The 115,343-nt window shown below is 34.6% G+C and carries 85 protein-coding genes and 3 tRNA genes (2 of these 88 running past the window's edge); 48 read left to right on the top strand and 40 right to left on the bottom strand.

The annotated features are described in order from the left end of the window. The 10 genes from IRZ99_RS05640 to IRZ99_RS05595 all read left to right on the top strand — a co-directional run. A protein-coding gene (locus tag IRZ99_RS05640; protein ID WP_194656329.1) for an arabinan endo-1,5-alpha-L-arabinosidase crosses the window boundary here: on the top strand, nt 1-1,219 show its 3' portion. It extends 395 nt beyond the left edge of the window; the window shows 1,219 of its 1,614 coding nt (coding positions 396-1,614); the start codon falls outside the window, past its left edge; its stop codon occupies nt 1,217-1,219. 134 nt (nt 1,220-1,353) lie between these two features. Beyond that, complete coding sequence (locus IRZ99_RS05635) at nt 1,354-2,313, top strand: glycoside hydrolase family 43 protein (protein WP_194656328.1); 960 nt, start codon at nt 1,354-1,356, stop codon at nt 2,311-2,313. 96 nt (nt 2,314-2,409) lie between these two features. Next, entirely contained in the window at nt 2,410-3,390 is a 981-nt protein-coding gene (locus IRZ99_RS05630; RefSeq protein WP_194656327.1) for an arabinan endo-1,5-alpha-L-arabinosidase, read from the top strand. 12 nt (nt 3,391-3,402) lie between these two features. After that, on the top strand, nt 3,403-5,385 hold the full coding sequence (locus IRZ99_RS05625; protein WP_194656326.1) for a glycoside hydrolase family 127 protein: 1,983 nt from the start codon (nt 3,403-3,405) through the stop codon (nt 5,383-5,385). Between the two features lie 399 nt (nt 5,386-5,784). Next, nucleotides 5,785-7,770, top strand: a complete 1,986-nt coding sequence (locus tag IRZ99_RS05620) for an alpha-L-arabinofuranosidase C-terminal domain-containing protein (RefSeq protein WP_194656325.1) — start codon at nt 5,785-5,787, stop codon at nt 7,768-7,770. 167 nt (nt 7,771-7,937) lie between these two features. Next, entirely contained in the window at nt 7,938-9,629 is a 1,692-nt protein-coding gene (locus IRZ99_RS05615) for a ribulokinase (protein WP_194656324.1), read from the top strand. Continuing rightward, entirely contained in the window at nt 9,613-10,314 is a 702-nt protein-coding gene (locus tag IRZ99_RS05610) for an L-ribulose-5-phosphate 4-epimerase (protein ID WP_026982501.1), read from the top strand. The genes IRZ99_RS05615 and IRZ99_RS05610 overlap by 17 nt, the downstream gene beginning before the upstream one ends. A 156-nt stretch (nt 10,315-10,470) precedes the next feature. Continuing rightward, nucleotides 10,471-11,979 carry an L-arabinose isomerase gene (araA, locus tag IRZ99_RS05605; RefSeq protein WP_194656323.1) on the top strand — a complete coding sequence of 503 codons (1,509 nt, stop codon included), beginning with the start codon at nt 10,471-10,473 and terminating at the stop codon, nt 11,977-11,979. A gap of 89 nt (nt 11,980-12,068) precedes the next feature. Continuing rightward, nucleotides 12,069-13,253, top strand: a complete 1,185-nt coding sequence (locus IRZ99_RS05600) for an aldose epimerase family protein (protein WP_194656322.1) — start codon at nt 12,069-12,071, stop codon at nt 13,251-13,253. Between the two features lie 368 nt (nt 13,254-13,621). After that, nucleotides 13,622-14,092, top strand: coding sequence for an OsmC family protein (locus IRZ99_RS05595; RefSeq protein WP_194656321.1), 471 nt, complete (start codon nt 13,622-13,624; stop codon nt 14,090-14,092). Nucleotides 14,093-14,201: 109 nt separating this feature from the next. On the opposite strand, the gene IRZ99_RS05590 is transcribed toward IRZ99_RS05595, so the two are convergent. The 3 genes from IRZ99_RS05590 to IRZ99_RS05580 all read right to left on the bottom strand — a co-directional run bounded on the left by IRZ99_RS05590 (nt 14,202) and on the right by IRZ99_RS05580 (nt 17,616). Further along, a complete protein-coding gene (locus IRZ99_RS05590) occupies nt 14,202-16,121 on the bottom strand; it encodes a glycoside hydrolase family 97 protein (protein ID WP_194656320.1) in 1,920 nt (639 codons plus the stop codon). A gap of 133 nt (nt 16,122-16,254) precedes the next feature. Next, nucleotides 16,255-17,379, bottom strand: coding sequence for an acyltransferase (locus IRZ99_RS05585; protein WP_194656319.1), 1,125 nt, complete (start codon nt 17,377-17,379; stop codon nt 16,255-16,257). 157 nt (nt 17,380-17,536) lie between these two features. Next, nucleotides 17,537-17,616: transfer RNA gene (locus tag IRZ99_RS05580), tRNA-Leu, on the bottom strand. Between the two features lie 301 nt (nt 17,617-17,917). Here IRZ99_RS05580 and IRZ99_RS05575 point away from each other — a divergent pair. The 4 genes from IRZ99_RS05575 (at nt 17,918) to IRZ99_RS05560 (ending at nt 21,690) form a co-directional block, all read left to right on the top strand. Next, complete coding sequence (locus IRZ99_RS05575) at nt 17,918-18,859, top strand: ribose-phosphate pyrophosphokinase (protein ID WP_026982505.1); 942 nt, start codon at nt 17,918-17,920, stop codon at nt 18,857-18,859. A 127-nt stretch (nt 18,860-18,986) separates the two neighbouring features. Next, on the top strand, nt 18,987-19,598 hold the full coding sequence (locus IRZ99_RS05570; protein ID WP_194656318.1) for a 50S ribosomal protein L25/general stress protein Ctc: 612 nt from the start codon (nt 18,987-18,989) through the stop codon (nt 19,596-19,598). 667 nt (nt 19,599-20,265) lie between these two features. Continuing rightward, on the top strand, nt 20,266-20,940 hold the full coding sequence (gene pth, locus IRZ99_RS05565) for an aminoacyl-tRNA hydrolase (protein WP_194656317.1): 675 nt from the start codon (nt 20,266-20,268) through the stop codon (nt 20,938-20,940). Nucleotides 20,941-21,078: 138 nt separating this feature from the next. Further along, nucleotides 21,079-21,690: a superoxide dismutase gene (locus IRZ99_RS05560; protein ID WP_072970126.1), complete on the top strand. Its 612-nt coding sequence runs from the start codon at nt 21,079-21,081 to the stop codon at nt 21,688-21,690. A gap of 1,091 nt (nt 21,691-22,781) precedes the next feature. On the opposite strand, the gene IRZ99_RS05555 is transcribed toward IRZ99_RS05560, so the two are convergent. From IRZ99_RS05555 to IRZ99_RS05535, 5 genes are all read right to left on the bottom strand, one after another. Then, a complete protein-coding gene (locus tag IRZ99_RS05555; RefSeq protein ID WP_194656316.1) occupies nt 22,782-24,680 on the bottom strand; it encodes an amidophosphoribosyltransferase in 1,899 nt (632 codons plus the stop codon). Between the two features lie 81 nt (nt 24,681-24,761). Continuing rightward, nucleotides 24,762-25,685 carry a PfkB family carbohydrate kinase gene (locus IRZ99_RS05550; RefSeq protein ID WP_194656315.1) on the bottom strand — a complete coding sequence of 308 codons (924 nt, stop codon included), beginning with the start codon at nt 25,683-25,685 and terminating at the stop codon, nt 24,762-24,764. Nucleotides 25,686-25,973: 288 nt separating this feature from the next. Continuing rightward, nucleotides 25,974-26,876, bottom strand: a complete 903-nt coding sequence (locus tag IRZ99_RS05545; RefSeq protein WP_228519026.1) for a S9 family peptidase — start codon at nt 26,874-26,876, stop codon at nt 25,974-25,976. A gap of 9 nt (nt 26,877-26,885) precedes the next feature. Beyond that, nucleotides 26,886-27,281 carry a hypothetical protein gene (locus IRZ99_RS05540; RefSeq protein WP_194656314.1) on the bottom strand — a complete coding sequence of 132 codons (396 nt, stop codon included), beginning with the start codon at nt 27,279-27,281 and terminating at the stop codon, nt 26,886-26,888. A 33-nt stretch (nt 27,282-27,314) separates the two neighbouring features. Then, nucleotides 27,315-27,935: an RNA polymerase sigma factor gene (locus IRZ99_RS05535; protein WP_194656313.1), complete on the bottom strand. Its 621-nt coding sequence runs from the start codon at nt 27,933-27,935 to the stop codon at nt 27,315-27,317. A 414-nt stretch (nt 27,936-28,349) separates the two neighbouring features. On the opposite strand from IRZ99_RS05535, the gene IRZ99_RS05530 reads away from it, so the two are divergent. Next, the gene (locus IRZ99_RS05530; protein WP_194656312.1) at nt 28,350-28,697 is read left to right on the top strand and encodes a DUF6249 domain-containing protein; all 348 of its coding nucleotides are present in this window, start codon (nt 28,350-28,352) and stop codon (nt 28,695-28,697) included. Between the two features lie 67 nt (nt 28,698-28,764). Here the strand turns inward: IRZ99_RS05530 and rnhA are convergent, their stop codons facing one another. Together rnhA and purN are read right to left on the bottom strand one after the other, a co-directional pair. After that, nucleotides 28,765-29,244 carry a ribonuclease HI gene (rnhA, locus tag IRZ99_RS05525; protein WP_194656512.1) on the bottom strand — a complete coding sequence of 160 codons (480 nt, stop codon included), beginning with the start codon at nt 29,242-29,244 and terminating at the stop codon, nt 28,765-28,767. A 501-nt stretch (nt 29,245-29,745) separates the two neighbouring features. Continuing rightward, nucleotides 29,746-30,330: a phosphoribosylglycinamide formyltransferase gene (purN, locus tag IRZ99_RS05520; protein WP_194656311.1), complete on the bottom strand. Its 585-nt coding sequence runs from the start codon at nt 30,328-30,330 to the stop codon at nt 29,746-29,748. Between the two features lie 175 nt (nt 30,331-30,505). On the opposite strand from purN, the gene IRZ99_RS05515 reads away from it, so the two are divergent. The 19 genes from IRZ99_RS05515 to IRZ99_RS05425 all read left to right on the top strand — a co-directional run bounded on the left by IRZ99_RS05515 (nt 30,506) and on the right by IRZ99_RS05425 (nt 52,649). Then, nucleotides 30,506-30,742 carry an acyl carrier protein gene (locus tag IRZ99_RS05515; protein WP_007137004.1) on the top strand — a complete coding sequence of 79 codons (237 nt, stop codon included), beginning with the start codon at nt 30,506-30,508 and terminating at the stop codon, nt 30,740-30,742. 237 nt (nt 30,743-30,979) lie between these two features. Beyond that, a complete protein-coding gene (fabF, locus tag IRZ99_RS05510; protein ID WP_194656310.1) occupies nt 30,980-32,233 on the top strand; it encodes a beta-ketoacyl-ACP synthase II in 1,254 nt (417 codons plus the stop codon). 9 nt (nt 32,234-32,242) lie between these two features. Next, on the top strand, nt 32,243-32,983 hold the full coding sequence (rnc, locus tag IRZ99_RS05505; RefSeq protein WP_194656309.1) for a ribonuclease III: 741 nt from the start codon (nt 32,243-32,245) through the stop codon (nt 32,981-32,983). A gap of 125 nt (nt 32,984-33,108) precedes the next feature. Further along, entirely contained in the window at nt 33,109-33,597 is a 489-nt protein-coding gene (locus IRZ99_RS05500) for an IPExxxVDY family protein (RefSeq protein ID WP_072970137.1), read from the top strand. Nucleotides 33,598-33,602: 5 nt separating this feature from the next. Next, nucleotides 33,603-35,033: a pyruvate kinase gene (gene pyk / locus IRZ99_RS05495; RefSeq protein WP_194656308.1), complete on the top strand. Its 1,431-nt coding sequence runs from the start codon at nt 33,603-33,605 to the stop codon at nt 35,031-35,033. A gap of 627 nt (nt 35,034-35,660) precedes the next feature. Further along, nucleotides 35,661-37,346, top strand: a complete 1,686-nt coding sequence (locus tag IRZ99_RS05490; RefSeq protein ID WP_194656307.1) for an arylsulfatase — start codon at nt 35,661-35,663, stop codon at nt 37,344-37,346. A gap of 61 nt (nt 37,347-37,407) precedes the next feature. Then, nucleotides 37,408-38,424: an HAD family phosphatase gene (locus IRZ99_RS05485; protein ID WP_194656306.1), complete on the top strand. Its 1,017-nt coding sequence runs from the start codon at nt 37,408-37,410 to the stop codon at nt 38,422-38,424. Nucleotides 38,425-38,501: 77 nt separating this feature from the next. Beyond that, a complete protein-coding gene (locus tag IRZ99_RS05480; RefSeq protein ID WP_194656305.1) occupies nt 38,502-40,127 on the top strand; it encodes an arylsulfatase in 1,626 nt (541 codons plus the stop codon). A gap of 108 nt (nt 40,128-40,235) precedes the next feature. Then, entirely contained in the window at nt 40,236-41,060 is an 825-nt protein-coding gene (locus tag IRZ99_RS05475; protein WP_194656304.1) for a hypothetical protein, read from the top strand. 65 nt (nt 41,061-41,125) lie between these two features. Next, nucleotides 41,126-42,577 (top strand): DUF1254 domain-containing protein, encoded by a 1,452-nt coding sequence (locus tag IRZ99_RS05470; RefSeq protein ID WP_194656303.1) that lies wholly within the window; start codon nt 41,126-41,128, stop codon nt 42,575-42,577. A 9-nt stretch (nt 42,578-42,586) separates the two neighbouring features. Further along, nucleotides 42,587-43,987 carry a DUF2252 domain-containing protein gene (locus tag IRZ99_RS05465; protein ID WP_194656302.1) on the top strand — a complete coding sequence of 467 codons (1,401 nt, stop codon included), beginning with the start codon at nt 42,587-42,589 and terminating at the stop codon, nt 43,985-43,987. A 27-nt stretch (nt 43,988-44,014) separates the two neighbouring features. Beyond that, nucleotides 44,015-44,755 carry a DUF2092 domain-containing protein gene (locus IRZ99_RS05460; protein ID WP_194656301.1) on the top strand — a complete coding sequence of 247 codons (741 nt, stop codon included), beginning with the start codon at nt 44,015-44,017 and terminating at the stop codon, nt 44,753-44,755. 17 nt (nt 44,756-44,772) lie between these two features. Continuing rightward, nucleotides 44,773-45,522, top strand: a complete 750-nt coding sequence (locus tag IRZ99_RS05455; RefSeq protein ID WP_194656300.1) for a DUF6515 family protein — start codon at nt 44,773-44,775, stop codon at nt 45,520-45,522. Nucleotides 45,523-45,771: 249 nt separating this feature from the next. Further along, complete coding sequence (locus IRZ99_RS05450) at nt 45,772-46,353, top strand: DUF4136 domain-containing protein (protein ID WP_194656299.1); 582 nt, start codon at nt 45,772-45,774, stop codon at nt 46,351-46,353. Nucleotides 46,354-46,502: 149 nt separating this feature from the next. Next, a complete protein-coding gene (locus IRZ99_RS05445; protein ID WP_194656298.1) occupies nt 46,503-47,732 on the top strand; it encodes an AraC family transcriptional regulator in 1,230 nt (409 codons plus the stop codon). Nucleotides 47,733-47,790: 58 nt separating this feature from the next. After that, on the top strand, nt 47,791-48,759 hold the full coding sequence (locus IRZ99_RS05440; protein WP_194656297.1) for a transporter: 969 nt from the start codon (nt 47,791-47,793) through the stop codon (nt 48,757-48,759). A gap of 97 nt (nt 48,760-48,856) precedes the next feature. Further along, complete coding sequence (locus tag IRZ99_RS05435) at nt 48,857-50,017, top strand: BamA/TamA family outer membrane protein (protein ID WP_194656296.1); 1,161 nt, start codon at nt 48,857-48,859, stop codon at nt 50,015-50,017. A 488-nt stretch (nt 50,018-50,505) separates the two neighbouring features. Then, nucleotides 50,506-51,702, top strand: coding sequence for an aminopeptidase C (locus IRZ99_RS05430; protein WP_194656295.1), 1,197 nt, complete (start codon nt 50,506-50,508; stop codon nt 51,700-51,702). Between the two features lie 257 nt (nt 51,703-51,959). Then, nucleotides 51,960-52,649 (top strand): tol-pal system YbgF family protein, encoded by a 690-nt coding sequence (locus tag IRZ99_RS05425; protein ID WP_194656294.1) that lies wholly within the window; start codon nt 51,960-51,962, stop codon nt 52,647-52,649. A gap of 270 nt (nt 52,650-52,919) precedes the next feature. On the opposite strand, the gene IRZ99_RS05420 is transcribed toward IRZ99_RS05425, so the two are convergent. The 3 genes from IRZ99_RS05420 to rseP all read right to left on the bottom strand — a co-directional run bounded on the left by IRZ99_RS05420 (nt 52,920) and on the right by rseP (nt 54,537). After that, a tRNA-Asn gene (locus IRZ99_RS05420) sits at nt 52,920-52,993 on the bottom strand. A gap of 38 nt (nt 52,994-53,031) precedes the next feature. Further along, nucleotides 53,032-53,105, bottom strand: a tRNA-Asn gene (locus IRZ99_RS05415). An 85-nt stretch (nt 53,106-53,190) separates the two neighbouring features. After that, complete coding sequence (gene rseP / locus IRZ99_RS05410; protein WP_194656293.1) at nt 53,191-54,537, bottom strand: RIP metalloprotease RseP; 1,347 nt, start codon at nt 54,535-54,537, stop codon at nt 53,191-53,193. 201 nt (nt 54,538-54,738) lie between these two features. On the opposite strand from rseP, the gene IRZ99_RS05405 reads away from it, so the two are divergent. From IRZ99_RS05405 to hflX, 7 genes are all read left to right on the top strand, one after another. Continuing rightward, nucleotides 54,739-55,812, top strand: a complete 1,074-nt coding sequence (locus IRZ99_RS05405; RefSeq protein WP_194656292.1) for an NADH:flavin oxidoreductase/NADH oxidase — start codon at nt 54,739-54,741, stop codon at nt 55,810-55,812. 136 nt (nt 55,813-55,948) lie between these two features. Next, the gene (locus IRZ99_RS05400; protein WP_194656291.1) at nt 55,949-56,989 is read left to right on the top strand and encodes a Gfo/Idh/MocA family oxidoreductase; all 1,041 of its coding nucleotides are present in this window, start codon (nt 55,949-55,951) and stop codon (nt 56,987-56,989) included. A 271-nt stretch (nt 56,990-57,260) separates the two neighbouring features. Further along, a complete protein-coding gene (locus IRZ99_RS05395) occupies nt 57,261-58,481 on the top strand; it encodes an MFS transporter (protein WP_194656290.1) in 1,221 nt (406 codons plus the stop codon). A gap of 202 nt (nt 58,482-58,683) precedes the next feature. Then, nucleotides 58,684-61,521, top strand: a complete 2,838-nt coding sequence (locus tag IRZ99_RS05390) for a carboxypeptidase-like regulatory domain-containing protein (protein WP_194656289.1) — start codon at nt 58,684-58,686, stop codon at nt 61,519-61,521. Nucleotides 61,522-61,541: 20 nt separating this feature from the next. Then, the gene (locus IRZ99_RS05385; RefSeq protein ID WP_194656288.1) at nt 61,542-62,891 is read left to right on the top strand and encodes a DUF5689 domain-containing protein; all 1,350 of its coding nucleotides are present in this window, start codon (nt 61,542-61,544) and stop codon (nt 62,889-62,891) included. Nucleotides 62,892-63,028: 137 nt separating this feature from the next. Continuing rightward, nucleotides 63,029-63,895, top strand: a complete 867-nt coding sequence (locus IRZ99_RS05380; RefSeq protein WP_194656287.1) for a hypothetical protein — start codon at nt 63,029-63,031, stop codon at nt 63,893-63,895. Nucleotides 63,896-64,051: 156 nt separating this feature from the next. Further along, entirely contained in the window at nt 64,052-65,293 is a 1,242-nt protein-coding gene (gene hflX, locus IRZ99_RS05375) for a GTPase HflX (RefSeq protein WP_194656286.1), read from the top strand. A 154-nt stretch (nt 65,294-65,447) separates the two neighbouring features. Here the strand turns inward: hflX and IRZ99_RS05370 are convergent, their stop codons facing one another. From IRZ99_RS05370 to IRZ99_RS05340, 7 genes are all read right to left on the bottom strand, one after another. After that, complete coding sequence (locus IRZ99_RS05370; protein ID WP_194656285.1) at nt 65,448-66,398, bottom strand: DUF3078 domain-containing protein; 951 nt, start codon at nt 66,396-66,398, stop codon at nt 65,448-65,450. Nucleotides 66,399-66,477: 79 nt separating this feature from the next. Beyond that, on the bottom strand, nt 66,478-66,987 hold the full coding sequence (locus tag IRZ99_RS05365; RefSeq protein WP_194656284.1) for a DUF2480 family protein: 510 nt from the start codon (nt 66,985-66,987) through the stop codon (nt 66,478-66,480). Between the two features lie 83 nt (nt 66,988-67,070). Continuing rightward, on the bottom strand, nt 67,071-67,394 hold the full coding sequence (locus tag IRZ99_RS05360) for an SUF system Fe-S cluster assembly protein (RefSeq protein ID WP_017494560.1): 324 nt from the start codon (nt 67,392-67,394) through the stop codon (nt 67,071-67,073). A 144-nt stretch (nt 67,395-67,538) separates the two neighbouring features. Then, nucleotides 67,539-67,838 carry a GxxExxY protein gene (locus IRZ99_RS05355; protein WP_228519025.1) on the bottom strand — a complete coding sequence of 100 codons (300 nt, stop codon included), beginning with the start codon at nt 67,836-67,838 and terminating at the stop codon, nt 67,539-67,541. Nucleotides 67,839-68,140: 302 nt separating this feature from the next. Then, nucleotides 68,141-68,563: a SufE family protein gene (locus IRZ99_RS05350; protein ID WP_192186392.1), complete on the bottom strand. Its 423-nt coding sequence runs from the start codon at nt 68,561-68,563 to the stop codon at nt 68,141-68,143. A 2-nt stretch (nt 68,564-68,565) separates the two neighbouring features. Next, nucleotides 68,566-68,991 carry a hypothetical protein gene (locus IRZ99_RS05345; RefSeq protein ID WP_194656283.1) on the bottom strand — a complete coding sequence of 142 codons (426 nt, stop codon included), beginning with the start codon at nt 68,989-68,991 and terminating at the stop codon, nt 68,566-68,568. Between the two features lie 12 nt (nt 68,992-69,003). Continuing rightward, the gene (locus IRZ99_RS05340; RefSeq protein ID WP_194656282.1) at nt 69,004-70,218 is read right to left on the bottom strand and encodes an aminotransferase class V-fold PLP-dependent enzyme; all 1,215 of its coding nucleotides are present in this window, start codon (nt 70,216-70,218) and stop codon (nt 69,004-69,006) included. 221 nt (nt 70,219-70,439) lie between these two features. On the opposite strand from IRZ99_RS05340, the gene IRZ99_RS05335 reads away from it, so the two are divergent. Next, nucleotides 70,440-71,789 (top strand): serine hydrolase, encoded by a 1,350-nt coding sequence (locus IRZ99_RS05335; RefSeq protein ID WP_194656281.1) that lies wholly within the window; start codon nt 70,440-70,442, stop codon nt 71,787-71,789. Between the two features lie 153 nt (nt 71,790-71,942). Here the strand turns inward: IRZ99_RS05335 and sufD are convergent, their stop codons facing one another. The 8 genes from sufD to IRZ99_RS05295 form a co-directional block, all read right to left on the bottom strand. Then, nucleotides 71,943-73,259 (bottom strand): Fe-S cluster assembly protein SufD, encoded by a 1,317-nt coding sequence (sufD, locus tag IRZ99_RS05330; RefSeq protein ID WP_194656280.1) that lies wholly within the window; start codon nt 73,257-73,259, stop codon nt 71,943-71,945. A 105-nt stretch (nt 73,260-73,364) separates the two neighbouring features. Beyond that, nucleotides 73,365-73,754, bottom strand: coding sequence for a four helix bundle protein (locus IRZ99_RS05325; protein WP_194656279.1), 390 nt, complete (start codon nt 73,752-73,754; stop codon nt 73,365-73,367). Nucleotides 73,755-73,841: 87 nt separating this feature from the next. After that, complete coding sequence (sufC, locus tag IRZ99_RS05320; protein WP_056206919.1) at nt 73,842-74,588, bottom strand: Fe-S cluster assembly ATPase SufC; 747 nt, start codon at nt 74,586-74,588, stop codon at nt 73,842-73,844. Between the two features lie 13 nt (nt 74,589-74,601). After that, entirely contained in the window at nt 74,602-75,090 is a 489-nt protein-coding gene (locus tag IRZ99_RS05315; RefSeq protein ID WP_194656278.1) for a flavodoxin family protein, read from the bottom strand. A 6-nt stretch (nt 75,091-75,096) separates the two neighbouring features. After that, complete coding sequence (locus IRZ99_RS05310) at nt 75,097-75,369, bottom strand: Txe/YoeB family addiction module toxin (protein WP_194656277.1); 273 nt, start codon at nt 75,367-75,369, stop codon at nt 75,097-75,099. Beyond that, nucleotides 75,360-75,557 (bottom strand): DUF2683 family protein, encoded by a 198-nt coding sequence (locus IRZ99_RS05305; protein WP_194656276.1) that lies wholly within the window; start codon nt 75,555-75,557, stop codon nt 75,360-75,362. The genes IRZ99_RS05310 and IRZ99_RS05305 overlap by 10 nt, the downstream gene beginning before the upstream one ends. Nucleotides 75,558-75,572: 15 nt before the next feature. After that, nucleotides 75,573-77,021 carry a Fe-S cluster assembly protein SufB gene (gene sufB, locus IRZ99_RS05300; protein WP_194656275.1) on the bottom strand — a complete coding sequence of 483 codons (1,449 nt, stop codon included), beginning with the start codon at nt 77,019-77,021 and terminating at the stop codon, nt 75,573-75,575. Nucleotides 77,022-77,101: 80 nt separating this feature from the next. After that, nucleotides 77,102-77,431 (bottom strand): iron-sulfur cluster assembly accessory protein, encoded by a 330-nt coding sequence (locus tag IRZ99_RS05295; RefSeq protein ID WP_026982558.1) that lies wholly within the window; start codon nt 77,429-77,431, stop codon nt 77,102-77,104. A 352-nt stretch (nt 77,432-77,783) separates the two neighbouring features. Here IRZ99_RS05295 and IRZ99_RS05290 point away from each other — a divergent pair, with 352 nt between their 5' ends. Next, the gene (locus IRZ99_RS05290) at nt 77,784-78,707 is read left to right on the top strand and encodes a hypothetical protein (RefSeq protein WP_194656274.1); all 924 of its coding nucleotides are present in this window, start codon (nt 77,784-77,786) and stop codon (nt 78,705-78,707) included. Nucleotides 78,708-78,797: 90 nt separating this feature from the next. Further along, complete coding sequence (locus tag IRZ99_RS05285; protein ID WP_194656273.1) at nt 78,798-79,655, top strand: MBL fold metallo-hydrolase; 858 nt, start codon at nt 78,798-78,800, stop codon at nt 79,653-79,655. An 82-nt stretch (nt 79,656-79,737) separates the two neighbouring features. Here the strand turns inward: IRZ99_RS05285 and IRZ99_RS05280 are convergent, their stop codons facing one another. The 3 genes from IRZ99_RS05280 to IRZ99_RS05270 all read right to left on the bottom strand — a co-directional run bounded on the left by IRZ99_RS05280 (nt 79,738) and on the right by IRZ99_RS05270 (nt 90,160). Next, the gene (locus IRZ99_RS05280) at nt 79,738-80,430 is read right to left on the bottom strand and encodes a hypothetical protein (protein WP_194656272.1); all 693 of its coding nucleotides are present in this window, start codon (nt 80,428-80,430) and stop codon (nt 79,738-79,740) included. A gap of 2 nt (nt 80,431-80,432) precedes the next feature. After that, on the bottom strand, nt 80,433-84,959 hold the full coding sequence (locus tag IRZ99_RS05275) for a T9SS type A sorting domain-containing protein (protein ID WP_194656271.1): 4,527 nt from the start codon (nt 84,957-84,959) through the stop codon (nt 80,433-80,435). 155 nt (nt 84,960-85,114) lie between these two features. Then, complete coding sequence (locus IRZ99_RS05270) at nt 85,115-90,160, bottom strand: leucine-rich repeat domain-containing protein (RefSeq protein WP_194656270.1); 5,046 nt, start codon at nt 90,158-90,160, stop codon at nt 85,115-85,117. 347 nt (nt 90,161-90,507) lie between these two features. On the opposite strand from IRZ99_RS05270, the gene IRZ99_RS05265 reads away from it, so the two are divergent. Together IRZ99_RS05265 and IRZ99_RS05260 are read left to right on the top strand one after the other, a co-directional pair. Continuing rightward, complete coding sequence (locus IRZ99_RS05265) at nt 90,508-92,142, top strand: S8 family peptidase (RefSeq protein WP_194656269.1); 1,635 nt, start codon at nt 90,508-90,510, stop codon at nt 92,140-92,142. Nucleotides 92,143-92,203: 61 nt separating this feature from the next. After that, complete coding sequence (locus IRZ99_RS05260) at nt 92,204-94,081, top strand: M1 family metallopeptidase (RefSeq protein WP_194656511.1); 1,878 nt, start codon at nt 92,204-92,206, stop codon at nt 94,079-94,081. 70 nt (nt 94,082-94,151) lie between these two features. On the opposite strand, the gene IRZ99_RS05255 is transcribed toward IRZ99_RS05260, so the two are convergent. Continuing rightward, entirely contained in the window at nt 94,152-95,090 is a 939-nt protein-coding gene (locus tag IRZ99_RS05255) for an L-threonine 3-dehydrogenase (RefSeq protein ID WP_194656268.1), read from the bottom strand. Between the two features lie 346 nt (nt 95,091-95,436). Here IRZ99_RS05255 and IRZ99_RS05250 point away from each other — a divergent pair, with 346 nt between their 5' ends. Both IRZ99_RS05250 and mfd read left to right on the top strand, forming a co-directional pair. Next, a complete protein-coding gene (locus tag IRZ99_RS05250; RefSeq protein WP_194656267.1) occupies nt 95,437-96,048 on the top strand; it encodes a hypothetical protein in 612 nt (203 codons plus the stop codon). After that, complete coding sequence (mfd, locus tag IRZ99_RS05245; protein ID WP_194656266.1) at nt 96,041-99,406, top strand: transcription-repair coupling factor; 3,366 nt, start codon at nt 96,041-96,043, stop codon at nt 99,404-99,406. Before IRZ99_RS05250 ends, mfd begins: the two co-directional genes overlap by 8 nt. A gap of 266 nt (nt 99,407-99,672) precedes the next feature. Here mfd and IRZ99_RS05240 read toward each other — a convergent pair whose 3' ends face one another. The 8 genes from IRZ99_RS05240 to IRZ99_RS05205 form a co-directional block, all read right to left on the bottom strand. Next, complete coding sequence (locus IRZ99_RS05240; protein WP_194656265.1) at nt 99,673-103,041, bottom strand: Ig-like domain-containing protein; 3,369 nt, start codon at nt 103,039-103,041, stop codon at nt 99,673-99,675. A gap of 252 nt (nt 103,042-103,293) precedes the next feature. Next, nucleotides 103,294-105,474 (bottom strand): glycoside hydrolase family 97 protein, encoded by a 2,181-nt coding sequence (locus IRZ99_RS05235; RefSeq protein ID WP_194656264.1) that lies wholly within the window; start codon nt 105,472-105,474, stop codon nt 103,294-103,296. Nucleotides 105,475-105,519: 45 nt separating this feature from the next. Further along, nucleotides 105,520-106,905: an alpha-amylase family glycosyl hydrolase gene (locus IRZ99_RS05230; protein WP_194656263.1), complete on the bottom strand. Its 1,386-nt coding sequence runs from the start codon at nt 106,903-106,905 to the stop codon at nt 105,520-105,522. Between the two features lie 105 nt (nt 106,906-107,010). Beyond that, nucleotides 107,011-108,090, bottom strand: coding sequence for a SusE domain-containing protein (locus IRZ99_RS05225; protein ID WP_194656262.1), 1,080 nt, complete (start codon nt 108,088-108,090; stop codon nt 107,011-107,013). A gap of 15 nt (nt 108,091-108,105) precedes the next feature. Beyond that, nucleotides 108,106-109,614 (bottom strand): RagB/SusD family nutrient uptake outer membrane protein, encoded by a 1,509-nt coding sequence (locus tag IRZ99_RS05220; RefSeq protein ID WP_194656261.1) that lies wholly within the window; start codon nt 109,612-109,614, stop codon nt 108,106-108,108. Nucleotides 109,615-109,623: 9 nt separating this feature from the next. Next, nucleotides 109,624-112,836 carry a TonB-dependent receptor gene (locus tag IRZ99_RS05215; RefSeq protein ID WP_228519024.1) on the bottom strand — a complete coding sequence of 1,071 codons (3,213 nt, stop codon included), beginning with the start codon at nt 112,834-112,836 and terminating at the stop codon, nt 109,624-109,626. A gap of 188 nt (nt 112,837-113,024) precedes the next feature. Further along, nucleotides 113,025-114,203, bottom strand: a complete 1,179-nt coding sequence (locus tag IRZ99_RS05210) for a FecR family protein (RefSeq protein ID WP_194656259.1) — start codon at nt 114,201-114,203, stop codon at nt 113,025-113,027. Nucleotides 114,204-114,868: 665 nt separating this feature from the next. After that, nucleotides 114,869-115,343, bottom strand: the 3' portion of a protein-coding gene (locus IRZ99_RS05205) for an RNA polymerase sigma factor (RefSeq protein ID WP_194656258.1). The gene runs 89 nt beyond the window's last position; the window shows 475 of its 564 coding nt (coding positions 90-564); the start codon falls outside the window, past its right edge — the gene reads right to left on this strand; the stop codon is at nt 114,869-114,871.

Genomic DNA, 115,343 nt, shown 5'->3' with positions numbered 1-115,343 from the left:
TTCTTTGAACAATAAAAGAGCGAGAATGTCTCCGGCTTTGCCTCCAATCGAAAATCCAAATTATGGCTATTGGGCACCATGTGTTCGTAAAGTGGGGAACAAATTCAGAATGTATTACAGTATCGTCGTAACGAATCCAATTGTAGGAACAGACACGAATACTTCCTGGTCAGAACGTGCTTTTATTGGCTTAGCCGAAACAGATGATTTGGCTTCAAACAATTGGGTTGATAAAGGAATGGTGGTGTGTTCTGAACCTGACGGGGTAAAAAGCTATGTTAGAAACGGAGGAAATGATTGGGATGCTTATTTTAAATTCAACGCCATCGATCCAAGTTTTATTCAGACTCCCGAAGGCGATCAATATTTAATTTACGGTTCATGGCATTCCGGAATTGCAGCTTTAAAACTGAATCCGACAACCGGAAAACCTGATAAATTAAAAACAATTGAGGATTACGGAGTAAGAATTGCCGGCCGAGGAAATGTTAATACAAATCGTTGGCAGGCACTTGAAGGTCCGGAAATTATGTATAATCCGGAAACTCAGTATTACTATTTATTCCTGGCTTATGACGAATTATCAGTGGCGTATAATACACGTGTTGCACGTTCAAAAAACATTTTAGGACCCTATCTTACCAGTACAGGAATGAGTATTGGAAACGGAGCAGAATGTTTTCCAATGCTAACACATCCCTATCAATTTAAAAATCATACAGGCTGGGTTGGTTTTGCGCACTGTGCCGTTTTTCAAAATCCGGATACAAAAAAATGGTTTTATGCATCGCAAGCCCGTTTACCGGAAGGCGTTCTTGGAATTGCAGTTTCAAATGCGATAATGATGGGACATGTTCGCGGTATCGAATGGACAGAAGATGGCTGGCCAGTTGTAGAAGCAGAACGTTATGCCAGAGTTCCGACAACGACTATTTCTGACGCCAATTTCATAGGAACCTGGGAACAGATTACCATGAATTACCAGTACAAAACACTTCAAAAATCAGTGACATTAAATTTGACGGCCGATAAAAAAGTGAGTGGTGATGCAAACGGTACCTGGTCGTACGACAGTGCCAAAAAAATCTTAACCGTAAATGGTGTAAAATGTAACGTTACGGATGCGTGGGATTGGGAATCAGCAACTAGAAAAGTAACCTTGAGTTATTCTGGTTTGACTGCTGCCGGATTACCAGTTTGGGGTAAGAAAGTGAATTAAAATAGTAGCCACAGATTAAAGGATTAAAAAGATTAAAATTAAATCTGCAAAATCTGCGTGAAAAAATATTGCGACTAATAAAAGAATGTATTAAATAGATTTTTATTGCATTATATCGCCAAAATAAAACCATAATGAAAAACCTAATTACAAGCCTATCCCTAGTTTTGATTGCATCCGTTACAACAGCAGTTGCACAAGTAGATCCGGCAAAATTCAATAATCCAATTATAAAAGATCAATATACAGGAGATCCTGCGGCATTGGTTTACAAGGATAAAGTGTATTTATACGCCGGTCATGACGAAGCACCAAAAGATTTTCATTTTTATAAAATGAACGAATGGGTCGTTTACTCTTCGTCAGATATGAAAAAATGGGAATCACATCCGGTGCCATTAAAAGTTACTGATTTTGCTTGGGCAAAAGGTGATGCATGGGCTTCGCAAGTAATCGAAAAAAACGGAAAATTTTATTGGTATGTAACGGTTCATCACGGATCTATAGATGGAAAATCAATTGGAATTGCAGTTTCTGACAGCCCAACCGGACCATTTAAAGATGCTTTAGGAAAAGCCTTGATCACAAACGATATGACCAAATTCAGCGATATAAGCTGGGACGATATCGATCCGACAGTTTATATCGACACAGATGGACAAGCCTATTTGTTTTGGGGAAATACAGCCTGCCATTATGCTAAATTAAAAGACAATATGATCGAATTAGATGGACCGATTCATCATATAAAAGAATTGCCTCATTTTACAGAAGCACCCTGGATTCACAAACATAAAAACTGGTATTATTTATCCTATGCTTATGAATTTCCGGAGAAAATCGCTTATGCCATGAGTAAGTCAATTACGGGTCCATGGGAATTCAAAGGAATTTTGAATGAAATTGCCGGAAACAGTAACACGAATCATCAGTCAATAATTGATTTTAAAGGGCAATCGTATTTTATTTATCACAACGGTGCAACCCAACCAGACGGAGGAAGTTTCAGAAGATCAGTCTGTGTCGATAAATTATATTATAACAAAGACGGAACTATGAAACGAGTGGTTATGACTTCTGAAGGAATTCAATAAATAGTTAACATTCGCAGTCACAGTTTACAGGTTTGCTTATATGATCTAAAAAGTTTTCAGAGTAAAAGCCAAACTTAAATTTCTTATATCACTTATATGGTTTACAAAAACATAAAATATATACTTTCTGTTTTAATGATGCTTATAGCTTCAGTTTCGTTTGCGCAGGAAATTGTCGTGCACGATCCGGTTGTCATCAAACAAAAAGACACTTATTATCTGTATTGTACAGGTAACGGAATTAGTGTTTTTAGTTCCAAAGATTTAAAAAAATGGGATAAGCAGCCGCAGGTTTTTGCCGATAAGCCAGTTTGGGCAGATGGTGTTGCTGCCGATTTTAAGAATCATATCTGGGCACCAGATATTTCGTTTCATAACAATACCTACTATCTGTATTATTCCGTTTCGGCTTTCGCCAAAAATACATCGGCAATTGGTGTAGCGACCAATACAACATTAGATCCAAAAGATAAAAATTACAAATGGGTCGATCAGGGAATCGTTATTCAGTCACAACCCAACCGTGATATGTGGAATGCCATAGATCCAAATTTAATTTTTGACGAAAACAATACGCCATGGTTATCCTTTGGTTCTTTTTGGGAAGGATTAAAATTGGTAAAATTAAATCCGGATTTAAAATCGATTGCACAGCCTCAGGAATGGCATACGATTTCGAAACGCAAAAGAACTTTTGAATTAGCAGATTCTGATCCGGGAGATGGCGCATTGGAAGCTCCATTTATTTTCAAGAAAAACGGTTATTACTACCAATTTCTTTCTTGGGATTTATGCTGTCGCGGAGAAAAAAGCACTTATAAGGTTGTCGTTGGAAGATCAAAAAACGTAACCGGACCTTATGTCGATAAAGACGGAAAACCATTAAATGAAGGTGGTGGAAGTTTAGTCGTTCAGGGCGACGAGAATTACTTTGGCGTAGGCCACAACAGCGCTTACACGTTTGATGGCAAAGATTATATTTTTTACCATGCTTACGAAAAGAAAACCAACGGAACACCAAGATTAGTGGTTAAAGAAATGCAGTGGGACGCCAATTTATGGCCCGTTTTAAAATAGAATAGCAATACAATGAAAAAATATAATTTTCCGATACTAACGATTTTCATTTCACTTCTGATTTTGATTTCCTGTAAAGAAACCAAAAACGAGGTGGTGCAGCCTGGCGATAAAACTTCAGTTTTAAAAGCGGGTTATCAAATAGAACCGGTGAACATTCAAAATGTAAAATTATCCGATTCTTTTTGGCTGCCAATTATCAAAAGAGTACAGGAAATTACGATTGCTTATGCCATTCAAAAATGCAATGAAGAAGGCCGTTTTGAAAACTTTTTAATCGCAGGAAAACAAAAAACAGGAACAGTAAGAGGAGAAATGCCTTTTGATGATACAGATGTTTATAAAATTATTGAAGGCGCATCGAATACTTTAATCTCTGCACCAAATCCAAAATTAGAACGCGTTTTAGATTCGTTGATTGCCATTGTGAAAATTGGTCAGGAAAAAGACGGTTATCTAACAACATGGAGAACCATAAATCCGGCAAAACCGCCATGTACCTGGGTTCCCGTTATTGAAGGAAAACGTTGGGAATCGTTACAAATCAGTCACGAATGCTACAATTCCGGACATTTAATAGAAGCTGCTGTCGTACATTATGAAGCTACAGGAAAAAGAAATTTCCTTGACATCGCCATCAAAAATGCCGATTTATTAGTGAAAACTTTTGGAGATGGCCCTGGTCAGGTAAAAGGTGTTCCGGGACATCAGATAGTAGAAACGGGTTTGATCAAATTGTATCAAATTACTGGTAAAGAAGATTATTTAAAACTGGCGAAGTATTTTTTAGACAATCGCGGAAACCCGAACAATCATAAATTATATGGAGAATATGCACAAGATCATATTCCGGTTGTACAGCAAAATGAAGTGGTAGGCCATGCTGTAAGAGCTGTTTACATGTACGCTGGAATGACCGATGTTGCGGCGATGACCAAAGACAAAGGTTATACCGATGCCATAAATAATTTATGGAATAATATGGTCAACAAAAAAATGTACATCACGGGCGGTATCGGATCAAGACATGACGGAGAAGCTTTTGGAGCGAATTACGAATTGCCAAATCTGACGGCTTACAATGAAACTTGCGCCGCAATTGGCGATGTGTATTGGAATCACAGATTGCATAATTTATCTGGAAATTCGAAATATTTTGATGTAATCGAAAGAACGATGTACAATGGATTAATCTCCGGAATTTCATTAGACGGAAAACAATTTTTCTATCCAAATGCCTTAGAAGCTGATGGTGTTTTTAAATCAAACAGAGGATCTTGTACACGTCAGGCCTGGTTTGACTGTTCTTGCTGTCCAACGAATTTAATTCGTTTTATACCTTCTATTCCGGGATTGATTTACTCTAAATCAAATGATGTTTTGTATGTGAATTTGTATGCATCAAACAATGCTTCTTTCAAAGTTGGAAAAACAGATTTGCAGATTTCTCAGCAAACCGGATATCCCTGGAACGGAAAAGTAGCAATCTCGGTTAACCCGAAAAAAGAAAGCCAATTTACGATCAAACTTCGTGTTCCGGGTTGGGCAAGAAATGAAGTTTTGCCAGGCGATTTATATTCTTATAAAAAAGCTTCGACTCAAAAACCAACTATTAATGTAAACGGCGAAACATTGGCGATTGCACCACAAGAGGGTTATTTCGTCGTAACCAGAAATTGGAAAAAAGGAGATAAAATCAATCTTAATTTTCCAATGGAAGTTCAGGAAGTAGAAACCAATTCAAAAGTAGAAACGAACAAAAATAAATTTTCTTTAGAATATGGGCCAATTGTTTACGCAGTCGAAGAAATTGACAACAAAACCAATTTCGATAAAATAAACGTGAGTTCTTCAGATACTTTCCAAGTAAAAAAGGAAGCCAATTTGTTGCAACGAGTAAATGTTATTGAGAATTCAAAATTCAAAGCAATTCCATATTACAGCTGGTCAAACAGAGGTGTTGGGAAAATGAAAGTTTGGTTGGATTATAAGTAGAGAATAGAATATAGAGAATAGAACATAGAGAATAGAACATAGAGAATAGAACATAGAAAATAGAGGCAAGAAGAAAGAATCAAGATTTAGCTGCAGATTTTAAGATTAGAGAATTAAATCTGCTCAATCTGCGGAATCTGCGAGAAAAAAATTAAACACATAGAATCATAGAATTTAAAATGAATAAAAAGAGTTTTAAACAAATCTAGATTTGAACACATAGCTATGTGTCTTCAAGCAAATGAAATGCCTTTTCTTAAGCTATCAAATTCTATGTCTCTATGTGTTTAAAAAAATAAAGTTAAAGTTTATAAAAATAAAAATCCGTTTTTATCCGCGTTTTCACTTTAATGAATCAGTGTAATCCGCGTGCCATAAAACACATTTAAATATAAAAAAATGAAGTCCAATTTAATTACCAAAATTACCCTTTGCGGTTTATTGCTGAACGGCTTTTATGCATCGGCACAAAAAAATAATCTTCAGGTTGATGCTGCCAAAACAGTAACCAAAATTGAACCGACGATGTACGGAGTATTTTTTGAAGATATCAATTTTGCCGCTGATGGAGGTCTGTATGCCGAAATGATTAAAAACAGATCGTTTGAATTTGAAACGCCAATGATGGGTTGGAACGAACCAAACAGCGACCGACATAAATTAAACGAGCAATCCGGAATTGCCAAAATTGTTCAGTATTCCCAAAAAGGAACCAATCATAATTATTGTAGAGTTACCATCAACGACGCAAATGGTTATGAGTTAATCAATGACGGTTTCAGGGGAATGGGAATTAAAAAAGACCTGAAGTATAATTTGTCTCTAAGAGCTTCAAAAATATCGGGAGATATTACGAAGATTAAAATTCAGTTCATTGATAAAAATAAAAAGGTTTTAGGCGAAACTTCAATAGCGCCAACCTCTAAAGATTGGGCAAATTATACCACACAATTAACCGCAACTGCAACAGAAGCTAAAGGACAAATTAGAATCACTTTTGAAGGAAAAGGGGTAATCGATTTGGATGTGATTTCGCTGTTTCCGGAAGACACCTGGAAAGGGAGAAAAAATGGAATGCGTGCTGATTTAGTACAATTATTATACGATTTAAAACCAGGATTTTTACGTTTTCCAGGAGGCTGTATTGTGGAAGGAAAAACATTGGCATTACGTTACCAATGGAAAAAATCGATCGGAAATGTAGAAGACAGAGAAACAATGATCAACCGTTGGAATACGGAATTTGCACATAAACTGGCTCCCGATTATTTCCAGAGTTTTGGTTTAGGATTCTATGAGTATTTCCAACTTTCAGAAGATATTGGAGCTTCTCCATTGCCAATTTTAAGCTGTGGAATGGCGTGTCAATTCAACACAGGAGAATTGGTTCCGATGGATCAAATTGATCCTTATGTACAAGATGCTTTAGACTTAATTGAATTTGCAAACGGAGATTTAAATACCGCTTGGGGAAAAGTTAGAGCCGATATGGGCCATCCAAAACCATTTAATTTAAAATTCATTGGAGTTGGAAATGAGCAATGGGGACCAGATTATATCGAGCGTTTCAAAGTGTTTCAAAAAGCCATAAAAGCAAAATATCCAAACATTACAATTGTATCCGGAACAGGACCATTTCCTGACGGAGATTATTTTGATTACGGCATGAAAGAACTTAAAAAACTGAATGCAGAAATTGTTGACGAACATTATTATAAAGATCCGGCATGGTTCCGTAAAAACGTAACGCGTTACGATAATTACGACCGCAAAGGACCGAAAATTTTTGCCGGAGAATATGCAGCGCAAAGTGTGGCAATCGCAAGTCCGGATAATAAAAACAACTGGGAATGTGCTTTTTCTGAAGCAGCTTTCATGACCGGAATGGAGCGTAATGCTGAGGTTGTTCACCTGACTTCTTATGCCCCTTTATTGGCACACGTAGAAGGCTGGCAATGGACACCGGATATGATTTGGTTCAACAATTTACAATCTTACGGAACGCCAAATTATTATGTTCAGAAATTATTTTCTAACAATAAAGGAACCGATTTAATCAACATTACAAAAGACGGAAAAGCAGTTACAGGTCAAAACGATTTGTTTGCATCTGCAGTAAAAGATGTGAATTCGAAAGAAGTAATTCTGAAAATCGTGAACACTTCTGCAGCAGCTCAAAATGTTTCAATTGATGTAAAAGGAGCAAAATTAGATACAAAAGGAACGGCAATAACTTTAAAAGGAGATGGAATAAATGATGAGAATTCTTTTGATGCTCCGACTAAAATTAGCCCGAAAGAAAGCGAATTTAAAGTAAGCGGAAGCAAAGTTCAATATGATTTTCCAGCATACTCTGTTACTGTTTTGAAAATTAAGATGAAATAATCGCAACAGAATAAATGTAAATGCTACGTTTATTTTTTGTTTTGACCTTAAATCCTTGTTTTGATGCATTATTTGTAAAAATTCAAGTGCCTGTTTTTATTAAGTGTTTATTGTACACTTATAAATGAATTATAATTATATTTGTCATTATTAAAAATGAATTTCGAATGAAAAATTACGTTATAGGATTGGACTACGGAACAGATTCTGTTCGAGCGGTGCTAATAGATACTGAAAATGGGCAGGAATTGGCATCAAATGTTTCTCATTACAAAAGATGGAAAAACAAACAATATTGTGACGCGTCGATAAATCAATTTCGTCAGCATCCTTTAGATCATATAGAAGGTTTAGAAATTACGATTCAAACCGTTATAAAAGAAAGTAAAGTAGATCCTTCGTTAGTGCGTGGAATTTGTATTGATACTACAGGATCGTCTCCGGTGCCAGTTACGAAAGACGGAATTCCATTGGCTTTGACAAAAGGTTTTGAGGAAAATCCAAATGCGATGATGGTGTTATGGAAAGATCATACTTCAATCAACGAAGCAAACGAAATCAATGAACTGGCCGTAAGCTGGGGCGGAGAAAATGTAACAAAATATGTAGGCGGAATTTATTCATCAGAATGGTTTTGGGCAAAAATTTTACACATCGCCAGAGAAGATGAAGCAGTTCGAAATGCAGCACATACCTGGATGGAACATTGCGATTTAATGACGTATTTGTTAATTGATAATAAAGATTTAAAAACCTTTAAAAGAAGCCGTTGCGCAGCGGGTCACAAAGCGATGTGGCATGCAGACTGGAACGGACTTCCACCAGTTGAATTCTTAGATAAACTGCATCCGTATTTAGCACAGCTTCGTGGCAATTTATATGATGAAACCTATACATCTGATTTAGTTGCCGGAAATTTAAGCAAAGAATGGGCAGACCGTTTAGGACTTTCTACAGATACAGTAATTGCCGTTGGAACTTTCGATGCACATTCAGGAGCAGTTGGAGCTAAGATTGGTGAAAACACTTTAGTTCGCGTTATGGGAACTTCAACTTGTGATATTTTGGTGGGTTCTTATGATGAAGTGGGAACAAAAACCGTTCGTGGAATCTGCGGGCAAGTGGATGGATCTGTGATTCCGGGCTTTATTGGTTTAGAAGCTGGACAATCTGCTTTTGGAGATTTATTGGCCTGGTACAAAGAATTATTAATGTGGCCGACAGAGCATTTATTGACTTCTTCAACAGTTTTAAATGATGCTCAAAAAGAACAATTAAGAGAAGAATTCAGCGATAAATTAATAGTGGAATTGACAAAAGAAGCAGAGAAAATACCGGTTTCTGAAAGTCTTCCAATTGCTTTAGACTGGATCAACGGAAGAAGAACTCCGGATGCTAATCAGGAAGTAAAAAGCGCGATATCCAATTTATCTTTAGGAACAAAAGCACCACATATTTTCAAAGCTTTAGTAAATGCCATTTGTTTTGGAGCGAAGAAAATCGTAGATCGTTTTGAAGAAGAAGGAGTAAAAATTGACAGCGTTATCGGAATCGGTGGTGTTGCTCGTAAATCTCCTTTTATCATGCAGACTTTGGCGAATGTTTTAAACAAGCCAATTAAAATTGCAGCTTCAGATCAGACTCCTGCTTTAGGAGCAGCGATTTATGCAGCAGTTGCAGCCGGAATTTATCCAAACGTAATTGACGCAAGCCAAAAAATAGGAAGTGATTTTGACGGAGAATATTTCCCTCAATTAGACAAAGTAGCGGCGTATAACAAATTGTTAATCGCTTACGATCAATTAAGTGCTTTTGAAGATCCAACTATAAAAACATCGCAACATGAGTTCTCTTTATAAAGATTTAAAACAGGAATGCTACGAGGCCAATATGCAGTTAAATGCATTGAATTTGGTAGTATATACTTTTGGAAATGTTAGTGCGGTGGACAGAAAAAATGGTGTTTTTGCCATCAAACCAAGCGGCGTTCCGTATGAAGATTTAAAACCAGAAGATATTGTAATTGTCGATTTTGACAACAATGTAATTGAAGGAACAATGCGTCCGTCATCTGACACAAAAACACACGCTTATTTATATAAAAACTGGCCAAATATCGGTGGTGTGGCACATACACACGCGACTTATTCGGTTGCCTGGGCACAGTCGCAACAGGATATTCCAATTTTCGGAACAACACACGCAGACCATTTAACTGCTGATATTCCTTGCGCGCCTCCAATGGCAGATTCGCTAATCGAAGGTAACTACGAACACAATACAGGAATTCAGATTTTGGACTGCTTCAAAGAAAAAAATCTTTCTTACGAAGAAGTAGAAATGATTCTGATTGGAAATCATGGGCCATTCGCCTGGGGAAAAAATGCAGCAAAAGCAGTATACAACAGCAAGGTTTTAGAAGTCGTAGCCGAAATGGCGTATCTGACTTTACAAATAAACCCGAATGCACCAAGATTAAAAGATTCCCTAATAAAGAAACATTACAACCGCAAGCACGGAAAAGATTCGTATTACGGACAATAGAAAGTTTGTTTCAGGTTTCAGGTTTTTTTTGTTTCAAGTTGTTGGAACGTGAAACCTGAAACTTGAAATAAACAAAAACAAAACTAAAAAATAACCATTCAAGATTTTCAGATTCCAACAACCTGAAACCTGAAACTTGAAACAAAAAATAACAAAATGATTGACATCTCTCAGAAAGAAGTATGGTTTGTAGTAGGAAGCCAGGAATTATACGGTGAAGAAACTTTAAGAAAAGTAGCGGAACATTCTCAAATAATTGCAAAAGGATTAGATGCATCATCTAGTTTACCAGTAAAAGTGGTTTATAAAGATGTGGTAAAATCGCCTTCTCAAATTTTAGATGTTTGTTTGGCTGCAAATTCGGCTAAAAACTGTATCGGAATTATTGCCTGGATGCACACTTTTTCGCCAGCAAAAATGTGGATCGGAGGATTAAGTATTCTGAAAAAACCATTATGTCATTTACATACACAATACAACGCTGAAATTCCGTGGGGAACTATCGACATGGATTTCATGAACTTAAATCAATCTGCTCACGGAGATCGTGAATTTGGTTTTATCATGTCAAGAATGCGTAAAAAACGCAAAGTGGTTGTTGGACATTGGGAAGACAAAAGAGTTCAGAAAAAATTAGGTATCTGGACAAGAGTAGCTTTAGGATGGGATGAACTTCAAAACTTAAAAGTAGCTCGTATTGGAGACAATATGCGTGAAGTTGCCGTTACAGAAGGAGATAAAGTAGAAGCTCAAATTCGTTTCGGAATGTCAGTGAACGGATTCGATTCATCAGATGTTACGAAATATATTGAGAAAGTTACAGACAAAGAATTAAATGATTTGTTGGCTGTTTACGAGGCTTCTTATACTTTGACTGATGCTTTAAAAGAAGGCGGAGCGCAAAGAAGTTCATTAGCGGAAGCGGCAAAAATTGAATTAGGTTTGAGAGCTTTCCTTGAAGAAGGAGGTTTTGGAGCTTTTACAGATACGTTTGAAAATCTTGGTGTTTGGAAACAATTGCCAGGAATTGCAACACAAAGATTAATGGCTGATGGTTACGGTTTTGGTGGAGAAGGTGACTGGAAAACAGCTGCAATGGTTCGTGCATTAAAAGTAATGAACGTGGGTCTCGAAGGAGGAACTTCTTTCATGGAAGATTACACTTATCATTTCACACCTCAAAAATCATACGTTTTAGGATCACATATGTTGGAAATTTGTCCATCAATTGCAGATGCAAAACCTTCTTGTGAAGTACATCCGTTAGGAATTGGAGGAAAAGAAGATCCGGCTCGTTTGGTATTTAATTCACCTGCAGGAGATGCCATCAATGTTTCTTTGGTAGATATGGGAACTCGTTTCCGTTTAATTGTAAACGAAGTGGAAGCTATCAAACCAATGGCTGAATTACCAAAATTACCAGTTGCGAGAGTTTTATGGGATTGTAAACCAAACCTTGATATCGCAGCAACAGCATGGATTTTAGCTGGAGGTGCGCATCATACAGTTTACAGCCAGGCTATTACAACAGAATACATGGAAGATTTTGCTGATATCGCTGGAATTGAATTATTAGTAATTGATGAAAGAACTACCGTAAGAGACTTTAAAGATAAGATCAATGCAAATGAAGCTTATTATCATTTGTTTCAAAACGGCCTGTAGACTAAGGTACTGAGGTTCTAAGGTACTAAGATTCTAAGATTTTTTAGTACTTTTAACATCTAACATCTAACCAATTTAAAATATCAATTATGAATGTATTAAAACGTTGCGTTTTCGGGGTGGGCCTTCTAAGTTTGGCGGCAATTTCAGTTCAATGCAAAAGCGATAAAAAAATGGACGACACTACAGTTTCTTCCGATCAAAAAGCTACAGTTACAATCGAAAAATCTGCTTATGGAACAACTTCAAAAGGAGAAAAAGTAGACAGCTATAAGTTGAAAAACCAAAATGGGATGGAAGTTGATATCATCACTTTTGGTGGAAGAATTACAGATTTGAAAGTGCCAAATAAAGACGGAGTTTCTGAAAATGTAGTAATCGGATTTGATAATTTGGCACAATACGAAAAAGAAAATCCATTTTTTGGAGCTTTGATTGGAAGATATGGAAACCGAATTGCTAAAGGAAAATTCACGTTAGACGAAAAAGAATATCAATTGGCAATAAACAATGCGCCAAATGCTTTGCACGGTGGGCCACAAGGGTATTTTAATGTGGTTTGGAAAGCAGATGAAGCAAAATCAGGAGATTCGGCAATTTTGAAATTATCTTACTTAAGTAAAGATATGGAAGAGGGTTATCCTGGAAATTTGAAAGTTTTTGTGACTTATACATTGACTAATGATAATCAATTAGAAGTATTATATGAGGCTACTACAGATAAGAAAACAGTGGTGAATTTAACACAACATTCTTATTTCAATTTATCAGGAGATTTCACAAAAACAATCTTAGATCACGAATTGACGTTGAATGCAGATAAATTAGTTCCGGTTGATGCGACCTTAATTCCAACAGGAAAATTAGATGACGTTGCCAATACGCCTTTCGATTTCAGAACGCCAAAATTAATTGGAAAAGACATCGACGTTAAAAACGAACAATTAGAAAGAGGAAAAGGATACGATCACTGCTGGGTATTGAACAATCCTGAAAAAGGAAAAACAATTATCGCAAAAGTGTATCACGCAGCAAGCGGAAGAGTTATGGAAATGACTACAGATGAACCTGGAATTCAGTTTTACTCTGGAAATTTCCTTGACGGAACTTTACCAATGCCAAAAGGCGGAACATACGCGCACAGAACAGGACTATGTTTAGAAACAGAACATTATCCTGATTCTCCAAACCAGAAAAATTTCCCAACAACGGTTTTAAACCCGGGAGAAAATTATAAAACTAAAACTACTTTTAAATTCTCTGTAAAAAAATAGTTTTAGGATTTGTTTATTAGTTTAGTAATTCTCTAAAAAACCTCGAAAGTTATGCTTTCGAGGTTTTTTTATGGATTAAAAGTGGCCACGAACTTCACAAATTAACACAAACTAGATTTGTTTAAAAAATGAATTAAACGAATTTTTACTCATTTTTTGTCATTTCGACGAAGGAGAAATCCTCGTAAGTAACTCCGTTCCAATAAGCCAATCTTTGTCGAGCTTCTCGCGGGGATTTCTCCTTCCTCGAAATGACAAAATTCTGTCAAAAGCTTTGCGACTCTGTTCTCAATAGCTATCGGGATTGCGCGATTAATTCATTTCAACTCTGTAAAAAGCTTAATTTTGCAAGGTAAAACGAAAACAAAATGAAACATCTTTTTAAAGCAGAATTAAATTGGACTTCAAACCAAAATCAAGAAGATTCAACAAAGAGATTTTACAGTAAAAAACATCAAATAAAAATCGAAGGAAAACCTGTTTTAAATGTTTCAGCAGCAAAAGCTTTCAAGGGCGATCCGGAATTATACAATCCTGAAGATTTGTTGCTAAGCAGTTTGGTTTCCTGCCATATGATGTCCTATTTATATGTGTGCTCTCAAAACGACATTGAAGTTTTAGAATATTCTGATAATGCAGAAGCAACACTTGAAGTTGCTGCAGATGGAAGCGGGCGTTTTGTTGAGGTCGTTTTAAATCCAAAAGTAAAAATCTCAAATTCAGATAAAAAAGATTTGGCAATTGAACTGCATACAAAAGCCAATCAATTGTGTTTTATAGCCAACTCTTGCAATTTTCCAATTTTGCATAAGGCGAGTTGTGAAATTTTAACAGATTAAATTCCAAATAAAAAAATTCCAAATTCTAATACGACTTGTTGTCCATTAGAATTTGGAATTTAAAAATATTGGAATTTGGTCCCGATGCTTCAGGATTAAATATTGGAATTTAAATCTTAATCACAAAACCACCATTTGGTTTCATTTTTACAATAAGTTTTTGGCTTTTTGAAATCGATTCTTGTTTAAAGCCATTTTCATCTTCCAGAATAGTAAACCCTTTTTCATTCTTCACAAAAGACAAATCAAGTTCAATTTCTTTTGGCGTATTTTCTCCATTAATTCCAACAATGTGCCAGGTGTTACCACTTTTTCTGGCCATTACAATATATTTCCCAGGAAAACCGGAGATGAATTTTGAGTCGTCCCAATTCGTAGGAATATCTTTTAAATAATCCACAACATAAGCTGGCATTTTCGCCATTCCTTCTGGAATTTCGGCTAGATGCTGAATCCCTGACAAGAATAAAACAGGCAAAGCCAATTCAAAAGCCGGAGTTGTTTTTCGATTAATATTCGGAATCTTATCCAAAGCCATTGGAGTAAAATCCATTGGATCAAAAACGTTTCTGGCAAAAGGAAGCATTGCACAATGGCTCGGTTCTAAATCGGCAATTTCCTGAAAAAACGTAATGTATTCATATCCTTTTACCGCTTCAGTAGTCAATAAATTAGGATAGGTACGCTGCCATCCACGAGGTAAAGTCGCGCCATGAAGATTGATCATCAATTTGTAATCGGCAGCATCCTTTAGCATATCATGATAATAGGCAATCATTGACTGTCCGTCGCCTCCAAAAAAGTCAACTTTAATTCCTGCAATTCCAAGATCGTTTAATCTTTTAAATTCAAAAGCTCTGCTTTCAGATGTCAATAATTTATTCTTCGGATGATATTCAGTGCTGTTCCACGAACCAGAAGAATTGAACCAAACCAATAATTTTACATTTTTAGTTTTAGCGAAATCGACTAATTCTTTCATCTTTTCATAACCAATTCTGGTATCCCAATCAGCATCAATCAAACAATAAGGCCAATTCATTTTTGATGCATAGTCAATAAACTGATGTGTAGTTTCGTAGTTGACAGAATCATCTTTTAGCAAAACCCAGCTCCAGGAAGAAAGCCCGCTTTTAATAAAAGAAGTATCCATTTTTACGGCAGGATCAGCAAGATCAGTTCCTAAAGTACTTTCGGTAATCGTATTTAATGAGCCAATTGTAATAATGCGCCAAGGCGTAATCCAAGGCAATTCTGATTCGGGATTTAAAGCGCCGTTTGGGAAAATTTCTTCTTTTTGAGGAAAAGTCACCTGCAGGGCTTTTGCATTTTCATTGTAAACTAATCTTGTACCACAGTATTTGTTATGAAGACCCGTTTCTGAAATTAAAACCCAGTTGTTGTTAGTTTCAAAAAGTGCCGGATAAACCCAACCTTCGCCAATGACAGGTTTTGTATTAACAGGAACACCCATTGCATAATGTTCTTCGTAAGCAGGATTAGTTTCTTTCCAACCCGTTTTAGCTTTAGACATGGGTTGTAGCCAGGCTTTCGCCGAAGAATCAAGGTTATAAGTTGTTTTTTCTTCAACAATCTTTTTTAATTCTTTTGATGTTGAAGGAAAGTTATATCGAAGCGCAACGCCATCTTTTGAAAGTTGAAAAATTATTTCCATTATTTCACTTTTAGAATTCTGAAGACTTACTATATATTGATTGGCAGAGTATGAAATGTCTTTTCGTTTCCCTTGAAGCATCGAGTAGTGGTCAGTTACTTTTTTAGCTTGAGAAATTTTAGTGACTTTTAAATCGGAATAGAAATCGGCATCTTCACGAATAATCCCAAGTTCAGATGTGTTAAGAACAACCCTGTTATTATATAAGATAGAATAAGTTGGTGTGTTTTTTGAATTCATTTCGAAGCCAACTTTTATGGTCTTCTCAGAATTTGTGAAAAATGAATTTGGTTTTTTCTGGGCCGTCGCACTGACGAATATCCCAAAAATGGTTAGTAACAATAGGTTTTTCATAGTTAAGTGTTTTTTTTACACTTGTAAATGTAGTCAAATTGTTTTGATATAAATTCCTTGTTGCGAATTATTTTATGGATTGGAAAAAGGTTGAGATCTGTTTTTTTATAGACAAATCTATATATAGCAACGATTAATTTTTGATAAGTTTTTCTTTTAATTTTTGAATTTGAAAATCCCCAAAAGAAATTCCTTTTTTTTCGTATTGATATAATTTTGAACTAAAGAAATAAGTGAATGCGGTTATTAAAACATATGAGATTAAGAAAAACAAGTCGCTCTTTTTATTAAAACCTGTGAAACTAATTGCTATAGAATATACTCTAAGAATGAAAAAATGTAACAAATACATGCAGAAGGAATATTTACCAATCAATCGAAGAAAATTTCCGGTTCTATTTTTAAATTCTAAATCTTTGATTCCGATTATAAAAAGACAAAATATTGCGGAATAAATATATGGTTTTTGAAGAGTGTAGTAAAAATAGTAGCTTGTTAAGCTGGTTTGACTAAAAAAGATAAAAAGAAATAGAGATATAATTAAAAAGATCCTTTTGATTTTTATTGGAAAATGAACCGTTTTAAAAATATTAAAAAGTAAAATGCCGCTGCAAAATACTGGAAATTGATTTGGAAGCCAATGATAAAGATAATATCCTCGAAAATTATTATGATTTGTAATTTTTAACGAATCAATTATAATCTCACCTGTAAAATTAATAAAACTTGAAAACAGAATTGAAATTATTAAAAGAATAACAGAATCTTTTATGGATTTTATTTTGCTAAATAGGAAAGGAATCATGTAGTAAAAAAGTACTTCTGTTCCAATACTCCAACCACCAGGAGGAATATAATTAATAACGGGTACAATAACTCCATTTAAGAATAAAACAGAAATTAAAACTTTCCAGTATTCAACAGAATGAATTCCTTTCAATAATATTTCAATCAATGTATAAAACAGAGCAAAAAAATAATAGAGAGGGGCAATTCTGAAAAATCTTCTAATAAAAAAAAAAATGTTTCTTTCGTTTCCATCTTTTTCATACCTGTTGCCGTATGAATTAAATAAGGTTATTGAACTTAATATAAAGAACAATTGAACTCCCATAGAACCAACTTCTGTAAATTTTTTTAAAAATATTGAGTCAGAAAAATTTTGACCTACATGAACAATTATTACTAATAAAATAGCAATTCCTCTTCCAAAATCAATCCAATTGTATTTTTTAAAACTATCTGATTTTAAGTCCATATTTTTTTTTGAATTTATAATGTCGCTTTTTGCGCTTTGTGTCTTTTAGATGAAAATTTAAAAGATTTTTTCAGGCTATAAAAATAAAGAACTATTATTCATTGTGTAAAAGATATATTATACAACAAAAAAACCTCTTCGAAAGAAGAGGTTTTTGTACCCGGAGCCGGAGTCGAACCGGCACGGTTTCCCACAGGTGTTTGAGACCAGCGCGTCTACCAATTCCGCCATCCGGGCTTAGCAGACGAAAAAACAACTCATAAATCAGTTATTTTAACGCAATAGAATAAGTAATTATGATGTCATAACTGTGCTTATTCCTTTAACACGGTGCAAATGTAAAAAATAAAATTAAATGTTCTACTAAAAATACTTAAATTTTTCCTTTCAGTGTCCAATAAATTTTCTAAATTTGCACCTCGTTAAAACGACGCACACACAACTAACTACACCCGAGGCATTTATACACGTTTTGTTTTACCAAAAATGGTCAAGCCGAATTGTACAGAGCGCAGCGGCGTAAAAACAACAAATTATAATGTCGCACCTAGAACCAGAAGCTAAAATTTTTGCTTGTTCACAAAGTGTCTATCTTGCAGAAAAAATTGCCGAACAATACGGAATTCCGTTAGGCAAAGTAACGATGTCAACGTATAGTGATGGAGAATTTCAACCATCTTACGAAGAATCAATAAGAGGATTACGCGTTTTTATCGTGTGCTCAACTTTTCCATCTGCTGATAATTTGATGGAATTGTTACTAATGATCGATGCAGCCAAACGCGCATCAGCAAGACATATTACAGCTGTTATGCCATATTTTGGTTGGGCAAGACAGGATAGAAAAGACAAACCAAGAGTTCCGATTGGAGCAAAGTTAGTAGCCAATTTACTAACTGCTGCAGGAGCAACAAGAATCATGACAATGGATTTGCACGCAGATCAAATTCAGGGATTCTTTGAAAAACCAGTAGATCATTTATTTGCATCTACAATCTTTTTGCCATATGTGCAGAGTTTAAATTTAGAAAATTTAACCATTGCATCACCAGACATGGGAGGTTCAAAAAGAGCATATGCTTACTCTAAGTTTTTAGAATCAGATGTAGTAATCTGTTACAAACAAAGAAAAGCAGCCAACGTTATCGATACTATGGAGCTAATTGGTGAAGTAAAAGGTCGTAATGTAATATTAGTAGACGACATGATCGATACAGGTGGAACATTAGCGAAAGCGGCAGATTTAATGATCGAAAAAGGAGCATTAAGCGTTAGGGCAATTTGTACACATGCTATTTTATCAGGTGGCGCTTACGAAAAAATTGAAAATTCAAAATTAAGCGAATTAATAGTTACCGATTCAATCCCATTAAAGAAAGAATCAAACAAAATTAGAGTAGTGAGTTGTGCACCTCTTTTTGCTGAAGTTATGCACATGGTGCACCACAACAATTCCATTAGTGGAAAATTTATAATGTAATTTGGCAATAGGCTTTAGGCAGTAAGCTTTAAGCATTTCCTAAAATACATTAAACAAAAAGCCTAAAGCCTAGTGCTTAAAGCTTAAAGCAAATAGAATATTATTTAATAACTATATTTTTTTTACAATGAAATCGATTACAATTAAAGGATCAGAAAGAGAAAGCGTGGGCAAAGTGTCAACTAAAGCCTTACGTAATGCTGGAGCGGTTCCTTGCGTGTTATACGGAGGAAATCAGGCAGTACACTTCTCAGCAGACGCTGCAGCGTTCAAAAACTTGGTTTACACTCCAAACGCACACACAGTTGTGATTGAGCTTGGAAAAGGAAAATCATTCAATGCAATTTTACAAGATATTCAGGTTCACCCTGTATCTGACAAGATTTTACATATTGACTTCTTTCAATTATTTGATGACAAAGAAATCACTATGGAAGTTCCTGTAAAAATCGTTGGTACATCTAAAGGTGTTCTTGCAGGTGGTGTTTTACGTTTAAACACTCGTAAATTAAAAGTTAAAGCTTTACCTAAAAATCTTCCTGATTTTGTTGAAGCTGACATTACGCCACTTGAAATGGGTAACAAATTGTACGTTACTAAAGTTGGATCTCCTGACTATAAAGTAATGCACCCAGACAACACTGTTGTTGCTCAGGTAAGAATTTCTCGTGCTGCTATGAAAGCTGCTCAAGAAGCTGCAAAAGCTGCAAAAGCTCCTGCAAAAGGAAAGAAAAAATAATTTTTTTCAAATCTATACAAAAAGCATCAATCGAAAGATTGGTGCTTTTTTTTTGCTTTTAAAGGTTCTGAGAAAGGTGCAAAGGTTCAAAGTTGCAAAGGGACAAAGTGCTTTTGCTTTAACTCAAACCAAACGAACACAAAGCATAAATGAAATCCGTGTTAATTAATTTAAATCCGCGTCATCCGCGTGCCATTCTTAGCGCACCTTAGTGTACTTTTCGGTTAGGATCAAATTATCTAATTGCCGCATTTTCTAATTTTATAATTTTTTAGAAGCAGAAGTTTCAGGTTTTTAAAGACGTGACATTCCTGCCATCCACTTGTATCTTTTCCTTGCTAAAGGAGCAAGAAAAAGGATACCGCTGCTGTCAGGGCTAGCAAGAATGATTCATTTCTATAAGAAAGAGGTTCAAAGGTGCAAAGGTTCAAAGGGACAAAGTGCTCTTGTGTAAATGGGATAAAAGTGTAATAAAAAATCGGCATAAATCAGTTTAAATCCGCGTCATCCGCGTTCCATTCTTAGCGCCCTTTGCGTATCCCGGTAGCTATCGGGATTGCGTTCTTTGCGGTTAATGATAATACAAATCAAATTATCTAATTACCACATTTCCTAATTATCTAATTAACCAATTGCCACATTCCCTAATTAAGTCTATTTTTGCATCATGATAAAATGGATGACAAAACTGTTTTCATCAACACAAAAAGAAGAGAACATAGATAGTATGAAACCGGAGGTTCACGAACACCCAAAAAACAATATAAAAAGCGTGAGTAAAAAATATTTAATCGTAGGACTAGGTAATATTGGCGCCGAATACGTAAACACAAGACACAACATCGGATTTAAAGTCCTTGACTTTTTTGCCAAAAAAGAAAGTCTTTCATTCGAAACCGTAAAGTTGGGAGCGCTTGCCGAATATAAATTTAAAGGAAGAACCTTTTTTCTGCTTAAGCCAAATACCTACATGAATTTAAGCGGTAAAGCGGTAAAATACTGGATGGACAAAGAAAATATTCCGTTAGAAAACATTCTGGTTATTACAGATGATTTAAACCTGTCTTTCGGAACTATCAGAATAAAGCCAAAAGGAAGCGATGGAGGTCATAACGGATTAAAAAACATCAACCTTGTTTTAAATACCCAACAATATACCCGTTTCAGATTTGGTATTAGTGATCAGTTCAAAAAAGGGCAGCAAGTAGACTACGTTTTAGGCGATTGGGACGAAGAAGAAAAAGCAAAATTACCGGAACGTTTAGAAGTCTCTTCAGAAATTATTAAGACATTTGGAACTGCCGGATTAGAAAATACCATGACTACTTTTAACGGAAAATAAAGATTTACAAGTATTTAGGTCTTAAAAAATCAGATTATCAATTAATTAAATTGAATAATAACGAAATAGTATTTTCTATTCCAAAGTTAAATGTTTAAATTTGGAATAAATTATTATAAACCATAAAATCATAATATCATGGCTTTTGAACTACCACAATTACCTTATGCATATGACGCATTAGAACCACATATTGATGCACGCACAATGGAGATTCACCATACTAAGCATCATAATGCATATACTACAAATCTTAATGCAGCTATTGCAGGAACAGATTTGGAAGGAAAAACAATCGAAAACATCTTAATCAACTTAGATAAATCAAACGCTGCAGTTCGTAACAATGGTGGAGGTTTCTACAACCACAATTTATTCTGGACTGTAATGACTCCAAACGGTGGTGGATTACCAACAGGTGATTTATTAGCTGCAATTGAGTCTTCTTTTGGAACTTTTGAAGAGTTTAAAGCAAAATTTGCTAAAGCAGGAGCTACACAATTCGGTTCAGGATGGGCTTGGTTAACTGTGCAAAAAGGAGGTAAATTAGAAGTTGTAGGAACTCCAAATCAAGATAATCCATTAATGCCGGAAGTTGCTGGTAATGGTGGAACTCCAATCTTAGGAATGGACGTTTGGGAGCATGCTTACTACTTAAACTACCAAAACAGAAGACCAGATTATATCGAAGCTTTCTTCAGTGTAATCAACTGGACAGAAGTGGCAAGAAGATATGCTTTAGATAAATAGTCTTCTTAAGAAAATAGAATAAAGAATATAGAGAATAGACGGTTGACTTAAAGTTATTCGTCTATTTTTTTTGTCTATACTTTTAATCTTTATTCTATAAGAATGGAGTATAGAATAAAGAGTATAGAATAAAGAGTAAAGAAAAAAGACGGAAGGCTGAATAAGCTGTCCGTCTTTTTTTGTTTTTAGTTATATGGTTTGAACTATGCGCAACATCTATATTCTTTATTCTATACTCTTTTTTCTAGAATAAAATAAAAAAGGCGGAATCTCTTCCGCCTTTTTTGCCCCAAATCTACCATAAACTTAACCTACTAATGTTAATGGTTCTGTAAATGTATAGCAGTTGTATTTATATAGAAAATTTTTCAGACGAACGGCAAATATATCCGATTAAGTAAGAAGAGTAAAGAGGAAAGAGTAAAGAGTAAAGAGGAAAGAGTAAAGAGGATAGATTATAGAGGATAGATTATAGAGGATAGAAGATAGAGGATAGAGTATAGGGAAATAAAAAAGACGGATGGCTTGATAGGCTGTCCGTCTTTTGTTGTCGTCTATAAAAGTATGTTCAACAATCTATATTCTTTATTCTATTCTTTTTCTCTTTTGTTATAGTCTATAAAAGTATGTTCAACAATCTACATTCTTTTCTCTTTTGTTGTCGTCTAGTAAAACTATGTTCAACAATCTTTCTTCTTTGCTCTTTCTTCTTTCTTCTTTGCTTTTAATACAAAATAAAAAAGGTGGAATCTCTTCCACCTTTTTTGCCCCAAATCTACCATAAACTTAACCTACTAATGTTATGGTTTAGTAAATATATGGTAGTTGTATTTATTTAAAAAACTTTATAGACGAAAGGTAGATATATCCGATTAAGTGTGTTAAAATTGCTTTAAAGTGTTAGCTTTCACTTTATTCCAATAAAAAAGGTGGAATTGCTTCCACCCTTTTTGCCCCAAATCTACCATAAACTTAACCTACTAATGTTATGGTCTTCCAAAAGTAATTTAGCATTTCGGTTTTGCCAAACATATAGGATGAACGGCAAAAAAAACCGATGAAATGCACATTTTAACCTTTTGTTAATACTTTTAATACGCTCTTGCGTCTTTTCCTTCATAGAAATTCATAAATGCACGGTTCACTACACGATTTCCTCCAGGGGTTGGATAATCTCCTGTAAAGTACCAGTCTCCCAGGTTTTTAGGACACGCAATATGTAAATCTTCGACTTTTTGGAATATTATTTTTACTTCAGCGTTAATTTCAGGTGAACTTAACATCTCTGCAATTTTATCTGAGATTTCTTCCGGTGTAAATTGATCGTAAATTGCCGTTACATAATTTACAACATCTGTATCTAAATAGTTCTCCTGAGCTTTACATTTAGTATAAACATCGTCTACGATATGATATAGATTTCTTTCCTTTAATAAAGCCAAAGCTGCTCTAAAAGCAACAAGACCTTCCAGTTTTGCCATATCAATTCCGTAACAGTCAGGGTAACGAATTTGTGGTGCCGAAGAAACAATTACGATACGTTTTGGTTTCAAACGGTCCATCATCTTAATGATACTCATTTTAAGAGTTGTACCACGAACAATACTGTCATCGATTATGACCAAATTGTCAGTTGGTTTGATTACGCCGTAAGTAACATCATAAACGTGAGCAACTAAATCATCACGGCTACTGTCTTCTGTAATAAATGTTCTAAGTTTAGCATCTTTAATAGCAACTTTCTCCGTACGGATTTTTACCGCCAATAACTCCTGAAGTGTTTCGGCTGTAAGTGTATTTCTGTTTTCTAAGATATAATTGTTTTTTCTCTGATTTAAGAAATCCTGAGCGGCTTCAACTAAACCGTAAAAAGATGTTTCGGCTGTATTCGGGATATAAGAGAAAACTGTGTTATCTGTATCACTGTCAATTGATTTAAGAACAGCTGGTAAAATTAGTTTTCCTAAATCTTTACGTTCCTGATAAATTTCAGCGTCACTTCCTCTAGAGAAATAAATTCTTTCAAAAGAACATGCTTTCTTAACAGTTGGTTCTAAAATTTGCTGCATCGAAACTTTTCCGCTCTTTTTGATAATCAAAGCATTTCCCGGATCAATTTCCTGAACACTTTCAAAAGGTACATTAAATACAGTTTGAATAACGGGTCTTTCAGAAGCAACAACCACTACTTCGTCATCCTGATAGTAATAAGCTGGACGAATTCCTGCAGGATCTCTAAATACAAAAGCGTCACCATGACCTAATAAACCGGCCATTGCATAACCTCCGTCTAAATTTTTTGCTGAACGGGCTAATATTTTTGCAATATCCAAACGATCTGCGATTACAGGAGAAGCTTCTCTTTTAGAATAACCTTCAGCTTTGCAGTCTTGGTACAATTGCATTACTTCTTTGTCTAAGAAGTGACCAATTTTTTCCATTACCGTAACAGTGTCTGCCATTTCTTTTGGATGCTGTCCAAGTTCAACTAAATTTTCGAAAAGCTCTTTAACATTCGTCATGTTGAAGTTTCCTGCCAAAATCAAATTACGGTGCATCCAGTTACTTTGACGTAAAAATGGATGTACACTTTCAATGCTGTTTTTTCCGAAAGTTCCGTAACGTACGTGTCCTAAAAACAATTCTCCAATATATGGAATCTCTGATTTAAGTTTAGCTACATCGTCAGCAATCTCTGGACGAGCTGTCAATTCTTCATTGATACGATCGTTGATCTGTTTGAAAACATCCTGAATTGGTTGTGCATGATTTGAACGAACTCTGCTGATATAACGTTGTCCTGGCTCAACATCTAATTTGATGCTTGCAAATCCGGCACCATCCTGACCACGGTTGTGCTGCTTCTCCATCATTAGATACATTTTTTGTATCCCGTAAAAAGCAGTTCCGTATTTCTCTTTGTAATATTCAAGCGGTTTAAGAAGTCTAACTAAGGCTATACCACATTCGTGTTTTAAAGCGTCGCTCATTGTGTTTTGTATTTTGTGTTGTTGTAAGTTGTGTGTATTAACGTAATAAAAAAAGCCCCGTGTTATCGAGGCTTTCGGGCATTATATTTCTATGTCAAACTGAGTTAACGACTTAAATTGCTGTAATCGAATCGCTACTTCTGCTTTGCTTAATGTTTCCATCCTTTCAGTTCCAAATTTCTCCACACAAAATGAAGCTAAATTAGAACCGTAAATAATTGCATTTTTCATATTGTTAAACGAAATGTTTTCGCTTTGTGCAATGAATCCTGAGAATCCACCTGCGAAAGTGTCTCCGGCTCCTGTTGGATCAAAAACATCTTCTAGTGGCAATGCCGGTGCAAAGAATACTTCTCTGTTATGGAATAAAAGCGCTCCGTGTTCTCCTTTTTTGATCACCACATATTTTGGTCCCATGTCCTGGATTTTCGCTGCTGCTTTTACTAATGAATATTCTCCTGAAAGTTGTCTTGCTTCTTCGTCATTAATTGTAATAACGTCTACACGTTTAATTACGTCCAATAATTCAGGAAGAGCGCAATCCATCCAAAAGTTCATAGTGTCTAAAACTACTAATTTTGGTTTTTTCTCCATTTGATCTAAAACACTGCTTTGTACTAATGGATGTAAGTTTCCTAACATCACAACATCAGCGTCTTTATAGTTTTGAGGAACTTTTGGCTGAAAATCTGCCAAAACGTTTAATTCAGTTACAAGAGTGTCTCTAGAGTTTAAATCGTTGTGGTATAAACCGCTCCAGAAAAAAGTTTTACCGCCTTTTACAATTTCGATACCAGAGATATCAATATTTTTTGAAGTTAAAAGATCTAAATGTTCTTGAGGAAAATCGTCGCCAACTACAGAAACGATGGCCGATTGCAAGTTAAAAAAGGATGCTGATAAACCAATGTACGTTGCAGCACCACCTAATATTTTATCTGTTTTTCCGAAAGGAGTTTCAATCGCGTCGAAAGCAACCGTTCCAACAATCAATAATTTATTCATTTTATGAATTTCGAATTAGGGTGCAAAGATACTTCATAAGTTGCAATATTGCAACGGTTTAAGTTCTCAAAATTTTCTTAAAAAAACAATATCGATTTCGGGGGTAAAACTATTGTAAATGAGAGAATTATATTTGAATCTTTTGACGGATTAAAATATGTTTTTTGGTTTTAAATTGCAAGTTTTATTTTTGGAAAAATGTCTAAATTTTATCTGAGTTCTTTAAAAGAATAGGTTTTTCTTTTTCCGATTAAAACAGGAAGAAGCTTTTGGTGTATGATTCTTTATTTATTTTATGTTTTTAATCCAATTGATCGCATCTTTCATAGGCTCTTCAGAGTCTGAAAATGCTGTATTGTGGCCCAGCTTTGGAAACAATTTATATTCATAATTTTTCCCTTTAGATTTTAAGATATCAAGATATTCGATTGATAGCTTAACGGGAACCTGAATGTCTTTGCCTCCAAAAATCCAGATTCCCGGAATTGATAATTTAGAAAGAATATCATTGGGATTTGTATCAATAAACTCATATTTGTCTGGGTCATGGAAAACATGTTTTCTTGTATCTTCTTCTGAGTGCGTATCCCAAAAATTGATATCTCCATTTGTATAAAATTGGAATCTCAATTGTTCTTTAACTGTTATAAGAGCACCGCTAAATATGGTCATAAATTTGACTTTTTTATTTTTCTCTGCAGTTAATGGAATTATCCATCCAGCTTGACTACCTCCTATTAAACCTATGCGTATTTGATCATTTGATAAATATTTTGATAAAGTATTTACAGCAGCACTGGCATCCAAAGACAAAAGATTTAGATTGGAGAAATCAACATTGTTAGTCCCTACTTCAGGTCCTGCATATACACCGGCTGATTCTCCGACTCCACGTTTATCATAGGTTAGAACTGCAATTCCATTGTTGGCCAGGGTTGTAGCAAAATTTATCATTCTTTTTTCTTGTCCAGATCCATGAACAATTACAACGGCTGCCTGTACGTTGTTAGGTGTAAAAATAGTTCCGGCGATTGAAATTCCTTCACTAACAAATTTTATTTCCTTAGTAGTAAAGTTTGGCGGAATTGCTGATGCATAACTAGTGACAAAAATCAATAACATTAAGAGAGAATATGTGCCTATTTTTTTTGCTCTTAATATGGATTTAAAAATCACCATTTTATTTTTCATTTTTAAATTTTACAGTTGATACTTCTTATCAAAATAATTCTTCAAAACCCCAATCTGAATTAAAATCATAAAAGGAACTACTAATAAAGTATACAATAAAGTTTTTGAAATATGAATTCCAGAAACGATTGTCGAAATTTTATCAGTGTACGATTTTCCTATTTCTAAATTGTTCTGAGTTCCGGCAAAAAATACATTATAAGCAATTAAAAGAGCCAAAGCAATTCCGATAAAAATCCATGTTGAGTTGGAAATTAAAGGTTTGTAAGGTTTGATTTTTGCTTTTTCAGCCACTAAAACCTGCGCCATTATTTTTGAAGTAAAGTCAAAAGATGGCGTTTGCAAAGTATCTTCAGCCATCATTTTATCAATAAGATTTTCTATGTTTTTATCGCTCTCTTTCATACGTAGCTAATATTTGTTTTTTAATGGAATATGTTATCGGTAATCTTCATTTTGTTTTTGTTTTGGAATCTTACCGATTTCATAACACGCTACTATTTCTGGTTCTAATTGCTTTTTCAAGATGACTGCTAATTTCTGTCGGCTTCTAAATAATTTTACTTTGACATTGTTAGCATTGATATTCATAATCTTTCCTATTTCCTCTAAACTCTGATCTTCAAAATAAAATAAAGTCAGCAGGAAATTTTCATCGCTCGGCAACAAATTCAAACAATTCTGAATGGTCTGCTTCCGTTCTTTGTCTTCTAAAGCACTCAAAGCATTATCCATTGTTTTGATTAAATGTGCCGAAAATTCATCTATTGATATATTAAGGTCTTCTTTTTTGTTTTTCTTCAAACGATCTAAACAGGTATTATAAGCTATCTTATAAATCCATGTAGAAAATTTTGAATCACCTTTAAACTTGTTCAGCGAGCTATAAATTTTGATAAAAGTATCTTGTGCAACTTCCTCAGCTTCTTCCCTGTTTTTAACCATCTTTAGAGCCAAAGTAAAAATCATATCCTTATAACGATTCACCAGCACGGCAAAAGAATTAGTCTCGCCCTGCAGAATTTTATCGATATAATGTTGATCACTGATTGCACTCATATTATATAGGACGACGGTTTGTTTGTTTAGGTTACAAGAATTTGAAAATAAATTTCAATTTTTATAAAAATTCCAAATTCGAACCTTAAGATGAAATTCCAATAATAAATTCCAAATTCCAATTTTCAGATAAGGTAATTTCAGCTTTGACAAAGTTCAAAACTTTGTCAAAGCTTACCCACAATATTGTCTCCTCCGTCGAAATGAAAAAATGTGAAATAATAACTTTGTTGCTTTAAGCTTTGAGAAAGGATGTTGTTTTTTAAAATAAATTATAAATCAAAATTAACTGATAATCAGCAACATTTTGAATTTGGTGTTTAAAAATTGGAATTTATTTTCAAATTCTTGTAACCTCAATTAAAAAGGTGTCGTCCTATGGAGTATCAATCAATTAAATAAAACAAAATTATTATGGGACCAGAAATTTTAATACCAATTAGCATGTTTTTGATGATCTTCGGGATTATCTATCTTTTTTTCTCAACCAGAAACAGAGAACGTATGGCGCTTATTGAAAAAGGCGTTGATGCCAGTATCTTTTTTAAAGGAACAGGAAAAAGTTCTTCTTGGAAAGTTTTTGTTGTGAATTTGGCTTTCTTATTAATAGGAAGTGGGGTTGGAATTTTTATCGCTTTATTAATTACAACTTATACTTCTTTAAATGATGAGGCAGTTTTTCCTTCTATCATTTTCATTATGGCGGGAGTTGGCTTATTGGCAGGGTTTAGAACAGCTAAAGACTTAGATAAAGAAGAATAAGATTTTTAAGTTACTGCTTAAAAAAAAAACGCATCAAGGAATATTTTTCTGATGCGTTTTTTATTTTTTATTCCATTTTTGAACCGATGGTCTCGTAATATTCATCAACAGAAAGCTTTGGTTGCATGGATGCCATAACGGCCAATTGATCACAACGCTCGTTTTGTGGGTGATTGTTATGGCCTTTAATCCATTTAAAATTGACTTGGTGTTTCCGGTAAACAATTAAAAATCGTTTCCATAAATCGGCATTTTTTCTTCCAACAAATTTTTTTTTCTCCCAGCCTAAAACCCATTTTTTCTCAACAGAATCTACTACATATTTAGAATCTGAAATAACCAAAACTTTCATATTCGGGTTTTTTAGTTTCTCCAAGCCCACAATTACCGCCAAAAGTTCCATCCTATTATTAGTGGTCAAGCGAAAGCCTTCATAGAATTCTTTTTTATGAGGCGTTCCAACTAATTCCATTACCACACCATAACCGCCGTTTCCGGGATTTCCTTTTGCAGCGCCATCTGTATATATGTGTACTTCGTGAGTCATTGTTGTTTTTTTTTCACCATATAAGTGATATAAGTTCATTTTAAACTTTGTCTATACTTTGTTCGTTATATAAGTAATGTAAGATTGCGTAATGTTTCTTATATTTCTTTTAAGATAAAGTACGATTTACACCTGTTATTATATTTACTTATATGACTTATATGGTTTAATAATATAAGTGATATAAGTTCATTTTAAACTTTGTCTACATAACTTTGTTCATTACGTAATAATCTAGGATTGTGTAAGGTTTTTTATATTTCTTTTAAAATAAAGTAGGATTTACACCCTCTATTGTATTTACTTATATGACTTATATGGTTTAATAATTTTTTCACCATATAAGTTGTATAAGTTCATTTTAAACTTTGTCTATATAACTTTGTTCATTACGTAATAATCTAGGATTGTGTAAGGTTTCTTATATTTCTTTTAAAATAAAGTAAGATTTACACCCTCTATTATATTTACTTATATGACTTATATGGTTTGATAATTTTTTTAGTTGGAATTTTCTTTTGCTGAATCCTCTAGTACTGCCTGAATAATCTCCGGAAAATACTTTTGTTCAAGCTCGTGAATCTTTTCGGCTACGGTTTCTGGTGTATCATCTTCTGTCAGGGCCACATTTTTCTGGAAAATAATACCGCCTTCATCATAATTTTCATTTACATAATGAATTGAAATTCCGGTTTCTTTCTCCTTGTTATTGACTATAGCCCTGTGTATGTGCATTCCGTACATTCCTTTTCCTCCATAATTAGGTAAAAGTGCCGGATGAATGTTTATAATTTTATTAGGATATTTCTCGATTATATTTTCTGGAAATTTTAAAAGAAAACCAGCCAAAACTATTAGATCCGGGTCGATTTCCTGTATTTTTTGTAATACATTTCTCTCTAAAAGTTCGTTTTTTGAGAAGATTTCGACTGGAATTTGATGATTTTTTGCTCTTTCGATGACTTTTGCCGAAGCATTGTTGGTAAATACAGAAACCACATTTGCAATTTGAGTTTTTGCAAAATATTTTATAATGTTTTCTGCATTAGTTCCTGATCCTGAGGCAAAAACAATAATTTTTTTCATAATCGACTTTATTTTGAGAATGCAAAAAACGGAATAAAAATCGAAAATAAATAGTATTAAAAGGGCTTTCTTGAAATTAATTTTATAAATTAGTATCACATTTATAAACTAAATAGTTGTTTTAAAATAAAGTTTTTTATTTTTGCCAACAAATTAAATTCTAAAATTAAAGATTATGTCAGACATTGCATCAAGAGTAAAAGCGATTATCGTAGACAAATTAGGTGTTGACGAAAACGAAGTTGTAACAGAAGCAAGCTTCACTAATGATTTAGGAGCTGACTCATTAGACACTGTTGAGCTTATTATGGAATTCGAAAAAGAATTTGATATTCAAATTCCAGACGATCAAGCAGAAAACATTGCTACTGTTGGTCAAGCTATTTCTTATATCGAGGAAGCTAAAAAATAATAATACTGCACCCGGTTTCTAAAAATACCAATTTTTGAAATTCCAAATTCCAGTTGGAATTCGACTTTTAATTTTTGTAATTTCTAAGGATCGGGTGTTATTATTTTTTTTAAAATTTAAATTTCGATTGATTTTCAATCAATAAGATATATTTATATTGTAATGCCCATGGCTCTTAAGTAACATACTGTTAAGAAAGCGTGGGTTTTATTTGTTTAAAGTACAAAATACATATTTATGGCATTAAGGCGAGTTGTTGTAACAGGATTAGGTGCACTTACTCCTATCGGGAATAATATCCAGGATTATTGGAATGCACTTGTGAATGGGGTTAGCGGAGCCGCTCCTATCACATACTATGATACAGAGAAGCATAAAACGAAATTTGCCTGCGAAGTAAAAAACTTCAATATTGAAGACTACATGGATCGCAAGGAATCTCGTAGATTAGATAAATTTGCTCAATATGCTATTGCTGCCAGTGACGAAGCTATCAAAGATGCTGGACTTACAAATGATAATGTCGATAAAACAAGAGTTGGTGTTATCTGGGGAGCAGGAATTGGAGGTTTGGAAACTTTTCAGGAAGAAGTAATTTATTATGCTAAAGGTGACGGAACTCCAAAATTCAATCCGTTTTTTATACCTAAAATGATTGCCGATATCGCTCCTGCGCACATTTCAATGCGTAATGGCTATATGGGACCAAATTATACTACGGTTTCTGCATGTGCATCTTCTGCAAATGCATTAATTGATGCTTTCAACTACATTCGTTTAGGAATGTGTGATATTATTGTATCAGGTGGTTCAGAAGCTGCTATTACCATTGCTGGTATGGGAGGTTTTAACTCTATGCATGCTTTATCTACAAGAAATGAAAGTCCGGAAACGGCTTCAAGACCTTTTGATGCAACCAGAGATGGTTTTGTTTTAGGAGAAGGAGCAGGAGCTTTGGTTCTTGAAGATTACGAACATGCTAAAGCAAGAGGCGCAAAAATTTACTGTGAAATTGGTGGAGGCGGAATGTCATCTGATGCTTACCATTTAACTGCCCCACATCCGGAAGGAATTGGAGTTATTGCAGTAATGAAAAATACACTAAGAGATGCTGGAATGAATCCTGAAGATGTTGATCATATCAATACACACGGAACTTCTACTCCATTAGGAGATGTAGCTGAATTAAAAGCGATCAGTGCTGTTTTTGGTGATCATGCAAAAAACATCAATATCAATTCAACAAAATCAATGACAGGTCACTTACTTGGAGCTGCCGGAGCTATCGAAGCAATTGCTTCAATCCTGGCAATGCAACACAGTCTTGTACCTCCAACGATTAACCATACAGTTGTGGATGAAAAGATTGATCCTGCATTAAATCTTACATTAAACAAACCTCAAAAAAGAGAAGTAAATGTTGCTATGAGTAACACTTTTGGTTTTGGTGGTCACAATGCTTGTGTATTGTTTAAAAAATTAGTTGACTAATTTCTGTATATGAATATTATCAAAAAAATATTTTCTAAATCCCGTTCTCTAGAAGACGGGATTTTTTTTGACACTATTCAGAAAATACTTGGTTTTCCGCCGGCGAACATTGATTTTTATAAGAAAGCATTTACGCACCGGTCTTCAAACAAACTTGATGAATCTGGAAACCCAATTAATTACGAACGACTTGAATTTTTAGGAGATGCTATGTTAAGTGCTGTAATTGCAGCACACTTATTTAACAAAGCTCCTAATGGCGACGAAGGTTATTTGACAAAAATGCGTTCCAAAATTGTAAGTCGTGAGCATTTGAATGAATTAGGCAAAGACTTGAATTTAGTGCGTTTCGTAGAAAGTAAAGTGCCTATTCAGCACTTTGGTGAAAATATTCATGGTAATATTTTCGAATCGCTTATTGGAGCTATTTATCTGGATAAGGGATATGCCTTTTGCGAAAAATTTATACAAAAACGAGTAGTTACTCCTTATGTCGACATTGCACGATTGGAAGGAAAAGTAATTAGTTATAAAAGTTTGGTTATTGAATGGTGTCAGAAAGAGAAGAGGATCTTTCATTATGACATTTTTGAAGATAACGGTATTGACGGACAACGCCTGTTCGGTGTCAAATTAAGTATAGACGATAAAGTAATCGCAAGAGCGCGAGCAACTTCAAAAAAGAAAGCAGAAGAAAAAGCATCACAAAGAGCTTATTTTGCATTTCAGGAAAAAATAGATAAGAAATAACTACAAAAATACCGTTAGTTTCTTAAAGCTATAACGTTTTCGTTTATAAATTAACAAAAACAACCACATCTTAACTATTGATGCTCCGTTAGAAATAGTATATTTACACCTTGATTTTTCATGATATGGCTATTCATAGATTGGATTTAGACGAATTTGACGAGATTGATTATTATTTAATGGCAATTCATACTTCATTAGAAGATTATAGATTAGCCTATTTTATCAATAAAAACCTTCCGATCAACTTAAGTAAGAGCAAAAACGAGATCCATGCTCAGACTAAGGAAGGCGAGGCAAATTTTTCGAGATTTTACTACTATGATTCTGAAAAAGCCATTTCCTGGAATTTGATTCAGAATAAAAATGAAATCATTTCTGTGAGTACGAATGATTTCCAGAATTTGTTTTCCAGCGAAACAAGTGAGGTTTCGACAACAATTCATTTACTTCCTGAATTCAAAAAGGTAGATTTTTTCCTGAAAATAGACAATAGCGATGAGGCTGTCGATTTTTCAGAAATTCAGCAACAACTAAATTCAATAGAAAGTATTGCAGCAATATATGCTGTGGATACCAACAAAATAAAATCAAAAAACAATCTAATTTTTTAAAAAAAATGTTAACAAACAAGAAAACCAAAATTGTTGCTACGCTAGGGCCTGCATGTAGTACGAGAGAGATTATCAAGGATATGATCGAAGCAGGGGTTAATGTGTTTAGAATCAATTTTTCGCATGCTGATTACGAAGGAGTAAAAGATAAAATTAATATTATTAGAGGCCTTAACGAAGAGTTTGGTTATACAACTGCAATTCTTGGAGATTTGCAGGGACCAAAACTTAGAGTTGGTGTAATGGAAGAAGGGACGGTAGTAAATGATGGTGATCTAATAACTTTTACAACTGCAGAAGATATTATCGGAACAGCTCAAAAAGCATTCATGAAATATCAAAATTTTCCAAATGATGTAAATGTTGGAGAGCGTATTTTGCTTGATGACGGAAAACTTATTTTTGAAATTATTTCTACTGATAAAAAAACAGAAGTTGTTGCTAAGGTAGTTCAGGGTGGAGAATTAAAATCTAAAAAAGGAGTTAATCTTCCAAACACAAAAATTTCATTACCGGCTTTAACTGAAAAAGATATTGCAGATGCTATTTTTGCTATCGAACAAAAAGTAGACTGGATTGCACTTTCGTTTGTAAAAACACCTCGCGATTTACAAGACTTACAAGAATTGATCGCTAAGCATTCGGATGTTAAAATTCCAATCGTTGCTAAAATTGAAATGCCGGAAGCTCTTGAAAACATCGATAAAATTATTGCTTATTGTGATGGTCTTATGGTGGCTCGTGGAGATTTAGGAGTTGAACTTCCTGCACACGAAGTACCATTGGTACAAAAAGATTTGATCCGTAGAGCTAAAACGGCTAGAATTCCTGTTATCGTTGCTACACAAATGATGGAAACAATGATTACAAGTTTGACTCCAACAAGAGCTGAAGTAAATGACGTTGCAAACTCTGTAATGGATGGAGCTGATGCCGTAATGTTGTCTGGAGAAACAGCGACAGGAAATTACCCTGTACAAGTTATCCAAAAAATGACTCAAATTTGTGAGGCAGTTGAGGATTCTCCGCTTATTCAGGTTCCACAAAACACGCCACAAATTAAAACAAAACGTTTTGTTACTAAAACAGTTTGTCATCAGGCAGCTTTGTTGGCTAATGAAATCAAAGCAAAAGCAATTTGTACTTTAACAAATAGCGGTTATACAGCTTTCCAGATTTCGGCTTGGAGACCATCTTCTCATATTTTGGTGTTTACTTCAAACAAAAGAATCTTAACACAATTGAATTTATTGTGGGGAGTTAAATCATACTTCTACGATAAAGACGAAAGTACAGATGATACTGTAACTGATGTTAATGAAATCGCAAAACAAAAAGGTTATGTTGTAAAAGGAGATTATTTGATCAACCTTGCTGCAATGCCAATCAAAGATAAAGGAATGGTTAACACCATGAGAGTTTCTGAAATAGAATAGTTTAAACTTACCAATATTAAGAGCCGTCAAAATTATTTGACGGCTTTTTTTTGTCCTAAATTTCCCTTTTTATTAATATTTTTAGTAAAAATGAATCACTTTAACAAACTTATAAAGTGGGTTTTTTCTGTACAGTCGCATCAAATTGTTTAAGCGATTAACATAAAATAGTAAACAATTGCTATCGACGCGAAGAACTACACGCTAAATTCGCTGCATTTTTTGAATAATTCTGTAAAAATGCCTTCCCAAAAAAGAGTTTTATACTAAAAATATAAAGTAAAAATTTAAATCTAACTTCCTCGTTTTATGTTTTTTAGATGTTTCATTTTATAAAATGAAACACTGTGGAGCAAAATAAAACATTTTTAACGTTTCATTTTATAAAATGAAACAATGTCAGGCCTTATAATTACTATAGTTCGGTTTTTTATTAGTTAATTTTGAGAAACTTAAAAAAAAGTTAACAAGAAACTTGTTTCAAATTCGCCCCGGAATAAAGAAATTAAAATTTGAAACATGTACATAATTGGAGGGAATATTCTTATTGAAAAAATGAAATAATACGCATTTATATTTTATACGCATATCATTTATAACAAAGAACTATTAACAAATTTTATTACCATGAAACAAGTTAGACTAAAATGTGTTTTTAAAAATGCAACGATGCTCTTGGCATTTGCATGCTTCACAAGTATGCAAGTGAATGCTCAAAGTGCAAAAAAGCCCAATATCCTTATACTTTGGGGAGATGACATTGGAACCACTAATATAAGTGCTTACAGTGATGGAGTGATGGGATACACGACACCTAATATTGATCGATTGGCCAACGAAGGATTACGATTTTTACATTATTATGGAGAACAAAGTTGTACCGCTGGCCGTGCCGCTTTATTAACAGGACAGCATGGACTTAGAACAGGGCTTACAAAAGTTGGTTTCCCGGGGGCTCCGATGGGAATGAGTCAATTAGATCCTTCTCTTGGTGGTATAATGAAAAACTTAGGCTATGTTACAGGTCAGTTTGGTAAAAATCACGTTGGTGATCGTAACGAAAGTTTGCCGACAGTAAATGGTTTTGACGAATTCTTTGGAAATCTGTATCACTTAAATGCTGAAGAAGAACCAGAATTACCTGATTATCCTAAAGATCCTGAATATTTGAAAAGATTTGGCCCTAGAGGTGTATTAAAATGTACGGCAACCAATTCGGATGATGCAACTACAGATCCTCGATTTGGCAGAGTTGGAAAACAAAGAATAGAAGATACAGGTCCTCTTACTAAAAGAAGAATGGAAACTATAGATGATGAAACATCTGCAGCAGCTATTGATTTTATCAAAAGACAAACTTCTGCCGGAAAGCCATTTTTCTGTTGGTTTAATGCTACACGTATGCATCTTCGTACGCACGTTAGAGCAGAACATAGAGGAAGATATACTCATGGAGACAGTGAATATATCGATGGTATGATCGAACACGATTTAACAATTGGAGATATCTTAAAAGCGCTAGATGATTTAGGAATTGCAGATAATACTATTGTAGTTTATTCTACAGATAATGGTCCACATATGAATACATGGCCTGATGGTGCAATGACACCTTTCCGCTCAGAAAAAAATACGAACTGGGAAGGTGCGTTCCGCGTACCTTGTATAGTACGTTGGCCGGGAGTAATTAAACCAGGACAAGTTACTACTGAGTTAATGAGTCATAATGACTGGATGCCAACTTTAGCATCAATTGCAGGAGAACCTGATTTAACAAACAAACTGTTAAAAGGATATACTGCTAATGGAAAAAGTTACAAAGTACATTTAGATGGCTTTGATCAAAGTAATTTTTTACGTGGTAAAACACCAAAAAGTGCGAGAGACAAATTCTTTTATACAGATGATGATGGCTTATTAGTTGGTTTGAGAGAAGGTGACTATAAATATGTTTTTGCAGAACAACGTTTGGGCGGTACAATGGGAGTTTGGGCAGAACCATTTACGAAACTGCGTTTACAAAAAATATTCAATTTGTACCAAGATCCTTTTGAAAGAGCTGATATCACTTCGAATAGTTTTTGGGAGTGGCAGTTGAATCACGTTCAGTTAATGTATGGCGCCATACAAGATGTAGTTGTATTTGCAGAAACATTTAAAGAATATCCTCCAAGATCAATTCCGCCAAGCTTCTCAGCTTATACCATTATGGAAGAGGCAATGAAAGATATTAAAGCACAGAAATATATTGAAAAAAATGTTCTTCCTAAATTAAAAGAGGATGAAGCAGCAGATGCAAAAAAGAAAAAATAATTAACTCTAAAGAAACAGGATTTTAAATAGTCCTGTTTCTTTTCATTTAAATATTATAATTATGTATAAGAAAATATATGTATTGCCCCTGTTTTTATTATTATTGGTTTCTTGTAAAAAAACGGATACTGTAACAAGTACTAATTCTCAAGATAGTACGTCAACAGTGGCAACAAGTAGCGATCCACTACCTAGTTGGAACGACGGCACACTTAAAAGTGATATTATTGCATATGTAACTAAAGTAACAAAAGAAGGAAGTCCTGATTTTATTCCGATTGAAAGCAGAATTGCGACTTTTGATAATGATGGAACACTTTGGGCTGAAAAACCATATGTTCAGGAATTATTTGCTTTTTACAGAGTTAAAAAAATGGTTGAGGCAAATCCTGCTTTGGCTCAAAAACAACCTTTTAAAGCTGTTGTAGAAAAAGACAAAACCTTTTTTGAAAAAGGAGGTGATAAAGCACTAATCGAATTAGTCGCTGCAACACATACCGGCATGACCGAAGATGAATTTGAAGCTTCTACAAAAGAGTTTTTTGCTGGTGCCCAATATCCTGGTAAAAATGTTCCGATAAAACAAATCAGATACCAGCCTCAATTGGAGCTTTTGAATTATTTGCGTGCAAATGGTTTCAAAACTTTCATTGTAACGGGTGGAACGATCGAATTAGTGCGAGCAATATCAGCTGATTTCTACGGAATCCCAAAAGAACAAGTTGTTGGAACTTCTTTTAAATACTCCTTTGATGATGCGACCAATAGTATTAAAAGAGAGCCTGCATTAGATCTTTTTGATGACAAAGTAGGAAAGCCAGTTGGCATACAATTACACATTGGTCAAAGACCTGTTTTTGCCTGCGGAAATGAAGGTGGAGCTGGTGATCTTGCCATGCTAAGATATTCTTCAGGTAGCAAATATCCTTCTTTTCAAATGATTGTAAATCACAACGATTCTATAAGAGAATATAGCTATCAGGAAAAAGATAATTTGTCTTTAAATACTGCTGCCAAATACAAATATCATGTAATAAGCATGAAAGACGATTGGAAAAAAATATTCCCGGACAAATAATTGAATTTGGGATAAAGTAGATTTCTGTTATAAAATATTTAGAATGCAACTAATGTATAATTTATCCAGAATACCTTATGAAAACAAATTTTAGATCAATTAAACTGGCCAGTCTCGCGAAGACTTTTGGCTTGCTTTTTTGCCTCTTTATAGCCACAGTTGGTTATGCGCAAAAAAGCCCAAATATTATTATTTTATTATCAGATGATACCGGATGGGGAGATTTAGGTCCTTATGGTGGTGGTGAAGGTCGTGGAGCAGCGACTCCTAATATTGATAAAATGGCCAAAGAAGGAATGCAATTCTGGTCGTTTTACGGACAACCAAGCTGTACTCCTGGTAGAGCTGCTTTAATTACAGGAAGAATACCTAACCGAAGTGGTATGACCACTGTTGCCTTTCCTGGCGATGGAGGTGGTTTACCAAAAGCAGAGTGGACATTGGCATCTTTGCTAAAACGTAAAAACTACAACACCTTTTTTGCCGGAAAATGGCACCTTGGCGAAGAAGATTATTCGATGCCAATTGCACAAGGTTTTGATGTGATGAAAAATGTAACATTATACCACTTAAATGCTTACACATACACAGATCCTGAATGGAATGCCGATATGCCGGATGATATCAGAGCACAATGGGCAAAAGGAACTAAAGGAGCTTTAGAAGGTGAAGCTGGAAAACCATACAGAGAGGTTAGAAAAATTGATGGAAAAGTAATTCCGTTTCTGGATCAATATACAGAAGAGGAATCTATTAAATGGCTGAAAGAAAATGGCAAAAAAGGTGATAAACCCTTTTTTATGGAAATTTCTTTTGCAAAAAACCATCAACCAAACTTGCCTCATCCTGATTTTGCCGGCAAGTCTGCAGGGAAAAATAAATATGCCGATTGTATTGTAGAATTGGATACAAGAATTGGCCGTATTATGGATGAAGTTCGAAATCTTGGGATTGCCGAAAATACTTTAATTATTTACACTGTAGATAATGGTACTTGGCAAGACGTTTATCCGGATTGTGGATACACACCTTTTAGAGGAACAAAAGGAACAGACCGAGAAGGTGGAAGCCGTATTCCAACATTGGCATGGTGGCCTGGAAAGATTAAACCAGGAGTCCAAAATCATGATATTTTAGGAACACTTGATTTCATGGCAACATTTGCTGCTTTATCTGGACAAGAATTGCCAACGGTAGACAGAGACGGCAAGCCAACTATTTTTGATAGTTATGATATGTCGCCAGTTTTATTTGGAACTGGTAAATCAAAACGAACAATGTGGTTTTATTTTACAGAAGATGAATTATTACCGGGAGCAATAAGAATTGGAAAATTTAAAGCAGTGTTTAATTTACGTGGTGATAACGGACAAGCAACAGGAGGTTTGGCCGTAGATTCTAACTTAGGTTGGAAAGGGGGTTCGAGTTATGTAGCAACTGTACCACAAATATTTGACTTATGGGCAGATCCGCAAGAGCGCTACGATTTATTCATGAACAATTTTACAGAGAAAACATGGTTCTTGCCAACTGTTCAGAATATTATTGGAGAATTTGCTAAAACCTATGAAAAATATCCTCCTCATGTAGTGCAAAGTAACCTATATCCTGGCCCAATTACTATTGATAATTATTTGAAGCTTAGAGACGCACAAGAGAAATTAAAATCCATATCAACAGCTAAAAGAAGCGGTGGAGGGTGATAATTTAATTGGATAAAAATTAAGAAACAGAAACAACTTTTAAATTTACAAAAGTTGTTTCTGTTTGATTTTAAGAAGGAGTAAAAATCTTTTAAAAGAAAATAAATTATGAAACTTCCAAGGTATTCTATTTCAGTTCAATCTCTTTTTATTGCAGTTGTTTTTCTTTTAAATTTTAATGTTTTTGCACAAGAAGAACCAAAAGCGGGAGCAAGCGCACAGGAATTGGCAGATAAAATGGCAAATCCGGTAGCAAATTTAATTAGCGTTCCGTTGCAAAATAATCTTACTTACGGGATTGGTCCTTATAATGGAATAAAATATCAGATTAACATACAGCCTGTTATTCCTTTCAAATTAAGTGAAAATTTAAATTTAATTACCCGTTACATTCTTCCAGTAGTAGATCAACAAGATGTTATCGGCGAAAACACACATGAGTTTGGCTTAAGCGATGCTACGGTAACCGCTTTTTTTGCTCCTAAAACTAAAGGTCTCATTTTAGGAGTTGGTCCCGCTTTTTTGGTTCCAACTGCTACAGAAAAATTTTTAGGAACAGAAAAATTTGGTATAGGTCCAAGTGTCTTAGTCATGCATCAGGGAAAAGGACTATCAATTGGTTTTATAGCCAATCAAATTTGGTCTGTAGCTGGTAGTTCAGATCGGGCAGATTTCAACCAATTTTACACTCAAATATTTCTTTCACACAGTTATAAAAGCGGTGCAAGTTTAGGTTTTACTTCAGAAATTACACAAAACTGGCAAGGAAATACAACGCTTATTACGGTTAGTCCAAATGTTGGAGCCATTACAAAATTAGGAGGACAAACCATGCAATTTGCAGTTATGCCTTTAATACCAATTGTAGGACATTCAGCTATCAGACCAGATTGGGGATTAAGAGCGGTTGTGGCTTTTATATTTCCTCAGTAATACTTCATTTATCTGAAGTTTATAATTGTTGCTCATTTTCCATCTTAAGAAATAAACTAAAAGACATGAAATCAAAAATTTTAGCACTTGTAACAGTTTGCTTTTTAGTATCCTGTACAAAATCAACAAAAATAGATGAAACGACAGTAGTTGCTGATACCACGGGAACAGCGGTATTTAAACCTGCAGATTTTGAAGAACAAATAGTTTACAATCGTGCAATTGAAGCAGTTATTTGGGGAATGCCCGCAGTTAATTTTGAATTGCTTTACGAAAGTCTTTTAAAAGCAAAAGGAGAGTATAACCAAATTGTTTATTGGTCAAGATTAATTGATTCAAAGAATCAAACCCTAACTCCAAATCCGGATGTTATTTATATAAATCCATTGTATGATACCAGACAAGGACCGGTTGTTTTAGAAATTCCACCAGTAGAAGGGGTTTCCTCTTTAACAGGTAGTTTAGATGATGGCTGGCAGACTGCTATTGAAGATATTGGTCCAGCAGGAGTTGACAAAGGTAAAGGAGGGAAATACCTCATTTTGCCACCTAATTATAAAGATGCTGTGCCATTTGGCTATATTCCAATGCCTTCTTCAACTTATACGGGTTTTGCCATATTGCGTTCTAATCTTACAGATGGAAGTCCGGCTGACATTAAGAGAGCAACTGATTACGGAAAAAAAGTAAAAATATATCCGCTTTCAGAAGCTGATAATCCGCCTCCAACACAATTTGTAGATTTAATAGGTATTCCGTTTAGCAATACCATTCCATACAATATGCACTTTTTTGAAATATTAAATCAGTTTGTTCAGAGAGAACCTTGGTTGACTCGGGATATGGTAATGATTGACCAATTGAAATCTATTGGAATCGAGAAAGGAAAAACTTTTCAGGCAGATGCCAGAAGACAGGAAATTCTTAATGCTGCAATTAAAGTCGCACACAGTTGGATTGATAAAAAATATGAAGCCATTTTTACTCCTCCTTTTTATGATGGCACAAAATGGGCATTACCGGCATCTCAGGATGTAGTTAAAGCGATTATGGCAAATTATGAACTGCCAAATATATATCCGGTTGATGAAAGAGCAATAAGCTATTCTATGGCTTACTTCAGCGCGAAACATTTGGGTTCAGGACAATTTTATTTGATGAGTACAAAAGATAATAATGGCAAGTCTTTAGACGGATCAAAACTGTATAAACTTCATTTGCCGGCAAAAGTTCCTGTAAAATTATATTGGTCTATAACAGTTTATGATCGTGAGACTCATGCTTTAATAGTTGGTGAAAAATATTTCAGCCGTGCCTCTACAACACCGGGACTTCAAAAAAATGCTGATGGTTCTGTAGATCTTTATTTTGGTGCAAAAGCGCCAGCCGGAAAAGAATCGAATTGGGTACCAACCAATCCTAAAGGAAAATTTGAATTACTGGCTCGTTTTTATGGTCCAGAAAAAGGTTTTTTTGATAAAGCATGGAAAATGGGAGATGTTGAAGAGGTGAAATAAAATTATTTTATGGCTGAAAAATTCACAGATAACGACGACAATCAATTTAATCCGGCAGCATCAAAAGCAGCACGTTATGATAAAGGTGTTGCTATTCGAAAGTTGGTGCCCCGATCAAGTCATGCCGAATGGAATCCGTCTGAGAATCGTGAAGATCCGGTTGAAATTTTGATCAAAACCAGTATCGGGAGAATGGAAAATTTAGTGCCAATTCGATACAGTCGCATGATGGAAAGTCCGTTTTCATTTTTTAGAGGAGCTGCTGCAATCATGGCCGCTGATTTAGAAAATACGCTAAATACAGGAATTGATCTGCAGCTTTGTGGCGATTGTCATTTGATGAATTTCGGAGGATTTGCAACTCCTGAGCGAAAAATCGTTTTTGATATTAACGATTTTGATGAAACATTTCCGGGACCATGGGAATGGGATATCAAAAGATTAGCGACCAGTTTTGTAATTGCCGGAAGATGGAAGAAATTCTCTAATAAAATTTGTAAAGAATTTGCCTGGCATGTGGCTGATAGTTATAAAAGAAATATGTCGGATTATAGTCAATTGTCGGCACTTCAAATTTGGTATGCTGATATTGATCTTGCAGAACTGATTGAACGTGGGGACGACGAAGAACTCAAAGAATTTCAACAAAAAAGATTAAAAAAAGCTTCCGAATATACGGCGCACGAGAAAGAGTTTGCTAAAATGACTTATATGGAAGGTAACCGTGCCAGAATAAAAGATGAACCGCCTTTAATTTTTCATCCGATAGGAGAAGAATGGCAACGACTTGAAAGAGAAGCTACCACTATACATAAAAGGTATATGGAAACCTTATCTGACGAGAAAAAAGTGTTGCTAAGCCGGTATGCTTTGCATGATTTTGCCATCAAAGTAGTAGGAGTAGGAAGCGTAGGAACACTTTGCGGCATTAGTTTATTGATGTCCGCTACTGCCGAACCTATCTTCTTGCAGTTTAAAGAAGCCAGACAAAGTGTTTTAGAAGCTCATGTAAAGACAAAAGGCAAATACAGTCATCAGGGAGAGCGAATTGTCAGAGGACAAAAGTTGATGCAGTCCGCTTCGGATATGTTTTTAGGATGGACAAATGATAGTGAAGATAAGTTCTTTTACATCCGTCAGCTTCGTGATGCCAAAGTAAAACCTGTTCTTGAAATTATGAAGCCCAAAAATATGGCCTCATATGCAAAAGCCTGCGGTTGGGCGCTGGCGAGATCGCATGCACGTACCGGAGATCCTTCCATCTTATCAGGATATCTTGGCAAAGGAGATGAATTTGCCAATGCCATTGCAAAATTTTCGGTTTCGTATGCGAATCAAAATGAGGCAGATTACTATACAATGCTGGAAGCAATTAAAGAAGGAAGATTACCAATATCAGAAGATATATAACTTTCAATAATTATTAAAATTGAATTTATGAATAAGAAGTTTTTGTTTTTTATGGGCTTTGTGATATTGACAATCACAGCAAAAGGCCAGACACAGCGTATCGATTCAACGGCTGTTTTTCTCTTGCATCGAACTAGTGAAACGTTGCAGGATATAACATCCTGTAGTTTTACGACAGTAACTACGTACGATGTTTTTAATGAACATTTAGGATTGATAAAGCATGCACTAAATGAAAAAGTCACCATGAAGTTTCCAAATAAAATGAAAGTGATTTCTTCAGGCGACAAAGGAAATAAAGGGTTATGGTACAACGGAAAAACCCTGAATTATTATTCATTTGATAATAATACCTATGCAAGCACAACAGCTCCGGGTTCTATTATTGAAACCATTGATGAAATAAGCAAAAAATTCGGAATAGAATTTCCGGGTGCCGATTTTTTCTATCCTGATTTTTTGAAGGATTTATTCTCAGAGCAGGGCAATTTAGTTTTTTTAGGTAAAACAATAGTCGATGGACGTGAGTGTTTTCATATTGCAGGAAGCGATACAACAAAAAGTTTCCAGTTTTGGATTGCCAATGACGATTTGTTTTTACCTGTAAAACTAGTAATTATATATACCAACGATAAAGACAAGCCACAATACGAGGCTATTTATAAAGACTGGATTGTAAATACAGATTATCCAAATTCTATGTTTGAATTTATGACACCTCCAAAAGCAACCAAAGTAAAGCTTGCGCCTAGAGAAACTACTAAATAATGCAAAAATCAATTGTCATGAAAGTATACAAATCAAAAAATAAAATCTCGATCCTGGTTGCAGCATTGTTTGCAATATTGACTATGATACCAGAAGAAGCAGCTGCACAGCGTTTTGGTCATTTTGCACCGAGACCAATGCCACGACCAATGCCAATGCCGCGACCAATGCCAACGCCAAGACCAATTCCCCCGGGACCAGGACCGGTTAGACCTATTCCGCCGAGACCATTGCCGCCACCGCATCCTTATCCTCATCCCTATCCAAGACCGTTGCCACCGCCACCATTTCATCCTTATCCGGTGCCGTATCCTTATATCTACCATCCGTTTGTGCCTTATTATTGGGGGCCAACCTGGTATCCTATAGGTTTCTTCGCAGCAACCTTAACCACGGCAGCAATTGTTATTACGGTTGAAAACAATCAATACAATTATGATGACGGTGTTTATTATGTTAAAGATTCAGGTGGTTATAAAGTTGTTCCTGCTCCATTAGGTGCTACAATTTCAGAACTGCCAAAAGGATATGTAACCATTACGGTTTCGGGAACAGAGTATTATTATTACGGAGGAACTTATTATGCAAAGGCATCGAGTAAGTACAAAGTAGTAAATGCACCCGTAGGGGCAGTTGTAGCACATCTTCCTGAGGGAGCAGAAGAAAAAACCATTGATGGTCAAAAATACTTGATTTATAACAATGTTTATTACCAGCCAATCTCAAAAGAGGGTCAGGATAGTTATGTTGTTGTTCAGGGAAAATGATGATATAGGCTTTGAGGGTACTTAGAATGAATAAAAATAAAGTATCCTAAAATAAGTAAGAATTTTAACCACTCTGTTATGTTAATTAAACAAAATGATTTATCTTTGAGAGTATAGTAAGGAATTGTTATATAAGGAGTTGTGTTTTATTAACAACTGTTTAACATGATTTGCCTTTCGTACTAGATTTGATCATGATTTTATAATGTCACATTAAACGAATTTAATCATTAATCTAAATACCACAAAATGAATATTAAAAGAAAGAATCTTCGTATTATCCCATTTTTTGTGATGGGATTGCTTTTCAGTTGTTCTCCAACCGTAAAAGTAACTACTGATTATGACCATTCTGCCAACTTTGGCGAATACAGAACTTTCACTGTTTATGATTTGAGAGCTCAGGAAGGTCAGGTAAATCAACTTAATGTTGATCGTGTTGCAAAAGCCATTCGTGCCGAAATGACTGCAAAAGGCTTTACAGAATCCTCTTCAAATCCGGATCTAAAAGTAAATGCAGTATCCATCCTAAAAAATAAAACACAAGTTACAGCCGATACTAATTTCTATGGTTACGGTGGTATGTACCGTCCTTATGGATATTGGGGTGGTGGTGCTATGATGGGCGGCGGTTCAACAACATTTAATTCCTATGATTATGTTGATGGTTCATTGATTATTGATATTGTATCTACCAAAACCGGCAAACTGGTTTGGCAGGGAATTGGGAATGCACAAATTGATAGCAAGCCTGATAATCCGGAAGAATTTATCAATGGTGCAATTAAAAAAATATTAGAAGGTTTTCCTCCGGGATTAGCCAAAAAATAGTTGACCAATTTATAGCTATAAATTTAATGTATAAGGGCCTCTATACTTATTTGTTTCGGCAAATAAGTATAGCCTTTTAAATGACTCCCCAAGTCTGTTCTTTTAACCAACATTAAAAGAAATACCTTTTAAAATTTAAGCCGGAAATTATGCTCGATATAGTACTCTCTCTTTTCTTTTTTGTAGCCACAATAGTTGGTTTTGCAACATCATTTATGGTTCTTTTTTCAAAGAAAAACTATTCAAAAAGTTTCTTTTTAGGGCTATTTCTGTTCAGTCTTGCCGTTGTGAGTGTCTATAATTTTTACTTATCGGCCACTACTTTCAAGACCTTCCCTGATCTGTTTATGATCACAAAATCATTTATGTTTTTAGTAGCACCTTCTGCTTTCTTATATGTAAGAAGTGTTTTGTTTTCAGACAGGATATTTAGAAAGTATGATTGGATGCATTTTCTGCCTTTTATCTTCTATTTTAGTTTAACACTAATTGTATGGGTTGACAGCTATTTTGATCTTCCTATTATTAATAATTTGGCAGTTAGAATAGAAAGCCCTTTTTCGATGCTAAGTCTAACGATTTGGCTGATGTACGCTTTTTGCCAGACTATGATGATTTTGAATTATGATTTGAAAAAATTCAACGTAGATCAATTTAACAGAATAAAAGTTTTAAGCTGGATCCGACTTTATAATTTGATGATTTTGTTTTTGTTTTCGACGCTTTTTGTACATTATTTTTTAGTAAACCGTGTTGATAGTATCGACTTTTCATGTTATATCCTGATTTCTTCAGTGCTTGTTTTTACAGTGGGATGGCTTTATTTTAAGCCGCAAATTTTCTATGATGCAAATGAAATAGTAGAGGTAAATGATAGCAATGAAGTAAATGAGAATTTTGACTTTGATCAGCAAGAAAATCACCTGGTGATCATTAAAACAAATGAAACAAAAAATAGTCTGCCGGTAGTGAAAGAATTAACGACAGAAAAAAAGCAACAATATCTCGCTCAATTAGAAAACATCTTTGCTACAAAAGAGCTTTTCCTGAAGAAAGATTTAGTGATTCGTGATATTGCTGAAGAGACCGGAATATCGGTACATCATCTATCAAATTTAATTAATTCAGAATTCAATCTTCATTTCCAGGATTATGTAAACCTGAAAAGAATTGAATATTTCAAAGACAAAATAAACGATCCGGATTGGAAAGATTTGTCACTTGAAGGAATGGCATGGGGTTCCGGGTTTAAATCAAGAACGACCTGTTTCAGAGCTTTTATTAAGCATACCGGAAAATCGCCTTCAGAATATTTTAAAGTAATCAGAATCAATCCTGAAAAAGCAACTACTTATTATTTAAAACAATCTTCAAACTAAAAAGATATAGTTTGTAGAAAGGGTTTGTTAGGTTTTATTAATTTTTAAAGTAGAAATGATGAAAACGAAATTTAAACAGAAACAAACAATCAAATCATTATTTACACTACTACTTCTTTTTGTTTCCTTTATTGGACAGTCACAACTAAAAGGAGGTCATATTTTGGGAGCCATGGGATTGCAATCCGGAACTCAAACTCCTGCAAATACCTTAAGTGTTTATATTCCAGGATATTTTTATAGTGCATCATCTTTAAAAGATGCCAATGGAGATAAATCGGTTGCTAACCCAGATTTAACCATGACGATTACCGGAGCCGGAATTTCATGGGTAAGTGATTTTAAAATTTTAGGAGCTAATTATGGTGCAACTGCATTATTGGCTTTTGCAGCAAATACAATTCAGGGAAATAGTACAGATGTGAATAATTCCCTGGCATTGACAGACTCTTATATTCAACCCATTCAATTAGGATGGCATAATAAAAGAGCCGATTTTGTAGTGAGTTACCAAATGTATTTGCCAACCGGAAGATTTACAGCCGGAGCATCTGATAATAGTGGTTTAGGAATGTTCATGAACGAATTTTCAGCCGGAACAACTTTATATTTTAATGATAAAAAAACATTTCACTTTGCCACTTTAGCTTCTTATGAAATCAATGGAAAAAAGAAAGATACCGATATTAAAACCGGAGACATTTTAAGTATTGAAGGCGGATTGGGTAAAACATTCTATATGATGAATGCAGAGAAAACAGCGCCAACAGGAATATTGAACGCGGGTTTAATTTACTATTTACAATATAAAGTGACTAGTGATAAGATTCCTGTACCAATAATAGGAATTGTAGAAGGTGATAAGGATAGCGTTGGAGCAATAGGAGCCGAGATCAACTATTTTCATATTGGTTGTAAAACTTCTGCAGGATTTAGATGGCTGGCTGAGGTTGATGCTATTAACAGATTCCAGGGGAACACTTTTTTTCTGACACTGGCCCATGTGTTTAGTTTAAAGAAAGAATAGTTGAAATAACTTGAAGCTGTTTTTTATCTCATAGTGTTTTTTATCGAATGCAAATAAAATCTAAGGTTGGTTAATATAAAATATCGAGATTCTAAATATGAAAAACACAAAGCTCTTCCGAAAAATGGTTCTCGCAAATGTTTTTTTTCTTTTGTCATTCAATGTGATGATGGGACAAAAACAGCATATTAGTTTAAGAGATTCTTTAGATCATGCAGTCGATTTAAGCGACTATATTATTTATGCACATGGTTTTATTGTAGTTCCAACAATTATTACAGAACCTGCATTGGGAGGTATAGGAGGGGCACTTGTTCCTATTTTTTTAAAAAAACGTCCGCCAGTTATTGATGAAAATGGAAAAAAACGTTTTATAAATCCTGACATAACAGGAGGAATTGGAATGTATACCGGTAATAATAGCTGGATGGTAGGTGCTTTTCGTTCTGCTACTTTAGTAAAACCGAGAATATTATATCGTGTCATGGCAGGATATGGCGATATGAATTTGTCATTTTATGCAAACAATTTACCTGTTGGAGGTGACCAGGAATTTAAACTAAATTTTAAATCTACCATTTTCTATACGCAATGGTTAAAGCAATTTAGAAATGCGAAATGGAGTGCCGGACCACAATATCTTTTTTTAAATTCTAATATAGAGTTGCCGGATTTGAATCTTCCTCCTCCTTTTGTAAAACCTGGAGATATTAAAAGTACAGTCAGCCAATTAGGAGGTGCACTTCAATTTGACGGCCGCGATAACATATTTACACCAGATAAAGGAATAAGGATTCAATCCGACTTTTTTTGGTCAGATGATGCAATAGGAAGTGATTATGATGCATGGCGAGTCAATTTATCAGCAATAGGTTATTATCCAATTGCTAAAAAATTAATTGGGGGGTTAAGAATAGAAGGAGAACAGGCCTTTGGAAGTCCGCCTTTTTATCTTTTGCCGGGAATAAATTTAAGAGGAATACCCGCAGCACGATATCAAGGCAAAACAAGTATTGTTACAGAAGCCGAATTTAGATGGGATGTATACAGGCGATGGAGTTTAATGGGTTATGGCGGACTTGCAAGTGCCTTTAACGATTGGGACCAGGCGTTTGCAAAACCCGTGGTGTATAGCTATGGAACAGGTTTCAGATATTTATTAGCCCGTAAATTCAAATTACGAATGGGTGTCGATGTGGCAAAAGGACCAGAACAATGGGCATATTATGTTGTTTTTGGAAGTAATTGGATGCGATAGATGCTGGAAAGAAAATAGAATATAGAGAATAGAACATAGAAAAAAGAGACTAGAGGCAAGAGAAAGATTCTGATGGTGTTGATGTAGCCACAGGATAGGAACAATGGGCTTATTATATTGTTTTGGATGTAATTGGATGTGATAAATCTTTAGCATAAATCAAAAACAAAACCCCGATGATAATTATTTCATCGGGGTTTTATTTTTGAAGGTGATTTTCGGGTATAATTCTATTGTAGAAAAAAGAGGTAAAGAGATTTTAAGTTTAATCCGCAATCACAAAAATTATCTAATTATCTAATTGACACATTATCTCATTGATACATTATCTAATTAGTATTTGCATATTTTGTAAGGTTTTATAGATTAATAAAAATATTGTGTAAAAATTAACGGCAAAGCTGTAGTTTTATTAACTAATATTTAATTGTTTTGTAACAAATATAAATTTGAGGCTACTAATTAGTCAACTATTTAAATCATTGATTATGTATAAAATTACGATGAAATCAGTTTTTGTGGCATCAGCATTTTTGGTTGGTGTGAGCAGCTGTTTTGCACAAGACGTTTTAGTGAATTCACTAAAAATGAATGCGAGTGATAAAAGTAAAGAGAACTTTAAATTCACAGAGCAAATTAACCTGGGAACAACTTCGGTAAAAGCACAAGGTTCTTCAGGAACGTGCTGGAGTTATGCTACAAACTCATTTTTAGAATCAGAAATGATTCGTTTAGGAAAACAGCCTGTCGAATTGTCTCAGATTTATTCTGCAAGAAATGTATATGTAGAAAAAGGGATTAATTACGTGCGTATGCATGGTGCTGTAACTTTAGGTGATGGAGGTGCATTGCACGATGTAACGAACATGTATAAAAAATACGGAGCCGTTCCAAGAGAAGTGTACACAGGATTAAACTACGGAACGGATAAAAATAAATTTGGAGAAATGGCGGCGCTTATCGAAGGTGTTTTGGCTGCTGTAGTTAAAAATCCAAATGGAGAACTAACTCCAAACTGGCAAAAAGCATATGCTGCAGTAATCGATTCTTATTTAGGAAAAGTGCCGGAAAACTTTACATACAAAGGGAAAAATTATACACCACAATCTTTTGCTAAAGAAGTTGTTGGAATTAATCCTGATGAATATGTAGAAATGTCGTCTTTTACAACTGCTCCATATTATCAAAAAACAACCATGATGGTGCCGGACAACTGGTCATTTGATCAGGTTTACAACGTAAAAGTAAATGACATGACCGATGTTATTGACAATGCGTTGAAAAAAGGATACACTGTAGCCTGGGCAACTGACGTAAGTGAGAAAAGCTTTAGCTGGAAAAATGGTGTAGCTTATGTTCCAACAAAGAAATTTGATGAGATGACAGCTGAAGAAAAAGCAGACATGTTTAACGGGCCAAAACCAGAGCCGGAAATTACTCCGGAGATGCGTCAGGCTGCCTTTGATAATTACACTACAACAGACGACCACGGAATGCATATTATTGGTCTTGCAAAAGATCAAACCGGAAGAGAATATTATATCGTAAAAAATTCTTGGGGAGAAACAAACGACTACAAAGGTTTCTTGTTTGTAACCAAAAACTTTGTGAAGTATAAAACAACTGCCTTAATGGTAAACAAAGGCGGAATTCCAACTGATCTTGCTAAGAAATTAGGAGTATAAGTTTTAGACCGATTTTAAAAATATAGAAAAGCGCTGCAAGTAAAATTGTCAGCGCTTTTTTCAGTTATAATAGCCAAAAGTAGAAAAGATACTTTTCGTATTATTTTTAGTTTTGTGTCTGTTTGTTTTTGTTTTATTGTTGAAAAACAACACTTTAACGTTTTTTAAGGTTGTTTGTGGGTATAATATAATAAAAAAAGGAACTATAAGTACCTTTGCTATTATTTTAAGGTTCAGAATAAATTAATCTAATCATCATGAAAACTTATGCAGTTAAGATTACAACAATTGCATGTGTTTTTTCTTTGAGCTGTTTTGCACAGCGTGCTACTTCAAAGGCTCCTGTCATTGCACCAATAGCAAATGCACATTCACAAACTGACAACAAATCTGGTGATGATCTTGTATTGGATTACTATCATGTAGAAGAAACTATTAATATGTCTTTTGGAAGAAGAGTGACCAAGTACGATGTTTCAAAACTGGATATGGTAAATACCTATGATCTTGGGCCAAACAATACAAGAACCGTAACAGTAGTATATAGAAAAGCAAAAGTAAAACCAACGGAAATAGGAATGCTTTCCAAAAACATTAAGGACACCGTTATAACAATAAAACCAGTAAAAGTTGAGGTGATCCCACCAGCCCAAAAAGCAAAATACCTTACTGTAGACCTCACCAAAACGTATATGAAAGTGATAGACAAAGGTTATGCTTCAGCAGATATGCTCAAAAAGGTAGGAGATAAGCACTATTTTAATGGTGAAATGACGGAAGCTGCCAAGTTTTATGCGCAGTTATTGGAGATGGCTCCCAATTCAGAAGCGTCTTATTATTATAGATATGCACAGTCGTTGAAAGAGACCGGCCAAACCGAAAAAGCCAATGAGATGATGGTGCTGTTTGAAAGTAAAAACGCGAATAACAGAATTGCGAAAGAATAGTTCCACGTATTCTCAGAGCAAAAAAAATCCCGATCACAAAATGATCGGGATTTCTTTTTTATAGTCAGACACTAATTATCGATTGTTAGAAGATATAACATTGGAATAGCACAAAAAAAAGACTATCATGAAAATGATAGTCTTTTAATAAGCTCCCCCTCTTGGGCTCGAACCAACCCCGATAGCTATCGGGGCTCTGATTAACAAGATCATTTGGAGTAAATATCAAAAAAAAATACCACTTACGAAATGTAAGTGGTATTTAATAAGCTCCCCCTCTTGGGCTCGAACCAAGGACCCTCTGATTAACAGTCAGATGCTCTAACCAACTGAGCTAAGGAGGAATCACCTTAAAGGTAAATATGTTTGCTAAAAAAAGTTGCTCCCCCTCTTGGGCTCGAACCAAGGACCCTCTGATTAACAGTCAGATGCTCTAACCAACTGAGCTAAGGAGGAAGTTGTTGCTCTTTTTAGCGAGTGCAAATATAGTCGATTTTTTAATTTACCAAAAATATTTTAACTCTTTTTTTAATTATTTTTTTTACTTGACAATCGCTTTGTAAATATCGTTTCCGTTAGCAAATAAAAGCAGTGCTATAAGTAGAACGAAACCAACCATTTGGGCGTTTTCAAGGAATTTGTCACTTGGTTTTTTACCACTAATTATTTCGTACAATAAAAACATCACATGACCACCATCAAGGGCAGGAATTGGCAATAAATTCATAACACCAAGCATAATTGACAATAAAGCAGTGATTGACCAGAACGCTTCCCAACTCCAGGTATTTGGAAAAATGTTGAAAATTGCTGCAAATCCACCAACTTCTTTATAAGCTTCTGTTTTTGGATTAAAAATTGTTTTAAGCTGATTTCCGTACTCAACTAATCCGTTAGCACCAGTTTCAATCCCAATCGGAATTGACTCCGCAAAACTAAATTTTTGACGGTTGATCGTATAAAGATTTAATTTTTCCAGATTAGAATAGGGTAATCTTGAAGCATAAGCTACTCCCGATTTAGATTCTTTGTTGAATTTTAAAGCACTCTGAATAACCTGATCTCCTCTTTTTACCGTTACTGGAATCGTTTTTCCACTAAAATTTTTAAATCGAGCGGCTACTTCATCAGCATATTTAACCGGAACTCCATTAATATGAGTTAATATATCGCCTGGTTTTACTGCTTTGGTATTTGGTGAAGTTTCATCGAAGCCAGAAACCACAAAAGGAATTCTCATTTCTACTAAAGAACGCTTAACTCCAGAGTTGCTGATTTTATTAATAATGTTAATAGGAAACTTAATTGTTTTGATTTCGTTGTTTCTTTCAACAGTAACTTCGCTAGCCATGAACAGGTTTTTAGCGATATCGTCATAACGATCTATTTTTTTACCGTTAATAGCAATGATTTTATCACCTGTTTTAATCCCCGCATTTTCAATTGCAGGATTGGTTACCCAAACACCATCTTTTAAATCAGCATTGGCTACATAAGTATCACCATAAACAAACGCCATTCCTATATATATAATAAAAGCAAGAATAAAGTTTACTGTAACACCACCCAACATAATGATCAAACGTTGCCAGGCCGGTTTAGAACGGAATTCCCACGGTTGAGGTGGAAGCGCCATTTGTTCTTTGTCCATACTTTCGTCGATCATTCCTGAGATTTTTACATAACCTCCAAGCGGTAACCAACCAATTCCGTATTCTGTTTCGCCAATTTTCTTTTTTAGAAGCGAATATTTAACATCAAAAAACAAGTAAAATTTTTCGACTCTGGTTTTAAATAATTTAGCGGGAATAAAATGCCCTAATTCGTGAAGAATAATAAGTAAAGATAAACTCAATAGAAATTGAGAGAGTTTGATAACTATATCCATTTTGTATTTTTAGTTCGTAATTTAACGCACAAAAGTAACGTTTCTATTTTAATTTGATAGCGCAATATAAGACATAAGGTTTTAAATGTTTGTTAATTAATAAACATTTAGATTTCTCCTTTTATTAAGATGCTGTAACTTTACTTTTTTATACGCTATCATACCTAATTGGTAGCCTAAAACCATTAAAAGTTACATAATATGGCTTCATTATTATTTTCTCCACTTACTATAAAAAAAATCACTTTAAAAAACAGAATCGTTATTTCCCCAATGTGTCAATATTCAGCAGTTGACGGATTTGCAAACGATTGGCATTTGGTTCATTTAGGAAGTCGTGCCAGCGGAGGCGTGGGTCTGATCATTCAGGAAGCTACAGCCGTTTCTCCCGAAGCCAGAATTTCATCTGCCGATTTAGGAATCTGGAAAGACGAACACATTCAGAAATTAAAAACAATCAATCAGTTTATAGTTTCTCAAAATTCAATTCCCGGAATTCAGTTGGCACATGCCGGCCGAAAAGCAAGTGTTTCTGCTCCCTGGGAAGGCAATAAAAAGTTAGATTTCGCTCAAGGCGGATGGCAGACAGTTTCTTCAAGCGCGATTCCGTATCACGATGATGAACCGTTTCTTCCGGAAGCTTTGGATCAAAATGGAATACAAAAAGTGATTGCTGATTTTAAAGCCGCAACCAAAAGAGCAGTTGAAGCAGGTTATCAGGTTGTAGAAATTCATGGGGCACATGGTTATTTACTGCACCAGTTTCTTTCTCCTTTAACCAATAACAGAACAGATGCCTACGGAGGAAGTTTTGAAAATAGAATCCGATTTACCTTAGAAATTGTAGAAGCAGTTCAATCCGAGTGGCCGTCAGACTTACCGTTATTTGTTAGAATCTCAGCTACAGACTGGGCAGAAGGCGGATGGAGCCCTGAAGAATCAGTAAAACTTTCCGAAATTTTAAAAGAAAAAGGAGTAGATTTAATCGATGTTTCGTCTGGCGGATTGGTTTCGCATCAGCAAATTCCGTTACATCCAAACTATCAGGTTCCATTTGCTGAAAAAATAAAAAAAGAAGCAAATATTTTAACGGGAGCAGTTGGTTTAATAACGCACGCCATACAAGCCGAAGAAATTCTGAAAAACAATCAGGCCGATTTAGTTTTATTCGCCAGAGAATCTTTAAGAAACCCTAACTTACCATTAGATTTCGCCAAAGACTTGAACGAAGACATCCAATGGCCAAAACAATACGAACGCGCTAAAATTAAATAAACCATAAGGTTTTAATTTGAACCATTAAGATCCATTAAGCTTTGAACTTAATTTTTCTTTAAGCAGCAAAACTTAATTTTCTTAATATCTTAATGGTAAAAAAAACATTAAAATTTATTTTAATAAAAATCACAAAATGCAAAAAATAAGAACAGCACTACTATCATACGGAATGTCGGGGAAAGTTTTTCACGCTCCATTTTTAGACATTCATCCCGGATTTGAATTATTAGGTTCCTGGGAAAGAAGTAAAAACCTCATTCAGGAAGATTACCCGTATGTAAAAAGTTATCCTTCAATCGATGATTTATTAGCAGACAATGTCGATTTGGTAATCGTAAACACACCAGTTGGAACCCATTATGAATATGCTAAAAAAGTGCTTTTGGCCGGAAAACATGCCGTTGTCGAAAAAGCTTTTACAACAACAGTTGCCGAAGCCGAAGAATTAGCTTCAATTGCAAAAGAAAAAGGATTAAAATTAGCCGTTTTCCAAAACAGAAGATGGGATAGTGATTTTAAAACCATCCAGAAAATAATCAAAGATGGTGTCTTAGGAGATTTGGTCGAAGCTGAATTCCATTTTGACAGATACAATCCTTTATTAAGTATAAAAGCGCATAAAGAAACAGCCAATGACGGAGCCGGAATCCTGAAAGATTTAGGGCCACATTTAATCGATCAGGCAGTTTGTTTATTTGGATCTCCAAAGTCGGTTTTCGGAGACATTCGTTACACCAGAGAAAATTCTTTAGTCGATGACTGGATTGATTTGTTGTTGATTTATGACAATTTCAGAGTGAGGTTAAAAGCAGGTTTTTTTGTGAGAGAAGCCAATCCTGCTTATACTATTCACGGAAAAAAAGGTTCTTTCTTAAAACCGCGCGGTGATGTTCAGGAAGATGAATTAAAACTCGGCAAAAAGCCAAATTTAGAATCGTGGGGGACAGAATCTGAAGATTTGCAAGGACTTTTACATACTGAAATTAACGGAGAAGTGATCCGCGAAAAAATACCAACCCTTCAGGGAAATTATTTCTCCTTTTTTGATGGCGTTTATGATTCCATTGTAAACAATAAACCAGAACCCGTTACGGCACAGGATGGTGTAAAAGTAATGCAGATTATTGAAGCTGCTATTGCGAGTAATGCACAGCAGAGGGTAATTAATTTGTAAATAAATTGGTCCACGGATTTAGCGGATTAAAGCGGTTTTATTTAATCCTTTTAATCTTTTAAGCTGTGGCTAGAAAAAATATAGACGCACAGTTGTGCGTCTTTTTTTATGCAGTTAGATAAAAAACCTTTGTCCCTTTGTTCCTCAGAACCTTTGTTCCTTAAAGAATTTATAAACATATAACGTTATAAATTCAGGAACTGGCGGTCTTCGTTAGTGTGTAAAGTACATTTTTTGTATTTTTATACTAGCAATCCAAAAATCCATTATTTTGATCAACTTCAATCCATTATCACTATTCCAAACCAAAGGGAAAATCAAGAAAGTCTATAGAGAAGCAAAAGCTTCTTATTTAAACCGAATTCGTTTTGCCGTGGGAATGTTTTATTTCGGAATGGGGTTAAGTTTTGCAACATGGGCAAGCCGAATTCCGGATATCAAAACCGCCTTGCATTTAACCGAAGGCGATTTGGGTTCTATACTTTTTGCGCTCCCAATGGGGCAATTGGTCATCATGCCTTTTTCAGGAAAAATGGTTACAAAATTCGGTAGTCACAGGATTTTAGTTTTCTCCTTAATAATGTATGTTTTATGTCTGGCCAATTTAGGTTTAGCAACAACAGCCTTTCAATTATCAGTAGGTTTATTTTTGTTTGGATTGTTTGGAAATCTAGCTAATATCGCTGTAAATACACAAGGTGTTTATACCGAAGTACTTTTCAAAAAAACAATTATGTCCTCCTTTCACGGCATGTGGAGTTTCGCCGGATTCACAGGTGCATTGGTTGGCTTGGGAATGTTAACTTTAAATCTTTCTCCATTACATCATTTTATTATTGTTGGCATAATTGTAATAATAATGGTTGCTTTTAATTTTAAATTTTTGGTCAGAGCCAAAGAAAAAATCAAACATAAAACCTCCGAAGGTAAAAAGTTATTTGTCAAGCCAGACAGCACTTTAATCTGGCTTGGTGTAATTGGCTTTTGCAGTATGGCGAGCGAAGGCGTTATGTTTGACTGGAGCGGCGTTTACTTTAAAGATATCGTACAAGCACCAGGACCATTGGTAATTTTAGGATATACTTCTTTTATGATTATGATGGCGAGCGGACGTTTTCTAGGCGATGGTTTAATCAACAAATTTGGACGTGAACGCGTAATGCAAATTAGCGGAGTTATGATTTCTGCCGGGCTTTTCACTGCCGTTTTTCTTCCTTATATTATTCCGTGTACGATTGCTTTTATGGCTGTTTGTTTGGGTGTTGCCACTATTGTTCCGACAGTTTACAGTATGGCCGGGAAAAACCCAACCGTTCCACCGGGAGAAGCTTTAACGATAGTTTCGAGTGTCAGCTTTCTTGGATTCTTAATGGGACCTCCAGTAATTGGGCATATTGCTCAAAATTTTGGACTTCAATTTTCGTTTGCTTTTATCGGAATCTTTGGGGTTCTGATTGCTTTTATGGTTTCTAAAATTAGAGTTACCCAATAAAAATTCTATCAACACTTTTTAAAAATACATATTATTTATAAGAAATAACTTATAAATATAGTTTTTTGTTTATATTTGAATTTTAAAACTTTTGTCTCGCAGAATTTTAAAAAGACCAAAAAACCAATTTTATCCTTTGAATCAGAATTGAAATGATTAAGCATTTCAATTTAAAATCACTATTCAAAGTAAATTGTGTTTTATGAGAAAAAAGTACTTGGTCTTTTTTATTTTTCTGCCTTTTATTCAAATTTTTGCACAAGAAGAAACGACCTTTTTTGGATTTGTTATTGACACCAAAACACAAGATCCAATAGAGAATGTGGTGGTCTCTATTCAGAATTCTTCCTTAACACAACTTACATCAGCCAACGGAAGATTCGAACTTCATTCTCCAATAAAAGGAGAACAGCTGCTTTTGATTCACAGTCAGGGTTACAAAGATTTGCTTTTAAAACTGGAATCCAATTTTGGATTTAAAGTGAACCTCGGCATATTACTGCTCGAAGATAATTTTTCAGATGAAACGCCTGCTGCTTTAATCACTTTATTGGATAGTGATCTAACAGATGATAACAGTTCGTCTGAAATGACCTCTGGGCTTTTGCAATCTTCAAAAGATGCTTTTATGCAGGCTTCGGCTTTCAATTGGGGTCAGGCCCGATTTAGGGTTCGGGGTTTGGATAGCGAAAACGGAACCATGATGCTCAATGGTATGGTCATGAATAAACTGTATGATGGAAGGCCACAATGGAACAATTGGGGAGGTTTGAATAATGTACTCAGAAATCAGGAATTTTCTGTTGGCACTGCAGCTTCTACTTATACTTTTGGAGGTGTTTTAGGCACACAGCAAATTTTTACACGAGCCTCCATGTATAGAAAGGGAGGACAGTTAACGTTTTCTGGAAACAATACCTCCTACAACTGGCGCGCCATTGGAACATATACTTCCGGAATGAATGCTTCGGGTTGGGCATATGCGATTTCAGCAGGCAAACGCTGGTCGGATGAAGGTTTTTTTGAGGGAACAAACTTCAAGGCGGAGTCTCTATTTATAAGTGTTGAGAAAAAATTAAATGCAAAACAAGCTTTAAATTTTACAGGTTTTTATACACCAAATTCAAGAGGAAAAAATTCGGCAAACACAGCTGAAGTAACACAATTAACAAGCGAAAAATACAATTCGTATTGGGGTTTTCAGAACGGAGAAAAGCGAAATGCAAGAATTAAAAAAGTGGAAGAACCACTTTTAATGTTGAATCACTATTTTAAAATTGATGAAAAAACAAATCTCAATTCAGGTATAATGTACCAGTTTGGGAAAGTCGGAAACAGTAGCATTGATTATCAAAAAGCAGACAGTCCAGACCCAACTTACTACCGAAAATTGCCGAGTTATTTCAGTTCACTTTATGCAAAAGATCAAGGAGAGTTCTCAGGTGCTTTTACTCCTGATTATGAAAATGCAGAAAAAAATAAAATCTCCTTCTTAGAAAATTCTCAAATAGATTGGGATGTCCTGTATCGCGCCAATCAAAACCAAAGGACAAATTCAGATCCAGCTATTATAAATTATGAACCGGCACAAAGCCGCTATGTTTTATACGAAGATCGAACGGATGATAAAACTTTTGCAGTGAGTTCTAATTTGAATTCGCAGCTGACGCCCAATATTTTTCTTGATGGAGGACTTACTTTTAGAAACCTGAAATCACATAATTTTCAATATCTTTTAGATTTACTTGGCGGTGCATATTTCGAAGATATTGATCCTTTTTATAAAGGAAACCAGTCACAATCGGATTTGCAAAATCCAAATCGGAAAGTAAGAGTCGGGGATGCTTATGGTTATAATTATAATTTTCTGGCCAATACAATTGATGCTTTTACCCAGTTTCGACTTTCTTATAAAAAGACTGATTTTTATTTGGCACAATCGTATGCTGTATCCAATTATCAGCGGGAAGGTTTATATCAAAACGGAATTTACCCAACAACTTCCCTCGGCAAAAGCCAAAAAGTCAATTTTGAGAATTTTGGTTTCAAAGGCGGATTTACTTATAAAATTTCGGGCAGACAATCTTTGTTTTTTAATGGAGAACATTTGACACGAGCGCCTTCACTTCGAAATACTTTCTCCAATTCACGCCTAAATAATTCAATTGTCCACGGACTTGAAAGTGAAAATATTTCAAGTGCTGAAGCCAATTACGTTTATCATTCACCCAAGCTAAAGATGCGTTTAACCACTTATTATACTTTGATTAAAAACAGTACCAAAACTTCCTTTTTTTATGCCGAAGGTATCTTTGATAACGGTGCCGGTTACGATGCAACAGACGCTTTTGTAAGCCAGACGCTAACCCATTTAGACAAGAAAAATGTTGGAGCAGAGTTGAGTTTTGAATATCAAATTTCATCCACTTTAAAAGCAACTTTAGCTGTTGCTTACGGTAATTATATCTACAATAGTAATCCTGATGTTTTGATTACCAATGATGCAAATGCTGCAATAGCAGACAAACTAACCTCTTTTGATTTTGGGAAGGCTTACATTAAAAATTACAAACAGGCAGGGATGCCACAACAAGCTTATTCATTGGGATTAGAATATAGAGATCCCAAATTTTGGTGGATTGGTGCAAACATAAATTATCTCTCCGAAAGTTATATTGATATTTCTCCGATTGCCAGAACCGCTCAATTTTATATCAATCCGGCGAATGGTTTTCCTTTTCCGGAAGCAACAAAAGAGCGTGGAGATGCATTATTAAAACAAGAAAGATTTAACCCGATTACATTATTGAATTTTTCAGGAGGAAAATCCTGGCGCGTTCACGGAAAATACATCGGACTTTTTTCAAGTGTAAATAATGCCATGAACTCTATTTATAAAACCGGTGGTTTTGAACAGGCGCGAAACGCCAACTTTAGAGCTTTAAACCAGGATGTTTCGAGCGGAACACCATCCTTCGGGCCTAAATATTATTACGGATACGGTCGCACTTATTTTGTAAATCTTACGATCGGTTTATAAACCTGAAAAATAGAATTCTTATGAAAAAGATAGTTTTAAAGTTAATTTGTGCACTCTCATTTTTATTTGTTTGTGGATGTAATAATGATGTTGAAATGCCCAAATTAGAGTGTACCCAACCCGATTTGACAGTGAATAAAACAGTCGAAAAGGTACATGAACTTGCTGGTCCTGTTGCAAAACAATATGTTTATGATGATATTATAGAAGCCTATGTAGTATCAAGTGATGAAGACGGGAATTTTTTTAAAACCATTTCATTTCAAACTTTACCAAAGGAAGGAATTCCTGCCACAGGTTTCAGTGTACCAGTAGATGCGTCGAACACTTATATTGATTATCGTGTTGGAAACAAAGTGTATGTGAAATTAAAAAATCAGTTTACAGATTTATTCTACGGCGGATTGAGAATAGGAAGTTTGAATGTGAGTAATGCAGGAGATCCAACAATTGGCAGGATTTCGCAGAATGATTATAAAAGTGTATTGAATGCTTCTTGTACTATGATTGATGAAAATCTATTGGTAAAGAAAATTTCTATTGAAGAAGCATTAGATGATACTAAACTAAATACATTGATAGAACTTACAGATGTAGAGTTCACCGAGGGAGCAATTGGTCGTCATTATTTTGAAGAAACGAATAATGTAGGCGGTTCAACAAACTGGAATTTGCGTGATAAAACGGGAAATCAGATTATTTTCAGAACCAGCAGTTATGCCAGTTTTTCAGATCATTTAGTACCCGAAGGAAGCGGAAAAGTAAGAGGAATTATAACCAAGTTTGGATCTGATTATCAAATGATGATTCGCTCAGAGCAGGATGTTGTCATGAACGGAAAAAGAAATATTCCATTTTTTGCTGAAGATTTTCAAACCGTAAAAAACAATGTAAATTTTGCATTGCCCGGCTGGAGTAATATTGTTGAAAAAGCTACCAAATTATGGAAAAGTATGGTGTATGGCGGCAACGGTTACGCCGAGTTTAATACCACCAGCACGACAGCTGCTGAAAACATTGCCTGGTTAGTTTCTCCTAAAATTAATATGACAGGCTATAAAAATGCAACACTATCTTTTAGAAGTGCCCAACATGATTTGAAGATGGATTCGCCATTAAATTCTTTAGAAGTTTATGTTTCAGAAAATTTTGACGGCTCAAATATTTCTAAAGCAAAATGGACAAAATTAGAAGCAAAATTTCCTTCTTTGTTAACACCAGCTCGTACATTTATAAGTTCAGGTACAGTAAATTTATCAGCTTATTCAGGAGACATTCATATTGCATTTAAATATATTGGCTCTGGAAAAGATAAAACTTTAAACGGCGCTTTTATGGTGGATGACATTAAAATTTTTGGCGAAAAGTAGGTTTTATTTTTTTTGATAGTAATTTAAAGTATTGATTTTTTGGAGAATAATTTAATAGTGTATTTTTTTTGAGATTTAAACTGTTAAAATTTGATGGAATTTTGTATTTTGGTCATCCCAAATACAAATTAAAAATTATGAAAACCTACTTTATCGCCATCCTGATGATGGTACTACCATGCTTAGTGCATAGCCAGGACAACACTGCACCTGTCCGTTTAAAGCAAATTAATATTGTAAAAACAAACTATCAAAACTCTACAGATGGTGAAATTATCAATAAAACTGTAGTGTTTAAAGACGGTAAAATACACACAATTACTACTTCAGACGTTGTTCAGCATTTCTTTTACAACAAAGCAGGATTGTTGGATATGACTGTAAAGGACAAAGTAGGAAGCGACTGGAAAGAGGTTGTAAACTATACTTATGATGCAGACAACAACATTACAAAATTTGTAAAAAAATATCAGGAAGGCCCAGATTATATTACAAAAGTGGTGACTTTTGGATATGAAGGAGCAAGGATAAAAGTGACAACTAAAAAAAGTACGAACCATCAAAATTTAGTTGATGATATTGAGTATATTGTTGAAAATGGTATTATTGTGAGACGTACTTCACGTGACAGAAACAAAGCTATTATTGGTAAAATTGAATATGTTTATACTAATGATAATGTGATAAAACATAGAGGTTTGGTGGGAGATAAAATCTCTAAAACATATACTTTTGACGATAAAAAATCAGTAGATCAACTTATTGTTCAGAGTTTGTTTGGTGATAACTACAAAGTAATTGTGCCGATGATCTCGTATCACGAAGAGGAGTTTAGTTTTGAAGCAATATCTTATAATAACGAATTGAATTTCAGTCCGTCATCTAGTGCTTTGGTTGCTGTAAGCAGAAAGTATAAATACAACAAATTGAACTTTCCAATTTTCTGTACTCAGATCGAGGAGAACGGAATTGTAAAAACGGAGAAAACATTTATTTACGAATAAAAAACTGTAGCTTCAGTTGGATGAAACCATTTAGAGTAATTTCTAAATGGTTTTGTTTTTTAAAAAAAGCAACAATCTCTTAAATAGAACTTAAAAAGAATATTCTATAAGGGTTAGTGTGCTACAAATCATTAAATTTGCACCTTATTCAAAGCTATGTTAGAAAAAGAAGTTATAAATTTTGAGAGAACAGCCATTGTTGGTATTGTGACTCAAAATCAAAGTGAGGAAAAACTTAACGAATATCTTGACGAATTAGAGTTTTTAACTTTCACCGCTGGTGGTGAGGTGATCAAACGTTTTTCGCAAAAAATGGAACGCCCGAATCCGAAGACATTTATGGGAACGGGTAAAATTGAAGAAATCAATCTTTTTGTAAAAGAAAACGACATATCGACTTTAATTTTTGATGATGAATTGTCGCCTTCACAGCAAAAAAATATCTCTAAAATTATTGATTGTAAAATCTTGGACAGAACCAATTTGATTCTGGATATTTTTGCGCAAAGAGCGGAAAGTTCTTATGCAAGAACACAGGTTGAATTAGCGCAATGTATTTATTTATTACCCCGACTTTCTGGTTTATGGACACACCTTGAGCGTCAAAAAGGGGGTATTGGTATGCGTGGACCTGGGGAAACAGAGATTGAAACGGATAGACGTATTGTTCGTGATCGAATTTCGTTATTGAAAGAAAAAATCAAAACGATTGATAAACAAATGGGTGTTCAGCGTAGTAATCGTGGTGCGATGGTACGTGTGGCGCTGGTAGGGTATACCAATGTTGGAAAATCGACTTTGATGAATGCCGTTGGGAAAAGTGATGTTTTTGTTGAGAATAAATTATTTGCAACGTTAGATACAACGGTTCGAAAAGTGGTGATAAAGAACTTACCATTTTTGCTTTCTGACACCGTAGGTTTTATTAGAAAACTGCCAACGCAATTGGTAGATTCTTTTAAAAGTACGCTTGATGAGGTTCGCGAAGCTGATTTGTTATTGCATATCGTAGATATTTCGCATCCTGATTTTGAAGATCATATTGCATCTGTAAATCAGACTTTGCAGGATATTAAGGCACATGAAAAACCAGTAATTATGGTTTTCAATAAAATTGATGCCTACAAACATTTGACGATCGACGAAGATGATTTAATGACAGAGAAAACGCCAAGACATTATACGCTTGACGAATGGAAATCAACCTGGATGCACCGTTTAGGAGAAGAAAATGCATTGTTCATTTCTGCTACAAATAAACAAAACTTTGAAGAATTTAGAGAAAGGGTTTACGAAGCAGTTCGTCAAATTCATATTACAAGATTCCCTTATAATAAGTTTTTGTATCCGGATTATAAAGATGCCATCGAGAAGGAAGAAGAACAAGATGAGGAATAATAAAAACTTTTACCACAAAGGGCACAAAGATTTTTATATTCAAGTATTATAAACACAAAGTTCGCAAAGCTAAATCAACATGTAGCTTTGCGAACTTTTTTACTTATTAAGTTTTTCAAAAAAACTTTGCGCTCTTTGCGGTAAAATTGACAGATTAGAACCCGAAATTAACACCTAAACCAAAAACTTCTCTGGTTTGAAAACCCTGGTAAGCATTGTCATCATAAATAGCCTGGAAAGAAAAATTGGCTGATAAATATTTGTTTACTTTCATGATGATATTTAATGAGTAATCAATATCTACATTCTGAGGATCTTCAAGATAATTAGAGTAAAGATTTAAAGTGTTTTCTGCCGTTACGTTGGTCATAATCGCTAGCTTGTAGTAAACTGAAGCGTAGAAACCCAATTCGTAACGCATACTTTTGCCTTCGTCTACGCCAAAATAAGCTCCGTCAACATAAGGTAAGCCAGTATTCTGGTCAATTCCAGAAGTATAAGCATTGTCTACAAAAGTGAATTTTGAAGTTAAAGGTGCGAAGTTAATTTTAAGATTGGCATCTTTAGTCCAATAAATACCAGGACCTGTAGTTAGATAACCCGGAGACATAAATTTGGTATTTTCTGTTCTGATTTCTTTTCCGTTTGCATCCTGGCCATAAACATAACCAGTTGTAAATTGGGTTCTGAAATTTAGAAAGTAAGAGTAATACCACTGACCAAAAGCTTTTTTACCAACAATTGAATTCAGTTCAAAGCGGTCATCTGTCTTTTTTTCGAAATCGGCGTTTTTGGTTTGCAATAATCCGTAGGAAGCTAATACTTTGTTATCCCAGGTTATGTCATCTTTTTTGTAATTGAAATCGTAGTTGATTCCCAAAGTTCCGGAAAAGCTATCTTCTCCACCTGCAATCCAGTTATTAAAACTTGATTGATTTAATAAAAGTGAAACCGTCCCTTTTGTCTTCCAACCTTCTCCTTCAATAGTGTCGTTAATTTTTTTTACTGCTTTTTCAGTATTCTGAATTAACTCTTTTTCGGTATTTTGGGCTTGTACAAAAGTGAAATTTACTAAAACGAAAAGTAATAACGCTAGCTTTCTCATAGTTTTTAGTTTAGAAGTGTATTAACAAATATACTAAAAACCGTCAAAAGGTTCAGGGTTTATTACTAGGAAAAGAAAGTTATTTCTTAGTTTCTTTATATAAAGGCACTGCCGAACAAGCTTCTCCGTACATAATACTTCTGGCAAAAGGCTGGAGATATGTTGTAGCTAAGATATATGCGCGCATTGGAACAGGTTTTTTAGAACAGCCTTTTACAATTACAGGTTTATTTTGATATGCTGAATAATCAATGTTTTTTAAGATTTCTTCGTATAAACTTCCGTCTAAATCTTCGATAGTTCCATTAACTACTTTTTTGGCATAGGGCGCCAAATGAACACTTACTAAAATTAATGCCCAAGCCGGAACAATTGCATCTGTACTGCAATTGACAGCCACATATTGATCTTGATATTGCGACCAATCGTGATTTTTTAAGTGCTCTCTAAAGTCTTTTTCTTTCAATAAAAACCCTTCTAAAAGCCATTGCGAAATGTCAATTTGCATACGCATTCCCTTTGGATAATAATCTTCCAAATCAAATACTTCGAGTGCACTATTGGCCACTTTATTGATGATTTCTTCCATATGAAAAATGGTTTCAAGTTTAAAGTTTCAGGTTTCAAGTTGCGTAACCTGAAACTTGAAACTTTAAACCTGAAACAAATATTTTAAAGCATTCCTAATTCTAATTTTGCTTCTTCGCTCATTAAATCTTTACTCCATGGCGGATCAAAAGTAATTTCGACATCGACATCTTTAATGTTTTCGATTGTTTTTACTTTTTCTTCCACTTCTCTTGGTAAACTTTCCGCAACCGGGCAGTTTGGAGATGTCAATGTCATTAAGATTTTTACTTCGTAATCTGTGTTAACCATTACGTCGTATATCAACCCTAATTCATAAATATCTACAGGAATCTCCGGATCGTAAATGCCTTTTAAAACTTTTACAATTGATTCTCCTAATTCGTTTGTGTCAATTTCTTGTTCCATTTTTTTTTGTTTTTTTTCACCATATAAGTGATATAAGTTCATTTAAAACGTTGCGTTGTTTCTCTAACTTTATAATTTTTTTTAGATCATTTAAGCAAAAGGCTAATAATCTCTTATATTACTTATATGGTTTAAATTTAATTTCTAATCTTCGAGCCAGCGATATAATTCGTTGACGTATGTTTTTTGGCCTTCGTGATAAATATTTGTAACGTTGAAGTTTATCATTAATCCTAGTGGGCATTTTAAAAGTTTCATATAAGACATTAATTTAGCAATATGAACAGGTATAATTTGATCAACAGCTTTTAATTCCACAACTAAAGAATTTTCAATCAATAAGTCACATCTTAAATCTGATTCTAATTCCAAACCTTTGTACTCGACAGGAATTACCAATTCAGATTGAAAATTAATTCCTCTTAAAGATAATTCTTTAATCATGCATTGATGATAAATGTTTTCTAAAAGCCCTGCTCCAATATTTTTATGAACCTCAATTGCGCTCCATTAACTTGATAAATTAAATCTTTCAAATATTTCTTCGTTATCATTATACTTTTTCAGCAATAATAAGAAATAAAAAAGAAAGATAAAACTTACTTTTTGTGTTTTTTTCCACCATATAAGTAATATAAGTTCATTTAAAAGTTTAGTTTTAATTCTTCTTATATTTTAACTTAAAACACCTAGTAAACACACCGCTTATATTTCTAATATGAACTTATATGGTTCAAAATTCGCCACTAATTATTCTTAGCATTAAAAGCCAAAGCGTACATCTTGATGTTTTTAATCATTGAGACCAATCCGTTTGCACGCGTTGCAGATAAATGTTCTTTTAAACCAATCTCATCGATAAATTGAGTGTCGGCATTTATAATATCTTCTGCTTTTTGATTCGAGAACGCGCGGATTAAAATGGCGATAATTCCTTTGGTTAAAATAGCATCACTATCTGCAGTAAAGACAATTTTGTCATCATTTTGCTCGCCATGTAACCAAACTTTCGATTGGCATCCTTTGATTAAATTCTCGTCAGTTTTATACTCTTCATTGATTAGCGGTAGACTTTTTCCTAATTCGATGATGTACTCGTAACGCTGCATCCAATCATCGAACATTGAGAATTCGTCTATTATTTCGTTTTGTATCTCTTTAATTGTCATAATTATTCTTTAGCAAAATCAACTAGCAAATTTACCAATTTTTCTATTTCCTTAGGAGGAAAACCATTGTCAAAACCTGTAGTTTCGTAGGTCTTTTGATTTTGAGTTATTTTTAAATTTCCAATTGCGGCGCCATCATAAAATCGTTTTTCAGTTGGTGCTTTTAAGGTTGGAATGCTTTCTAATTTAATTTTTGAAAACTCTGTTACAATCTGTTTCCATTTTGCATCGGTGATTTTCTTTTCTATCGGTTGTGTATCTCTGCCATTAGTAACCGAAACTGTTTTATTCTGCACAACGATCTTTTTGTAGACTCCTCTCGAAACCGCAGAATACTCCATTTGTGTTGTTGTCATATCAGCAAGTTTTTGGCTTGAACAGCCTGTTCCGAAGAAAATTGTCAGGATTAATAAAGATAGTATTCTCATAAAATGTGTTTTTTAGCTTAACATGGTTTTTGCTTTTTTCACTGCTTCAACCATCGCATCAATTTCTTCTTTAGTATTGTAAAAAGAGAAAGAAGCACGAATGGTTCCCGGAATACAGAAGAAATTCATGATGGGTTGTGCGCAATGATGACCAGTACGAACGGCGATTCCTAATTTATCAATAATAGAACCAACATCGTAAGGATGAATACCATCAATATTAAACGAAACCACAGACGCTTTATTTTTTCCGGTTCCGTAAATTCGTAAACCTTCAATTTCTAATAGACTTTTTGTAGCGTGCTCTAATAATTCGTTTTCGTATTGTTGAATATTCTTAAAACCAATATTGTTTAAATAATCAATAGCAGTTCCTAAAACAATTCCACCAGCGATATTTGGAGTTCCGGCCTCGAATTTATGAGGAAGATCAGCATAAGTCGTTTTTTCGAAAGTCACTTCTTTGATCATTTCGCCACCGCCTTGGTAAGGAGGAAGTTTATTTAACCATTCTTCTTTTCCGTATAGAATTCCGGTTCCGGTTGGACCACACATTTTATGTCCTGAAAAAGCATAAAAATCGCAATCTAATTCCTGAACATTTGGCTTTAAATGCGGAACAGCTTGTGCACCATCAATCAAAACAGCAGCTCCAACAGCATGCGCTTTATCAATAATATATTTTATAGGATTGATGATTCCCAATGCGTTCGAAATATGATTTACGGTAACGACTTTGGTTTTTTCAGATAACAAAGCATCAAAAGCTTCCATAACCAATTCACCATCTTCGTTCATCGGAATCACTTTTAAAGTTGCTCCGGTTTTTTCACATAACATTTGCCAAGGCACAATATTACTGTGGTGCTCTAAAGACGAAACAATTACTTCATCGCCCGGTTTTAAAATAGATGCAAAACCGTTTGTAACTAAATTAATTCCGTGTGTTGTTCCCGATGTGAAAAGTACTTCGTGAGCAAATTTTGCATTAATATGTTGTTGCACTTTACCACGAGAAATCTCGTAAGCATCAGTAGCTAATTGACTTAATGTGTGAACACCTCTATGAATGTTGGCGTTTATTTCCTGATAGTATTTCACTTCGGCATCGATCACAATTTGTGGCTTTTGCGAAGTCGCTCCGTTATCGAAATATACCAATGGTTTTCCGTTTACTTTTTGTGAAAGTATTGGAAATTCAGCTCTTATTTTTTGGATATCTAGCATGTCTTATTTAGAAAAATTCTATCTACAAAAGTACTAAAACTAAATTGGTTTCTACGGCAATTCGATAATTTCCTTTTATAGTGCCATCAATTGCAGGCTTAAATGTTGATTCCGTAAAATTAGATTTGATTTTATAAATTATCTGAAAAGGAAATCTAAATTCGATCATAATATCGTGATCATAAATTAATTATATTGCATTAAAAATAGCTGACATCATTATGAAAAAAATTCTCAAAGTACTTCTTCTTGTTTTAGTTCTTGCCTTTTTGTATTTCGGATTTACAACTTATCCCAAACTTGATTTGATTTCCGGTTTCTCGGCCAAAAGTGTGGCTTCTGGTCATTTTATGGATAATCGGTCGTTAGACTTGATCCAGAAAACGGACAATGACATCGATATGATTGATTTGGCAAAAAACTCTATTGATGAAGCTGGTAAGTTTGCTACGGCTTCGGTTTATGGTTTAAAGGAAAGAAAAGCAATTTACAGAGAAGGTTTAGGGGCAACTTTGATCAATGAGGATTTTGATGTTTCAAAACCGTATTTGCTTCCGAAAAGAACAAAATTAGTCAACAATCTTCCTTTTCCTTACGGGAATAATGAACCAAAAGATACTACGTTTTCAAATGTTGATTATGCAAAATTGAAAAGTGCTGTTGCTAATTCATTCGATAAAAATGGAGGAAAAGCGAAGAGAACCCGCGCCGTTGTGGTTTTGTATAAAGATAAATTGATAGCCGAAAAATACGATACCGGTTTTAATAAAGACAGTAAAATTTTAGGATGGTCGATGACAAAAAGTATCACAAGTTCGGCTTTTGGCGTTTTAGCTAAACAAGGAAAAATTGATATTTATAAACCCGCTCCAATTGCAGAATGGCAAAATGATGATCGTAAGATTATAACAATAAATGATTTGCTTCATATGAATTCCGGTTTAGAATGGGAAGAGAATTACAGTACGATCTGTGATGCGACAAAAATGCTTTTTCAGGCTGAAGATATGGGAAAAGTGCAAATGGATAAACCAGCGCAATTCAAACCGAATACACATTGGAATTATTCTTCAGGAACAACCAATTTATTATCCCGAATTTTAAGAAGCCAGTTTAAAACACAACAAGAATATCTTGATTTTTGGTACGGCGCGTTAATTGACAAAATCGGAATGAATTCGATGATTGTGGAACAAGATATGTCAGGAACTTTTGTAGGTTCCTCTTACGGATGGGCAACGCCAAGAGACTGGTCAAAATTTGGATTATTATACCTTCATAAAGGAAACTGGAACGGAGAACAAATTTTAGATGAAAGTTGGGTAAAATACACCGCAACACCAACAAATACTTCTGAAGGAAAATATGGAGCGCAGTTTTGGTTAAACACCGGAGGGAAATTCCCGGATGTGCCTCGCGATATGTTTTATTGCAGTGGTTACCAAGGACAAATGGTGGCGATTATTCCGTCTTTAGATATGGTAATTGTGAGAATGGGAGTGAAGGAAGAAGAACCCGGATTTGATTTTAATGGGTTTTTGAAAAGGATTATTGATAGTGTGAAGAAGTAGATTGTTTTTATTCCTGCAAGGTTTCCAAAACCTTGTAGGTATCGAAATGCAAACATAATACCTACAAGGTTTTGGAAACCTTGCAGGAAAGCAAAAAAAACCGATAAACTTCAAAAAGCTTATCGGTTTTTTATTTTTAAGGAATAGAATTTTCTACAAATCAAATCCTAAATTCACACCCAATTTCATGGCAATGATTTTAGTAATTCTTTGTTTTAATTCCGGTATTTTGATGCTTTCGATAACGGCATTTGAGAATGCGTACATTAATAAAGCTTTTGCTTCTTTTTTCGGGATTCCACGAGATTGCATGTAGAACATTGCAGTTTCGTCTAATTGTCCAACAGTACAACCGTGAGAACATTTTACGTCATCAGCAAAAATTTCTAATTGTGGTTTTGCATTGATAGTTGCTTTGTCACTCAATAAAATATTGTTGCTTTTTTGGAAAGCGTTTGTTTTTTGAGCTTCTTTTTCTACCAAAACTTTTCCGTTGAAAACTCCAGTCGAACGATCAGAGAAAATTCCTTTATAATCCTGGAAACTTTCGCAATTTGGTGTTGCGTGGTTTACCAAAGTATAATGATCAACGTGTTGTTTTTCGCCAATGATTGTGATTCCGTTTAGCGTACTTGTCAATCTTTCTCCAAAATGATAGAAGTTCAAATTGTTACGAGTCAGATTTCCTCCAAACGAGAATGTATGTACATAAACGTGACTTTCTTGTTGTTGCGAAACGTAAGTGTTGTCAATTAAGTTCGCTTCAAGATTGTCATTTTGAATTTTGTAGTGATCTACAATCGCACGTTTTTGAGCAAAAATCTCTGTAACCGAATTGGTTAGAACCGGATTTTCATTCAAACTTTGATGACGCTCGATAATTTGAACATGTGAATTTTCACCCACAATAATCAAATTTCTTGGCTGAACCAACAAAGCAGATTCGTTTCCTGTTGAGAAATACATGATCTCAATAGGTTTGTCAGCCACTTTCTTTTGCGGAATATTGATAAAAGCCCCTTCGCTTGCAAAAGCAGTATTCAACGAAGTCAAGCTTTCGTCTTTACTTGCAATTTGGTTGAAGTATTTATCGATAACCATTTTATATTTTGGTTTAGTCAATGCCGATGACATCAAGCAAACATCAATTCCGTCATGCGTAGTAGAAGACAAATGCGAACTGAAAACACCATCAATAAACACTAATTTATAAGTGTCGATTTCGTGTAAAAAATATTTTTTTACCTGATTAAATTCGATTGCATTTTCTTGCTTAGGAAAAACCGTAAAGTCATTTTTTAAGATGGCGTTTAACGATGTATATTTCCAAGCTTCTTCTTTTTTGGTTGGGAAACCTTTATTTTCGAAGTTTTTTAAGGCATTTGTGCGAATGTCATGCAAATCTGAATGTACATCGACACGCTCTTCAAAAGCCATAAAAGACGATACTAATTTTTCTTTTAAATCCATTGTTCTTTTGTTTCCTTCGGTGTTTCAGGTTTCAAGTTTCAGGTTGCCCGTTGTGACTTAATTCCTTTGAATCCGTATTGTTTCAGGTTTAATGTTTCAGGTTTTTTACTGAAACTTATTTCCTTTGAAATCCTTTTTATTTAGATAGGTGATAAAGTTTTTTATTTTACCGCTTAAATTTTCATAATCTGTTTTTAAAACTTCGAATTTTTGTTCTGAAATATATTCAAAATCAAAAACCCGATATAGCTGAGATCTTGTTTCTCCGGCTGATCCTTTTGCGATTGATAAAAATTGTCGAAATTCTAAATTTCCATCTCTTTCAAAACCTTCAGCAATATTATCCATCACTGACCCGGAAGAATCTTTTATTTGATTTTTAAATCTGAGATCAGATCGTAACTCTGTTTGAACTGCAATAAGATGAATTTCTTTTGCCAATCGTCGAGCTTCTTTCCAAATTTCTAAATCTTCAAATCGAGTTATTGTTGCCATAATTTCAGTTTTATTATTTTAAGTTAAAACTTACAAATATAGTTTGTAACCTGAAACTAAAAAAACTTGAAACCTGAAACAAAATTTTTAATTCTCTGCTTTAATCCAGTCGTATCCTTTTTCTTCCAATTCGTAAGCCAATTCTTTTCCTCCTGATTTTACGATTCTTCCGTTGTATAGAACGTGAACGAAATCCGGAACGATATAATCTAACAAACGTTGGTAGTGTGTGATTACGATAATTGCGTTTTTCTCGCTTTTTAATTTGTTAACTCCGTTAGCCACAATTCTTAAAGCATCGATATCAAGACCAGAATCGGTTTCGTCAAGGATAGCTAATTTTGGTTCTAACATTGCCATTTGAAAAATCTCGTTTCTTTTTTTCTCTCCTCCGGAAAAACCTTCGTTTAAAGAACGAGATAAAAATTTACGATCGATTTCTAATAATTCTGATTTCTCACGAATTACTTTTAGCATTTCGTTAGCCGGCATTTCTTCTTGTCCGTTTGCTTTACGAGTTTCGTTGATTGCAGTTTTCATGAAGTTAGTTACACTAACTCCAGGGATTTCTACAGGATATTGAAACGAAAGGAAAACTCCTTTGTGTGCTCTTTCTTCTGGAGCAAGATCAGCAAGATCTTCTCCGTCAAGGAAAACTTCTCCATCAGTAACTTCGTAGTTTTCGTTTCCTGCGATAACTGCAGAAAGTGTACTTTTTCCAGAACCGTTTGGTCCCATGATAGCGTGTACTTCGCCAGCTTTAACTTCTATATTAATTCCTTTAAGGATTTCTTTATCACCAATTCCGGCGTGAAGGTTTTTTATTGATAACATTGTTTTTTTATTTTTATATAAATGTCAATTCTATTTTTGTTGTTTGGTTTAGGATGTTGGCATTAAAATGCGCGTGTCCTAAATATTCCATGCCTAAATAATCGGCTGTTTTTTTGAACGGAATGTAAAAACTCTCTTCAATTTCGTTGTCGTGTGAATTTGATATCACACCAATTTTCTTCCCTCTAAGCTTTCGTCCGGTTTCTTTTTCAATTCGGATTAAATCCGAAAAGCGATCAAAGAAAACCTTCATTATTCCACTCATATTATACCAATATATGGGCGTTGCAAAAATTAAAGTGTCGTACTCTTCGAGTATTCTTCTTATTAAAGGCAGAAAATCATCTTCTCTGTTTTTGCTTTCGTAATCATAATGAGAAATATTATAATCACTTAAGTCAATCACATCAATTCCCGATTCTTTTGCAATTTCATCGACAATTTTTGTTGTGTTTCCGTTTTTTCTGGACGAACCTAAAATGATGACTTTTTTGTTTTCCATTAATACTTATTCATAATGTCCTTTCAAAGAAAGAATATTTAGTATTTCAATATTGTTTTCTTCCGTTATTCTATAGACTATTCGATGCTCTTTATCAATTCTTCTTGACCATCTTCCAGATAATTCATATTTTAATTGTTCTGGTTTTCCAAGTCCCTCGTAAGGATGAAGTAAAATGTCTTCAATTAGACTTGTGATTTTTTTCATTATTGATTTGTTTCCGGACTTCTTCCAAAAAAGAATGTCTTTTTGTGCCTTTTCAGAATAAATTATTTCCACAAATCTTCAACTTTTATTTTAACTCCCTTGCCTTCTTCAATACTTTTTTCAGCGTCAAGAATCTCTTTTACAAATTCTGAATTATATGGTTTTTCGCTCTCTTCAATAATTTCAAAACCAAGAGATTTTGCCAGTGATTTTAAAACTGGAAAATCTTTTTTCTTTACATTTTTTAAGATGATATCCATAATTTTTGCTTTTGATTATCCAACAGATCCTTCTAAAGAAATCTCTAATAATTTTTGAGCTTCAACAGCAAATTCCATTGGTAATTTGTTCAATACATCTTTACTGAAACCGTTTACAATTAAGGCAATCGCTTTTTCTGTCGGAATACCTCTTTGGTTGCAATAAAAAACCTGATCTTCTCCAATTTTACTTGTAGTTGCTTCGTGCTCGATTTTAGCCGATGGATTTTTACTTTCGATATAAGGGAAAGTATGCGCTCCACAATTGTTACCCATTAAAAGAGAATCACATTGTGAAAAGTTTCTTGCATTCTCAGCTCTAGGGCTAATTTGCACTAATCCACGGTAACTATTTTGTGATTTACCAGCCGAAATACCTTTAGAAATAATAGTCGATTTAGTGTTTTTACCTAAATGGATCATTTTAGTTCCGGTATCTGCCTGTTGGTAATTATTGGTAACGGCAATAGAATAAAATTCTCCTACCGAATTATCTCCTTTTAATACACAAGAAGGATATTTCCAGGTTACAGCAGAACCTGTTTCTACTTGTGTCCATGAAATTTTAGCGTTTGTTTCGCATAAACCTCTTTTGGTTACGAAGTTGTAAACTCCACCTTTTCCTTCTTTGTTTCCAGGAAACCAGTTTTGAACGGTAGAATATTTAATTTCTGCATCATCCAAAGCGATTAATTCAACCACAGCAGCGTGCAATTGATTTTCGTCACGACTTGGTGCAGTACATCCTTCAAGGTAGGATACGTAACTTCCAGCATCAGCAATAACAAGCGTTCTTTCGAATTGTCCTGTTCCTGCCTGATTGATTCTGAAATAAGTTGAAAGTTCCATTGGGCAACGAACGCCTTTTGGAATATAACAGAAACTTCCGTCAGAGAAAACTGCTGAGTTTAATGCTGCGTAAAAGTTGTCTTTTTGAGGTACAACAGTTCCTAAATATTTTTTTACTAATTCTGGATGCTCTTTGATAGCTTCAGAAATCGGGCAGAAAATAATACCTTTTTCTCCTAATGTTTTCTTGAAAGTAGTAGCCACAGAAACAGAATCGACTACAATATCCATAGCGACATTGTTCATCATTTTTTGTTCATCAACAGAGATTCCTAACTTTTTGTACATTTCTAAAAGTTCTGGATCTACATCATCCAAAGTTTTAGTTGGGTCTACTTGTTTTGGAGCTGAATAATATGAAATAGCCTGAAAGTCTGGTTTTTGATAATGAACATTTGCCCATTCCGGCTCAATCATTTCTTTCCAGGCACGAAAAGCCTCGATGCGCCATTCGGTCATCCATTCCGGCTCTTCTTTTTTAAGAGAAATAGCTCTCACGATATCTTCGTTTAAGCCAATAGGGAACGTCTCCGATTCGATATCGGTGTAAAACCCGTATTCGTATTCTTTAGTTTCGAGTTCGATTTTTAAATCGTCTTCTGTGTATTTGCTCATTTTTGATGTAAAGATTTAAAGATGTAATTTTCAAAAATTTCAAAGAATTACTCTTTATTAGTCTTGTTATTCTTTATTAATTATAGAGAGAATGATTCTCCGCAACCACAAGTTCTGCTTGCATTTGGATTATTGAATACAAATCCTTTTCCGTTTAGCCCTCCTGAAAATTCCAGAATTGTTCCAGCTAAATATAGGAATGATTTTTTCTCAACTGCAATTGTTATGTCGTTGTCTACAAATATTTTATCGTCTTCGCCTTTGGTTTTGTCAAATTTTAAATCATATGACAAACCAGAGCATCCGCCACTTTTCACACCTACGCGTACGTAGTCATGTGCGGCATCAAAACCATCATCACTCATCAAGTCGATGATTTTCTTTTTGGCTGTATCTGAAACTTTTATCATTGTATATGGTATTTATTTTTTCTTTCATTTTAATCTGCAATCAAAATAGTAATGAAATTATTACATTTTTAAAGTGCTGTGTTTCAATGTTCAAATGAAATTGTCTGCAAAGATACGACTTAAAAACCTTTTTCCATAACGGTTCACATTATTATAACAAATGTTAAAATAGATAGAAGTTATTTTGTTTTAGAAAAATCTGTTTTACGATAAACAAAATTCATTTTCTTTCATAATTTTACTTGAAAGCTTTTTGATTTGACAATAATCTTTGATTTAAGTTAAAATACCGTATTTATACGTGCTTTAACTGATAGAATAGTGGTATTTTTGCACAAAATTATGGGTAATTATGAAAAAACATTACAAAAACGGGTGGGTTAAAGCACTTTTTGCAGTATTATTTGTTTTTGGATTAGGTGCTACATTTTACATTTTTAGCAATGAATCTAATCCTGATTCATCTATGGTCATAAATAAGGAAAAACAGGGTATTGGCAAATTTAGTGAACAAGAACTTGCCCGAAAGGATATATTAGATTCTTTAAATATTCTAAAATTGGCTTACGATGTTGCTATTTTAGAAAAAACAGCTTTGTCGCAACAATTAGAGTTAGAAAGAAAGAATATTGAAAACTTGACGGAAATAATAAAAGCATCAAAAAATCCTTCGACAGATCAGATAATACTTTACCGTAAACAATTCTCAGATTTACGACAATCATTAAACTCTAGTGTTTTAGAGGTTAAAAAATTGAAATCTCAAAATAAAAACCTGTTATCTGAAATTGAAGATCAGAATGTGGTTATGTATCAACAAAAAGCTGAAAATGACACTTTAATTTCTAAACAAAAAAAATTAGAATCAACCTTAAAAGACGCCTCAAAATTAGCAATGAATAATTTTAAGGTAATCGCACTTCGTGAGAAAAAGTCTGGAGCAGAACTGGAAACAGATAAAGCGAAAAACGCTCAAAAGCTGAAAGTAAGTTTTACTATAAATGGAAATTCGATTGCAAAAACCGGAAAAAGAATTTTTTATATTCAGGTTCTGGATCAAAAGAACAAGGTTTTGGGTGAAGATAAATTAATCGAATTCGGAAATGATAAAGCTTTAGTTTATAGTTTTATAGTGGCAGTTGACTTTCAGGGAAAACCTGCCAATGTTTATGGAATTTTGAATTCTGATGATGGTCATTTCCCAAAAGGAACTTATTTTGTCAACTTCTTCGACAAACAGGAAATTTTTGGAAGTACATCAATTACGCTGGAATAACCCCTATTTTTTTGAGGGAAGTTTTAAGTAGAAATTTCTAGTAAAAGGAAATTGGATTTCCTAGATTTGTTCTATCAGAAATTTACTCTCATGAAACTTTATCCAATAGAATCCGGAAATTTTAAATTAGATGGTGGTGCAATGTTTGGCGTTGTTCCTAAAACAATCTGGAATAAAACCAATCCCGCAGACGCAAACAATTTAATTGATATTGCAGCGCGCTGTTTGCTTATTGAAGATCAAAATCGCCTGATTTTGATTGATACCGGAATGGGCGACAAACAATCAGAGAAATTTTTTGGTTATTATTCGCTTTGGGGATCACATTCTATTGATAAATCATTGGCTAAATATGGTTTTCACCGAGATGATATTACCGATGTTTTTATGACGCATCTGCACTTTGATCATTGTGGAGGAAGTGTACAATGGAATGCTGATAAAACCGGATATGAACCTGCGTTTAAAAATGCGAAATATTGGACGAATGAAAATCATTGGGAATGGGCAACCAAACCAAACCCAAGAGAAAAAGCTTCTTTTTTATCAGAGAATATTTTACCGATGCAGGAAAGCGGGCAACTGAATTTTATAAAACGTCCTGAGGCTGATTTTGGTTTTTCTGAAGAAATGAATTTTGGAATTTACTACGTTGACGGTCATACTGAAAAACAAATGATTCCGCATATTCAATATAACGATAAAACAATTGTTTTTTGTGCCGATTTATTGGCTACAGCCGGGCATATCCCGCTTCCTTATGTAATGGGTTATGATACAAGACCTTTATTAACCATGCCTGAAAAAGCAAAATTATTAAATGCAGCAGCAGATCAGAATCATTATTTATTTCTGGAACATGATGCACACAACCAGATTATAACAGTTGAACATACTGAAAAAGGTGTTCGATTAAAAGAGGTTTTTACTTGCGAAGAGGTCTTTTAGAACGAATCAAAGCTAAAAAAATCCCATTTTCATAGGAATGAAAATGGGATTTTTTATTGTTCTGTAATAATATTTTGAAATACTAATTTGTTTTAAACTTCCAAACCTGACCAATAGTTTCGCCTCCTTTATTGTCTTTGACAACTACTTTCCAGTAATATTGTTTTGCAGGTTCTATTGCAACCGAAGTTGAAAGTACAGCTATGTTTTCACTTACTTTTGCGGTTGGTGGATTGACTGTTCCAAAATAAACATCATAAGTAAGAGCGTCAGAAGTGTCAACATCAGAAGCGCTCCATTTTAATAAAGTGGTTGTTCCGTCTAAAGCTGTATTTAATACAGGAGCAACTAATTCAGGCGAAAAAGGTAAATGATTAACCACAGCTTCTCCGGTAGTGTAAAGTTTAAAAGTCGCAGAATATGCACTTGCTAAACCTTTGCTGTCTGTTGCTTTTATTCTCCAATAATAAGCAGTATTTTTTTCTAAAGCTACAGAAGTACTATTGGTTTTAACTTCCGCTGTTTTTACAATTTGAGAGAAAGCATTGTCTTTTGCCACCTCAATTTTGTAGGTAATAGCATCTTTGTTTGCATCTGTAGATGTATTCCATTGAAAAGCAACAGTATTGTCTACACATAATTTATTGTCAACAGGAAGTGTTAAAGTTGGTATGCTAGGAGCAACATTTACTTCTTCAACAGGCGGTGAATCTTCTCCTCCGCCACATGAAATTAGTGAAAGTCCAATAATTAAGAGGTATATAAAATTCTTCATCTTTATTTTTTTATGATTTTAATATATTCTGGAGTTTCTAAATAGATTTTGGCTGCATAAATCCCTGAAGGCTGGTTTTCAAGGGTTAGTTTTGCAGTTCCATTTTCGATAACATATTTTTTACCTGAAACCAATTGTCCGCCAAAACTGTAAAGTTCAATTACAACTTCATTTTTGTCAGTTGGAACTTCGATTTCAAAAATTCCGTTAGTTGGATTTGGGTATGCAGAAAGAACTGTTCCTAAAATATCTGCTGTTTTAATTTTTTTAGAATAAATCCCTTCACATGCTTTTGCCGTTGCTACTTCAAGTAAACCACCTTCTTTAAGTTCTAGTGAGAAATTAGAGTCACTAGTTTGAAACTGTTCTGTTCCGTCAATAAAAACAGTAAATGGAGCTGTTCCTTCGGTAATTTCTACATCCACTTTTCTAGAAGTTATACTAGATTTTCCAGTAGTAGTAGCTGCTTTTACAATTGTAAAATTGAAGTTTTGCTCAAAGTTTTCATCAGGAATCGTAACAGAAACCGTATAACTTCCCGGAGCTAAGTTTGCTACTTTTAAGCTGTTGTTAGTGAAAGGGTATGTTTTTCCGCTAATAATAGCTTCATAAACATAAGTTGCTTGTGCAGTTATATTTATTTCGCCATTATTTTCCCCTAAACATGATTCTCCCTTTGTCTCTACAGTAAAATTATCGTTAGGTAGTACAAGAGTAGATCCGCAATTGGTATTATAAGTGGCTGTTGCATCTTTTTTGCCAGACATTTTTTCGTTAGCAAAAGTGATGTCATCAACCTGAATACATGTTAAATTAGGATTGTTTCTAAAGTCTATAGAATAATCATTGTCTAATCCTTCGAAATTAACATTATTTCCATTTTTAATGTTTAGGCTTACTAGATTGTTTGAGCTACAATTGATGTGTTCTAATTTTTTATTTTTTGAAATATTTAGAGTTGTTAATTTGTTTTCCTTACAATATAATGTCCATAAATTTGCATTGCCTGACAAATCCAAAACGGTCAATTGATTTCCGCTACATGAAAAGTGAGACATGTAGGTGTTTTTAGATACATTAATTGAAGTTAATAAATTGTTGTCACAACCAAATTGTGATAATGAAGTTTGGTTTGAAACGTCTAAAGTTTTAAATCGATTGCCCTCGCAAAAAAGATACATTATAGACTTATTGTTTGACAGATCTAAATTTTCAAGCAAACTATTGGCACAATTTAAATAATTAAGACTTGGATTTGCTGTTAAATTTAAGCTGGTTAGTTTGTTAGTATGGGCATATAAATAATTAAATTTCGGGTTTTTAGAAAAATCTAATGATGTCAATTTGTTTTCCTGACAATTAACAGTTAAAAGTTCTGTGTTTTTAGAAAAATCTATTTGCGTAAAATAATTGTTCTGACAGTCTACTTTTGTAAGTAAAATGTTTTTAGATAAGTTGATCTTACTTAAACGATTATAACCACAACTTAATTCGGTTAAAGCAACATTCCCCGAAAGATCGAGTTCCGTTAATTGATTGTTCGAAACAGACAGCTTTTCTAAGGCTTTAAAATCTTGGATTCCTGTTAAATCCTTAATAGGAACTTCTGTTGAGCCTTGAGCTATATAAAGACTTACTTCTTTTAAAGAAGAAATACTTGATGTTAAAACACCTCCATTAACGCCATCTTTGTCGATACCAAGTTTAATTAATTTGTTTTCAAAAACAAGATCTGGAATTAATGTAAAACTATTATCGTCACAAACTAAAGCATATGAAACAGTTGTTTCTTTTAAATTTGGCCAGTTCGTGTCTGAAAAACTTTTGTCATCAACCTGGATACAAGTTAAGTTAGGATTACCCTTAAAGTTACCAGCAGTTAAATTTGTGTTTTTTCCATTTTTCAAATTCAAACTAAATAAGTTATTTGCTGAACAGTCTACCTGCACTAATGCCGTATTTTGTGAAAGATCTAAGTTTAGTAACTGATTTGACGTAGCATTCAATGACGTTAGTGCAACATTTTTTGTCAAATCAACAGCTTTCAAATTATTTGAAGAAAAATCCAATTGTTTTAAAGCAACAAATCCTTCGATTCCGGTTAAGTTTGAGATAGTACTTGAAGATACATCTAAACTTGTTATTGCAGCAATGTTTGAGGTTAATACTTTTCCGTTTTTACCATCCACATCAATTCCTAAATCAATTAATTTATTTTCAAAATTTGAGTCGGGAATTACCACAAAAGCATTACAGAGTGTATTATAATTTGCAGTAGCATCTTTCAAACCTGACCAGTTTGTGTTAGCATAATCCTGATCATCGACCTGAATACATTTTAAATTGGTATTGTTTGTAAATAAAGAAGTGCTTTTGTTTAATAAGGTATTTTTACCATTTTTTAAATCTAAACTTACTAGTTTGTTGTTCGAAGTATTTACAGAAGTTAAGGCGCTATTCTTAGAAAGATCTAAATATAATAATTGGTTGTCTTTACAGTTTAAAGTTTGCAGACTTGCAAAATCCTGAATTCCTGTTAGATCAACAATATTACTATTTGAAACGTCTAGTGTTTTTACAGTGGCAATGCTCGAAGTTAAAACCTGGCCATTTTTACCATCAATATCAATTTTTAAAGCGATTAATTTATCTTCAAAATTAGAATCAGGGATAACAGTGTAAGGTCTGCAATCTTCAGAAAATTTTGTCCAGATTTCTTTCTTTGTACTCCATTTTGTGTCTGCGTAGACTTTATTGTCTACTAAAACACAATTTAAATAGAGAGCGTTAAGTAAGTTAATATCTAGGGCAGTATTGTTCCCGTTTTTTAAATTAAGATCATATAATAACTTGCTGGAGGCTAGATTTACAGAAGTCAATTTTGTGTTAAATGATAAATCTAAACTTTCGATTCTAGTTTCCTGCAAAGACACAGAAGTTAAAGCGATATTTTTAGAAAGATCAAGACTTTTTACAGGGTTATTACTTCCGTTAAAATACTCTAGTTTTGAATTATTGGTTAAATCTATACCAGATAATTCATTGTAGCTTATGGTAAGGTTTTTAAGTAATAAGTTATTAGATACGTCTATTTTAGTTAAATCATTATAATGTGCAGTAAGCGTAACTAATTTAGTATTTTGAGTAACATCTAAATTTTTTAGTCTATTAGAAAGACAGTCTATTGCAACAAGTTCTTTATTATTAGAAATATCCAATTGTATTAGCTCATTGTTATAACATGCCAGGCTAGTCAATAAAGTATTCTTAGATATGTTTAAATTATTTATTTTATTTCTATAACAATCAAGTGCTTTTAAATTTGGCTGTTGGCTCAAATCCAGAGCAGCTAAACTATTATTATCCGTTCTTACTACTTCTAATTTATTATTTTTAGAAAGATTTAATTCAGTTAATTTATTGTTGTTGCAATTTAAATTTTTTAATAAAACGTTGCCAGAAATGTCTATTGAAGTTAGTTGATTAACTCCGCAATTTAAATCTGTCAATAATACATTTTGAGAAAGATCCAAACTAGTGATTTTGTTATTGTAACAATTAAAATCAACCAGCTGTTTATTGTCTCCTATAGAAATAGAAGTTATTTGATTACTATCAAAGTTTAGTGTTTTAAGTTTTAAGTTTTTAGAAACATCTAAAGTAGTAAGTTTATTACTTCCACAAATTAAGCTTTCAAGTTCCAGATTATTAGAAACGTCTAAAGTTGTCAATTTATTTGAACTGCAATTTAGAGTTTTAAGCATTAAATTTTTGGAAACGTTTAAAGAGGTAAGACTACCAGTATTGCCTCTAAAAGTCAAGTTTTCAAGTGCAGTAAAGCCTTCAATTCCGGTTAGATCGGTAATGTTCCACTGATAGTACGAAAGATCAAATGTTTTTACTGTTGAAATTGCACTCGTAAGCACTTTTCCGTTAATACCATCCTTGTCATATCCTAAATAACCAAGATAACTTTCAAACTCTGGATCCGGAATTTTAGTGTATTGTCCAGGTACTTCAGCAACATCTACAACAGAAACATTATCTACCAAAATTTCAGAATTAAGAGTTCCGTTTACTGTAACATCAATCTCTATATTTTCAGATACGGTTGACGTATATTCGAATTCAATTTTTCTCCATTCTGATGTCGAAAAAGTAACATCCGACTTTTTTGCAATTTCTTCTTTAAAAGTTCCAGGCTTGTGATAAACACTCAAATCAAGAGAAGAAAATGTTCCTAAAACGGCTCTATGATATAAAGTTACACGGTACGTTTTATTTGCCTCCACAGCAAAAAAATCAGTGTTAATGAAATTAAGCGTTCCGCTGGTAAGCTGCATATTTGTACTTGAATTTCCATTTTGAGCAGTTGAACTCTGAGAAACTAATTCGCTTATGTAGCGATACCAATTGTCTGGTTGCGACGATGAAGTCCAGGTTTCAAAACTGCCATTAGGCACCAAATTAGTCTGGGCCACTGTGGTTAAAGAAAGCAGCAGTAAAAAATAAAGTAGTTTTGTTTTCATAGATTAAGATTAAGATTCCGTTGCACAAGGCTAAAGGTTTTTAATTGTTTTTCCTTACGGGAAGACGTAAACGAGTTTTTTTTAAAATTAGAAAAGAATAAAAAGAAAGAAATTCTATTTTCATTAAGCCGAAAATAGAATTTCTCCTTGTTAAATTATTCCACTATAATTTTTTTAACTGAAGCATTGTCACCATTGATTAAATAGACATAGTAAACTCCTTTTGGAAGACCAGCCAAATTGATTGTGTTGTCTGCACTGTCTGAATCAAAATTAAATGCTCGTACCAATTGTCCTGTTGTGTTGTAAACTGTTGCTTTTTTCAAAAAAACATTATTTATGCTGACTTCCCCTTTTGTTGGGTTTGGGTATAAAACTGCCTTGTCATAAATAGAATCTTCAACTCCTAAAGTACAAGTTGTAGAATAAACAGTGTTTACTTCTTTAATTTTTGACCAGTTAGCATTTGAAAAAACCGCGTCATCTACCTTTACACAAGCAAGTTTATCGAGACCAAGAAAAGTGGTTGTAATATTATTTGCAGCATTTTTTCCGGTAACATTCAGGATGATCATATTTGTATTATTTCCGTTTTGCAGATTTAAATACAACAGTGGATTTGAAACTACATACACAATTGTAAGTTTACCGTTTTTAGATAAGTCTAACGATGTAATTTGATTTGAAGAAGCATCCAGTGTTTCTAAAAGAATATTCTGACTTAAATCTAAAGTCGTCAATTGATTATTACTGCAATTCAAATAAGTTAATGCCGTGAAATTTTCAATTCCCGCCAAATCTTTAATGTTACTGTTAGAAAGATCCAGGCTGGTAACCTGCTTAACATCTGTAATTGTTATTTTTCCATTTAAACCATCAGAATCAATTCCTAAATCAATTAATTTTTGTTCAAAATTGACGTCAGGAATTAGAACAATCTGGTTTTCACATAAAACGCTGTAACTAGCTGTAGCGTCTTTTGCATTTGCCCAATTTTTATTTGAAAAAGCTACATCATCAACCTGAATACAAGTTAAATTTGGATTGTACTTGAAATTATCGCCCATATTTCCAAAACTCGAGTTATTTCCATTTTTTAAATTTAGGCTTGTTAATTGATTATTGTTACAAGACAAGGAATTTAAATCTGTATTCATCGAAAGATCGAGATCTGTTAATTGGTTAGATGAGCAATTTAAAATATGTAAAGGATTTTTGGAAGTATCCAAACTTGTTATTTGATTAGTGTCACATTCTATTCTTATTAATACTGTGTTTTTAGAGGTATTTAAACTTTTTAATTGATTGCTATTGCAGTATATAGCATCAAGCAAAGTATTGTTAGAAATATCTAAATTCGTTAGTTGGTTATGATCACAAATTAAGTTTGTTAAAGCGGTATTTTTAGAAACGTTTAATGTAGTTAATTGATTTGAATTACAATACAAATGTGTTAAAGCAGGATTGTTGGTTACATCAATATTTGTAATTGCATTATTTGTAAAATATAACGTCTTCAAGGCAGTATTTTGAGAAACATCTATACTTGAAATTTGATTTTCATGAAAATACAAATCTAATAAAGCTGTATTCTTAGAAACATCTAATTTTTTCAACTGATTACCTCCGACAGATAAATATTTTAATTTGGTGTTGTTCGAAACATTAATATCTGAAACATTATTATTGTCGCATTCGAAATTTATTAAAGATGTAAAATCCTGAATTCCGGTTAAATCGCTAATAGATTTTGAGCTTATAAATAAATCAGTAACTGCAACTGCATTAGATGTCAGGACTTTGCCGTCTGTAACTCCTGAATCAATTCCTTTTGCGATTAAAGCTTTTTCAAAATTAATATCCGGAATTAAGGTATAAGTGTCACAACTAGTATTAAAAATTGCGGCAGCATCTTTTTTAGTCGCCCAATTGGTGTTTGCATATGAAACGTCATCAACCTGAATACAGCTTAGATTTGGATTGTTTATAAAATTTAGATATGCAAGTTTAATATTGTTTGCATTCTTTAAATTTAGACTCGTTAATTGATTAGAATTAGAATATAAACCGACTAAGGCAGTATTTACGCTAACATCTAAAGTGGTTAGCTGATTTTTTGAACAATTTAAAAATTCTAAAGCTTTATTTTTGTTTATATCTAAATTTGTTAATTGATTAGATTGACAATATAGCTCTGTTAGAGTAGCGATGTTAGAAACATCCAGGTGGGTTAATTTATTTTCGCGACAATCCAACAGATTTAAAGCTGTATTATTACTTACATCTAAACTGGTTAATTGACTAGTATTACAGCCCAAAAATGTTAACGCAGTATTTGAGCTTACATCCAGAGTAGTATATTTGTTTGAACCCGAATCTAATTTTGTTAACGCTGTATTTACTTTAACATCTAAAGCTGTTAATTGATTTGAATAGCAGCTCAAATTAAGTAAAGCAATATTATTACTTACGTCTAAAGAGGTTATCATATTGTTGTTGCAGTCCAGAGTAGTCAGAGCGGTATTCTTACTTACATTTATTTTTGTTAATGAATTTTGACCACAATACAAATCAGTTAATGATACAAAGTCTTCTATTCCTGTTAAATCTGAAATATTACTTTTGTTAAGGTCTAAGAACTTTACAGTGCTAATAGTATCAGTAAGAACTTTTCCATTTAATCCATCAGTGTCAATTCCTAAATTAATTAGTTTTTGTTCAAAATTGGCATCGGGAATTAAGGTATAAGCAATTTCAGGTTTTCCTGGTGTATATAAAGCCGAAATTTCTTCCGGAGTCAAAACACGATTCCAAATGGCAATATCATCTATTGTTCCTTTAAAACCTTCGTTTATGCTATCTCCAGAAATTCTTTGACCGACTCTAAAGATGTTGCCAACAGTATTTAAATTTACAGCTTTTTGATCTACAAAATTACCATTTACAAATATCGAAAGTTTAGATCCATCATAGGTAAGCGTAAAAAAGTACCAATCATTGTTGGCGTAATTAAAGTTGTTGATATAATAGTCGTCACTAGATGAAGAGGCTCCACTTATCATCTGGAGATAACCTTTACTATAAATAGAAAGAGACAATCTTTGTAATTTAGCTAAGGTACCGTAATTAAAAATTGAAACTTCAATTTTATTGGGATCAGAAAAAGAATCATTTGTTTTAAACCATCCTGAAATTGTTCTGGGAGCATTAATTTGAGGAATATTTGGTATAACAGCATCGATATAACTGTTTACGCCATCAAAACTATAAGCAGTGTTGCTATTTCCGAATCTGTCTGATGTTAAAGTAGCGGCTGTAACAGTTCCGTTCGATCCGTTTCCGCTAGTATCATTTGCATTTCCATTAAAAGGATAATAAGCAACTAAACCATTTGTTGGTATTTGCTCATTTCCTGAAGGTAATGTAACCGTTATGTTGACTGCGACTCTCAGTAGACTTTCGCATCCGTCAATTGTTTGCGAAACATAATAAGTACCTGTTTGTAATACAGTCGATAAATTTAAAGCAGATCCGGCAACAGGAACGTCATACCATTTCAAATTAATTCCGGAAGCTTTTAAGTCTGCAACTGTAGTGATATTATTGAATGTTTGTGAACTGGCAGTTGGAGGAGGTGTCTCACCTGCAGAAATGACTATATTATAGGAAACTATACATCCATTCACATCTCTTGCATTTATTACATAATTTCCTGGAGATAAACCTGCAAATGCATTTGAAGATTGATAATTAAAGGGCGAAAGTGCATATTCGTATGGTAGTGTTCCTCCAGTTGCAATAGCCGTTATTTTACCATTATTGTTGTCACATGACGAACTTGTACTTGTTACTATTAAATTAAGAAGTTCTGGCTGTGTGATAGTGAAATTTTTTGTAATTGATAATGAAGCGGCATCTGTTATGGTACAAGAGTAATTTCCGGCAGCCAATGCCGTTATAGAACTGGTTGTTTTTCCATTAGACCAAAGATATGTATAGGGAGCCGTACCGCCCGAAACAGCTGTTATAGAAGCTGAACCATTTTTATCGCCAAAACAAGTTATATTGGCTTGAGATGTTGTTATTACAAACGAAGCTGGACACACAACTGTTAATGGTACATTTTTATTAACATTTGTACCATCACCTAATTGACCATCAGAATTATCTCCGAAAGTCCACATAACGCCATCAGAACTCACAGCAGCTGTATAATACCAACCTGCGTTTACCTCTTGCCAATTTTTTGAAGCTCCTATTTGTACTGGGATTAGGCTGTTGAGAGTTGTGCCATTTCCTAATTCGTTATGCGAATTATATCCCCAGCTCCATAAAGAGCCATCTGTTTTTATGGCAATTGTATGATCGCCCGCCGCTCCTAAACTTTTCCAATTCGTGGACGTTCCTATTTTCGTCGGAACATAACTATCCGTAGTTGTACCGTTTCCTAACTCTCCATATTTATTTTGTCCCCAAGCCCATAAGGACCCGTCTGTTTTTATAGCAAGTGTATGACTGCCTCCTCCACATATCGTTTTCCAATCAGTTGCTGTTCCGATTTTTTTTGGTGAATAGCTTTTAGTAGTAGTACCGTCTCCTAATTGTCCGGCATTATTTCCTCCCCACGTCCATAAAGAGCCATCTGTTTTTATGGCAATCGTGTGATAATAACCTACCGTTATCGATTTCCAATCTGCAGCTGTTCCAATCTGTTTAGGAGTGTTGCTACCCGAACTGGTACCGTTGCCTAGTTCTCCAAAATAATTATCTCCCCAAGCCCATAAAGTTCCATCGTTCTTTAAGGCAACTGTATATTGATTTCCTGCTGCCACTGTCTGCCAGTTAGTAGCAGTTCCAATTTGTGTAGGAACACTTTTATTTATAGAGGTGCCATCTCCCAATTGTCCTTCCTTGTTGCTTCCCCAGGCCCACAAAGAACCATCGTTTTTTAGTGCAACCGTATGATTAGTTCCGGTAACTACTATTTTCCAATCAGTAGCTGTTCCTATTTTTTGAGGTGTATAGTTATTTATAGTGGTGCCATCTCCTAATTGCCCTTCCTTGTTGCTACCCCAGCTCCATAAACTATTATCTGTTTGTGTAGCTACAGTATAACTATACCCAGCAGTTACGGTTTTCCAGCATTGGGCATTTATTTGTGAATAAGAAAGTATTAAAAATAAAAGTAAAGTTTTTCTCATATGTTAAGGTTTTCTATTATTTTAATTTAGGGTTTTGATGGAAATTTATTTTCATAAATTCAGTTTTAGGACTAGACGCAAGTATACCTATTTTAATTAGATTATCCTTACGGGAAGACGTAAAGGGGCGCTTATTTGTCAATAATTTAATTTGTAGGATTTGAAAAATCACCATTATTAATATTTCGTAAGAAATAGTTTAAGTCTTTGCTGTGAAGTACTTTGTTGTTATTTTACATTTTCTTAAATCATAACTAAAATTTCATAACACAGTGTTAACTGTTAGTATTTTGTAACAAAAAATCATAATTTAGACCCATATTTTAACTTTTATCATAATTACAGACATGAGTCATATAAAACCAAATAGCTTATCTGCTTTTGCATTACTTGTTTTAGCAGGTTGTAGTGTAACCCTACAAGCACAAAATTCAACTCCTAAAACAGCGATTATCGCTCCTTTGGCTATTGTAAAAAAAGCTCCGGTTACTGAAAATGAATTAAAAAGATGGAGCCATCTTGATTTGGCAAAAGATACCATTGCCGGAATGAGTGTGGATAAGGCTTACGCCGAATTACTACAAGGAAAAACGGGTGTAAAAGTAATAGTTGGTATTGTTGACTCTGGTGTTGATATCGAACATGAAGATCTAAAAGGAATGATCTGGACCAATCCTAAAGAAATTGCAGGAAACGGAATCGACGATGATAAAAACGGTTTTATAGACGACGTTCACGGATGGAATTTTCTTGGGAATGCCGTGCATGAAAATCTTGAAATGACACGTGTTGTTAAAAAAGGTGACGACGGTTCTGCAGAATATAAAAATGCTCTGGCCCAGTATACCGAAAAATATGAGAAAGCTTTACAAGACAAACAACAGGTTGATCGTTTGTTAGAGATTCATAATACTGTAAAAAAGGCATTAAATAAAACAGATTATAAATTAGAAGACTTAAGTTCTATAACTTCTACGGATCCAAATGTTTTAGATAGTAAAAGAATAATGACGCAGATTTTTAATAGTGCAGGTCCGACTTTTGATCCCGAAGCAGAATTGGAAGACTATAGAAAACAAGTTTACGATCAATTAGATTACAATTTAAATAAAGAATTTGACGGAAGAAAAATCGTAGGCGATAATCCGGAAGATATTAAAGACAATCATTACGGAAATAATGTTGTTTTTGGGCCGGATAAAGAAGAAGCACTTCACGGGACTCACGTTGCCGGGATTATTGCACAAGTTCGTGGCAATAATTTAGGTGGAGACGGAATCGCTAATAACGTTGAAATTTTGACGGTAAGAGCTGTGCCGGATGGAGATGAATATGATAAAGATATTGCATTGGCAATTCGTTATGCGGTAGACAATGGCGCAAAAGTGATTAACGGAAGTTTTGGAAAAAGTTTTTCTCCTCACAAACAATGGGTTTATGATGCTTTACTGTATGCTAAGAAAAAAGATGTTTTAATTGTTCATGCGGCAGGTAATGATGGATATAATATCGATGAAACAAAAAATATTAATTATCCAAATGACTCTCAAGACAACGTAAAAGAGTTTACAGATAATGTGATTACAATTGGTGCAATTAATAAAGCATATGGAGAAACGGTAATAGCTCCATTTTCAAACTTTGGAAAAATTAATGTAGACGTTTTTGCTCCGGGTGAAGAAATTTATGCAACGGTTCCAAACAATAAATACAAATATTTGCAAGGAACATCAATGGCATCACCAAATGCTGCGGGAGTTGCGGCCTTAATTCGTTCTTACTATCCAAAATTGAAAGCAAATCAGGTAAAACAAATTTTGATGGACTCTGGAGTTGCACTTCCTGCAAAAGTAGTTTTGGGAGAAAACCCTAATCCAAATGAAGCACCAGTGGCTGTTTCATCAGTTGAATCATCAAAAACAGCTAAAATGGTAAATGCTTATAATGCATTGCTAATGGCTGAAAAAATGTCGAAGAAATAAAAATATAAAATACTAATCACGATGGAAGAGTGGCAACTCTTCCATTTTTATTAAAACAATGATGCGAAAAATTATACTATTATCCTTTCTGAGTTTTGGTTTAAACTCTGCATTTGCGCAAAATGCTCCCTATTGGCAACAACATGTCGATTACAAAATGGAGGTTTCTATGGATGTAAAAAACTATCTGTACAAAGGAAAACAAGAATTGGTTTACACTAATAATTCTCCTGATACTTTAAGAAAAGTATTTTATCATTTATACCCAAATGCTTTTCAGCCAGGAAGTGAAATGGATGCGCGTCTGCATTCTATAAAAGACCCGGACGGCAGAATGGTTACAAAAGTAAAAGGTGCCGATGGAAAAGAGGTAAAACAAAGCCGAATCGAAACGTTGAAACCAAATGAGATTGGATTTTTAAAAATCACAAATTTCAAACAAGATGGTGTAACAGCTCAAACCAGAACTTCGGGAACTATTCTTGAAGTGACTCTGGCTAAACCAATTTTGCCAAATTCTAAAACTACTTTCAGTTTAGATTTTGATGGCCAGGTTCCGGTTCAAATTCGTCGTTCAGGACGTAATAATAATGAAGGTGTTGAATTATCAATGTCGCAATGGTATCCAAAATTAGCCGAATTTGATTTCGAAGGATGGCACGCAGATCCTTACATCGCAAGAGAATTTCACGGTGTTTGGGGGAATTTTGATGTGAAAATTACAATTGATAAAGACTATACAATTGGAGGTTCTGGATATTTACAGGATAAAAACCAAATTGGTCACGGATATCAGGATGCTGGTGTAACAGTTGTGTATCCAAAAAAAGCAAAAACATTAACATGGCATTTTATTGCACCAAATGTTCACGATTTTACATGGGCTGCAGATAAAGCATATACGCATGATATTGTAAAAGGACCAAATGATGTTGACTTGCATTTCTTCTATAAAAATGATCCAAAAACAACTGAAAATTGGAAACAATTAGAGCCTTTGATGGTAAAAGTGATGGATTATTACAACCATAAAGTTGGACCATATCCATACAAACAATATTCATTTATTCAGGGTGGAGATGGTGGAATGGAGTACGCAATGTGTACTTTGATGTTAGGAAGCGGAAAACTGGAAGGAATTTTAGGAACTGCAACACACGAACTAGGACACTCTTGGTTCCAACATATTCTGGCTTCAAATGAATCAAAACATCCATGGATGGATGAAGGATTTACCACTTATATTGAAGATTCTGCTCTAAATGAAATTGCAGCTAAAAAAGAAGAAAATCCATTTAAAGGAAATTATGCAGCTTATTACAGTTTAGTAAATTCTGGTAAAGAGCAGCCGCAAACAACCCACGGTGATCGTTACGACGAAAACAGACCATACAGTATTTCATCTTACGTAAAAGGAAGTATCTTTTTATCGCAATTGGCTTATGTAATTGGGCAGGAAAATCTTGATGCCACTTTAAAGAGATATTACAACGATTTTAAATTCAAGCACCCAACACCAAATGATATCAAAAGAACAGCGGAGAGAGTTTCCGGAGCTGAATTGGATTGGTATTTAATTGATTGGGCTGAAACGGCAAATACAATTGATTACGGAATCAAAGACGTAGCAGATAATGCTGGAAAAACAACTGTAACACTAGAAAGAATTGGAAGAATGCCAATGCCTATCGATTTGAAAGTTGAATATACTGATGGAACTTCTGAAACATTTTACATTCCATTAAGAATGATGAATTTCATCAAACCAAATCCAACTCCAAATGTAAAAAGAACTGTTTTGGAGGATTGGGCATGGGCGCAATCCAACTATAGTTTTATAATTGACAAAAATAAAACAGCAATCAAAAAAATCACAATTGATCCAAGCGGATTAATGGCTGATGTAAAAGCTGCAAACAATGTTTTTGAAGTGAAATAATCTTTATTTGTAGAAATAAAAAAGTCCCGTTAAATTTTTAAACGGGACTTTTTTATGGTTTGTTAAAGGATTAACTCAAATGCTCCAGCATATCTTTAGTCATGGTTTCAAGATCAAAAGTATGTTTCCAGTCCCAATCTTTTCTTGCCTCAGCATCGTCAATACTTGCCGGCCAGCTGTCTGCAATTTTTTGACGGAAATCTGGATTGTAAGTAATCTCAAATTCCGGAATATGTTTTTTGATTTCAGCAGCAATTTCAGTTGGTGTAAAGCTCATTGCAGCTAAATTATAGGATGAATGTATTTTGATTTTTTCAGCCGGTGCTTTCATAATATTGATGGTTGCATCAATTGCATCATCCATATACATCATTGGCATTTTGGTTTCAGAAGATAAAAAGCACTCGTATTTTTTATCGGCTATAGCCTTATAAAAAATATCAACAGCATAATCCGTAGTTCCGCCACCAGGAGGTGTCGACCAGCTAATTAAACCAGGATAACGGATGCTTCGAACATCAACTCCATAAATATTATGGTAGTATTCACACCATCTTTCGCCAGCTTGTTTACTAATTCCGTAAACAGTTGAAGGCTCCATAACGGTATATTGCGGCGTGTTTTCTTTTGGAGTTGTTGGTCCAAAAACCGCAATACTTGATGGCCAGAATACCTTTTTTATCTTTTTTGCTTTCGCTAAATTTAAAACGTGAAATAGAGAGTTCATATTCAAATCCCAGGCAAATGCAGGGTTTTTTTCGGCTGTAGCCGATAAAAGTGCCGCCATCAAATAAATATCAGTAATTTGATGTACCTCTACAAGATGCTCAATTTGGTTAAAATCTAAAGCATTGACCACTTCAAAAGGTCCTGAATTAACAACATCAGTATTTAATTTTCGGATATCAGAAGCAATTACATTTTCTGTTCCGTATAACTTACGTAATTTCTGGGTTAATTCTGTCCCAATTTGACCGCAAGCGCCAATAATCAAGATTTTTGGATTCATTTTTTTTGTAGTTTTTTAGTTATGCAAATATAACGTTTTCGCAATTACACAAGCTTTTTAGAATCATAAATTATAGATTCAATAATGAAAAAGTTTGTTTGTTGGATAATTCTCTTTTACAAGGGTGTGCCTTTGTGCCGGCACGGGTGTGTCTGTGTGCTTTTAAAAGTCTTTCTTTAAAAATATTTTTATTGAGCATAAAAGGTAAAAGAAACCTTTTAAATGGTTATGGAGAGCACTATCGGAAGTGACAAAAAAATAACCTTGTTTTATAGATTCTTTAGCAAAAAACAGAATTCGTAATTGTAAATTTACTTTGTAACTTTGTAGCTTAATGTTTTACCAAATGAAATATAAAATATCTCTTTTTTTACTTTTAATTTTTGTGTTGAATTCATGTCAAAATGAAAATGAAAAACGCCTTGCTGAAAATCTAAAAGTGGCAAAAAAGAACGAAAAAATATTTAATAATATTAATAAGGCCTGGGTTTTTATAGACGAACCAATCAATGAAGTTTCAGAAAAAAATATAAACTCCTGGAACGAATGGCGTGAGTTTTTAAAAGAACTTGGAGAGAAACCAAGAAAAACAATCGGTGCATTTCAGAAAAAATCAACTGCTATTTCAAAAAAAGCAATGGCACTGAATAACAATATTCCTGCAGAATTTAATCTTCCTCAAATAAAAAGCCGAATTTCTATTTTGATTACCAAAGTCAAAATGTTGGATTTATTCATTCACTTGAGTACGATTCCAGATGAGAAAGTAATTTTTTTGATTGGAGAAATCAACAAAGAATTGGTTTCATTAGAAAGACAAATGGATAAAATTGTTGAGAAAGCTAAAATTCCGAAAGAAGAAGGTGAAGAAGATTTCTTGAGAATGTTAGATACAACACGTGCGATTCCTAATTCAGGGCCTGTGCCTCCAATACAAAATACGCCTAAAGTTGAGTAAAAACGCCTTATATACAACGTATGACAATTTGCCCAAAACGCAGCAGATTGCAACAAATTTACTGGAAGGAAATCAGTTAAAAATGCATCTTAGCGGTTTGTTGGGATCGGCCGTTTCATTTATCATTCGCGCTGTTTTCAAAAAAACCGAATTGCCTTTTTTGATTGTTTTAGATAATAAAGAAGAGGCCGCTTACTATTTGAACGATCTCGAACAAATGATTGGTGAGCAGGATGTATTGTTTTATCCGGCATCATTTCGTCGTCCGTACCAGGTTGATGAAACAGATAACGCCAATGTTTTGCTTCGCGCTGAGGTTTTAAACCGAATCAATTCCAGAAAAAAACCAGCTGTAATTGTTACGTATCCGGAAGCACTTTTTGAAAAAGTGGTAACACGTCAGCAATTGGACAAAAACACGTTGAAAGTCGCATTAAACGATAAAATTTCGATCGATTTCATAAACGAAGTTTTATTTGAATACGAATTCAAAAGAGTTGATTTTATTACTGAACCAGGAGAATTCTCAGTTCGTGGAGGAATTGTCGATGTGTTTTCTTTTTCAAACGATCATCCGTACCGAATAGAATTCTTCGGAAATGAAGTCGACAGTATCAGAAGCTTTGATGTTGAAACCCAATTATCGGTTGAAACCCATAAAAAAATCACGATTATCCCGAATGTTGAAAACAAGATATTTCAGGAAAATCGCGAGAGTTTCTTAGATTATATTGCAGAGAAAACCGTTCTTTTCATTCAAAATACCGACGGACTTTTTAGTCAGTTAGACAAACAATTCGCAAGGGCAGAAGAAGCTTTTGAGAAACTTTCAGGCGAAATTAAACATGCCACTCCGGAACAATTATTCTTAAATCAGAGTTCGTTTATCAAACGTGCTTTGGATTTTCCGATAGTAGAATTGGCTTCAAAACCCATTTTCAAAACTACAAAAAAGGTTGAATTTCATTTTCAGCCACAGCCTTCTTTCAACAAACAATTTGATTTGTTGCTGAATAATTTGAGCGACAATCATTTTAACGGTTATAAAAATTATCTGTTTTGTTCGAATGATGCACAGGCAAAACGCTTTCATGATATTTTCGAATCGCTAGATGAAGCGAATTCAGAGAATATTCGCAAGCAATATCACACGATTGTATTGCCTTTGTACCAAGGCTTTATTGACGAAGAAAATCAAATTACGGCCTATACCGATCACCAGATTTTTGAGCGTTATCACAAATTCAACATCAAAAACGGTTATTCTAAAAAGCAGAATATTACGCTAAAAGAATTAACAGCACTTTCTGTTGGAGATTATGTAACGCATATTGATCACGGAATTGGGAAGTTTGGTGGCTTGCAGAAAATTCAGGTGGAAGGCAAAACGCAGGAAGCCATAAAACTAGTTTATGCTGATAATGATATTGTTTATGTAAGCATTCACTCGCTTCATAAAATTTCAAAATACAACGGAAAAGACGGAACACCTCCGAAAATCTATAAATTAGGATCGAACGCCTGGAAAATTTTAAAACAAAAAACCAAAGCGCGTGTCAAACATATTGCGTTCAACTTAATTCAGTTGTATGCAAAACGCCGTCTGGAAAAAGGTTTTCAGTTTGCGCCGGACAGTTACCTTCAAAATGAATTAGAAAGTTCGTTTATTTATGAAGACACTCCTGATCAAACCAAATCTACACAAGAAGTAAAAGCCGACATGGAAAGCGATCGCCCAATGGATCGTTTGGTATGTGGAGACGTTGGTTTCGGTAAAACAGAGGTTGCGATTCGCGCCGCTTTTAAAGCGGTTGACAATAGTAAACAAGTTGCAGTTTTAGTACCGACCACTATTTTGGCGTACCAGCATTACAGAACATTTACCGAAAGATTAAAAGATATGCCTGTTTCGGTTGGTTATTTAAACCGATTTAGAACTGCCAAACAAAAAACACAAACCTTAAAAGATTTAGCTGAAGGGAAACTTGATATTGTCATCGGAACGCATCAATTAGTAAACAAAAATGTAGTTTTTAAAGATTTAGGTTTATTGATTGTCGATGAAGAACAAAAGTTTGGTGTAAATGTAAAAGACAAATTAAAAACGATTGCAGCGAATGTCGATACGCTGACTTTAACCGCAACGCCAATTCCGAGAACGCTTCAGTTTTCATTAATGGCAGCGCGCGATTTATCTGTAATTACAACGCCTCCGCCAAATCGTTATCCGATTGAAACCAATGTGGTTGGTTTTAATGAAGAAATAATTCGTGACGCCATTTCGTATGAAATTCAGCGAAACGGACAGGTTTTCTTCATCAATAACCGAATCGAAAATATAAAAGAAGTGGCAGGAATGATTCAGCGTTTGGTACCAAATGCAAGGGTCGGAATTGGTCACGGACAAATGGAGGGCGCAAAACTCGAAGAATTGATGTTAGGTTTCATGAACGGCGATTTTGATGTTTTAGTGGCAACCACGATTATTGAAAGTGGTTTGGATGTACCAAATGCCAACACGATTTTCATCAACAACGCCAATAATTTCGGATTGTCAGATCTTCACCAAATGCGTGGTCGAGTGGGGCGAAGCAACAAAAAAGCATTCTGTTATTTCATCTGTCCGCCGTATTCTTCCATGACCGAAGACGCCAGAAAACGTATTCAGGCTTTGGAGCAATTCAGCGAATTGGGAAGCGGTTTCAACATCGCCATGAAGGATCTTGAAATTCGTGGTGCCGGAGATTTATTAGGTGGCGAACAAAGCGGTTTCATCAATGAAATTGGTTTTGATACCTACCAAAAAATCATGAACGAAGCCATCGAAGAATTGAAGGAAAACGAGTTCAAAGATTTATATCCGGAAGAGAACGATATTGACACGAAGGAATACGTAAAAGATTTACAAATCGATACCGATTTTGAATTGTTGTTTTCTGATGAATATATCAATAATGTTACCGAGCGTTTGAGTTTATACAACGAGTTGGGTTCTGTAAAAAATGAAGAAGAACTGGTTATTTTCCAAAACAAATTAATTGACCGTTTCGGACCAATGCCTCCGCGTGCCAATGCTTTGATGAACAGCATTCGCATCAAATGGATTGCAACCAACATAGGAATCGAAAAATTGGTGATGAAAAAAGGAAAAATGATTGGTTATTTCGTTTCAGATCAACAGTCTGATTATTATCAGTCGTCAAAATTTAGAAAGGTACTTCAATTTGTTCAAAAATACAGTTCACTTTGTCAAATGAAAGAAAAACAAACGCCTAATGGTTTACGACTTTTATTGACTTTTGATAATGTAAAATCGACCAAAAGAGCATTGGAATTGATGGAATTATTAGGGGAGTAATTTTTTTGTTTTTTAGAAGCAGAAAGATTCTTTTTCAAAAGACGATCAGTCCCGCTATCCCTTCCAATCTTTTGTGCCGAACACCGGCACAAAAGGATTTCCAGTCTTATCGGGGCTAGATTAGACGTTTTGTAATTCGATTTACCTTTTTTAAACCTTGTGTAGAAAAGTAAACATAAAAAAATGCCGGATGAAATTTTCATCCGGCATTTACTTTTTAAAAAATATTAATTCACGCTAATTCGTGAATTCGTGGCGAAAACTTATTATTTCACAATCAGCTTCTTTGTCACATTAAATTCATTCGAATTAATATTTACAATATAAATCCCCGAAGCTAAACTGTGATTAATTTGTCCTGAAGCCGAAAGTCTGTCTGTTAAAACCGTTCTTCCGTTCATGTCTGAAACAGTGATCGAAGCCATATCACCAGCTTTTAATTCAGGTATTAATACATGAAATTCACTGTCAGTCGCCGGATTCGGATAAATCCCAATTACAGCTTCAGTTTCTGAAACAGCATCAATTTTTAAGGCAGATTTTCCTGTTCCAACTGTTGTTGGTTCCAATTGCCATTGTGCACTGTACCAGCCATCTTGAGAATTTCCGTATTGTGCAGAACCCGTTTGGTTTTCAACATGAATAATATTTCCTGACTGCCATCTGTTTCTTAATCGCGTCCATGTTCCGTCAATATAATCGCTAGACCATTGTGCACTCCAAAAAGTTGTATCTGTAATATTACATTGAACACTTCCAGTCTGACCTTCGATATTAATCAATTCACCAGTGGCTACATTTTTCAGCACAAAATAAGTCGCATCTATAGTAATTTTTTGCCATTTGTAACTGTTGCCAGAAATGGTTGTTCCATAACCAACATTCGCACCGGCATCAGATAAATAAGCTCCGGTCCATCTGTTTTTAATCGTGTAATAATTTCCTGTTGCAGTTGAAACGGTTACAGTACAAGTTGCTGTTTTGCTTCCACTCACTGTTGTTACTGTTATTGTTGCAGTTCCGTTTGCAACTGCTGTAATTAATCCCGAAGCATTTACCGTTGCTACAGCTGTATTGCCAGAACTATAAGTAACCGATTTATTTGTTGCATTAGCAGGAAGAATTGTCGGCGTCAATTGTTGCGTTCCTCCAATAGCTAATGAAGCTGTAGTTGGATTCAAACTTACACTCGTTACTGCAACATTTGTTGCGTTTACCGTTACCGCACAAGTCGCTGTTTTTGCTCCATCCTGAGTGGTTACAGTAATAGTTGCAGAACCTGCTGCGATTGCAGTTATTAATCCAGTTGCGTTTACAGTTGCGATAGCCGTATTGCTTGAACTATACGAAACCGTTTTGTTCGTTGCCGTTGCAGGCGCAACTGTTGGTGTTACTTGTTGTGTGGTACCAACCAATAAAGTGGCCGTTGTTGGCGATAATGTAACTCCCGTCACCGCAACAACAGTTCCCGGATTTGAATCGTACCAGGTGTTGTTCATGTACCAGCCTGTTTTGTTTCGGCTTAAATCGGCAGTTTGATTGGTTCCGTCATTGAAAATTAAATTTGTTGATGTTACATTGGTAAACGTATAACTGTACCAGCCATTTCCGGCATCGGTCATATTTACTCCCGGCCAGGTGGCATTTGCTAAAACTCCCGCTGGTAAAGCGCTCCAATAATAAATTTTAATTCCAGTTCCCCAATTAGATGGTTTATAGAAGTACACCGTGAAATTACTATTTGGATTTACCGTAATAGTTGCTGTTGCAGTTTTATTACCATCTTGAGTAGTTGTGGTAATTGTTGCTGTTCCCGCAGCAACTGCTGTTACAAGTCCAGATGAATTTACCGTTGCAATTGCAGTATTGCTTGAACTATACGTAACATTTTTATTTGTTGCATTTGCCGGTAAAACTGTTGCAGTTAATTGTTGTGTATTTCCTGCGTATAAACTTGCAGTAGTTGGTGTAACACCTACAGAGGCAACCGGAATTGCCGCAACTGTGACAGCTGAAGTCGCTGTTTTGTTGCCATCAACAGTTGTAGCTGTGATTGTAGTTGTTCCTGCAGCAACTGCTGTAACTAAACCAGAAGAATTTACGGTTGCAACCGCTGTATTGCTTGATGTCCAGTTTATATTTTGATTTGTTGCGTTTGCCGGCGCGATCGTTGCACTTAATTGTTGTGTAGAACCCAAACCAACCGTTACTGTCGATGGACTAACAGAAACACCTGTCACCGCAACAACCGGAGCATTGGTATTGGTTAAAACCAAATATTCATATGCCGCAAATGATCTTGTCGCACCTGCAGTTAAAGTCACAGAAGCATTACCATTGTATGGGTTTACATAAGTTCCTGCTAACGCCGCCGGAATAACATACGATTTAGAAGCATTTCTTAAATTTGACATTACGATTACTTTTTCAGTTCCTAATGTTTTTGTAAAAATGCTAATATCATCATTGGCATACATTGTTAAATCTCCACGTCTAATGGCTGCGCTAGAGGTTCTGAAATTTAAAATCTTAGCGAAATCAGCAGCAGCAGTTGGGTTTTGGGACCAGTTGAATTTAAAGCCTTGCCAAGGCCAGTCGGTTTTAGGTTCGTAGTCGATTTCCTGTCCGCTCATTAAAAAAGGAACTCCTTTCATATAAGCAGAAACTAAGAAATTGGCAACAATTCCGTTATGGTTATTGAAGATTACGAATGGCCTTTGAACCCCATTATCATTTGTATAAGTGTCATGATTTCCGGTGTAACGAACGGCTTGATTTGAACCCGTTGCATTGGCATATTCATAATCATTGATAGTTTGAAAACGAGTCGAAACCGGACCACCGGCAGCAACATCTTTTAAGGCATTCCAAAACCATCTGTCACCAAAGTTCATGTCAAAACCAGCCGTAAAGTTGGCTTGTCTATCTCCTTCTGCTAACATTAATAATTTATGAGAAGAAATTCCACGAATGTTTCCGATAACTTCAGACCAGAAATCTAATGGAGGATTATTTGCGTAATCGCAACGGTATCCGTCAACGTTCGCAGCTAAAATCCAGTAACGCATAGCATCTTTTATAGCATTTCTTGTAGCAGAACTATTAAGATCTAGCGCTGCGATATCGGAGAAGTTTCCTAATTGCTGAATGGTGGTGCCACTTCTCAAATAATACTCAGGATGCGTGGTTGTCCAGGCATTATCCCAAGAAGTACCATTGATGGCGATATCCAAAATAACGGCCATTCCACGACTATGAGCTCCATCGACTAAAGTTCTTAGATCAGAAAGTGAACCATATTCTGAGCCCACGGCTTTAAAATCTTTAATACAATAAGGAGAAGGCGAACTTCTGGAATCAGTACCATGCGGGTAAATGGGCATTAAATAAATAACGTTGGTACCGAGTGCTTTAATATTATCTAAACGGGCGGTTACTCCGGCTAAATTTCCGTTGGCACTAAACGGACGAATATGTACCTGATACATGTTTACATCTCGGGTATCGGGAACACCGGCAAATGGTGTACCGTACTGAGGCGGATCTTGTGCATAAACGGAACTTGCAAATAATAATAGAAAACAGATTACTGCTTTTGTGAAATGAAATAATCTAGTGGTAATTTTGATTTTCATAATTTCGGTTTTTTGCATGCTTGTCAGCATCTCTAACTAAAATTCATTCTCACTCGCATTGGTTTTTAAATTCGACAAACATTTTGTGGTTAATAGTTTTCAAGTAGTAAAATTTTAATTTCTGTCTAAAAAAGACATAGGTATTGCCACGAATTTCACGAATTAGCACAAATTTTAATCTGCAGCCTTAATTCATGCCAATTCGAAATTCGTGGCAAAAAGCTTAGAAACTTAGTGTCTCAGAACCTTAAATTATAACTTTTTCAATCCCTTTAATTCTGTAGCATTTCCTTCTTTAATGCTGATAGCAACACCTCCGCCTGGAGCTAAATACTGTTTCAAAATTGTTTTTGAGGTTACAACGGCTTTAGTTACAGTATATTTTTGTGGATTTTTATCCCAGTTAGCTTCTTTAGCATCGGCGTAAATCGTAGCAATGAATTTTTTTCCGGCAGGTAGATAATCAAATGTGATATTAGCCGTTCTTGCATTTTCGTCTGTGATTCCTCCCACAAACCAGGCATCTTTTCCTTTGGCTTTACGTGCAATCGTGATGTAATCTCCTGGTTCAGCTTCTAAAATATAACTGTTGTCCCAATCGACTGCAACATCTTTAATGAACTGAAAAGCATCTGGAAAACGCTCGTAATTGCCTGGAATATCAGCCGCCATTTGCAACGGGCTGTACATGGTAACATAATACGCCAATTGTTTTACCAAAGTTGTGTTGACACGTTGTGTACTTCCGGTTCCATAATACGAAAGATCAGTTTGGAAAATTCCTGGCGTATAATCCATTGGGCCTCCCATTAATCTTGTAAAAGGCAAAATCGTAGTATGATCCGGAGCTAATCCCCCCATAGATTCAAACTCCGTTCCGCGAGCAGATTCCTGAGCAATCCAGTTTGGGAAAGTTCGGTGCAAACCTGTTGGTCGAACCGCTTCGTGACTGTCAATCATGATTTTATAATCAGCAGCACGTTTGGCAACATTGATATAATGATTTACCATCCATTGTCCGTCATGGTGTTCGCCACGCGGAATAATTTTACCTACATATCCTGTTTTTACAGCGTCGTAACCGTTGTCATTCATAAATTGAAAAGCACGGTCTAAACGACGTTCGTAATTGGTTGCAGATCCTGAAGTTTCGTGGTGCATGATAATTTTAACTCCTTTTGAAGCCGCATATGCATGAACTGCTTTTACATCAAAATCAGGGTAAGCGGTTACGTAATCAAAAACTTCTTCTTTCCAGTTGTTGATCCAGTCTTCCCAGCCAATGTTCCATCCTTCGATCAGGATGGCATCGAAACCATTTTTAGAAGCAAAATCAATATATTCTTTTGCTCTTTCTGTTGTAGCCCCGTGTTTTCCATTCGGCGTAAGCTTCGTGAAATCATCAGTTAGTTTTACATTGTTTTCTTTTCCGAAAGCCCACGTACTTCTTCCTGCTACAAAATATTCCCACCAGATTCCGATGAATTTTACCGGTTTGATCCACGAAACATCTTTATAACTTGTTGGTTCATTGAGGTTCAGAATTAATTTTGAAGCCAAAATTTCAGTTGCTTTATCACTAACGACAATAGTTCTCCAAGGCGATTGTGCATCCGTCTGCATATAACCTTTTGCGCCTACTGCGTCTGGCGCTAAATGACTGCGCATTTTGTTGTTTACAGCATCAACTTCAAGATACATTGCCGGATAATTGATTAATCCTGCTTCGTGAATGTTGATGTATAATCCATCATCAGACTTCATCATAGATGGCGTTTGAACAGCAAGTTCTTTTATTGGCCACTGTGAGTTAATTTCGATAGTGGCTTTTTTCATCAACGAAGGAATCTCAGAAATTTTCGAAGTCGTGTACGCATATTCGTTGGTATCATAATCGCCGGGAATCCAGAAAATTTTATGATTTCCAGCCAAATTAAATTCAGAACGTTCTTCTTTTATCACAAAATAACTCAAATCATTTTGTTTTGGAAATTCATATCTAAAACCTAATCCATCATTGAATAAACGGAAACGAATGCGAATATATCTGTTGTTGTTTTTCGCTTGCGCTAAAGTCACAACCAATTCGTTATAATGATTACGAATGGTTTTTTCTTCTCCTAAAACCGGATTCCAATTTTCATCAACAGAGGATTGTGCTGTATTTGTAACGGTAAAACCATCCAAAAACGAAGGCAAATTTTGAAGTTCTAAACCCAAAGAACTTGGTTTTATAACCGCTTTTTGTTTATATGATAATTGGTAAGACGGAATTCCGCCTTCTTTTAATTCAAATTTTAAGGAAAGATTTTTGTCTGGCGAATTGATTTCCTGTGCCTGAATCCATAGGGAATTCGCACAGATGAAAAGTAAAAGCGCTAGTTTTTTGCTCAAACGAATTTGAAGCGGCATTTTTTGGGATTGAAAATTCATGTTATTTAGTTTTTTGCAAAGCTAATTTTTAAAGTTGCTTTTTTATTAGTTTTTCAATACTAAATATTGAAAAGGTTGTAGTGTCATTTCGGCACCAACAGTTACGGCATTTCCGGTAAAAGCATCTTTCCATGTTCCTTTTAATGCAGGAGCAACCAAATATTTAACGGCTGAATTTGTTAAATTAGAAAGAACCAGAACTTTTTCTGTATCGTTTACCATTGTAAAAGCACTTACAGCATTAGTACTATATCCTGTATAAGTTCCTTTTTTTATCGCATTACTAGCATTTCTGAAAGCGATTATTTTTTTGTATTCTGCCAAAACAGCTGCATCAGCCGTAGACCAGTCGATTGGAGTTTTTGCAAAATAATTGATTCTTTGATTGTATCCTACTTCTTGTCCGTTGTAAATCATTGGAACAGATTTCAAATAGGCCGCAACAACAAATGTAGCAATCGAGCCTTCCTTACCTCCAAAAAGTTCATAAGGAGTTCCCTCAGAAAGGTTCACATCATGATTGCTTGTATATCTTACAATTCTATTTTCTTGGTTGTAATTGTTTGCATATTCAGTAGCGTTTGAATCCTGAATTGTAGTGGCAGATTTATTTTCTTTGAAAAGTTTTTCTAAAGTCGAGAAAAAGTTAAATCCAAATGTATAATCAAAACCAGAAGTAAAGTGATTCACTTTTGTACCCTCAGCTAACATTAATATATTTTGATTTTTTTTGATGTTTCTTAATTTCGTAATTGCATCTGTCCAAAAGTTTTGAGGAACAAAATCAGCATAATCGCATCTGAAACCATCAATATTTGCATTGTAAACCCAATATGACATCGCATCAATCATGGCATCTTTCATTTCTGCATTATTGAAATCCAATTGTGCAACGTCATTATAATTTGTTCCTGGAGGAATGATGATTTCTCCTTTATCGTTTTTTTGATACCAATTTGGATGTTGTGTAATCCAGGCATTATCCCAAGCTGTATGGTTGGCAACCCAGTCCAAAATTACAGCCATGTTTTTTTTGTGTGCTTCTTCAACCAAAACCTGAAGATCTTGTAGCGTACCAAAATCAGGGTTTACTGCCTTGTAATCTTGTACAGCATAAGGTGAACCTAGTTCTCCTGAAGCTTTTATTTTTCCAACGGGATAAACAGGCATTAAATAAATCACATTTGCTCCTAATTCCTGAATTTGGGCAAGTCGGTCCTGAACACCTTTTAAAGTTCCTGCCTGACTAAAAGCACGAATGTTTACCTGATAAATTATGGCGTCTTCCTTCTTTGGCATCTTATCGAAAGCAGCACCATATTGGGTATAAGGGGAAGGGGCAATAGGGGTGGAATTGTCATCAGAAGAACTGCACGAAATAAAAGCTAATGCAATTAGCAGCGTGTAGATGATGTTTATATTTGATTTCATATTTTTTAAATTTGATTAAATAAGTACAAAGTTTAAAGATATCCTGCCTTTCGCTCAAAAAGGCAGGTATCACTCAAACTAATCTAGCTTATTTTAAATGTTAGATTATTTTTTAACAATAGTACAAGTTGCAGTTGCCGGGTAACCATTTGATAGCGGATCTACTTCGTTTATTTTAAAAGTCACTTCATAAGTTCCTTCTAATCCAATGCTATAAGCAGCTGTATTACCAAGGTTAATTGTATCGGTTGAAGCATCTGCAGGACCATAATTTACGTCCCAGGAATTATTTAATCTAAATTTTAAGGCTCCTGGTAGTAGGGTGGTAGTTATTTTCCATGTTTTGTTTTGATGGTCATAACTCATTGGAGTACTTGCATCCCAACTTCCGGCTGTTGCTGTTCCAACAATTCCCCATGAATAAGGTGTGCCGCTCCATTTTAAAGTATTTAAATTTACTTTTATTTGATAGGAACCTGCTCCTGGAAGTGTTAAATCAGTATCGCTCATGTTTTTCAAATCAGCATTTGACGCTCCAGCACCAAAGAACTGAGCCCAGTTTCTCTCCCTATTTAATTTAAATCCGGGACCGGCACCTTCAGGTACAGTCATATACCCTTGGTAAATTCCTACTTGTATTTCTGTTAATGCTGCTGCAGTTTCTATACCCCATCCCTGATAACTTCCCGGCATATAGATTTCGCCGAACACTACTACTTTTTCGTAAGGTGTAACCGTTATTGTGACGGGATTTGAATAAATTCTATGATCCATCGAAGACTCTACACGTATTACTAATTCTCCAGCAACATTCGGTTTTAGGCCTAATTCTGTTGCGATTTTGTTCAATTCGAAGACAGTAAAAGATTTACTTAAAACATCTTCGCCAACTTCAACTCGTTTAGCTTTTCCCCAAGCCTCGCTTCCTTTGACATCAGTAGTTAAGTCAAATTGTAGGGCGTAGGTAACAGGTGCAGCGATTGGATAAGTCACTTTTGGCCATGAAACAAGTAACGCTTGCTGATCAGACTCATCTTCTTTAAGTACAATTGTTTTCGATGAAACTTCAATCGCAGAAGGGAAACTTACTTTTGCTAAAGTTGTTAGTTGTCCATCAGTTTCGCAGGAAGCAGCTAAAAAAAGCAAACTGCCTAGTACGAATAATTTATTTATATATTTTTTCATAATAGTTTTTTGTTTTTAGTAACCAGGATTTTGTTTAAGTCCGGGATTAGCATCTAAAGCAGATGTTGGAATTGGGAACAATTTTCTAAAAGCAGGAGAGGCAGGTCTGAATTCGTTTGCCAATAAAAATTTGTCAAAACGAATCATGTCTTGTCTTCTGTGTCCTTCCCAATTTAATTCGAACCCTCTTTCGTTATAAATATCATCCAGTGTTGGGTTTCCTTCCAAAGGATCTAATCCCGCACGTTGTCTGATTTGATCGACGAAAGGTTTTGCTGCAGCAGGATTTCCTAAACGAGCGTTGCACTCTGCCATCATTAAAATTACATCAGCATATCTGTAAATAGGGAAGTCATTTGAAGCTCCTCCACCAGTTTGTGCTCCTGCTGGATAAAATTTAATGTTGCGAACGCCAGCCTGAGGATCAGCTCCCGGATCATCTAAAGAAGCAACATCAAGAGTGTAATTAAAGCCACCTTTTTGTTCTCCAACTAAAAACTGTTTTCTTCGAATATCCTTTAAGTCGTATTTCAGGAAGAAATCTTTAGGAACTATAGTTCCGTTCCATGTGTCAAATCCGAATAAAGCTTTTCCATGTGGCCCATACAGACTACGATTGGTGTAAATATTACGAGAAACAACATCAAGAGTAGCATAGATAGGTAAAATAGTTTCATCGTCCGGCAGTACATCTCCAAACAATTCGTAGTATTTATTTCCCAGAGGACTATTAGTATTTTCTTCACCTGAATGTAAAGTAAAACCACCTTCGCTTACTTTGTTACAAGCAGCCAGACACTCGTTCCATTTCTCTTCTCCTGTATATACCTTCGCATTTAAATATACTTTTGCTAATAAGGTATATCCGGCCCATTTATTAAATCTTCCATAATAATTTCCACCTTTTGTTATCGAAAGTAATTCTACATTTTCTGTTAATTCCTTTACAATAAAATCAAATACTACTTTACGACTTGCCTGAGGAATCTTGTCTACCGTAATATTATTATCAGTATAAAAAGGAACATCTCCAAAATCATCAATCAATAAATAGTAAAAAAAAGCACGTACTACTTTTGCTTCCGCTATTTTTGAAGGATCTGCATTTCCTTTTTCTAATAGCTCAACTGCTAAGTTGGCTTTGAAAATACCATTGTATAACCATCTCCAGGTATTATTAATAATACCCTCGCTTGGAAGCCATACATGTTTGTGCAAACGGGCAAAATCCTGTTGCCAGTTACCGTCATTTCTATGCGGAATTACCTGCTCATCCGATGACATACAGTTCATGTCATACCAGCCGTTATCAGCTCCTGCATAACCTACTCCAGGGACACCTTTGCGTTCAAAATCTCCCGGAATTTCAGCATAAACACTTGCCAATGCAATATTGGCTCCCTCAGGAGTTCCGTAAAAGCTGTCAGGCTGATATTTATCGTATACATTTTCGTTTAAATCTGTACAGCTAAAAAGGGTTAGGAAACATACACTTCCTGCTATTACTATATTTTTAATTTTCATTTCTTTTTACTATTTAAATTTTACAGTCAAACCAAATGCAACACTTCTGGTACGAGGATAAATACCTTTGTCCTGACCAAAATTATCATTAGGATCACTACTTGCGCTTACGTTCAATTCCGGATCAAGACCTGTATAATCTGTGATAAGAAGCAAGTTGTTTCCTGTAAGAGAAAGTCTTATATTATCTACATATTTATCTGTAAAACGGAAAGTATATCCTGCTGTAACATTATCCAGACGAATAAAAGAACCATCTTCCAACCATATATCAGATCCGTATGGAGAAGAACGAATTCCTTTCTCAACACCGCTTTCTAAAATATTTGAACTACCTGTATTCTCCAACATGCTTAACCTTTGGTTAAGGGCGTTGTAAATTTTATTTCCTCCAGAACCTCTCCATAACATGGAAACATCAAAATCTTTGTATCTGTAAGTTGGATTAAAAGCAAATGTATAGGTTGGCAATGCTGAACCTGCATTATAGCGATCTGCACTTCTGGCACCCTGATCTATAAGACCACTATCATCACGATCCTTTACAGTTTCGACACCATTGCTATTAACTCCGGTGTGCTCCAGAATATAAAATGAACCAATAGGTTGTCCTTGTACTAAATAGGAGTTTGGCGCACCCCAGCCCACATAATTGGTATTTAAAGGGATACCATTAATGCTGCCGCTTAAATTAAGTACTTCATTTTTCATGAAGGATACGTTTCCTCCTAAGGTAAGTGTGCTGTTTTCTGATTTAATAACATCATACGCCAAAGCAACTTCTAAACCTTTGTTTGAAATACTTCCTACGTTTGCTTTAATTTGATCGTATGGATAAGGCGGTTGAGGTACAGTGTAGTTGAACAATAAATTATCTGTTGTTGAATCGTAAACATCTATACTACCTCTTAATCTATTATCTACAAGAGCAAAATCAAGTCCAATATTGGTTTGTTTTTTAGTTTCCCATTTCAAATCAGCATTTGCATTTTGCGAAATACCAAAATTGGTTATAAGAGATCCTCCAAAATAAATAGTTCCTGCACTATCTACAAGTGGTAATGAGGTTTGTGGATAAAGACCCTGCTGGTTACCGGTTTCACCATATCCAACACGCAATTTCAATTCATTAAACAAAGTTTGATTGGTCATGAATGACTCTTTGTTGATTTGCCATGCAACAGATGCTGAAGGGAAATTTCCCCATTTGTTGTTCGTACCAAATACAGATGAACCATCTCGTCTGATACTTGCTGTAAGTAAATAACGATCTAATAAAGAGTAGTTTAGTCTTCCTAAATAGGAAACTAATGACCTGTCATTTTTATAAGATCTGATATCTCCGGCTCTCACTTTAGATAAATCACCAAATTGAAGCGCATTGTAAGTAGCTTCATCACTAATAAAACCTCTCGCCTGAGTATAATTGCCCTGATAAGTTTGACTTTGCCATTCGTATAAAGCCAGTGCATTAAAGCTATGAATCCCAAAAGTTTTTTTATAGGTAAGACTTAAATTGGTTAATTTTTCGTTTTGTCTCTTATTATCGATATTAGCAAAACCGTGTTGCTCAACTGCATTAGCATCTGTTGATTCTGCCGGCATATAATATCCTGCAGTATAATTTGTCTTTCTCCAGCTTCCAAACCAGTTTGCTGCAAAGCCTTTGCCTAAATCTAATTCCGCTTTTAAACTTCCAAATAAATTATCTTCCTGTCTTTCATTTGTAACTTCTTGTGCAGCTGCATAAGGATTTAGATAGTGAAATACGGTTGAATCTGTAAAATAGCTTTCATCAGTATTAAAAACCGGATCTGTTGGTCTTGCTAATAATGCATTTGTAATTAGGTTAGATGAATAACCTACAGTTCCAATATTTCCAATACTGCTTGTTATATTATTTACTCCTGAATTTAAATTAAAAGTCAATTTTAATTTGTCATTAAGAGCCAGTTGCGTCGCCTGAACACGACCAATATATTTTTGATTGCTTGAATTAATTACTACTCCATCTTGCAAAATAGCTGTTATGGAAGCTCGGTAATTGAATTTTTCAGTTCCTCCACCAAAAGATAATGTATGGGTTTGTGTAATTCCGGTTTGCGTTAAAAGACCATACCAATCTGTATTCGAGCCATGATTTGAAGAGGCCGGAACACCAATATTTTGAGCAGTTTCCCACCATTGGTTTGCATCAAGCATATCCAATTTTTCTGGAATGAAATCTATAGAAGTGTATCCTATATATTCCATCGTAGTTTTGCCTGCTTTATTTTTTTTAGTGCTCACAATGATAACCCCAGGTGCTCCTCTTGAACCGTAAACCGCAGTAGCTGAAGCATCTTTTAAAATATCTATACTTTCAATCTCACTTGGCGGAACCTGATTTAACAAATCCATGTTTCCCTGAATTCCATCAACCACTACAAGCGGATCATTTCCTCCAATTAAAGAAGAAATACCACGAATACGAACACTTGGTGTTGAACCTGGCTCACTTCCAACCTGAGTAATATTTACACCAGCAGCTTTTCCTGAAATCAAGGATAACGGATTTACAATTGCACCCTGATTCATGTCTTTTGCAGCTACAGAAGAAACAGCTCCGGTAACATCTCTTCTTGCTGTAGTACCGTAACCAACTACTACAATTTCTTGTAAATCAGTTGCATCCGGAATAAGCTGAATGTTTATAATGCTTTGATTAGCAGTTACTTTTTTTTCTTTATATCCAATAAAGCTTACTATGATTACAGAGGAAGTGCTTTCAACTGTAATCTTGTATTTTCCGTCAAAATCGGTTACCATTCCATTTCTGGTTCCTTCCTCCAGAACAGAAGCTCCGGGTAAAGGCAGACCGTTTTCATCAGTAATAACACCAGAAACCGTTTGTTTTTGATATTTAACGACCTCTGTTTTTAGCTCGGGCTTTTTTAAAATAATCTGAGTATCTCTAACTTTAAATTCAGTTGGAGTTCCTTTAAAAAGTTTATCTAAAACAATATTTATGGGTTGATCTTTTACAGAAATTGAAATTGTTCGATCTAAATCGATATCACTCAATTTGTAAATAAACCTGAAATCTGTTTTTTGTTCTATGGTCTCAATAACCTTCTCGATAGTTGAATTGTTTAATTCCAGAGTTACTTTTGTCTTTTGGGCATAAGTATTTCCTCTAATATTAAACATGGCGACCAAAATAAGTAGTGTAGTTAGTTTCAATTTTAGGTCATTTTGGAACACTCGGTATAGAAACCCAGTATTCTTTGATTTTTTTTTCATAATTTTGTTAATTGATTGTAGTTAATTCGTTATATTCAATCACTTAGTTAATCGGAAATTGTTCGCAGCTCTTTCCGATTTTTTTATTCTAGTATTTTCTCTTCATGTTTTTTCATTGGTTTTAGTGGTTATTTAATTAGTATTTGATTGTTTTTTATAGTGTAATTAATGCCGTGAATGTCATTAAAATAGCTCATCACATTTTCGATAGATTCTTCTTTGAAACTTGCATTGAATTTCTCATTTGCCAGTTTTTCATTTTTATTTACAATAGTTACGTTGTATCGTCTTTCTAATTTGGTGATGATGTTTTTGAAAGTCATGTTTCTGAAAGTTAATCCACCATTAATCCATGAAGTATAGATATCGGTAATAACTGGTTTAGTAAAAATCACGTTATTCTGTTTGTTGAAACTTCCCTTGTAGCCTGGTTTCAGAATAATATTTTTATTGGCATCAAATTCTTCTTTTACATTATACATTCCAACAGAACCTTCAACCAAAACAACATCTGTTACAGCATCTTCAGGATAATTCGACACATTAAAATGCGTTCCTAAAACACGAACATTCAAATTGTCAGCATTTACGATAAAAGGATGTTTTTTGTCTTTGGCAACATCAAAGAAAGCTTCTCCATCTAAAAAGACCTGTCTGTTTTCGCCGGCAATAAATTTTACAGGATATTTTAAAGTAGTTCCAGAGTTTAAATGAACAATAGTTCCGTCAGACAACTGCAATTGAAATCTTTTCCCGTACGGAATCTTGATGGTGTTATAAGCGATTTTTTCTAAATCAGAATTATTGTCGTAAGTAATTTTATCTCCGTCCTGATTTCCAACTATATTCCCGTCAGCATCTCTTACTTCAACTTTATTATTCTCAGAAATAATCTGAATATTTCCATTTTCTAATTGTAATACAATGTCGGTGCTTTTAAAGTCGAATTTTGGTTCTGATTTAGTATTGAAAGCTCCTTTTTGATAAGCAAGTCCAATTCCTAATAAAACAACTACCGAAGCGGCAATTGAAATGTATTTTCTGAAATTTGATTTTTTAGGCGCGATAGAAATTGTAGTTTCATTTTCTTTAGCTGCACTTAAAATGTTTAAGAAAATATCATCAGCAGTTTGCTGATTCATTTTTGGCGTTTCGCCCAAAAGATTTTGAATGTCTTCGACAGTCGGAAAATCGTCTGTAAGTTGATTTTTTTTGTAATAAGCAATTACTTCATTTGTTTCCTCAGGTGTACACTGGTTTAAAACAAATTTTTGTAAAAGGTTTTTTATTTCAGAATTTGAATTCATTACGAATTGTTTTTAGGTCCGGTTTTTATATAATACAGTTGAAAGGAAGTTGAGTACTACTCAAACGTTGTAAATTTTTAAATTTTAACATTTTGATGTTGAATAAACCTTTGTTACGGGTTGATTTTGCTGAGTTCTATTATGAAGAATAATTTTTATTTTTTTTGCAAGAAATAATGTTTTTGTCATTCGAACTGTTGATTTAACCGCAAAGTTCGCAAAGGTTTATGCAAGAAACGCAATGAAAAAAACTTTGCGCACCTTGCGTAGATCGGATCAATACATATTGTTGTTGAGAAATATTAAAATACTGAGTTTATATTTTTAAAATCAAATAGAAATGCAGGATTCTTTTAGAATCAACTCTAGATGTTATTGGGAAACATTGAAAATTTTATACATCTTAATTAATTTTTAACGCAGAGAACACAAAGATTTTTCGCAGAGTTTACTAATATTTAAGTTGTGTTTACACAATCTAAGTCCGCAAAGCTTTGTGAGCTTTGTGTTTTTACTAAACTTAGAATATTTAAAAAAACTTTGTGTTCTCTGTGGTAATTTTTTTCTCTCCACAGCTTTTCGTATTGATTCCTGTAGATCCCTTGCGGTTAAACAAAAAAAAATCATCCGAAAAGGATGATTTTAATGGTTTGTGGTTTTTTGGTTTAGATAATCTCGTCATGAACGTGAAAAAAGACCCGCATCGATTCTAATGCTTTGCTCATTTGGTTCCTGACTGTATTTATAGAGATGCCGAGTTCCTGACTAATTTCTTCATAACTCATGCCTTTCTTTCGGGACATTTTAAATATTTGTTTTCGTTTTGGAGGGAGCTGTTTCATGGCCTCCTTTCGAAGCTTTTTACAATCTGCTTCCCGTATGGAATAATCTCCATATTCATGAGATTTTTGACTTTCGTAAAAAACGGCTTCTTTAAGAGCTAAGTCGTTTGCAGCTTTATTTAGAGTATTAAAAGCCTGATTTCGTGCAATGGTAAAAATATAGGCTTTAAAAGACTGATCCGGATTTAAGTTTTCGCGATGCAACCAGACTTTCATAAAAACATCCTGAACATTTTCTTCGGCTGCTTCTTTCGATTTTAAAAGACTAATGCTGTAACCATAGATATCCTGATAGTAT

The sequence above is a fragment of the Flavobacterium sp. LC2016-12 genome, assembly GCF_015351595.1.
Classification (GTDB): domain Bacteria; phylum Bacteroidota; class Bacteroidia; order Flavobacteriales; family Flavobacteriaceae; genus Flavobacterium.
The sequence above is the reverse complement of the archived record's forward strand: the minus strand, read 5'-3'. Positions and strand labels throughout refer to the sequence as shown.

Coding starts and splice junctions, on each gene's coding strand:
- IRZ99_RS05635 (WP_194656328.1), top strand. CDS start 1,354: ATGAAAAACCTAATTACAAGCCTATCCCTAGTTTTGATTGCATCCGTT.
- IRZ99_RS05630 (WP_194656327.1), top strand. CDS start 2,410: ATGGTTTACAAAAACATAAAATATATACTTTCTGTTTTAATGATGCTT.
- IRZ99_RS05625 (WP_194656326.1), top strand. CDS start 3,403: ATGAAAAAATATAATTTTCCGATACTAACGATTTTCATTTCACTTCTG.
- IRZ99_RS05620 (WP_194656325.1), top strand. CDS start 5,785: ATGAAGTCCAATTTAATTACCAAAATTACCCTTTGCGGTTTATTGCTG.
- IRZ99_RS05615 (WP_194656324.1), top strand. CDS start 7,938: ATGAAAAATTACGTTATAGGATTGGACTACGGAACAGATTCTGTTCGA.
- IRZ99_RS05610 (WP_026982501.1), top strand. CDS start 9,613: ATGAGTTCTCTTTATAAAGATTTAAAACAGGAATGCTACGAGGCCAAT.
- araA (WP_194656323.1), top strand. CDS start 10,471: ATGATTGACATCTCTCAGAAAGAAGTATGGTTTGTAGTAGGAAGCCAG.
- IRZ99_RS05600 (WP_194656322.1), top strand. CDS start 12,069: ATGAATGTATTAAAACGTTGCGTTTTCGGGGTGGGCCTTCTAAGTTTG.
- IRZ99_RS05595 (WP_194656321.1), top strand. CDS start 13,622: ATGAAACATCTTTTTAAAGCAGAATTAAATTGGACTTCAAACCAAAAT.
- IRZ99_RS05590 (WP_194656320.1), bottom strand. CDS start 16,121: ATGAAAAACCTATTGTTACTAACCATTTTTGGGATATTCGTCAGTGCG.
- IRZ99_RS05585 (WP_194656319.1), bottom strand. CDS start 17,379: ATGGACTTAAAATCAGATAGTTTTAAAAAATACAATTGGATTGATTTT.
- IRZ99_RS05575 (WP_026982505.1), top strand. CDS start 17,918: ATGTCGCACCTAGAACCAGAAGCTAAAATTTTTGCTTGTTCACAAAGT.
- IRZ99_RS05570 (WP_194656318.1), top strand. CDS start 18,987: ATGAAATCGATTACAATTAAAGGATCAGAAAGAGAAAGCGTGGGCAAA.
- pth (WP_194656317.1), top strand. CDS start 20,266: ATGATAAAATGGATGACAAAACTGTTTTCATCAACACAAAAAGAAGAG.
- IRZ99_RS05560 (WP_072970126.1), top strand. CDS start 21,079: ATGGCTTTTGAACTACCACAATTACCTTATGCATATGACGCATTAGAA.
- IRZ99_RS05555 (WP_194656316.1), bottom strand. CDS start 24,680: ATGAGCGACGCTTTAAAACACGAATGTGGTATAGCCTTAGTTAGACTT.
- IRZ99_RS05550 (WP_194656315.1), bottom strand. CDS start 25,685: ATGAATAAATTATTGATTGTTGGAACGGTTGCTTTCGACGCGATTGAA.
- IRZ99_RS05545 (WP_228519026.1), bottom strand. CDS start 26,876: ATGAAAAATAAAATGGTGATTTTTAAATCCATATTAAGAGCAAAAAAA.
- IRZ99_RS05540 (WP_194656314.1), bottom strand. CDS start 27,281: ATGAAAGAGAGCGATAAAAACATAGAAAATCTTATTGATAAAATGATG.
- IRZ99_RS05535 (WP_194656313.1), bottom strand. CDS start 27,935: ATGAGTGCAATCAGTGATCAACATTATATCGATAAAATTCTGCAGGGC.
- IRZ99_RS05530 (WP_194656312.1), top strand. CDS start 28,350: ATGGGACCAGAAATTTTAATACCAATTAGCATGTTTTTGATGATCTTC.
- rnhA (WP_194656512.1), bottom strand. CDS start 29,244: ATGACTCACGAAGTACACATATATACAGATGGCGCTGCAAAAGGAAAT.
- purN (WP_194656311.1), bottom strand. CDS start 30,330: ATGAAAAAAATTATTGTTTTTGCCTCAGGATCAGGAACTAATGCAGAA.
- IRZ99_RS05515 (WP_007137004.1), top strand. CDS start 30,506: ATGTCAGACATTGCATCAAGAGTAAAAGCGATTATCGTAGACAAATTA.
- fabF (WP_194656310.1), top strand. CDS start 30,980: ATGGCATTAAGGCGAGTTGTTGTAACAGGATTAGGTGCACTTACTCCT.
- rnc (WP_194656309.1), top strand. CDS start 32,243: ATGAATATTATCAAAAAAATATTTTCTAAATCCCGTTCTCTAGAAGAC.
- IRZ99_RS05500 (WP_072970137.1), top strand. CDS start 33,109: ATGGCTATTCATAGATTGGATTTAGACGAATTTGACGAGATTGATTAT.
- pyk (WP_194656308.1), top strand. CDS start 33,603: ATGTTAACAAACAAGAAAACCAAAATTGTTGCTACGCTAGGGCCTGCA.
- IRZ99_RS05490 (WP_194656307.1), top strand. CDS start 35,661: ATGAAACAAGTTAGACTAAAATGTGTTTTTAAAAATGCAACGATGCTC.
- IRZ99_RS05485 (WP_194656306.1), top strand. CDS start 37,408: ATGTATAAGAAAATATATGTATTGCCCCTGTTTTTATTATTATTGGTT.
- IRZ99_RS05480 (WP_194656305.1), top strand. CDS start 38,502: ATGAAAACAAATTTTAGATCAATTAAACTGGCCAGTCTCGCGAAGACT.
- IRZ99_RS05475 (WP_194656304.1), top strand. CDS start 40,236: ATGAAACTTCCAAGGTATTCTATTTCAGTTCAATCTCTTTTTATTGCA.
- IRZ99_RS05470 (WP_194656303.1), top strand. CDS start 41,126: ATGAAATCAAAAATTTTAGCACTTGTAACAGTTTGCTTTTTAGTATCC.
- IRZ99_RS05465 (WP_194656302.1), top strand. CDS start 42,587: ATGGCTGAAAAATTCACAGATAACGACGACAATCAATTTAATCCGGCA.
- IRZ99_RS05460 (WP_194656301.1), top strand. CDS start 44,015: ATGAATAAGAAGTTTTTGTTTTTTATGGGCTTTGTGATATTGACAATC.
- IRZ99_RS05455 (WP_194656300.1), top strand. CDS start 44,773: ATGAAAGTATACAAATCAAAAAATAAAATCTCGATCCTGGTTGCAGCA.
- IRZ99_RS05450 (WP_194656299.1), top strand. CDS start 45,772: ATGAATATTAAAAGAAAGAATCTTCGTATTATCCCATTTTTTGTGATG.
- IRZ99_RS05445 (WP_194656298.1), top strand. CDS start 46,503: ATGCTCGATATAGTACTCTCTCTTTTCTTTTTTGTAGCCACAATAGTT.
- IRZ99_RS05440 (WP_194656297.1), top strand. CDS start 47,791: ATGAAAACGAAATTTAAACAGAAACAAACAATCAAATCATTATTTACA.
- IRZ99_RS05435 (WP_194656296.1), top strand. CDS start 48,857: ATGAAAAACACAAAGCTCTTCCGAAAAATGGTTCTCGCAAATGTTTTT.
- IRZ99_RS05430 (WP_194656295.1), top strand. CDS start 50,506: ATGTATAAAATTACGATGAAATCAGTTTTTGTGGCATCAGCATTTTTG.
- IRZ99_RS05425 (WP_194656294.1), top strand. CDS start 51,960: ATGAAAACTTATGCAGTTAAGATTACAACAATTGCATGTGTTTTTTCT.
- rseP (WP_194656293.1), bottom strand. CDS start 54,537: ATGGATATAGTTATCAAACTCTCTCAATTTCTATTGAGTTTATCTTTA.
- IRZ99_RS05405 (WP_194656292.1), top strand. CDS start 54,739: ATGGCTTCATTATTATTTTCTCCACTTACTATAAAAAAAATCACTTTA.
- IRZ99_RS05400 (WP_194656291.1), top strand. CDS start 55,949: ATGCAAAAAATAAGAACAGCACTACTATCATACGGAATGTCGGGGAAA.
- IRZ99_RS05390 (WP_194656289.1), top strand. CDS start 58,684: ATGAGAAAAAAGTACTTGGTCTTTTTTATTTTTCTGCCTTTTATTCAA.
- IRZ99_RS05385 (WP_194656288.1), top strand. CDS start 61,542: ATGAAAAAGATAGTTTTAAAGTTAATTTGTGCACTCTCATTTTTATTT.
- IRZ99_RS05380 (WP_194656287.1), top strand. CDS start 63,029: ATGAAAACCTACTTTATCGCCATCCTGATGATGGTACTACCATGCTTA.
- hflX (WP_194656286.1), top strand. CDS start 64,052: ATGTTAGAAAAAGAAGTTATAAATTTTGAGAGAACAGCCATTGTTGGT.
- IRZ99_RS05370 (WP_194656285.1), bottom strand. CDS start 66,398: ATGAGAAAGCTAGCGTTATTACTTTTCGTTTTAGTAAATTTCACTTTT.
- IRZ99_RS05365 (WP_194656284.1), bottom strand. CDS start 66,987: ATGGAAGAAATCATCAATAAAGTGGCCAATAGTGCACTCGAAGTATTT.
- IRZ99_RS05360 (WP_017494560.1), bottom strand. CDS start 67,394: ATGGAACAAGAAATTGACACAAACGAATTAGGAGAATCAATTGTAAAA.
- IRZ99_RS05355 (WP_228519025.1), bottom strand. CDS start 67,838: ATGATTAAAGAATTATCTTTAAGAGGAATTAATTTTCAATCTGAATTG.
- IRZ99_RS05350 (WP_192186392.1), bottom strand. CDS start 68,563: ATGACAATTAAAGAGATACAAAACGAAATAATAGACGAATTCTCAATG.
- IRZ99_RS05345 (WP_194656283.1), bottom strand. CDS start 68,991: ATGAGAATACTATCTTTATTAATCCTGACAATTTTCTTCGGAACAGGC.
- IRZ99_RS05340 (WP_194656282.1), bottom strand. CDS start 70,218: ATGCTAGATATCCAAAAAATAAGAGCTGAATTTCCAATACTTTCACAA.
- IRZ99_RS05335 (WP_194656281.1), top strand. CDS start 70,440: ATGAAAAAAATTCTCAAAGTACTTCTTCTTGTTTTAGTTCTTGCCTTT.
- sufD (WP_194656280.1), bottom strand. CDS start 73,259: ATGGATTTAAAAGAAAAATTAGTATCGTCTTTTATGGCTTTTGAAGAG.
- IRZ99_RS05325 (WP_194656279.1), bottom strand. CDS start 73,754: ATGGCAACAATAACTCGATTTGAAGATTTAGAAATTTGGAAAGAAGCT.
- sufC (WP_056206919.1), bottom strand. CDS start 74,588: ATGTTATCAATAAAAAACCTTCACGCCGGAATTGGTGATAAAGAAATC.
- IRZ99_RS05315 (WP_194656278.1), bottom strand. CDS start 75,090: ATGGAAAACAAAAAAGTCATCATTTTAGGTTCGTCCAGAAAAAACGGA.
- IRZ99_RS05305 (WP_194656276.1), bottom strand. CDS start 75,557: ATGGATATCATCTTAAAAAATGTAAAGAAAAAAGATTTTCCAGTTTTA.
- sufB (WP_194656275.1), bottom strand. CDS start 77,021: ATGAGCAAATACACAGAAGACGATTTAAAAATCGAACTCGAAACTAAA.
- IRZ99_RS05295 (WP_026982558.1), bottom strand. CDS start 77,431: ATGATAAAAGTTTCAGATACAGCCAAAAAGAAAATCATCGACTTGATG.
- IRZ99_RS05290 (WP_194656274.1), top strand. CDS start 77,784: ATGAAAAAACATTACAAAAACGGGTGGGTTAAAGCACTTTTTGCAGTA.
- IRZ99_RS05285 (WP_194656273.1), top strand. CDS start 78,798: ATGAAACTTTATCCAATAGAATCCGGAAATTTTAAATTAGATGGTGGT.
- IRZ99_RS05280 (WP_194656272.1), bottom strand. CDS start 80,430: ATGAAGAATTTTATATACCTCTTAATTATTGGACTTTCACTAATTTCA.
- IRZ99_RS05275 (WP_194656271.1), bottom strand. CDS start 84,959: ATGAAAACAAAACTACTTTATTTTTTACTGCTGCTTTCTTTAACCACA.
- IRZ99_RS05270 (WP_194656270.1), bottom strand. CDS start 90,160: ATGAGAAAAACTTTACTTTTATTTTTAATACTTTCTTATTCACAAATA.
- IRZ99_RS05265 (WP_194656269.1), top strand. CDS start 90,508: ATGAGTCATATAAAACCAAATAGCTTATCTGCTTTTGCATTACTTGTT.
- IRZ99_RS05260 (WP_194656511.1), top strand. CDS start 92,204: ATGCGAAAAATTATACTATTATCCTTTCTGAGTTTTGGTTTAAACTCT.
- IRZ99_RS05255 (WP_194656268.1), bottom strand. CDS start 95,090: ATGAATCCAAAAATCTTGATTATTGGCGCTTGCGGTCAAATTGGGACA.
- IRZ99_RS05250 (WP_194656267.1), top strand. CDS start 95,437: ATGAAATATAAAATATCTCTTTTTTTACTTTTAATTTTTGTGTTGAAT.
- IRZ99_RS05240 (WP_194656265.1), bottom strand. CDS start 103,041: ATGAAAATCAAAATTACCACTAGATTATTTCATTTCACAAAAGCAGTA.
- IRZ99_RS05235 (WP_194656264.1), bottom strand. CDS start 105,474: ATGAATTTTCAATCCCAAAAAATGCCGCTTCAAATTCGTTTGAGCAAA.
- IRZ99_RS05230 (WP_194656263.1), bottom strand. CDS start 106,905: ATGAAATCAAATATAAACATCATCTACACGCTGCTAATTGCATTAGCT.
- IRZ99_RS05225 (WP_194656262.1), bottom strand. CDS start 108,090: ATGAAAAAATATATAAATAAATTATTCGTACTAGGCAGTTTGCTTTTT.
- IRZ99_RS05220 (WP_194656261.1), bottom strand. CDS start 109,614: ATGAAAATTAAAAATATAGTAATAGCAGGAAGTGTATGTTTCCTAACC.
- IRZ99_RS05210 (WP_194656259.1), bottom strand. CDS start 114,203: ATGAATTCAAATTCTGAAATAAAAAACCTTTTACAAAAATTTGTTTTA.